The following is a 111,800-nucleotide window of genomic DNA, read 5'->3' on the forward strand; positions in this document are numbered from 1 at the left end:
GCAAGGCACGGCCAGTGGCTTTTGCGGCAGCCTGCGGGCTGAGCATTGCGGTGATTGGTGTGGTAACCGCGGGTGACACCTTCGGTAGTGGGTATGCGCACACCAAGGCTTCTCTTGAAAACAGTGGGGATACCAGTTCCTTGTATGTGCTGTTGAAGTTTGTGACCACATGGCTGACCGCCTGGTCGGGTGTACCCGGCGGCATTTTTGCGCCATCGTTAGCCATCGGCGGTGCCGTTGGCAGTGATGTTGCCCAATGGACTTCTTATGCCAACCCGCCCACGCTCATCGCATTAGGAATGGCTGCATTTTTGGCAGCCGTGACCCAAGCGCCATTGACTGCTTTCATCATCGTGATGGAAATGGTGGACGGTCACGCCTTGGTGCTCAGCCTGATGGCCAGCGCCTTATTTGCGAGCGGGGTGTCCCGTTTGATCAGTGCGCCTCTATACACATCACTGGCAGAGCTCCAACTCACCCGCTTATCCAAAGCCTGAGGTTCACCATGGTTCGAAAAATTCTTGTTGTCGTAGACGCTAGACCTGTAACCCAATCCGCTATCGATCATGCGATCGAGATGGCGCAAAGCCACCGCGCGGACATTTTTTTCTTTGGCGTGCTGCCCCACTATGACTACCCGGTCACGGAACTAATGCCGGTAGCCGATGGTTCAGCGGAGGGCCTCCAAGCCAGAGCTGCTGCAGAGGCATCGCGCTTGCTTGCCGCGGCAAGTGCATGGGCAGAAAGGTGTGGGGTGCACAGCCACCGCGCCACGTCCATGGCGAGTGATATCGCTTTGGCGGTAGCGGATGCGGCTGAAAAACGGCATTGCGATCTCATTGTGGTGGGCAACGAAGATAACAACGCGTTGTTTCGCTTGCTCAATGGCAATATTGTCCCGGGGCTTATTTCCAAGTCCCTGGTGCCGGTTCTCGTCTGTAAAGAGCGAGCACTGCGCACTCCGCGCGAAAGCCATTCACACCGTATTCCAGCCAGCCGCCCATCCGTTCGCGAAACCGGCACACGCGACCCTTATGAACACAATGATTGAGCTTGCGACTCGGGTGGGGCGGGCCAAAATGCGCCCACTCAGCTGGCGGAGTCTGCGGAGCCTCAAGTTTGTATTGCTGTCGGGCTTGATGCTGCTGGCAACTGCCCCTGGCGCTGCCCAGACCTCTCGATGCGTCGATGTATGCGCGCTCTACAGCGAGCTTCTCATGTCGCCCGAGCGCACACTCATAGGCAGTATTCGCTCCGTTGAAAGAGTGGCTAAGCCAGCCCTGGGTCCCAGAAACACGCGGGGTCGCTGGATTCAGCGAGAGGTGTATCTCGGTTCGGAGGCTTTTCATGCCACTTTCTATGTGGGCGCGGGACTGGTGCAGCGTATAGAGCTGGTGAGTACCGCCCCTGAAGATGCCTGCCGCAATCGAAGCTCTTGGGCGAACGTTTTGGAGGTGATCGGGGTATGGCAGGACAAGGATGGTGTGACAGGCTCTTTGGAAGCGCGAGACACGCTGCAGCAGTCCATGCATTGGGCGATTGAGAATGTAGACGTAAGCGTTTACTTGTCCTTGGCCGCTGAAACCTGTTCCATGAAAGTTGCTTTCAGGAAGCGCGAAGTCAAAGATGCTGCAACGCTTTGACTTGTTGTCTTAAGCTGGCGAGTCGCTATCTTGTCTTGTCCGCAATGCTGCGACGATGGCCTGGACAAAAAAAGGAGCCCCAAGTTGGGGCTCCATAAGCTCACTAAGTCCGGAAATTGTGTCAATGACTCGACACCATCCGAATTATATTGGTACAAATGTTTATTTGGAGGAGTTTTTGCTCGAACGGTGTACTGCTTTTGTTTTGAAGCAATCTCAGGCGTCTCAAAGACCGGCGAGAAGAGAGAGTCTTATCACCTATCGGGCAATGCCAGCAAATCGTCCGTGGGACGTCCATCTCTGAAAGCTTGCAGGTACTTTTTGCTGCCCAGCGTTTGAACCCCGACCCAAGCGCCGGTCTGGCCCTTTTGTGCGGCAGGGCACCACAGGGCCTGTGGCCCGCTGGAGGCCACATACTCCAGAAGCTGGGAATGAGTGGAGAAGCCGGTTTCATGCGTTGGCTTGCCGTCCACCACTTGCACCCACCACAAAATCTCAAGGTGTTCGTGCTTGTAGCCCCGGCGCATACGCTTGGCCACACATTGGAGATGGACCGTCATGAGAGGTTGCGTAAAGGGTCTGGTGCCCGCGTGTTGACCAGACCCCTACCGCTTCAGGCGAACGCGCCTGCCGTGTCTTGCATGCGCGCGGACACTTCACCCAGATGGTGCAAGGTGTCTCCAAAGCTCATTTCCAGTTCGGTGAGCTTGCGGAAGTAGTGACTCACGATGTATTCATCCGTCACGCCAATGCCGCCGTGCAGTTGTACCGCCTGCTGACTCACAAAGCGCATGCTGGTACCCAGCTGGTACTTGGCGCGTGCCATGGCCGCACGGCGCTCGGGTGCAGGCGCATTGAGCTTGAGGCTGGCGTAGTAGCTCATGGAGCGGGCCAGTTCCAGCTGCATCTTCATGTCGGCCATGCGGTGGCGCAGCGCTTGGAAGCTGCTGATCGCCACGCCGAATTGCTTGCGGGTGTTCATGTACTCGGCGGTGATGTCGAATGTCTTGTCCATCACACCCACGGCCTCTGCGCAAGTCGCCGCAATGCCAATGTCCACGGCATGCTCCAAAGCGGCTTGGCCTTGGGTAGTGATCAGGGTGGCAGGTGCGTTTTTGAAGGCAACTTCTGCTGCGCGGCCGCCGCCCTGGGTGTTGTAGCCCCGGGTGCTGACACCCGCAGACTCACGCTCCACCAGAAACAGCCCCATCACGCTGTTGACCTTGGCGGAGACGATGTAGGCGTCCGCCTTATCGCCGGCAGCTACTATGCTTTTTGTAGCATTCAGCACATAGCCGCCGGGGGCTTGGTGTGCTTTTCCTGCAATCGTATCCAAGGCGTAGCGGCTACCGCGCTCTTGATAGGCCAGCACCACCAGCTTCTCGCCGCTGGCTATGCTGGGCAGCCAGGCTGCTTTGGTGGCAGCGTCGGCATATCCCGAAAGCACAGCACCTGCGATCAGGCTTTGTGCCAAGGGTTCCATCACCATGCCGCGCCCCAACTCCTCCATCACCACCATGCCCTCGATCGGGCCCATGCCCATGCCGCCATCGTCTTCGGGCACATACAGGCCGGCTAGACCCAGCTCTGCCAGCTCGGTGTAGGCGGCGGTATCAAAGCCACCGGCTTTTTCGGCCGCGCGGCGGCGATCGAAGGTGTAAGCCTTGTCGACGTATTTACGCACCGCGTCGCGCAGTTGTTCCTGATCGTCAGAAAAATCAAAGTCCATAACTCTCTCCAATAGTGAGCGAAGCTCTTTCTGGAGCCCCCTTATGAGAGGGGGCTAGGGGGTGCTCGTCTTGTCGGCCAGGCCCGGGTTGTCCTATGGCGCTAGCCAAGGACCACTTGGGCCACGATGTTGCGTTGCACTTCGTTGCTGCCGCCGTAGATAGTGGTCTTGCGCAGGTTGAAGTAGGTGGAAGACAAGGGGGCATTGCCCACCTCGCCACCGGGAAAGTCGCCTTGCCAGCCGGCTTCCATGGCTTCGCGGATCAGGGGCAGGGCGAAGGGGCCGGCGGCCAGCATCATCAATTCGCTGTAGCGCTGCTGAATCTCGCTGCCACGGATCTTCAGCAGGCCAGCAATGTCCAGCGAGTTCTTGCCGCTCTTTTCGGCGGACAGCACGCGCAGCACCATCATCTCCAGGGCCACTACGTCCACCTCCAGCTTGGCGATTTCATCGCGGAAACGGCTGTCTTCCCAGACACCTTCGCGCTGGGCAATACGCTTCAAGCGTTCCAGTTCGCGCTTGGAGCGGTTGATGTCGGCAATGTTGGTGCGCTCGTGGCTGAGCAGGTGCTTGGCGTAGGTCCAGCCCTTGTTTTCTTCGCCAATCAGGTTGTTGGCAGGGACTTCGACGTTGTCAAAGAACACCTCGTTCACTTCGTGGCCGCCGTCCAGCATGATGATGGGGCGCACGGTCACGCCGGGGCTTTTCATGTCGATCAGCAGGAAGCTGATGCCGGTCTGGGGCTTGCCTTCATTGCTGGTGCGCACCAGGCAGAAAATCCACTCGCCGTATTGGCCCAGCGTGGTCCAGGTCTTCTGGCCGTTCACGATGTATTTGTCGCCCTGGCGCTCGGCGCGGGTTTTGACAGAGGCCAGGTCTGAGCCGGAGCCCGGTTCACTGTAGCCCTGGCTCCACCAGACCTCGCCGCTGGCGATGCCGGGCAAGAAACGCTGCTGCTGTTCGGCATTACCAAACGCCATGATGACCGGCGCCACCATTACCGGGCCGAAGGGGATGACGCGCGGCGCACCGGCGAGCGCACATTCTTCTTCAAACAAATGCTTCTGGATCGCCGTCCAGCCGGGGCCGCCAAACTCTTTGGGCCAACCAAAACCCAGCCAGCCTTTGATGCCCAAAATTTTGGCCCAGCGCTGGTGGTCCTCGCGGGTCAACTCCAGGGCGTTGTGCACCTTGTGGGCGATGTCGGCAGGCAAATGGGCGTTTACCCACGTGCGCACCTCTTCGCGAAAAGCCTGTTCTTCAGGCGTGAAAGCCAAGTCCATTGCAGTCTCCTCAGTCTAGATATCCGTTTCAGCTGAACGCTATCCAGTGTTTTAGCACGATCGTTCTTTTATTCTTGTCCAGGGTGCGACATTCCGAGTTCGGCGCACAGCTTTTGCACCGTGGCGCGCAGTTCGGCAACCTCGGCCTCGAGTTGCGTGACCCGGGCCTGTAGCTCCGCGCTGGCAGGGGCTGCTCCAGCGCCAGACCGGCTGATGACTGCCGCGCTGGCGTCGACCGGCCCGCACAGCAGGTGGGCCCAGCGTTGTTCGCGGGCGCCGGGTGCTCGGTCCAGCTTAATGACCAGCGGGCCGCCTTTTTCTTCGCTGCGCTCCTGCAACTCGTCCAGAAACGCCTCAACGGACGAGGTGTCCGCAAAACGGTACCAACGCTCTGCATTCAGGCGCAGCTCGGCCGCCGTCTGGGGGCCGCGCAGCATCAAGAGGCCGAGCAGCACCGCGCTTTGCTCGGGCACGCCAATGCCGCGCTGGGCGTTGTGGGTGAATTTGACCGCGCGTCCGCCGCTGGTCTCATGCACCAAGCCGGCCTCGCGCAAGCTGTCGACGGCGCTGCTGACTTCGGATTCGCTCAGCTCCATCAGCGGCTCCCGGCTGGTTTTTTGGTTGCAGCCCAGCAGCAGGCTGTTCAGGGTGAGCGGATAGCTGTCGGGCACGGTGCGGGCTTTTTCCATGAGGGTGGCCAGCACGCGAGCTTCGACAGGGGAGAGCAGGAGGGGGGTGGTCATAATTCAGCCAGTTATGAAAAACATTGTGATTTTGATCTCTGGCGGTGGCTCCAACATGGCTACCATCGTGCGCGCCTCCCATAAAGAAGACTGGGCAGGCCGGTATGGCGCCCGGGTGGCGGCAGTTATCAGCAACAAAGGCACCGCGAGCGGCTTGGTGTTTGGCAAAGAGCAGGGGCTGGACACCCATGTGCTCGACCACAAAACCTATGCTGACCGGGAAGCATTTGATGCCGCGCTGGCCGGGGTGATCGACCGCTACGACTCACCGCAGGCACCGGTGCTGGTGGTGCTGGCCGGGTTCATGCGCATCCTGACCGCAGGCTTTGTGGAGAAGTATGCCGGGCGCTTGGTCAATATTCACCCCTCGCTCTTGCCGGCATTTGGCGGCTTGCACACCCACCAGCGGGCGCTGGATGCCGGTTGCAAATTTGCCGGTGCCACGGTGCACTTGGTGACCCCTGAGCTGGACCACGGGCCGATTCTGGAGCAAGCCGTGGTGCCGGTGCTGCCGGGGGACACGGCCGAAACCCTGTCCGCCCGGGTGCTCACGCAGGAGCACCGTATTTACCCCCGCGCGGTGGCTGCTTTGCTATCAAATAAATAGCTACTCGCGCAGGTAAATAGAGGGCTAGAGGCGTTTTTTGATCAAAAAATCTCTGCCCGGTTTATTCGTGGCGCAATGCCTCGATCGGGTCCAGCCGTGCTGCCCGACGGGCGGGCACAAAGCCGAACACCACACCGATGGCGGCAGAGAAGGCAAACGACAACAGGTTGACGCTGAGGTCGAAGGTGTATGGAATCTGCATCAGCGCAGCCAACCCTAGCGATGCCGCGGTGGCCAGCGCCACACCTAGCAGGCCGCCCAGCGAGGCCAGCACCACCGCCTCAATCAGGAACTGCAGCAGCACCTCGCGCTCCAGCGCGCCGATGGCCAGGCGCAGGCCGATCTCGCGGGTGCGCTCGGTCACGCTCACCAGCATGATGTTCATCACGCCAATGCCGCCCACTAGCAGGCTCACGGCAGCCACGGCGCCCAAAAGGGTGGTCATGATCTGCGTGGTGCCCGACAGCGTGTCAGCCAGTTGCTTGGTGTCCAGCACGTTGAAGTTGTCCTCCACCCCGTCGGCCAGCTTGCGCTGCTCGCGCAGCAGCTGGGTGATGCCGCTTTTGATGCGCGTGGCGTCGCTGCCCTCGGCCATGGATACCAGCAGGGTGTTGACGCGGGCGTTGCCGGTGATGCGGCGCTGCAGGGTTTTGAGCGGCACCAGCACTACGTCGTCCTGGTCATTGCCAAAGCTGCCCTGGCCCTTGGAGGCCAGAATGCCCACCACCTCGCACGAGACCTGCTTGACCCGCAGGGCCTGGCCCAGGGCCGGGGTGCTGCCAAAGAGTTCGCGGCGCACGGTTTCACCAATCATGCAGACGGCGGCGCCCGCGCGCAGTTCGTCGTCGCTGAATTCGCGGCCTTCTTTCAGCTGCCAGTTGCCGGTGGTGAGCCAGGCGTTGCTGCTGCCCACCACGCTGGACGTCCAGTTGCGCCCGTTGGCCACGAGGGTGGTGCTGGCACGTGACTCGGGCGCCACGGCCGCAATGCCGCCGATCTGGCTGGAAATGGCGGTCGCGTCCACTTCCTTGAATGAAGGCGCGCTGGCTCCGCCGCTACCCAGGCCCATGCGCTGGCCAGGGCGTATCTGCAGCAGGTTGGTGCCCAGGCTCGATATCTGGGTTTGCACCGCTTGGGTAGCGCCGTTGCCCAGCGTGACCATGGTGATGACGGCGCTCACACCGATCACGATGCCCAGGATGGTGAGGAAGGAGCGCATAAGGTTGCGCCGGATAGAGCGCAGCGCGAGCCAGATGGTGTTGAGAAACATCAGTGCACCTCTTTTTGCGCGGCGGCGTGGCGGCGCACCGGGTGGGCGTTTGGCACATCGCTCTCGATCACGCCGTCCACAAAGCGCACGATGCGTTTGGCATAGGCCGCCATGTCGGGCTCGTGCGTGACCATGAGCACGGTGATGCCGTGCTGCGCGTTCAGGTCTTGCAGCAGCTCCATGATTTCGGCGCTGCGCTGGGTGTCCAGGTTGCCGGTGGGCTCGTCGGCCAGCAGCACGGTGGGTTCGGTGACGATGGCGCGCGCAATCGCCACGCGCTGTTGCTGCCCGCCCGACAGCTCTGCCGGGGTGTGGTGCTCGCGGCCCTGCAGGCCCACCTGGGCCAATGCGCGCGATGCGGCCTTGCGCCGGGCGCTGGCCGATTCGCCACGGTAGAGCAGGGGCAGCTCCACGTTCTCTTGCGCGCTGGTGCGTGGCAGCAAATGAAAGCCTTGGAACACAAAGCCCAGGTAGTGGCGGCGCAGCTGGGCGCGCTGGTCGCGGCCCAGGGTTTCGACGTGCACGCCTTGGAACAGGTATTCGCCGGTAGTGGGCGTGTCCAGGCAGCCCAGCGTGTTCATGGCGGTGGACTTGCCCGAGCCGCTGGGGCCCATGATGGCGACAAAGTCACCGGCCTCGATGCGCAGGTCCACGCCCTTGAGCGCCTGTAGCATCGTGGCGCCTTGGCCGTAGGTGCGGGTCACGCCACGCAGCTCGATCAGCGGAACGGCCGCTGCGTTCACGGTGGTGGCTGGGCTCATTGGGTCGCTCCACCGCTGCGCTGGTCGGTGATGACGCGCATGTCGGTGGTCAGCTCGCCGCCGGTCACCTCGGTTATGCGGCCATCGCTGATGCCAGTCTGTACCGGCACGGCTACGGGCGCGCCGTCGCGCAGTACCCAGACCTGCTTGCTGTCGCTGCCGGCGGCCGCACCTGCACTTTTGCGGCTACCGCTACCACTGGGCATACGCGGCATCAGGTTGCCCACAATGCTGCTTTGGGTTGCAGGCTTGCCTGTGCCGGCTCCGTTGCCGGGGCTGTAGCGCAGTGCGGTGTTGGGCACCAGCAGTGCATCTTTACGTTCGGTCGCGGTGATGGTGGCCGTGGCCGTCATGCCGGGGCGCAGCGTCAGGTCGCTGTTGTCCACCTCCAGATAGGTGATGTAGGTGACCACGTTTTCGGTGGTGGTGGAGCCATAGGCCACGCGGGTGATGGTGGCGGGGAATTTGCGCGAGGGGTAGGCGCTGACGGTGAAGCTGGCCTTTTGGCCCACCTTCACCGAGCCCACATCGGCCTCGTCCACATTCACCTGCAGGCGCAGCTTGCTCAGGTCTTCGGCCACGCTGAACAGCGTGACGGCCTGCAGCGAGGCGGCCACGGCGTTACCCGGCTCCACGCTGCGGGTGAGCACCACACCATCAATCGGCGAGCGGATGGAGGCCTTGGCCAGGTTGGTGGTATCACTGGACACGCCGGCCTGCGCTTCGGTCACGTTGGCGCGCGCGCTGGCCTCGTCGGCCTGGGCACGCTCCAGTGTGGCGCGGGCACCGTCGAGCTCGCTCTTGGCGGGTACCTTGCCACCCGACAGGCGCGACACCTCTTCGAGCCGCGCGAGGCTGGCCTGTGCTTCTTTCACGGTAACCACGGTTTGCGCCACCTTGGCCTGCGCGGCACTCAGGGTGGCGCGGGTTTTGGTGAGCTGGTCGTTGAGCTTGGCGGTGTCTAGTTCCACCAGCAGCTGGCCTTTGCGCACGCGGTCGTTCACGTCCACCAGCACATTGCGCACCGTGCCCGACAGCTCGCTGCCGATGTTGACCGAGCGCGTGGGCTGCAGCGTGCCGTTGGCGGACACGCTCAAGGTCAGGTTGCCGCGCTGGACGGTTTCACTCACATAGCTGGGCGCGGCCCGGGCTTGGCTGCGGGCCTTCAGCGCGTAGGTGGCGCCCAGGGCCAGCAGTACGGCAGCCACGCTGGCCAGCACCACGGGGCGGCGCCACCACGGGCGGTTGGGGGCGGTTTGCAGCAAAGTCTGAATGTCAGCGGTGCTGGGCACGGCGGAAGAGATAGGTGCGGTGTCGGTGTTCATGGTTGTCTTGCAGAAAGTGGGGCGGGCGTGGCGGCTTCGGCTGCTGCAGCGTCAGGCTGCCAGCCTCCGCCCAGCGCCTTGTACAGGCGCACATAGCCGGTGCCCAGGTCGGTCGTGGTGTTGGCTACGCTGTTTTGCGCGCTAAGCAGGGTGCGCTGGGTGGTCAGCACGGTTTGAAAGTCGATCAGGCCACTGGCATAGCGCTGCTGGGCCAGCAGGGCGGCCAGCTCGGCGGCCGTAGCAGCGCTTTGCAGATGCTGCAGGCGTGCACGGTGGCCGCGCAGGGCGGCCAGAGCGTCTTCCACCTCTTGCAGCGCGGTGAGCACTGTGCTTTGGTAGCTGGCCTGGGCTTGCACCAGTGCGGCCTTTTGGGCGCGCAGGGTGGCGGCATTGGCGCCGCCGTCAAACACCGGCAGCGACACACTGGCCAGCAGGCTGCTGAGCACGCTGGCGCCATTGGTCAGCCCGGCGAGCGTTACTGCGCTTAGCCCTAGCGACCCACCAATCGAAAACGTGGGGTAGCGTGCTGCTTCTGCCACTTGCACACGCGCCAATGCGGCGGCAATTCGAGCCTCTTCGGCGCGCACATCAGGGCGCTGACGCAAGGTGTCCGCCGGGAAAGCCATGGCCAACTGCTCGGGCGCACGCGGAATCGGGGCCGCCGTGCCGAGCGCACTCACCAGCGCGGTAGGGGCTTGCCCGGTCAGCACCGCCAGGCTGTGTTGGCTGGCCGCAATGCTGGCCTGCAGGGTCGGGATTTCGGCCCGGGTTTGCTCAACGGCCGTGCGGGCTTGCGCTACCTCCAGGCTGGTGGTCACGCCGGCTTGGGCGCGCCAGTCGGTGAGTTGCAAGGTTTCTTGCTGGCTGGTGAGGTTGGTTTGGGCGATGGTGAGCTGGCTTTGCTGGCCGCGCAGTTGCAGGTAGGCCAGCGCCACCTCGGCGGCCAGTGATACCTGGGCATCGGCCAGCGTGGCTTCTTGGGCCTGGGCATCGCCCTCGCTGGCATTCAGGGTGGCGCGTTGGGCGCCAAACAGGTCGGGCTCCCAGCTGGCATCCAGCCCGGCCTTGAACACATTGGTGGCGGCCTGTTCATTGGTCTGGCTGCGCTGGCCGGAGCTGCTGGCATTCAGGCCGGGCAGCAGGGCGCCTTGCTTGGCATCCCGCAGCGCGCGTGCTTGCTGCAGTGCGGCCGTGGCCTTGCGCAGGCTGGGGTTGGCTTGCAGTGCTTGGGTGACCAGTGCGGAGAGCTGTGGGTCGTTGAACAGCTCCCACCAGCTTGCAAGGCTGTCGGGTGTAGTGCTGCCGGCCTGGCTCCACTGGGAGGGTAGCGCCACCGGAGCAGCATGAGGTAGATCCATCGTGGCCGCCTGGCTGCTCAGCGCTGCCACCGTCATCAGGCATGCGGCTGCGCAATTCTGCAGCCGCAGACGATGTAAAAAGGAATGAGGAAGTGCCATAGGACGATGGTGCGGTAGCGCGGTATCCGGCTCATGCCTTGCAGGTAAAGACGGGTAAAGGTCGGCACAGGCAGCAAAAAGGCCGGATCCACTGGCAGAGGCCGGCCTTGTGTTTGCTATGAATTCAGGAGCTGCAGACGCAATCAAAACCTGCGCTAGAGGCCTAAATCATGCGGAAGTACTCAGGGTACGGGTACTGTCGGTCAGGCCCTCGGCGACCTGGGCGTAGATTTTTTGAGCCAACTCAGCGATTTGCTGATTGGTGGTGGTGTTGCCGCTGGCATTCCTGCTGCTGGCAAGGTTGGCGACGGCCTCTTGGAGTTCCCCCACCATGCGTTCCATCTCGGACACGGTGCCGTCCTGGTTGGTGTCCAGCGGGTCGTAAGTGGTGCTGCTGGACTCGGTTTTGCCGGCGCCCCCGGGGCCACCCGGGCCGCCGCTGGGCGGAGGACCGCTTGGGCCGCCCGGGCCCTGTGCACCTTGGGGCCCTGCGGCGCCCTCGGGCGGCTGGGGGCGGCCTGCATCGAACTCGGCTTGCGACAAAGAGCCGCTGCCATCGGCATCGAGCTGGCTGAAATCCTGACTCACATCCCGGCCGGACTTTGATTTGATTTTGTCGGTCAGCACTTGCAGCTCGTCCTGGCTGACCGCGCCATCGCTGTCCGTGTCGACTTTGCTGAACAGGTGGTCTTGGCTGCCGTTGCTGCCGCCCATGCCCCGCGACTGTGCGAAGTCCATGGTCGAGGGCGAGGGCATCAGGTCTTTCATTCCCTTGCCCAGTTCATCGCTGGAGAGGCTGCCGTCGGCGTTGCTGTCCATTTTGGTGAACAGCTCTTGACTGTCGCCCAAGCTGGCCCCGGTTTTACTGGCGACGTCGCTTAACAGGCTGCTGAGTTCGGTCTGGTCGACGCCGCTACTGCTGTCGGTATCGACCTTGGCGAACATCTTCGCCTGGTGCTGTGCCCGCTGCGCACTGACTGCGGCCCAAGCGCTGCTGGAGCCACTAACCCCGCTGATGCTGCTCATGGTCATTTCCTTTCTTGATAGGTGGTTGGTGTGCCACCCGGAACCACAAGCGCCGAGCGACCGCCCCATTTTTGAAAGTGCAGGTATCGCCGGTTTGTCCGCTTTGTACCGGGCCTGATACACAAGGCGGTTTCAAGCGGAGAGATGCGGGCGGCCCACCCGCCATTTCGTGGCTTTGCGGGTCGGGTGGTTTTCTACACTGACAGGGCCGCAGGGACTGCCCATGACCACCAAGATCTCCATCCTCATCGTCGACGACGACGCCGAAATCACCGAGCTGCTGGGCGACTATCTGCGCCGCTTTAACTTCGAGGTGCACACCGCCTGTGATGCCGACAGCATGCGCGCCCAACTACAGCGCCACAGGGTGAACCTGGTGGTGCTGGATGTGATGCTGCCGGACACCGATGGCCTCACGCTGTCGCGCGAAATCCGGGAGCGTTCGCAAATCCCGGTGATCATGCTCACTGCGCGGACCACCACGTTTGACCGCATCATGGGGCTGGAAAACGGGGCAGACGATTACATGGGCAAGCCCTTTGAGCCGCGTGAGCTGGTCGCCCGCATCCACACGGTGCTGCGCCGCTCTCAAGGCGCTACCGACGCTACCCCGAATTTGGCCCGCAGCGACGTGGTCTGTTTTGACGGCTGGGAGCTGCACCGCGAGGAGCGCACCCTGGTGTCGCCCACCGGTCTGGTAGTGGCCCTCTCGAACGCCGAGTTCCGGCTGTTGAATACCTTTTTGCAGACGCCCCGGCGACTGTTCAGCCGTGACCAACTGATGGAGCAGGCGCGCGGCCGTGCCATGGACGCGTTTGAGCGCAGCATCGACCTGCTGGTCTCCCGCCTGCGGCAGAAGCTGGCGGATGACCCGGACGAACCTTCCATGATCAAAACCGTGCGCGGCGCGGGCTACATGTTCAATGTGCAGTCGGTTCAAGGGCGGATGGCATGGCGGGTGTGAGCCTGCTGCATACCAGGGGGGCGCGACTGGCCTCGGGCGCGGAGCGCTGCTTACCCGACAGTTTGTTCGGTCGCTTGGCCCTGCTGCTGGCGGTGGCCGTGGTCAGCAGCCATGTGCTTGCACTCACCATGTTGTTTGAGATGCGGCCGGATTTTCCGCCCGGTATGCCGCCACCTGGCATGCCATTGCCAGGCTTTCCGCCGCCGCAGGGGCCACCGCCCCTAGAGTTGCTGCTGGATATTGGGGTGCGACTTTCGGCCCTTTTGTTGGCGGCGTGGATCGGTGCCCGTTGGCTGTCAGACCCGGTGCGGCGCCTGGCCGGTGCGGCCCGGGAGCTGGGCCACAACATCCACCGGCCACCGTTGCCCGAGAGCGGGACCCGCGAATGCCGCGAGGCCACCCAGGTGTTCAACCAGATGCAGCAGCGCATCCGGGCCCAGTTGGATGAGCGCGACCAGTTTGTGGCCGCGGTGTCGCACGACCTGCGCACGCCCCTGACCCGATTGGCCCTGCGCGCCGAATCCTTGAAGGATGCGGCCGACCGCCAGCGCTTTGCCAAAGATGTCGCGGAGATGGACACCATGATCCGGGTCACCCTGGACTTTTTGCGGGGTGCCGCCGATGCGGAGCCCTGGGTGCCGATGGACATGGCCTCGCTGGTTGAAAGCTTGGCGCACGACCAGCAAGACTGCGGCCATGACGTGCAGGCCCTGACCCTCCCACCAGTGCCTCCGGTGCGGGCGCAGCCCACGGCGCTGCGGCGGTGTATCAGCAATTTGCTAGACAACGCGGTGCGCTACGGCGGCAGTGCCTGGGTGCACCTCGTTCCGGCAGGGCCGATGCTGCGGGTGCTGGTGCAGGACGATGGCCCCGGAATCCCTGAGGCCGAGCTCGGCAAGGTGCTGCAGCCCTTTTATCGGGTGGAGGGCTCGCGCAACCGGCATACCGGTGGGGTAGGGCTGGGTTTGGCAGCCGCCCACGATATCGCGCGCCAGCACGGGGGCAGCTTGCAGCTGCGCAACCGGCCCGGTGGGGGCATCGAGGCCGAACTGATGCTGCCTTTGGGCTAGGTTTGCTATAAAAAGAAGAGCTGCTAGTGCAGCCTAAGCGTGGGCTAGGCGCCTGTTTCTTGGGTAATGAGTTTGAAGCGCGGTTGGGTTACACCGTCAATCACCACGGTTTCCAAAAACATGGCCGCGGGGCGCACCCACAGGCCTTGTTCGCCGTACAGCGCGCGGTAAAGGGTCATGGGCTCGCAGGTTTCGCTGTGGCGCACCGTGTCCAGCACTTGGTACATGCCGCCCTTGTAATGGCGGTATGTGCCGGGTGGGGTGACAACGAGTGGGGGGAGTTTTTCATCGAACATGGGACATGGGACAATACTAGGCTATGCATCCAAAAGCTCTGCTCGACGCCTGTTCCGAATTGGTCCGGCTCACTCTCAAATTCGACCATCCCGCAGACGCCATCGTCTCCCGTTTTTTCCGCGACAACCGTGGCTTGGGGCCGCGCGAGCGCGCCACCCTCGCCGAAACGGTCTACACCGTTTTGCGCAAAAAACTGCTGTTAGACCACTTGGCGCCCTCCGGTAGCGGCCCCAAGGAGCGCCGTTTGGCGATTTTGGGTTTTTACGGCCCCGGTGATTTCTTGCGCAGCGCACTCACAGACCAGGAAAAGCGCTGGCTCGACCAGTGTGAAGCCGTCAAGCCCGAAGACTTGATGGAGCGCCATCGCCACAACCTGCCTGAATGGCTGGTGCAGCCCTTGAAAGACCAGTTGGGCGCCGGTTTCTGGCCGTTGGTGGAAAACCTGAACCTCGGTGCCGGCCTCGATTTGCGGGTTAACGCACTCAAAGCCAAGCGTGCCGATGTGCAAAAAGAACTCCAACAAGCGGGTATCAAGGCAGTGCCGACCCCGTTTTCCCCTTGGGGCTTGCGCATCGCGGGCAAACCTGCACTGAACAAGAACGAGGCGTTTTTGCGCGGTGATTTTGAAGTTCAGGACGAGGGCTCCCAGCTGCTCGCCATGCTGGTTGACGCCAAGCGCGGCGAAATGGTGGTGGACTTTTGTGCGGGCGCCGGTGGCAAAACTTTGGCCTTGGGCGCTTCGATGCGCAGCACCGGTCGCCTGTACGCGTTTGACACCTCTGCCCACCGCCTCGACGCGCTCAAACCACGCATGGCGCGCAGCGGTCTGTCCAATGTGCACCCGGCAGCCATCGCGCACGAGCGGGATGACCGTGTGAAACGCCTGACCGGCAAGCTTGACCGGGTGCTGGTCGATGCGCCTTGCACCGGCTTGGGAACTTTACGCCGGAATCCGGACCTCAAATGGCGTCAGACAATGGCGGGTGTAGAAGAGATGGCGGTGAAACAGGCCGCGATCCTGCAAAGCGCATCCCGGATGGTGAAGTCGGGTGGTCGCCTGGTGTATGCAACCTGCAGCGTATTGCCGCAGGAAAACGAAGCGATTGCCGAAGCCTTTGCTGCAGCCAACCCAGACTTTGTGCCTTTGTCGGCCGGAGAAGTCTTGGCAGCACAGAAGGTGGAGTGCGCCCCAAGTTTGTGCGCCGGCGGCGAAGACGGGCAGCTTTACCTCCGTTTGTGGCCTCATCGCCACGGAACGGACGGTTTCTTTGCTGCGGCTTGGCAAAAGAAGTGATTGTTTTGACGAAAGTTAACGTTTTTTAACTTCGTTTTGATTTAAGTCGCCCAAAATTGGCTGCCGCGTCTAAAATAGCGGTCTCACAGGCGGTGTAGGTCGCCGCCTTGTCATAACTAACCAAACCTCGTTGAGAGATTGAGCAAACTATGTTGTTACCTGATTGGGCAGTTTTGAACGCAGCCATCGAGTGGCTGGCCCGTGGCACGTGGGATCTGGCTTGGTGGCAAATTGTTTTGTTCACTCTGGCGTTGACGCACATCACCATGATCAGCGTGACGGTCTTCTTGCACCGCCACCAAGCGCACCGGTCTTTGGACCTGCACCCGATCGCATCCCATTTCTTCCGTTTCTGGCTGTGGCTGACGACCGGCCAGGTCACTAAAGAGTGGGCGGCCATCCACCGCAAGCACCACGCCAAGTGCGAGCAGGCGGAAGATCCACACAGCCCGCATGTGCATGGCATCAAAACCGTGTTGTTTCGCGGCGCGGAACTCTACCGCGCAGAGTCCAAGAACAAGGAAACTATGGCCCGTTTCGGCCACGGCACGCCCGATGACTGGATTGAACGCAACCTCTACACCCGCTTCTCTTGGCAGGGCGTGGGTTTGATGATGATCATCGACCTGTTTTTGTTCGGTGCAGCTGGTCTTGCGGTCTGGGCTTTGCAAATGGCGTGGACGCCTATCACCGCTGCCGGCATCATCAACGGCGCGGCCCACTACTGGGGTTATCGCAACTTTGAGGCGACCGACGCTTCCACCAACATCTCTCCTTGGGGCATCATAATTGCTGGTGAAGAGTTGCACAACAACCACCACACCTACCCCACGTCGGCCAAGCTGTCGGTGAAGCCCTACGAGTTCGATATCGGCTGGATGTACATCTCCATCATGAGTGCATTAGGTTTGGCTAAAGTCAAAAAGACACCGCCCAAAGCCGCTTACGGTGATGTCCGCCCTGTGGCCGATGAGAAAACCCTCGAGGCGCTGATCGCTAACCGTTATGAAATCATGGCAGCCTATGCCAACGGTGTGCGCCAGGCAGCCCGCGTTGAGCTCGCAGCCATGAAGGCGCGTAGTGCAGATGCTGCTGTGATCCAAGCTGCCAAACGCTGGATGCACCGCGATGTGGAGAAAGTGCCGGCCGCTGAAGCTTCGCAATTGGCTCAAGCCCGTGCAGCTTCGCCGGTTCTGGACAAGATGGTGACGATGCGCGAAGAGTTGCGCCAGCTGTGGCTGAACACCAGCGTCTCTCGCGAGCAGTTGACCAAGGATCTGCAAGCATGGTGCCACCGCGCTGAAGAAAGCGGTATCGCCGCACTGTGTGACTTCTCCATGAAGCTTCGTGCCGCACGCGTCTAAGTAACACGCTGCCAGATTAAAAGCCCGCCTTGAGCGGGCTTTTTTACGCGCGGATGTTTCTGCCAATTGGTGACGGCGGTGATGGGTACACCGGCTTTGCTCCGTGTCCCCCGCCCTTCGGGCTCCTCCTTGACCTGCGCAAAGCCGGTGCACCCACCACCTTGTTCGTGGCGAAACAACACAAAAGTAATGGGCGTAGAAAAGCCCGCTCGCGGCGGGCTTTTTCATCAAGGCAAGCGTGAATTACTTCAGCTTGATTTCCTTGTAGTCGACGTGCTTGCGAGCAACGGGATCAAATTTCTTGATCAACATTTTCTCGGGCATGGTCTTCTTGTTCTTGTCGGTCGTATAGAAGTGACCGGTACCAGCTGTAGATTCCAGCTTGATTTTTTCGCGTCCGCCTTTGGTTGCCATGGTGTTGCTCCTTATGCCTGGCCACGTGCGCGCAAGTCTGCGAGCACAACATCGATACCCTTTTTGTCGATCAGGCGCAAACCTGCATTCGAAATCCGCAGGCGAACCCAACGGTTTTCAGTCTCGACCCAAAAACGGCGATATTGCAGGTTCGGCAGGAACCGGCGCTTGGTTTTGTTATTGGCGTGGGAAACATTGTTTCCGACCATGGGGCCTTTGCCCGTTACTTCACATACGCGTGCCATGTGGACACTCCGATTGATACGGCCAGTGCAAAAGTACACCGACCTCACCTCGCCAAAAAAAGGGTGGCGGTAACCCCCCGTTGATTGCCTCAACGGAACCTGCTGAACCCCTGTCTGAGAGGGCGGCCCCTCACGGGGCGAATTCAGCAAAGCCTCAAATTATAGCCCGTTCGAGAAATGCAGCCTCAAGGCCTTATTCCTGCTGCTCGAGGAAGCGCTGTGCGTCAAGTGCAGCCATGCAACCGGTACCTGCGCTGGTGATGGCTTGGCGGTAGACATGGTCTTGTACGTCGCCCGCTGCAAACACACCGGGAATGCTGGTCTGGGTAGCAAAGCCCTTGAGGCCGCCATTGGTGACGATGTAGCCGTTATCCAGAGTGAGCTGGCCCTGGAAGATGTCGGTATTCGGTGCATGGCCAATGGCAATGAAGCAGCCTTTGAGGGTCACGTCTTCCGTAGAGCCGTCGTGCACGCTTTTCAGGCGAATGCCGGTCACTCCTGTGGCGTCGCCCAAAACCTCCTCCAGGGTTTGGAAGGTCTTCAACTCGATCTTGCCGGCAGCCACTTTTTCCATCAGTTTGTCCACGAGGATAGGCTCTGCCTTAAATTTGTCGCGACGGTGAACCAGGTATACCTTGCTGGCGATGTTGGAAAGGTAGAGCGCTTCTTCGACCGCGGTGTTGCCGCCGCCGACCACGCAACACACTTCATTGCGATAGAAAAAACCGTCGCAGGTAGCGCAGCCGGATACGCCCCGGCCCATGAACGCGGACTCCGAGGGCAGGCCCAGGTATTTGGCAGATGCGCCGGTGGCAATGATCAGTGAGTCGCAGGTGTAGCTGTCGGTGTCACCTTTGAGTGTGAAGGGGCGCTTGCTCAAGTCGACTGCGTTGATGTGGTCAAAAATGATTTCTGTTTTGAAGCGCTCTGCGTGCTCTTGGAAGCGCTGCATCAGTTCGGGGCCCTGAACGCCGTTCACATCTGCGGGCCAGTTGTCGACCTCGGTGGTAGTCATGAGTTGGCCGCCTTGAGCGATGCCGGTCACTAGGACGGGGTTGAGGTTGGCCCGAGCGGCATAAACCGCTGCGGTGTAGCCTGCAGGACCGGATCCGAGGATCAAAACCTTGGCGTGCTTGGAATTAGACATGTTGTAACCTTCTTCGACGAAAATCAGAGATCGAGCCGTGTACAGTTCGATCGGATCGCGACCTCATGGGGTTGCGCTTGCGGGTTCTTCTGGGCATTTCAAATGCTCGACCCCCGATTGTAGGAAATCGCATAAAAGCAAGCAGGAGCGCTTATCAATGGCAATGTTGAGTAACCAGGATTTAATCCGCCGAGTCCCTCTTTTCGCCAACTTGACCCTGGAGCAGGTAGAGGACTTGGCTGGCAATGTCACCAAGCGCAAGATCAAAAAAGGGGAGGATGTGGTGCAGCAGGGCGAAATCTCGAACGCCCTGTACCTGATTCTTTCCGGCCGAGCCCATGTCGTGAAGACCGACAGCAAAGGCAAAGAAGTCATCCTCGCGACCTTGAAGGCCGGAGACTATATCGGTGAGATGAGCCTGATTGATAACGAAGCCCACTCCGCTACGGTTCAAGCAGATACGCAAATGGATGTGCTGGTGCTAGGGCGCGAAGACTTCACCCGAGCGGTCAATGCCAACATCACCATCATGGCGGCGGTTATGCGGGGGCTGGTCCAACGCCTGCGCACCGCCGATCAAAAAATAGTCTCCTTGGCCCTGATGGGTGTCTACGGCCGCGTGGCCAACGTGTTGCTGGACATGGCCGAGCCGGTAGACAAAGGTGAAATGTTGATCCGCGAAAAAGTGTCGCGCTCGGATCTTTCGAAAATGGTGGGCGCCTCCCGCGAGATGGTGAGCCGTGTGATGAAAGACTTCGAGGATCAGGGCTTTATCAAAACCAACAAAGACGGTGGTATCCGGGTGTGGGAGCGCCGCTCCAAACCTCGCTGATCTACAGCGTCTGCGCGGCCGGTTCGGGCTGCGTGTCTGCACATGACTTATTCACTACACACACTTCATTCCCCGACACGTAAAAAGGTTCAAGAGCCCCCCGCGGGTGTGAGTCGCTTTGCGAGCGAAATTGCTCTGGTGGTGGGCTTTGTGCTGTTGGCCTTGTGGCTGATCGCGCTGTTCAGCCATTCTGCGCAGGACGCTGCCTGGTCCACCTCGGGCTCGGGCGCGCCTACCAAGAACCATGTGGGGCGCTTGGGTGCCCTGTGGTCAGACCTGAGCTATTTCCTTTTTGGTTTCTCGGTGTGGTGGTGTGTTGCCGCTGCGGCCCGTGGGTGGTTGTCACTGTTGGCGCAGCGATTGCGTGGAGATGGCCCACAAGAGCCCGTGGCAGTGGGGCCTGTGAATCGCCGTTGGTTGTTTTGGTGCGGCTTGGCGCTGTTGATGTGTTCCAGCACCTCGCTCGAGTGGGCGCGCCTTTATCGCTTGGAGTTGATGCTACCGGGTGCCAGTGGCGGTGCCATGGGGCAGTTGATCGGGCCGTGGAGCGTGCGTTGGATGGGCTTTGCCGGATCGGGCTTGGTGGCAATCGTGCTCGGCTTGGTGGGCGTGTCGATGGTGTTCAATTTCTCGTGGCCACGGGTCGCGGAGCGCATTGGTGCCTTTTTGTATTCCTTGCTGGAGAGTCGACGCGAGAAGAAAGAGGAAGCCCAAGACCGTGAATTGGGCCAATTGGCGGTTCGCGAGCGTGAAGAGGTTTTCCTAGAAGAGCGCGAGGAAACGGTGGTGTACCAAGCGCCGGCTCCGGTCGTGATTGAGCCTGTGCTGGTGGAACTGCCGCCTAGCGTGCGGGTTGCCAAGGAGCGGCAAAAGCCCCTGTTCACCGAGATGCCAGATAGCAAATTGCCCCAAGTGGCACTGCTGGATGATCCGCAATTGCGGCAGGAAACGGTGTCTCCCGAGACGCTGGAAATGACCAGCCGCATGATCGAGAAGAAGTTGAAAGACTTTGGCGTCGAAGTGCGCGTGGTCCTGGCGCAGCCGGGGCCGGTCATTACCCGGTACGAGATTGAACCCGCCACAGGCGTCAAGGGCTCGCAGATTGTGGGCTTGGCTAAAGACTTGGCGCGGAGCTTGAGCTTGGTTTCCATCCGGGTGGTGGAGACCATTCCCGGCAAAAACTACATGGCGCTGGAGTTGCCCAACGCCAAGCGCCAGAGCATCCGCCTCTCCGAGATTCTGGGTTCGCAGGTCTACAACGAAGCCAAATCCATGCTCACCATGGGCTTGGGCAAAGACATCATCGGCAACCCTATCGTGGCTGATCTGGCCAAGATGCCGCACGTGCTGGTGGCCGGTACCACTGGCTCGGGCAAGTCGGTGGGTATCAACGCCATGATCCTCTCCTTGCTCTACAAGGCCGAGGCCCGTGACGTGCGCCTGCTGATGATCGACCCCAAGATGCTGGAAATGTCGGTCTATGAAGGCATCCCACATTTGTTAGCCCCAGTGGTTACCGACATGAAGCAGGCGGCACATGGCCTGAACTGGTGCGTGGCCGAGATGGAAAAGCGCTACAAGCTCATGAGCAAGATGGGTGTGCGTAACCTGGCTGGGTACAACGTCAAGATCGACGAAGCCAAGGCCAAGGGCGAGTTCATTTACAACCCCTTTAGCCTCACGCCAGAAAGCCCTGAGCCCCTGCAGCGTTTACCGCACATCGTGGTCATCATCGATGAGCTGGCCGACTTGATGATGGTGGTAGGCAAGAAAATTGAAGAGCTGATCGCGCGGCTGGCGCAGAAGGCGCGAGCGGCTGGCATCCACTTGATTTTGGCCACTCAGCGCCCCAGCGTGGACGTGATTACCGGCCTGATCAAGGCCAATATTCCGACGCGGATCGCGTTTTCGGTGGGCTCCAAGATTGACAGCCGCACGATTCTTGACCAGATGGGTGCAGAAGCCCTGCTGGGCATGGGTGACATGCTCTACATGGCCAGCGGAACCGGGTTCCCTGTGCGGGTGCATGGCGCGTTTGTGAGTGACGACGAGGTGCACCGCGTGGTGAGCTACCTCAAGAGCCAGGGTGAGCCAGACTACATCGAAGGCGTGCTCGAAGGCGGCACGGTGGATGGAGAGGACGGCCCCGGGGGTGAAGAGGGCGGCGGCGAAAAAGACCCGATGTACGACCAGGCGGTTGAGGTGGTCCTCAAGAACCGCAAGGCCAGTATCTCACTGGTACAGCGGCACCTCAAAATTGGCTATAACCGCGCAGCCCGGCTGGTGGAAGACATGGAGAAAGCAGGGCTGGTCAGTGCCATGAGCGGTAGCGGCCAGCGCGAGATTCTGGTGCCGAGTCGTAACGAATAAGGTGGATATGAAGCGTTTTGCTACATTTTTAATAGCTGCTTGCGCAATATCTGCGTGGGCTAGCGGCATGAATGACTTGGAATCCTTTGTGCGCAATGTCAAATCGGGCAGGGCTGATTTCACGCAGGTGGTCACAGCACCGCCCCGGGATGGTCAAGTGGCGCGCAGCAAGACTTCCAGCGGGACGTTTGAGTTCGCGCGGCCGGGGCGTTTCAAATTCACTTACAAAAAACCGTTTGAACAACTGATCGTGGCCGATGGGCAAACGGTGTGGCTGTACGACGTGGACCTCAACCAAGTCACTGCCCGCAAGCAAGCGCAGGCCTTGGGCTCCACGCCCGCGGCCTTGATTGCGTCTTCGGTAGACATCAAGGCGCTGCAAAACGATTTCAATCTCGCAGACGCTGCGGACCAAGATGGCTTGCAATGGGTATTGGGTTCTCCCAAAGCCAAAGACAACCAGCTGCAGTCCGTGCGGGTGGGCTTTCGCCAAAACCAACTGGAAAAACTTGAAATAGTCGACACTTTCGGCCAAAAGTCCGTCATCACCTTCAGTGGATTCCAGACCAACGCCGTTATAAATCCCGAACTGTTTCAGTTCAAGCCGCCTGCAGGGGCGGATGTCGTCCGCCAGTAGGCGGAATCACTATCGGGAGTACAGGTATGAATACGGAAGTTATTTGGAATTTTTTAAGTACCCAAGGCGCAGACTTCGGTTTGAAGCTCATGGGCGCGCTGGCCGCCTGGATCATTGGACGTTGGCTGATTAGCATGGCGCTGCGCCTCTTGGGTGCGGGTTTGCAGCGTGGCGGAAAAGTGGACCAGACACTAGCCAATTACCTGACTTCCATCATCTCGGTGTTGCTCAACATCGTGTTGATCCTTGCGATTCTTGATATCTTTGGCGTTAAAACGACCTCCTTTGCCGCGCTGCTCGCAGGCGCAGGCCTCGCGATCGGTACCGCATGGGGCGGCTTGCTGACGCACTTTGCGGCTGGCGTGTTTATGCAAGTCCTGCGTCCGTACAAAGTGGGCGACTTCGTCACGGCCGGTGGTATCACCGGTACGGTGAAGGAGTTGGGCCTTTTCGGGACCACGCTCATCACGCCCGACAACGTGATCACCATCGTCGGAAACAACACCGTGTTCTCGGGTTCCATTCAAAACTTCAGCGTGCTGCCGCACCGCCGGGTGGATTGCCTGGCCAAAGTTGCTAACGGTGTGAATGTGCAGGACGCCATTGCCCGCTTGCGCACCGCCGTGGCGGCGATTCCCAACGTGGCCACTTCGCCAGCGCCGGATATCGAAATTCTGCAGTTCACCCCCGAAGGTCCTCTGCTGTGCGTGCGCCCTTACACCCATACAGACCACTACTGGCAGGTGTACTTTGACACGCACAAAGCGGTTGTTGAGACATTTGGTGCTGCTGGCTACCCGGTGCCCGAAACACCCGTTGCACATCGCAACTTGTAATCTGTGAGAGGGCCTGCGCGGCACTGTGGCGACATCAACCAACAAGCACCAGCCGCTGGCTGAGTTACTCCGCCCCAGAACACTGGGGCAGGTGATAGGTCAGCAGCATGTGCTGGGAGAGGGCATGGCCCTGCGCCTCGCGTTTGAGTCAGGCCAGCCGCACAGCTGTATTTTGTGGGGCCCGCCGGGTGTGGGCAAAACCACGATTGCGCGTCTCATGGCCGATGCATTCGATGCCCAGTTCATCACGATCAGTGCGGTTCTGGGCGGTATTAAAGAGATTCGTGAGGCGGTAGACCAAGCCATCCTGGCCCGCGACGGGCTGGAGCAGCGCAGAACCATTGTCTTTGTCGACGAGGTGCACCGCTTCAACAAGAGCCAGCAGGACGCGTTTTTGCCCCATGTCGAGAGTGGCTTGTTTACCTTCATTGGCGCGACGACCGAGAACCCTTCGTTCGAGGTGAACTCCGCGCTGTTGTCTCGTGCCGCGGTCTATGTATTGCAGCCCCTAGATACCAGTAGTTTGAAGGAAATAGTGGAGCGGGCGCATATGCAGCAAGCGCTTCCTGCTATTGAAAGCATAGCAATTGACCGCCTGATTGCCTATGCCGACGGCGATGCTCGGCGCTTGCTCAATACCCTTGAGACCTTGGGTGTAGCGGCACGGCAAGAGCAGATGACCGACATCACCGATGCTTGGTTACTGAAGGTGCTGGGTGAGCGTATGCGCCGCTACGACAAAGGGGGCGAACAGTTTTACGACACCATTTCGGCGTTGCACAAAAGTGTGCGTGGTTCAGACCCCAATGCTGCCTTGTACTGGTTTACCCGGATGCTGGATGGTGGTGCTGAGCCCCGTTACTTGGCGCGCCGTTTGATCCGGATGGCGGCCGAAGATATAGGCTTGGCAGACCCCCGCGCTTTGCGCATGGCCCTGGATGCGGCGGATGTCTATGAGCGCCTGGGTAGTCCGGAGGGCGAGTTGGCCTTGGCTGAGTGCGTGGTTTATTTGGCTGTCGCCCCTAAAAGCAATGCGGTCTACAAGGCGTTCAACGAGGCCAAGGCCTTCGTCAAAAAAGACGGAACACGTCCTGTACCCTTGCATTTACGCAATGCCCCCACCAAGCTCATGAAGGAGCTGGATTACGGCAAGGGTTATCGCTATGCCCACGACGAAGAGGGTGGTTTCGCAGCAGGTGAGCGCTATTTGCCGGAGGGTATGCCGGAAACCGAGTTTTACCGCCCCGTGGAGCGCGGTTTGGAGATCCGGATTACTGAGAAGTTACGTGATCTGAAAGCCCGTAATCAGAAGAAATACTAATAGTGCATGAAATAGGCCATGAGTTGCCGAATCTGCATAGTTCTCAAGGGTAAACCCACCCTGCACCCCCAAGACCCCTTCGCCCGACCTCGCTAGAATCGCGGCACTGCTTTTGGCCTGCACCGCCAGTGAACCTGACGTGGCAGGCTTATTGCTTTCGATGGTCTAACGCCACCAGTGTTGACGGCCATGGCCGTTCGCATATCAGAACAACGGAGTTTTTTATGGATATTTTTATACAGCAGATCATCAACGGTCTGGTGTTGGGTAGCATGTATGCGCTCATCGCGCTCGGCTACACGATGGTGTACGGCATCATCAACTTGATCAACTTCGCCCACGGTGAAGTGGTGATGGTTGGCGCCTTGACCAGCTGGACCATCATCGGTTTGATGCAGGAATCCATGCCCGGAACCCCCGGCTTTGTGATCTTGCTGATCTCTTTGATCATTGCCTGCGTTGTCGCGGCGGCATTGAACTTTGTGATTGAAAAAGTGGCCTACCGCCCATTGCGCAACAGCCCCAAGCTCGCGCCCCTGATCACGGCTATCGGCATGTCCATTCTCTTGCAGACCCTGGCCATGATCATCTGGAAGCCTAACTACAAGTCGTACCCGACGCTGTTGCCCGGAGACCCGATTGACATCGCCGGTGCAGTGATTACCCCTACCCAAGTCATGATTTTGGGCGTCACCGCCGTGTCTCTTGCTGTGCTGATGTGGTTGGTCAATTACACCAAGCTGGGTCGTGCCATGCGTGCGACGGCTGAGAACCCACGTGTAGCCGCACTGATGGGTGTGAAGCCTGACGTGGTGATTTCCGCTACCTTCATTATTGGTGCTGTGCTGGCCGCGATTGCCGGTGTGATGTACGCATCCAACTACGGTACCGCCCAACACGCCATGGGCTTCCTGCCCGGCCTGAAGGCATTTACGGCAGCGGTGTTCGGTGGCATCGGTAACTTAGCTGGTGCGGTAGTAGGTGCGCTGTTGCTGGGCCTGATTGAAGCCATCGGCGCCGGCTACATCGGTGCACTGACTGGCGGCGTATTGGGCAGCCACTACTCCGATATCTTTGCTTTCATCGTATTGATCATTGTGCTGACTCTGCGTCCCTCCGGTCTGCTGGGTGAGCGCGTTGCGGACCGTGCCTGAGGAGAACCCGCACATGAACCCCCAAAAACGTCTTTTGACCATGCTGGTGGCTGCCGCCGGCTTGATGATTCTGCCTTTCATTTTGCAGGGCTTCGGCAATGCGTGGGTGCGCATTGCCGACATGGCTTTACTGTATGTCTTGTTAGCGATCGGCCTCAACATCGTGGTCGGTTACGCAGGTTTGCTCGATCTGGGCTATGTGGCGTTCTTCGCCATCGGCGCCTACATGTACGGCTTGATGTCGTCCCCTCACCTGATCGAGACTTTCCCTGCCATTGCAGCCATGTTCCCCGATGGCATGCACACCCCTCTCTGGTTGGTCATTCCTCTTAGTGCTGCGCTAGCAGGGGTGTTGGGTGTGCTGTTAGGCGCACCGACATTGCGTTTGCGCGGTGACTATCTGGCGATCGTGACTCTGGGTTTCGGTGAAATCATTCGCGTGTTCATGAATAACTTGGATCACCCGGTCAACATCACCAACGGTCCGAAAGGTATCAACCAGATTGATCCGTTGCACTTCTTCGGTTTGAATCTGGGCAAAAAGCTGACGATTGGCGACTTCGAAATTGCCTCGGTCACGCTGTACTACTACCTGTTCCTCGCCTTGGTGGTGGTCAGTGTCATCATCTCGCACCGTTTGGAGTTGTCCCGCGTGGGCCGTGCCTGGATGGCGATCCGCGAAGACGAAATCGCCGCCAAAGCGATGGGCATCAACACCCGCAACATGAAATTGCTGGCTTTCGGTATGGGCGCTACCTTCGGTGGTGTGTCCGGCGCGATGTTTGCCTCGTTCCAGGGCTTCATTTCTCCAGAGTCGTTCAGCCTGATGGAGTCGGTGATGATCGTAGCCATGGTGGTGCTGGGCGGCGTGGGTTATTTGCCCGGCGTGATTCTGGGTGCCGTCCTGCTGGCTGCCTTGCCTGAAGTGTTGCGTTATGTCGCAGGACCATTGCAGACCATGACCGATGGCCGTTTGGACGCCTCGATTCTTCGTCAGTTGTTGATTGCCTTGGCGATGATCAGCGTGATGCTATTGCGCCCCCGTGGCTTGTGGCCAGCGCCAGAGCACGGCAAGTCCTTGCAGAACACCAAGAGCTGAAATTTGTGAGCTTCCTGCCGTGAACCGGCAGGAACCTTCAACTGATTGGATAACCTATGACAGATACAGTATTGAACGTCTCCGGCGTCTCCAAGCGCTTCGGTGGCTTGCAGGCTTTGAGCGATGTGGGCATCAAAATCGAGCGCGGTCAGGTCTATGGCCTTATCGGGCCGAACGGTGCCGGCAAAACCACCTTCTTTAACGTGCTGACCGGCTTGTACACACCAGACAGCGGTAACTTTGAGTTGGCAGGCAAAACCTACCATCCGACTGCTGTGCACACCGTCGCGAAAGCCGGCATTGCACGTACTTTTCAAAATATCCGCCTGTTTGCCGAGATGACAGCGCTTGAGAACGTCATGGTGGGTCGCCATATCCGCACCCACTCTGGCTTGTTGGGCGCGATGTTTCGTACCAGTTCGTTCAAAGCCGAAGAGACTGCCATTGCCAAGCGCGCGCAAGAGTTGTTGGACTATGTCGGCATCGGCAAGTTTGCAGACTACAAGGCCCGCACTTTGAGCTACGGCGACCAGCGCCGTCTCGAAATCGCTCGTGCTTTGGCTACTGATCCCCAGTTGATCGCTCTGGACGAGCCTGCAGCGGGTATGAACGCCACTGAAAAAGTGATGCTGCGCGAGCTGATTGACCGTATCCGCAAAGACAACCGCACCATTTTGCTGATCGAGCACGATGTGAAGCTGGTGATGGGCCTGTGTGACCGTGTCACCGTGTTGGACTACGGCAAGCAAATCGCTGAAGGCACGCCCGCGGATGTGCAGAAAAACGAAAAAGTGATTGAGGCCTATCTGGGCACGAGCGGCCACTAAGGATTGACAAATGACTACTAAGACTCTGCTCAAAGTTAAAGGCCTGAAAGTGGCTTACGGCGGCATTCAAGCCGTCAAGGGCGTGGACTTCGAAGTGCACGAAGGCGAATTGGTGTCCCTGATCGGCTCTAACGGTGCTGGCAAGACCACCACCATGAAAGCCATTACCGGCACCTTGCCCATCAATGCCGGTGACATCGAATACCTCGGCAAAAGCATCAAGGGCCAAGGCCCTTGGGACTTGGTCAAGCAAGGCTTGGCGATGGTGCCGGAAGGTCGCGGGGTTTTCACCCGTATGACCATCACCGAAAACCTGCAAATGGGTGCCTTCATTCGTAGCGACAAAGCCGGTATCTTGGCGGACATCGAAAAGATGTTCACCATTTTCCCGCGACTGCGTGAGCGTAAAGACCAGCTGGCCGGCACCATGTCCGGTGGCGAGCAGCAGATGCTGGCCATGGGTCGTGCTTTGATGAGCCGCCCCAAAGTATTGCTGCTGGACGAGCCATCCATGGGGCTGTCCCCCATCATGGTGGACAAGATCTTCGAAGTGGTGAAGGACGTGTATGCCCAGGGCGTAACAGTATTGCTGGTTGAGCAAAATGCCAGCCGTGCTTTGTCGATCGCTAACCGCGGCTATGTGATGGAGTCCGGCATCGTCACGATGACGGGCGACGCCAAAGACATGCTCACGGATCCGAAGGTGCGCGCCGCCTACCTCGGCGAGTAAGCCGTCTACCGGCCCCCGGACTGCCAAGTGTGTTTACACGGTTGGCAGTCCGGGGGCTATTTTTTTACCTCAGCTATCGGCTTTGTCAGCCTCCGAGGTGAATGCGTCGGCGTAAAACTCTTCGGGTGCCAGTCCTGCGTGCGCAACAAAATCGCGGCGGGCTGACTCCACGACGATCGGTGCACCGCAGGCATAGACTTGGTACTCGCGCATGTCTTGGAAGTCTTCAAGGGCGGCATGGTGCACGAAGCCCACGCGGCCGGACCATTGATCCTCTTCCAGCCCGTCCGACACGACGGGAACGTAGCGCAAGGATGGCATCCGGTTTTGGAGCTCTTTCACCCAGCCATCCATATACAGGTCTGCCGGGCGGCGTCCGCCCCAGTACAGCGCGACCGGACGTGTAGAGCCCGTAGACTGCATCTGCTCCAGTAAGGCCTTGATGGGCGCAAAGCCAGTGCCTGAGGCAACCATCACGATAGGTTTGTCTGACTCTTCCCGCAGGTAGAAAGACCCGTGGGGACCTTCCACACGCAAGATCTCTTTCTCTTTCATGCTGCCGAACACATGGTCGGTGAATTTTCCGCCCGGCATATGCCGGATGTGCAGCTCTACGCTGTTGCCTTGTGGGGCGTTCGCCATCGAGTAGCTGCGGCGCGCACCATCGCGCAGCAAAAATTCAATGTATTGGCCCGCTTTGTATTGAAAAGAGTCGTTGGCCGGGAGCTGTAGCTGGATCAACATGACATCGGGCGACACCTTCTGCAAGGAGGTCACCCGGGTGGGCATTTTTTTGATTGGCAGTGCGCCTTCTGCGGAGACCTGGCGCGACTCCAGTACCACGTCAGAGGTCGCGGTGGCGCAGCAGGTCAGCACCAAGCCTTGGGACTCCTCTTCGGGGCTCAGGGCTTTCGCTTGGTGGGCGCCGTGCACCACGCTACCCGACAGCATCTTGCACTTGCAGGAGCCGCACGCACCGTCTTTGCAGCCATATGGCAAGCCCACGCCTTGGCGGATACCCGCGGCCAGCAAGGTTTCATCACTTTGCGCGCTGAATTGACGGCTACTGGGCTGCACCGTGACGGAAAAAGGGGTTGCGGCGGAGAGGGTCTCGCTCATCTTGGGTATCCTAGCTAGCTACTGTGTAGAAACCCCTCGATTTTGCCCTCAAACCAATCCCCACTTGGTGCGCTCCCCGCGCGCTTCCGTCGTTCGCGTGTTTTGATCATCGGGTGTGGTGATGTGGGGATGCGGGTCGTACGCGCCATGGGTGCACACATTCAGTGGATGGCGCTCACATCCAGTCCAGATCGCGCCCCGGCGCTCCGGCAAGCCGGTGTGAGGCCCTTACTAGGCAACCTTGACCGGCCTGTGACTTTGCATCGTTTGGCAGGCTTGGCAGATCGTGTGCTCTACCTGGCGCCCCCGCCGACGGAGGGATGGTTAGACCCGCGTATCCTGGAGGCTACCCAAGCCCTGCGCCGGCGTAACCCGCCACGCGCTTTGGTTTACGGGTCCACCACCGGCGTCTATGGCGATTGCCAGGGCCAGTGGGTGACAGAACAGCGCGCTCTTGCGCCCCAAACCCCACGGGCGCAACGCAGGGTTCATGCGGAAGCGGTGGTCCGTACGTGGGGTAAGGCTGCGGGTACGCCGGTTTCGGTGCTCAGAATTCCCGGCATTTATGCGCCGGATCGGATTGGTGGTACTCCCAAAGCGCGCCTCCAAAAAGGCACACCGGTCTTGCAAGCCGACGATGATGTCTACACCAACCACATACACGCAGAGGATCTGGCCGCGGCTTGCTGGCGCGCTCTCTGGAAAGGCGGACCCCAGCGGGTCTATAACGTCTGCGATGACACCCGTTTGAAGATGGGAGACTACTTTGATCTGGCGGCAGACTTATACGGGCTGCCCAGGCCGCCTAGGGTGCCCCGTGGCACCGCGGTGGAGCAGCTGCCTGTGATGTTGCTGACTTTCATGAGTGAATCCCGGCGCATCAACAACAAGCGCATGAAAGCGGAGTTAGGTCTGAAATTGCGTTATCCGGATGTGGCCACCGGCTTGGTCTCGTCACCGGATGGCGCGTAAAGTCTGGACAAGATTTTCCAGACCAGCCAACTGGTCATCAAGGTGATGGGCCCTGCCCACAGAACATCACTGAACCAGTGGGCAACCGCCGACATCCGCGAAAAACCAATGGCCAGGCCAGCGGCGGTTCCAGCTATCAGCCACCATTTGCGGCGACGCGCCTGAATCAACATGAGACTGCAGAAAAAGAATCCGCACGCCACATGCCCGCTCACGAACGAGCAATTGTTGTCACACTGATCGGTGATCACGGTCGCGCGGGTGAACTGCTGGGTACCGCCGAAGATTTCAACCTGGTAGGGCCGGGCACGTTGCCAATTTTCTTTGAAGCCCAGGTTGACCACGGCGCCGGGGCCTGCGATACCCGCACACACCACAAACGCCAGAGGCAGCCTCCAAGCTTGGTAACGCGAAAGAAGATGAGAGGCCAGCCAGCCCACAGCAGCCACCAGCAACATGACACGGAATGCCGCGGGTACCCATGCGTTGATTAGCTCGACCCACCACCAGGTGCGGGAGGCAATGGCCGGGGTGTCGCCCACAAACAAGGCAGCGGTTTGGATGTCGAGGGTGGGCCACAGTGTTGGCACCAGAGCGGCCACGATCATGGCAGCGACAAGCTGCCAGAACAGCAGGGGAGTGGAGTTCACAGGGGGCGACATGGCGTGGGCGCGTGCAATTCAAAAAGCAAGGATTGTGAATCAAGCCGGCTCCAGCCCCCGGGGGCGCAGGGATTTCCCGCTTGAGACGCACATAAAGAAAAAGCCGAATGTTCGAAGAACATTCGGCTTTGATCTGGTGCCCAGGGCCGGACTCGAACCGGCACGCCTTGCGGCGGGGGATTTTGAGTCCCCTGAGTCTACCAATTTCACCACCTGGGCAGGAATCTGTGAAGCACGAATTATGGCACATTTACGGCATGAAATATCCAACTATTGAAGAAGCAATCGGAAAAACTCCTTTGGTCGCGTTGCAGCGCATCCAACACGCCGACAACCAAGCTCGAAATAACGTGGTTTTGGGCAAGCTCGAGGGCAACAACCCGGCCGGGTCTGTCAAAGATCGACCCGCCTTGTCCATGATCCAGCGTGCCCAGGAGCGGGGTGACATCCAGCCCGGCGACACCCTGATCGAGGCTACGTCTGGCAACACCGGTATCGCTTTGGCAATGGCCGCGGCCGTCAAGGGCTACCGCATGGTGTTGATCATGCCGGAGGACTTGTCAATCGAGCGCGCCCAAACCATGAAGGCGTTTGGCGCCGAACTTATCCTCACGCCCAAGAGCGGCGGCATGGAGTACGCCCGTGACTTGGCCGAGCAAATGCAGCGCGAGGGCAAAGGCCGCGTTCTGGACCAGTTTGCCAATGGCGACAACCCGCGCGTGCACTACGAGACGACCGGGCCCGAGATTTGGGAGCAGACCGGTGGGCGCATCACCCACTTTGTGAGCGCCATGGGAACGACCGGGACCATCACCGGGGTTTCACGTTTTTTGAAGGAAAAGAACCCCGCAATTCGCATCGTCGGCGCACAGCCATCAGAAGGCTCGCGCATTCCCGGGATCCGCAAGTGGCCACAGGAATACCTGCCCAAAATCTACGATCCCCTAAATGTGGATGAGTTGATTTACGTCAGCCAAGCCGCCGCGGAAGACATGTGCCGGCGTATGGCGCGTGAGGAGGGCATCTTTGGCGGTATCTCGGCTGCCGGCGCTTGCTGGGTCGCGCAAGAAATTGCCAAGCGCGAGCGGGATGCTGTGATTGTGTTTATCGTGTGCGACCGCGGTGACCGTTATTTGTCAACCGGCGTCTTCCCCGCGTAACGCACATTTTTTAATGAAAAAGGCCGCTAGCGCCCTACATGATTGCGGTTGCAGCTCCTGAAATAATAGCAAAGGCTTTCATGTCTGCAGTGTTCAAGTTTTGCCCGCAGTGTGCAACACCACTGGCCGAGATCACATTGACAGAAGACGGTGGCGACAAAACACGCTGGCGTTGCACGGCGTGCGACTACACCCACTGGAACAACCCGACCCCCGTGCTCGCGGCGGTGATTGAGTACAACGGCCAGATCCTGCTGGCCCGTAACGCGGCCTGGCCGGGCAAGATGTATGCCCTCATTACCGGCTTCATGGAGGCTGGTGAGACGCCCGAGGAGGGCATTGCCCGCGAGATTGCCGAAGAAACCAGCCTCAGCACCAGCGCGCTCAGCCTGTTGGGGGTATATGACTTTCAGCGTATGAACCAGGTCATCATTGCCTACCACGCGGTCTGCCACGGCGAGGTGGCTTTGAGCCCGGAGCTGGTGGATTACCGCCTGTATGACCTGCAGGACGTGAAATGCTGGCCCGCCGGCACCGGCTATGCCCTGGCGGCGTTTTTGCGCTCACGCGGCCATGAGCCCCGATTTATGGAACCGGTATGGCGCAAAGAGATTGAGTCAGCGGACGACTAAAATCAGCCCAACGCCAGAAAGCAGCCTGCATGAACTTCGACAAAGAAATTGACACCAGCGGTCTGAATTGCCCGCTGCCCATCCTCAAAGCCAAAAAAGCACTCGCGGAGCTGCAAAGCGGCCAAACGCTCAAGGTGGTGGCGACCGATCCCGGCTCGCTGCGGGATTTTCAAGCCTTTACCAAGCAAACCGGGCATGAGCTGATCGACCAGCAAACGGCTGGAACCATTTTTATCCATGTACTCCGCCGCCGTTAAGCCGTTTCACCCATAAAAAAAGCCGGTTTCAGAACCGGCTTTTTTTATGGGGCTGCCGTAGTGAGCGGCAGCGTACGAATGTGCGCATTCAGCCCAAGCGGGCCAGCTGCTCTTTCACCTTCTCCAGCGTGGCTGCGAAGTCCGCCACGCGCTTGCGCTCCTGCTCCAGCACCGGAGCCGGCGCTTTGGCCACAAATGCTTCGTTGCTGAGTTTGACGCTGGCCTTGGTGATTTGCTCTTCCAAGCGGGTCACTTCTTTGCCGAGGCGGATTTTTTCGGCCGCCACGTCCACTTCCACAAACAAGCACACGCGGGCTTCACCCACCACTGCCACTGGGGCAGATTGGGCGGCAGCTTGCCAGCTGGCTTCGTCGGCAAACACCTTCACTTCGCTCAGCTTCGCCAAAGCCTGCAGCACAGCAGCAGACGCCTGCAGGAACGCGGCCTCCGCGGCGGTTTGGGCCACCACATAGAGTGGCAAGCGAGCGGCGGGCGACACGTTCATTTCGCCGCGCAGGTTGCGGCAAGCATCCACCAGCAACTTCAGTTTGGCAACGTGGGCGATCGAGGCCTCGTCAATGCGTTCCAGTTGGGCTTGTGGATAGGCGGCAATCGACACCGACGGGCCACTGCGGCCTGCGACCGGTGCCACCTTTTGCCATAGCTCTTCGGTGATGAACGGTGCAATCGGGTGCAGCAGGCGTTGGATGGTTTCTAGTGTGCGGATCAGGGTACGGCGTGTGGCGCGTTTCTGGGCGTCGTTACCGGTGTTGATCTGCACTTTGGCGATCTCCAAGTACCAGTCGCAGAACTCGTTCCACACGTAGTCGTAAATCGTGTTGGCCACGTTGTCCAAGCGGTACTCGGCAAACCCTTTGGCCACCTCGGCCTCGGTTTTTTGCAGCAGAGACACGATCCAGCGGTCGGCTTGGCTGAACTCGAGGTAGCTGCCGCTTTCGCAGGCAGCCGCATCATGGTCTTGCAAGCCGCAGTCTTGACCTTCGCAGTTCATCAGCACAAAGCGGGTGGCGTTCCACAACTTGTTGCAGAAATTGCGGTAGCCCTCGCAGCGCTTGCTGTCGAAGTTGATGCTGCGGCCTAGCGAGGCGAGTGCTGCAAACGTGAAACGCAGCGCATCGGCACCGTAGGCCGGAATGCCCTCGGGGAATTCCTTTTGTGTGTTCTTGCGCACTGCAGGCGCGGTCTCGGGCTTGCGCAGGCCGGTGGTGCGCTTGTCGAGCAGGGGCTCGAGTGCAATACCGTCGATCAGGTCTACCGGATCGAGCACGTTGCCTTCAGACTTGCTCATCTTCTTGCCCTGTGCGTCGCGCACCAGGCCGTGGATGTAGACGTGCTTGAAAGGCACACGGCCGGTGAAGTGCGTGGTCATCATGATCATCCGGGCAACCCAGAAGAAGATGATGTCGTAGCCGGTGACCAGCGTGCTGCTGGGGAGGTAGAGGTCGTAGTCATTGAGCGAGCCGCCAGTGGGCGTGCCGGACACGCCCGTGCTCATACTCGCTACGCTCGCCAAATCGCCCGGTTCGTGCCCGGCACGCCCACTGGCTCCATCGTTGCCCCAGCCCATGGTGCTGAAGGGCACCAGCGCGCTGGAGTACCAGGTGTCGAGCACGTCTTCGTCACGACGCAGGGTTTTGCCGGGCGCTTTGGCTTGGGCTTCGGCTTCGTTGCGGGCAACGATCACGTTGCCGTCTTCGTCGTACCACGCCGGAATCTGATGGCCCCACCAGAGTTGGCGGCTGATGCACCAGTCCTGGATGTTGTTCATCCACTGGTTGTAGGTGTTGACCCAGTTCTCGGGCACAAACTTCACCTCGCCGCTTTGCACCGCGTCGATGGCTTTTTGGGCGATGGACTTGCCGGTCGCGTCGCCTTTGCCCACCTGGTTCATGGCGACAAACCATTGGTCGGTGAGCATGGGCTCGATCACCTGGCCGGTGCGGGCACAGCGTGGCACCATGAGCTTGTGCTTCTTGACTTCCACTAGGAAGCCGCCCGCTTCGAGGTCGGCTACGACCTTCTTGCGGGCCACAAAGCGGTCCAGGCCTTGGTAGGCAGCGGGGGCGTTTTCGTTGATCTTGGCGTCCAAGGTCAGCACGCAAATCATGGGCAGCTTGTGGCGCTGGCCTACGGCGTAGTCGTTCTGGTCGTGGGCGGGGGTGACTTTCACCACGCCGGTACCGAAGGCTTTGTCTACATAGTCGTCCGCAATCACGGGGATGGTGCGGCCGCACAGGGGCAGGGTGACCTGCTTGCCGATCAGCGCGGTGTAGCGCTCGTCTTCGGGGTGTACCATCACGGCCACGTCGCCCAGCATGGTCTCGGGGCGGGTGGTGGCTACGGTGATGTCACCGGAGCCGTCGGCCAGCGGGTAGCGGATGTGCCAGAGCGAGCCGTCTTCCTCTTCGCTTTCCACTTCCAGGTCTGACACGGCGCTCATCAAAATCGGGTCCCAGTTCACCAGGCGCTTGCCGCGGTAGATCAGGCCTTGCTCGTAGAGCTGCACAAAGGTCTCGGTGACCGTTTGCGACAGCTTGGGGTCCATGGTGAAGTACTCGCGGCTCCAGTCCACGCTGTCGCCCATGCGGCGCATCTGGGTGGTGATGGTGTTGCCGGACTTTTCTTTCCACTCCCAGACCTTTTTGGTGAAAGCCTCACGGCCTAGGTCGTGGCGGCTGACTTTTTGCTCTTGCAGCTGGCGCTCCACCACGATCTGGGTGGCAATGCCGGCGTGGTCGGTGCCCGGAATCCAGGCCGTGTTGAAACCGGCCATGCGGTGGTAGCGGGTCAGGCTGTCCATGATGGTCTGGTTGAACGCATGGCCCATGTGCAGCGTGCCCGTCACGTTGGGTGGTGGCAGCTGGATGGAGAAGTTTTTGCCCTGTGCAGCCGCAGCCGCATCCGGCGCGCTGGTGCCGCGGAAGCCGGCGATGCCGTAGCCGCGCTTTTCCCACTCGGGGCCCCAGTGCGCTTCCAGCGCAGCGGGTTCAAACGACTTGGAGAGGGATTGCAGACCCGGTTGTTCGGGGGCGGTGGGGGCGGCAATGGGGGTGTTGGCGTTGTCAGACATGGAGGTTCTTCTAAGAGCGAGCGGGAATTTTACCGGTGCAGGGCTCTACCCCGGTATTTGCTATGCTTTTGATAGCTATTGGCGCATATTCAACGTGCGCCTGGGGCTGATTTCATCTGCAAACGTGCATGGGGTGGCTGGAGGCTGTATCTCCTACACTGCTGCCCAGCATTCCACAGGAGATAAACATGCCCAAAGGCTACTGGATAGGCCGTGTAGAAGTGTTCGATATCGAGGCCTACAAGGCCTATCAGGCAGCGAATGCGGCCTCATTCAAAAAGTACGGCGCCCGCTTTCTGGTGCGCGCCGGGCGCTTTGAGAACCCCGAGGGCGAGAGCCGCAGCCGCAACGTGGTGATTGAATTTCCCAGCTACCAAGCGGCGGTGGACTGCTGGTATTCCCCCGAATACCAAGCTGCGATTGCCCTGCGCAAAGACGTGTCGGTGATCGACCTGATTTTGATCGAGGGCTACGAGGGCGCGCAGCCGGGGGATTAAGCGGCGGCAGCGCGGTCAGGCGGAAGGCGGGGCCAAGTAGGTGCCCGACTTGCCGCCGTGCTTTTCGAGCAGCTTCACATCGGTCATGACCATGCCTTTGTCGACCGCCTTGCACATGTCGTAAATGGTCAGCAGAGTGACCTGCACGGCGGTCAGCGCTTCCATTTCCACGCCGGTACCGCCGGTGGTTTCGGCAATGGCCAGGCACTGGATTGCGGGCAGGGTGGTAGCGGTGGCGTGTACCACTTCAAATTCGATGGCCACCCGGGTCAGCATGATGGGGTGGCACAGCGGAATCAGGTCGCTGGTTTTCTTGGCGGCCATGATGCCGGCCACGCGTGCCACGCCCAGCACATCGCCTTTGGCGGCTTGCGCGTTCTGGATCAGGTCTAGGGTGTGCTGCTGCATCTGGATGCGCCCGCCCGCTACTGCCTTGCGGTGCGTGAGCGCTTTGCCGGCGATATTGACCATGTGGGCATCGCCCTTGGTGTCAAAGTGGGTCAGGGCGGAGCCTGCGTCTGCGGGGTTGCTCATGGTGGTGTCCTCGTTCGCAATCAATCGTTCGTGTGGCGGGCAGCTCTTGTGCCGGGTGCTGTCTGGGCCTTATAGCCTGCGCAAGACGCCTTCAATATGCGGCTCGCCGTTGGGCAGCACGTTCAGCACAAAACGTGTGCTGTCCGCCTCTTGCCGGGTATGTAAGGCCACTTCGCCCGGAATCAACAGCGGGCGCTTGAAGCGCAAGTCGATGTTCAGGGGAGCACAAGCGGGCAGGTCGCGGCAGAGCAAGTCCACGCAGCGGGCAGCGCTGAACATGCCATGTCCGATCGCCCGCGGGTAGCCGAACAGGCGCGCAGTGACGGCGCTCACATGGATGGGGTTCCAGTCGCCCGAAGGGCCGGCAAAGCGGCGCCCGGCATTGCCCGCCACCGCCCAGCGGGCTACTGGGGCGCCCCAGTCGGGCAGCGCGTCGGGTGGCGCGCGTTTGCCACTGCGGGGCAAGGGGGCCATGAAGGTGCTGGTCTCGGTCCATACGGTTTCACTGCCCGTGTGCAGACGGGTGTGCAGGGTGAAGGTCTGGCCGCGCTCGGTAGCCTCCATGCCGTGCAGCTGGCAGTCCATGTCCAGCGTCTCGAAGTCGCCGATGGGGCGCAGGCACTGCATGCTGTTGGACAGATGCACCAGGCCCAGCAGACGCAGGGGAAACTGCGGGTGGCTCATGATCGCCATGTGCAAGGGCATGGCCCCGGCGTGCAGGTACAGCGGGGGCAGAAATCCGGCGTTTGTGAGGCCGCAGACCTCGCGGTACTGCTTGAGGCGTTTGGCGTCGGCTTGGGCGCCATGCCAAGTGGCCTGGATGGCAATGTCGTGCTGTTCCGGCGCAGCCTGTGCGGGGCGGGCTGCCAACAGGCTGCGGAACAAGGCTCCCGCATTGCGTGGCCGGGAAGAAAACGCCAGAGAAATGGGGGGCGACACAGTCAGAGGCATGGTGCCACCATTGTGCATGGCGGCACCCGCCTCAGCCCTCTGACGAGGGACAATTTTGCGTAGGGCCGACCCAAGCAAAATGCGCCCCCCCGGGGGGCAGCGACCCGCGCAGCGGCGGAGCGTGGGGGCCTTGTTTACTTCGCGTCAATGAGCGCCTGGATATTGAGCAGGGTCAGCTCGTTGTCATCCGGCTTACCCAGGGTGCGGCCGCTGGAGTAGGGGAAATTGTTGTCGTTCACCACCACGATGTGCTTGGCGTCCACCACCGTCAGGCCTTCAGGCCCCAGGTGAGGTAACACAAAGGTTTCTTCGTTTGGGCCGCGCTTGGCCAGGCGCTGGGGGTTGGCAATTTTGGTGAGGTCAATAAAGGCCACCTTCTTCACGAAACCATCCGCGTCGGCCTGCGCGAAGTCGATCTTGTAGACGCGCTTGAACTTGGCAGGGCGGGTGAAACAGTCGGTGCGTGGCTCGTCCTTGCAGACGTTACCGGAGCCTTCGGTCATGTCATCACGCTCGATAACAAGGCCGGTGGTAGCGCTCAGCATCTGGAAGTCGGCAGCCACATTGCCCGCCTCTTCAAACGCGTATTTCCACTGGCGGGTGCTGTAGTTTTGCTGGCGGCATCCAGTTCCAGAATGCGGGTGTAAGGCTTGCCGTTGCGGCTCTCTTGGGCCTTGGTGGCAGCGTCCCAAAAGGGCCACTCAAACATGGGATACAGGGTTTTTCCGTCCAGCGACTTGGCCATGGGCTCGAAACCACCGCTGCGGCGGGCTTCAAAGCTCGCGTCGCCGGGGTAGTTGGGCAGGCGGCCGTTCATGTAGTGGTCGGGGCTGCGGTAGGCCTTGCCGCCAACCACGGTCTCAACGACGCCCAACACCTTGCCTTGGGGGGTGACGCGCAGCACATAAGGGCCGAACTCATCGCCGCTCCACCATTCAACGCCCACGACCTGGATGGACTCGGGATCGAAATCGATGCCGGTCAAAAAGCGTTCAGCGGTGGCTTCGTTCTGGATCGCGAAGGGCACTTTGCGGTCGGGGTCGTGCAGGAAAGTGGTTTTGAGGCGAGTGACTTCGCCTTTAGCCCAATCGGCTTTGACGTTGTGCACCATCAGCAGTGCGTCTTGCGAGTTGAGCTTGCTGCCGAAGCCGTTGTCAGTAAGGGCCAGAAACTCGGCGTTGCCCAAAGAGACGATGCCCGAGAACCCTTGTACCGACTGGCCCTTGATAGGCAAAGTGCCGCCGGATTTGCGGGGGTACTTGGCATCGCCCACGAAAGTAACGCCTTCGATGCTGCTCAGCACTTCGGTGCGTTGGCGGTTGGCCGCATTGAACTTGCCAGCGGTCTCAAAGAAGGGGCCTGCAGCTTTGGGGGCCTCCACCGTGGTGAAGGTAGACAAGGCTGCGTGGCCAGCCAACACGGCAGTCACTTCAGTTTGCGCGTAAGCGCTCATGGCAGTCGCTGCCAAGGCGAGTGCCGCAGCGAGACGGGTGGGGGAAAAAGCGATCATAGTGGTCAAGACTCCCTGTTGAAAAAGGCGCCGAGACTAAGCCGCTCATATGAAGAAGCTGTGACGTTTCGGCAGGGCTTGCCACCCGTGCCCTGTGGGTAACCGGCCTTCGCGATAAACTGGCCGGCCCGCCTCGCGCAGCCCCGAATAGCCATGTTGTTTTTGATTTCTCCTGCCAAGTCCTTGGACTACGACACCCCTCTGAATGGCCAGCCACACACCGCGCCGATGTTCGTGAAGCAGTCGGCGGAGCTCATCGGCCTGCTGCGCGCGTACTCGCCGCAACAAATTGCCGAGTTGATGGACCTGAGCGACAAGCTCTCCACCCTCAATGTGGCGCGCTATGAAGCTTGGTCGCCCAAAGCCACCCAGAAAAACGCCCGCCAAGCCGTGCTGGCATTCAACGGCGATGTGTATGACGGGCTGGACGCCAAGACCCTGGGCGCTGAGGACCTGGCCTGGGCGCAAGACCATTTGTGTATTTTGAGTGGCCTGTACGGCGTGTTGCGCCCGCTGGACCTGATGCAGCCTTACCGGCTCGAGATGGGCACTGGCCTCAAGGGCCCACACGGTAACAACCTTTACCACTACTGGGGCAGCCAGCTCTCGGACTACCTGAACACCCGCTTGAAAGCTGACACCACCCCGGTGGTAGTGAACTTGGCGTCGAACGAGTACTTCAAGTCGGTGGACCTCAAAGCCCTGAAGGGCCGGGTGGTGGAGTGCGTGTTCCAGGAATACAAAGACGGCAAATACAAAATCATCAGCTTTTTTGCCAAAAAAGCGCGGGGCCTGATGGCCCGCTACGCGATTGAACACCGCCTGAGCACGCCTGAGCAGCTCAAGGGGCTTGATGTGGAGGGCTATGCATTTGCCGCCGAAGAGTCCACGCAGGAGCGGTTGGTTTTCAGAAGAAAACAGGGCTGAGCGCCTGTTGATATTGCGCGAGGAGCTATGAAAATAAGAGCAAACGGTCTTGATATCGAAGTCGAAGACAGCGCCCAGCGCGACCCCGCTTTTGCCGGCAAACCGGCGGTGCTGCTCATCATGGGGCTGGGTCTGCAGTTGATTGCATGGCCTGCTGATCTAGTGCAGGGTTTGGAGGCCGCAGGCTACCGCGTGATCCGCTTCGACAACCGTGACGTAGGGTTGAGCAGCCGCATCGAGGAGGGGGGCAAGCCCAATATTTTTTGGGCCAGCTTGCAACACAAGTTCGGCTTTACCCCCGCTGCACCTTACAGCTTGAGCGATATGGCGGCGGATGCCTTGGGTGTCCTAGATGCCTTGGGCGTACAAAAGGCCCATGTCGTGGGCATGAGCATGGGCGGAATGATTGCCCAACGCGTGACCCTCGCAGCACCCCAGCGTGTGCTGAGCCTTACCAGCATCATGAGCAGCAGCAGTGCCAAAGGCCTGCCCGGCCCGGCGCCCGAGGTGCTGCGCGCCATGCTACGCCGCCCGTCGGGTAACAGCAAAGCCGAAATGGTGGAGCATTCTTTGCGCCTGTTTCAGGCGATCGGCAGTCCCGCCTTCCCGACACCAGAAGACGATTTGCGGGCGCGGATTGCCCGTGGCGTGGACCGGGCCATGTACCCGGTAGGCACTTTGCGGCAAATGCTGGCCGTGGTGGCAGATGGTGCGCGCACTGCGCTATTGCCTCGCATCACGGCGCCCACCTTGGTCATCCACGGCACCGCCGACCCGCTGATACCTTTTGCCTGTGGTGAAGACACAGCCCGTCGCATCCCGGGCGCGACCCTCCTGCCTATTGAGGGCATGGGCCACGACCTACCCACTGAGCCTGTGCGCCGCATTTTGGCCGCGCTGCTGGCCCACTTTGACCGGAAACATTGAATGAACACCCCTGAGCAATCCCAACTTGGCAAATCTTCGGCGTATGTTGATCAGTACGACGCCTCGCTGTTGTTCCCCATTCCCCGCGCGGGCAAGCGTGCAGAGATCGGTATCACCGGTGCCGCGCCGTTTTTTGGGGCTGACATGTGGACCGCGTTTGAGCTGAGCTGGCTCAACCTGCGCGGCAAACCCCAGGTCGCGCTGGCGCATTTCACGATCCCTGCTGAGACGCCCAACATCATCGAAAGCAAGTCCTTCAAGCTGTACCTCAACAGTTTCAACAACACCCGTTTTGCCGATGCCTCCGAGGTGCTGGCCCGTTTGCGGGTGGATATTGCGGAAGCGGCGTGGCGGGGCGGCCCGGTGCAATCGGTTGGGGTGCGCTTGATTGCGGCCGAGCAGTTTGACCATGAGCCGGTGTACGAGCTCGATGGTCTGAGCCTGGATCGCCTGGATGTGGAGTGCACCCACTACCAGCCCGCGCCCGAATTGCTGGTCACCGCACCGGCGGAAGAAGGTACGGTGACCGAGGTGCTGGTGAGCAACCTACTCAAAAGCAACTGTCTGGTGACGGGTCAGCCTGATTGGGGCAGCGTGCAGATCAGCTACACCGGGCTGCCGATTCAGCAGGAAGGCTTGCTGCAGTATCTGGTGAGCTTTCGCAACCACAACGAGTTTCACGAGCAATGCGTGGAGCGCATCTTTATGGACATTTGGGCCCGCTGCAAGCCCGCCAAGTTGACCGTGTATGCGCGCTACACCCGCCGCGGCGGGCTGGATATCAACCCCCTGCGCACCAGCCACCCGCAAGCTTTGCCGGGCAACACCCGCACCGCACGACAATAGTTTTGCTATAAAAAATATATCTACTTGCGCAGTATTTACGAGCGCTAGAGGCTGATTTCTTCAGCATGTAGAGCTTTGATGAATTCAGGGGCCGGCAGCGGTGGCCCGAACAAAAAGCCCTGTTTCAGGTGGCAGCCATGGGCGGAGAGGAAGTCGCGCTGGGCTTCGGTTTCCACGCCCTCGGCCAACACTTCGAGTCCGAGGTTGTTGCCCATGCCGATGATGGTCTGGATGATGATTGAGTCGGTCGATTGCGAGCCGATATTCCGCACAAAAGACTGGTCGATCTTGAGTTGGTCCAGCGGCAGGCGTGTTAGGTAGGACAGGGAGGAGTGGCCGGTTCCGAAGTCATCCATCGAGAACCGCACCCCGAGGGATTTAAGTGCGTGCATCTTCTGAATCGTGTCTTCCACGTTGTCCAGCACCAGGCTTTCTGTCAGCTCCAGCTTCAACAGGTCGGCCCGTGCGCCGGTCGCGCGCAAGATCCTGGCCACCCGGTCTACAAAATCCGCTTGCCGGAACTGGCGGGCGCTGACGTTGACCGATAGCTGCAGGTCACGGCTTCGTGGCTGGCGCTGCCACTTGGCCAGTTGAATACAGGCTTGCTCCAGCACCCATTGCCCCATGGGCAGGATGAGGCCTGTTTCTTCCGCAAGCCCGATAAATTGCCCGGGCATTACCAGACCGTGATCCAGATGGTGCCAGCGGACGAGAGCCTCAGCACCCACGACCTGGCCCTCTTCATTCACCTGCTGCTGGTAATAAAGCTCGAAATGTTGATCGTCCAAGCTCTTGCGCAGGTCGGCTTCCAGTCGGGCACGGGCTTCGATGGCGGTCAGCATGCCGGGGTCAAAGAAACAGAAGGCATTGCGCCCGTTGTTTTTGACCTGGTACATCGCAATATCCGCTTGCTTGAGCAGTTCGGCGGCGTCTTGTGGGGTTTCTCCGAACAAAGTGGCACCTAGGCTGCAGGAACTCCGGTGTTGCTTGTCTCCCAACTCAAAAGGTTCGGCCATCGCCCGCAAAATGTTGTCACCCACCAGGCGGGCCTGGCGCGCGGCTTCCAGGGTTTCAGGGCTCAAGTCCAGCAGCATGACAACAAACTCGTCGCCGCCCAGCCGGGCGACGGTGTCGCCCTCGCGCACACAGGCTTTGATGCGCACGGCAACCTGCTGTAAGAGCATGTCCCCCACGTCGTGCCCCGCAGTGTCGTTCAGGGTTTTGAAATGGTCCAAGTCCATGAACAACAAGGCACCACGCCGGCCGCTGCGCACGCTGGTCGTCAGCGCTTGCTGCAATCGGTCTGACAACAAGCGGCGGTTGGGCAAGCTCGTGAGAGGATCAAAAAACGCGAGCTGCTCGATTTCCGCGCTTGCGCGTCGCAAGCGGGTCACGTCTTGGTAGGTGATGACAATGCCGCCACCGGGGGTTGGCCGTTCGGTGATTTCAAAGATCCGGCCGTTCGGGAACTCCCGTTCATGGCTGTGCACCCCGCGTTGCAGCAACTCCATGCGCGTGGTGACCCATTTCTGCAAGGTTTCGCGGGGCACATCGCCCAGAGTCTCGATGGCGGTGACCATCAGCAGAGCCTCAAACGAGTGCCCCACCCGGATGTGCGGCGCCTGCCACGGGTAAATTTCAAGGTAGCGCCGGTTCCAGGTGATGACCTTGCGCTCGGCATCCAGCAGCAAAAAGCCGCTTTCCATCGACTCCAGTGCCTGGTCTGTGGTGGCTTTGGCATGGCTGATCGAGCGCTGGGCGCGACCCATGCTCTGCACGTAGCGTAAGCCTGCGTAGCCGGCCGCTGCAATCATCAGGCTGAAAAGCAGGCTCAGCATGCCGATCAGCCGTGCCTGAAAGGTCCACTCTTCCAGTGCCGTGTCCATCGGGATGCTGGCCGTGATCAGCAGGTCGTTGTAGAGCATGGGCCGTGATGCGACTAGGGCGGGCCGGTTTTGGATGCGGGAGGGCATGGTTAGCACCGCAAACTGCGACTGGAGGCTCATCACCGGGCTCAAGGCAAGGCCGCTCAAGGACTCCTGAGCCGGCACACTGGCGAGCAGGTAGCCGTTGCTGCGTTCGATCGTGGCTTCGAGCTGGCTGATATCCGCCCCCTGCACCAGCACCGTCGTTAACAGATTGACCGGAACCTCTGCAATCGCCAACAGCTTGCTGCCATCGGCCAAGGACAGATGGCGGGCAAACAGCAGCACTATTTCGGCACTGCTGGGGCTCAAGAGTGGCCGGCTGATCACCAGCATGGAGATGGGGGGGCTGAGTGCTTCGTTGAGAAAACCCTCCGGTATCTCCAATGGCGCATCCGGCGCGGGGCTGCTGGAGCTCGCCAGAACCGTGCCTTGTGCATCGACGAGCCAGACATTGCGCACCAGCAGATTTTGGCGGGTCGCACCTTGGATCAATTTGCCCGCCAACGGGCCTTCCAGCCAATCGGCTTGCATGTTCTCCAGACCCAGCAAGCTGCCCATGCTCGCCAGCAGCACATCAATGCCCAGCAGGCTCCGGTTCATCGCAGCTTGGGCGCCGGTCACAAAGCGGGTCGCCTGGGCTTGGGCTTCGGCGACGGCATTTTTGTGCAAATCACGGATCAGGACTGTGCTGGCCGCCAGAATCGCAAATATCAGCAGGGCGGTGACCGCCACCAAGGCATGGTGGACCTTGAACGTGAATTTGGCCATCAGCGGCTGTTCGGTAAAGGCATGTCGCTGGGGACCGATCCGATGGTGCTGTCCCACATTTCGCGGCAGTGCTGATTGCAGCGTTGTTGCCAACGCGGCAAGACGGTCGTTTTGACGAGCTCCCTGACGAGCTTGATGTCGTCGGGGCTGGGGTTGACCTGGGTCATTTTGCCGGGGCGGCCGTGCTCGCAGCTGGGGTCGCCGCGGTTGCAGGCCAGGCCATCTGCAGTTTCGCGTTCACTGGCGTTCCAGATGTTGGTTTCCAGCCTTGTGAGCTCTTTTCTCAAGAGCGCTTTCAGATCTGAGGGCAGCGCATTCCAAGCCGTCATATTGGCGCCGAAAATAGCCAGTCCCCAAGTAAATGGCAGGTTGTACATGTGGCTGGTGATCTCATGCAGGCCGATGGTGTTGCCCGACATGGTGCCGGTGATGGCGCATTCTGTGTTGCCGGATTGCAGGTGCGCCAGCATTTGCCCGAACCCCACCAAAACCGGCACGCTCCCCAAGCCTTGAATCAGGTCTGCTTGGCTGGGCGAGGAGACGCGGATACGCCGTTTCTCCAACTCACGGAGGCTAGCCAAGGGCTTTTTGCAGAACAAGATTTGGGCCGGGTAGGTGTAAACCGCCAAGACCTCAATACCGTGTTTTTCGCGCAGTGTTTTTTGCAGCAAGGGGCGGAAACTCGCTACATGCCGCTTCAGGTTGGCCATGTCCGGATTCAGGCCGGAAAGATCCATCGCGCCGAACATAGGGTGTTGTGCCGAGGCGGCACTTAGCAGCGCGGTTCCGAAGGGAATGACCCCCAGTGACATCAAGCGCAGCATTTCCTCAGCAGGAATGCCTGACCGGTCGAAGGGTGCTATTTCAGCGCTGTATTTGCCGCCGCTCAGGCGCGCCAGCTCTTGCGACCAAAACGGCTCTTCATGTTGAACGTATTGGTTTACGCCGGCCAGCCCGCCGACGATCCTGAGCTTGAGCGGAGTCGATGCCTGAGTGGTCAGAGGCAACAAGGCCAATGCCAGCCCGAGGCAGGTCAAGACTGCCTGGCCCAGCACCCATGTGGCGCGGCGGCACAACTCAGCGTGTAGCGTCAAGGGTGTACTCCTTCAATTCGGTCGGGGCAAGTTGACACCGAAGCGGCTTTTTGTGAGCACTCATTATGGGGCAGGCAGTTGTATGGCCACGCCTGCCATGAGCGCCTCTGGCGGCACGGGTCTGCCGAAAAAATAGCCCTGAAAGGCATCGCACTGCATAGCCGCCAATGCGTCTCTCTGTTCCGGGGTTTCCACGCCCTCGGCGATGACCGTCAGCCCCAGGCTGTGGCCGAGTGCCACCACGGTGCGGGCGATCACCGCGTCGCTCGGGTCGGTGAGCACATCCCGCACAAACGATTTGTCGATCTTGAGTTGGGACAGTGGCAAGCGCTTCAGATAAGAGAGTGACGAGTAGCCGGTGCCGAAATCATCCAGCGAAAAGTTCACACCCAGTGCCTTGATGTCCATCATCTTGGTAATGATGCCTTCCACATCATTGGCCAGCATACTTTCTGTCAACTCCAGTTTCAGTTGGGTGGCGGGTGCTTGGCTGTGCAGCAAGGCCTTCTTCACGCTTTCTACAAAACCGGGTTGGGCCAGCTGTGCCGCGCTCACGTTGACGGCCAGGGTCCAGTGGGCCGTGGCGTGGTTGCGGCTCCATGCCGCCAACTGTTGGCACGCAGAGTCCAACACCCAGTAACCCAGGGGCAAGATCATGCCGGTTTCCTCGGCCAAGGAGATGAAGTGTGCCGGCGACACCAAACCCCTGACCCGGTGGTTCCAGCGCACCAGAGCTTCTGCCCCGGTGCAGTGGCCGCGGGCGTCAATTTGGACCTGGTAATGCAGCACAAATTCGTTCCGTTCGATACCGACTTTGATCTCCTGCGCCATCGCCGCATGGGTCGCGGCGGCGGCTTGCATCACGGGGTCGAAAAAGCGGGCTGTGTTTCTGCCGGCCGACTTGGCCTGGTACATGGCAACGTCTGCTTTTTTGAGCAGCTCGTCGATGGTTTCGTGGTCTTCGAAAAACACCACGATCCCGATGCTCGGCGTGCTGTTGTGGAGGTGTCCGCGCATCCGGTAGGGTTGCGCCAGCAAATCCAGAATCTTGTGCGCCACCAACTCGGCATGGCTCGCCGCGTCGTTGGGGTTAGGGCTCAGGTCCTCCAGCAACACCACAAATTCATCGCCGCCCAGGCGTGCCACGCTGTCGCTTTCGCGGATACACATGCGCAACCGGGTCGCTACTTGCTGCAAGAGCTCATCGCCTACGTCATGGCCCAAGGTGTCGTTGAGCAGCTTGAAATGGTCGAGGTCCAGAAACATCAGCGCCCCATGGCGCCCGTGGCGTGCGCTGTTGATCATGGCTTGCCGGACCCGGTCCATCAGCAAACGCCGGTTGGGCAGGTTGGTCAAGGGGTCATAGAAAGCCAGTCGCCGGATTTCTTCCTCGTCGTGGCGCTGTTGGGTAATGTCCCGCAAGGTCACGACAAAGGTTTCAGGCTCTGAAAATGGGATTTTGGAGGCCGACAGGCTGATAGGCCGTAGCCCGCCGCCCTTGTCGAGCCCGCCCACTTCAAAGTTGCCGCCTTGGGCGCTTTCTGCCGCATGCAGTAGCTCGAGGTGCCCTTGCCCATCCGCTGGCAGCCTTGTGCCCAAAAGATCGTTCAGGTGCTGGGGCTGCTCGGTTATCGCATCGAGTCCCATCATGCGGCACGCGGCGTTGTTAAACGTGTGAACCTTTCCCGTGCGGTCTACGGTCACCAGCCCGTCCACCATGCTGTCCAGAATGGCTTGTCGATACAGGCCTGCAGCGACCAATGCGCGCTGATCCCGCTGGATTTTTCGTTCGTTTTTATCGCTTTCGATCGCTAGGCTCAACAAATAGGCACTGCGTCGCGACGCTTGCAGCTCACTGGCAGTCGGAACGCGGGGCTCCCGGTAATAGTTCGCAAAAGTGCCGAGCACCCGGCCCTTGGTCGAGCGAATCGGCATGGACCAGCAAGCCCGCAGCTCATGCTTCGCGGCCAGTTCCCGGTAGTCGGTCCAGAGCGGGTCACTGCTGATGTCTGACACCACCACCTCTTCCCCCAAGAAAACCGCTGTGCCGCACGATCCGGCACGGGGTCCGATCAGGGTGCCATGGATGGTCCGGTTGTATTCACCCGGCAAGCTGGGCGCTGCGCCGTGCAGTAAGCACCGCTCCTCCTCATCTACCAAAAGCACCGAGCCAATAGCGCCGGGAAAGATGCGCTCATGCTGCAATATGAACTCCGACATGCTGTCGACCAGAGGCACGCTAGAGGCCAGCATCTCCAGCAGGCTTCGCTCGGCCGCGTTCTGCTGTTGGAGCTGATGTTGCTCGGTCACGTCAGTGCTGATACCCACCACAAAAGCGGGTTGGTCCGAGGGGTCAAAGACCGGTGTGAGCGTTGTTTGTATGTGTCGCGCAGTGAACTCGCCGTCCAGCTTGAACAAGTCCTCTTGGGTGATGGTCTGTCGTAGTTGAAAGGCGCGCTGGTCTTGCTCGGTAAAGAACCGGATTTGCTTCGCGTTAAACCCGGTTTGCGGGTTTTGGTGGACTGACGGGGCGCCTAGCTGGGTCTGCCATGCCTTGTTGACGTAAATCAGCTCTCCAACGGCGTTCTTGATGAACACCGGCTGTGGGATGGCATGCAGCAGAGCTAATAGCGCATCGTGATCCAGCGTCGCGAGTTTGGAGAAAGGCATATCGTCCAAAACATGGTGGTTTGCGTCCCTATGGTAGCTGGAATACCTGGATCGCCCGTGCAACGGATGCGGTGCTGTCGGTGAGACCATCTGCGGAGGCAGCAGACTCCTCGGCCAAGGCGGCGTTTTGTTGGGTCACGGTGTCCAACTGGGTCACTGCCTCGTTGACTTGGGCGATCCCGATGGCCTGTTCCTTGGCGGCATTGGTGATCATGTTGATGAGGTTGCCCACTTCCTGAACCTGTGCCACCACATGGTCGATGGTTTCGCCGGCGCTGCGCATTTGGTTGGAGCCTTCAGAAATCTGCTCGGACGATTGGGCAATCAGCTCCCGGATTTCTTTAGCGGCTGTCGCGCTGCGCTGGGCCAAGGCCCGCACTTCGCTGGCCACCACCGCAAAACCGCGGCCTTGCTCACCCGCACGGGCCGCCTCGACCGCAGCGTTCAGCGCCAGGATGTTGGTCTGAAAGGCAATTCCCTCGATCACGCCGATGATGTCCCGCATTTTGCTGGAGGAGCGGTCGATTCCTTCCATGGACTGAATCACCCGGTGAACCACCTCGCCGCCGTCGGATGCGGCTTGGGTGCTGCGCGCGCTTTGCTCGGCCACACGGCTGGCGGTGTCTGCAGTTTGTTTGACCGTGCTGGAGAGCTCTTCCATCGAGGCCGCGGTTTCTTCCAGGCTGCTGGCCTGGGATTCGGTGCGCCCTGATAAATCCATGCTGCCCGATGCAATCTCGTTGGCAGATTTGGTCAGGATATCGACCTCCTCACGCACATCCCCCACCACCGCGCGCAGGTTGATCTGGATCTGGCGCAGGGCACCAATCATGTCGCCCAAAGGAGGCGGATAGTCGCTGTTCACGGAGCTGCGCAAATTGCATCCGGCTAAGTCGTAGGCAAACTGCTGGGCCGCGCCCATTCCAGAGGACAAGCGAATCCTGAACCAGCCGAGTACGCCGAGTGCACCCGCCACCAACGAAGCGAGTTGCGTCCAGAGGAGCGTACTGCCCTGCAAACCCGAGGAATCCGGGACCATACCGAGAAGCACCATGCCAACGAGCGCCAAGCCAAGGCGGGTGGTCAAATTCATGCGGCCCAAGGCACCGGCCCAACCCCTGATTCCGCGGTAGCGGACGTGTCCGCCCCGCAAATAGATGGTGGACTTTCCTGACTTTTCTTCATCTCGCAACTGGGCGTAAAGGGCCTCGGCCGCGGCGATCTCCTGGCGGCTTGGTTTGACCCGTACTGACATATAGCCCTTGGGCTTGCCGTTCTCCAGAACCGGTGTGACGTTGGCTTGCACCCAGTAGTGGTCACCGTCTTTGCGTCGGTTTTTCACCAGTGCGGTCCATGGGTGGCCGTGGCCAATGGTGTTCCACATATCCCGGTAGGCGGCAGGCGGCATATCCGGATGGCGCACCAGGTTGTGGTTCTGGCCGATGAGCTCCTCGTAGGTGAATCCGCTGGTTTCCACAAAAGCATGGTTGCAATGGGTAATGATGCCCTTGCTGTCGGTCATCGACACCAGCATTCGATCGGCGGGATAGTCGTACTCGCGCTGAGTCACCGGTAAGTTCACACGCATGGATCATTCCTCCTGGAGCTAGTGGTTTGGCTTCTGTCGCTACCGCTTTATTTAGCATCGGTTGGCCATTCGAAGTCAATGCAGATAAACGTTCGATTCACTCGCTTTATGCGTTGGCTTGATCTTGGTCAATTTCAAAAGCCGGTTGCGCAAAATCTATTCAGCTAAAAACCACTATGGGTGATATTCGCGGCAGAGCTCGCCCAGTGGTCAGCCGGAGAGTGCGGGGCACTCAGTCAAATAGCCAACCGGTTTCAGGCATAGCGTCACTCTTCTCTGAAGCGGCGTGTGACGGGTCTAACGCAGCCAATGCGCCCACTTTCACCCCCAACAGCCTGAGCCGACGTTGCAGCGGAGCCCGTTTTAGGCATTGACCGGCAATTCGGCGAATTTCTGCCGCATCGGCGGTGAAGTGCGCGATCGTCATGTCGCGGGTGACGCTCTTGAAGTCATCAAAGCGCAATTTGATGCCGATGGTTTTCCCCACATAGCCTTTGCGTTGCAGGTCCTCCGCAACCTGCTCGCACAAGCGGGTGAAGATGGCGCCCAGCTCGGCCTTGTCGCGCACCGCATGCAAATCACGGTCAAAGGTCGTCTCGCGGCTCATGCTGACCGGCTCGCTCTCGGTTTCTACCGGCCGGTCGTCTTGCCCGTGGGCGGCGGCGTGCAGCCAGGCGCCGGTGCGGGGGCCAAAGGTGTCCATCAGCCATTGCAAATCTTTGGCGGCCAGCTGGCCAATGGTTTCCACGCCGTGTTTTTTGAGCTTCTCGTCGGCTTTGGGGCCGATGCCATTGATCTTGCGGCAGGCTAAGGGCCAGATCATGGTTTCCAAGTCACTCGTCTGGACGATGGCAATACCGTTGGGCTTGTTAAATTCGCTGGCCATTTTGGCCAGCAACTTGTTGGGCGCCACGCCTACCGAGCAGGTAAGGCCGGTGTCATCAAAAATCGCCTTTTGGATCAGCTTTGCCAAACTCCGTCCGCCTTGGCGCTGGCCGCCAGGCACTCCGGTAAAGTCGATGTACACCTCATCGACGCCGCGGTTCTCCATCACCGGGGCTATCTCGGTGATGATCGCTTTGAAGCGCTGTGAGTAGTGTCGGTACTGGGCAAAGTCCACCGGCAATAAAATGGCCTGCGGACACAGCTTGGCGGCTTTCATCAGGCCCATGGCGGAACCGACGCCAAACTGGCGCGCGGCATAGGTGGCGGTGGTGATGACGCCGCGCCCGGCATAGTCCCCCAAGAGCGGGAACTCGCTGACCGGAATGTCTTGCAGTGGCGTATTGGCATATTTAACCAAGAGCGCCTCATCCGCATTTCGCCGCCCGCCGCCAATCACCACGGGTAGCCCTTTGAGTTGGGGGTAGCGCAGCAACTCGACCGAGGCATAAAACGCATCCATATCCAAGTGCGCAACACGCCGCAGAGGTGCGGCAGGGGTGGTCAGATCGTTCGGCATTTCGGCGAGCATAGCAAGCGATGGCGGGGTGCAAAGCGCTCAGTGTTCTAATAGAGTGCAGGGAGATCCGGGGCTACCAAAACACAAAAACGCCCCAAGCACTGAAAAAGCGGTGTCGTGTTTCCACAGTCTTTTTTGAGTACGCGACGCAGGCGTTTGTTAGGCAGCGGTGCGCTTGCCGTGTTTGGCAGCGCTTTTGCCCGGGCCAGCAATGCCGCAGAAGACCGCTTTGCACGGTTCAGCGGGCAAACCGTGTCATTTCTGTGTGCCTGATCACCCCCACTACGACGCGATGATGCGTTTGTTGCCCCAGTTCACCGCAGAGACCGGCATCAAGGTGAACGTGGCCCGCGAAAACATCTTGCGCATGAAGCATGTGCAATTGGCGGGAATGGCCAAGCCCCAGTCAGAGTTCGACCTAGTGACCTACATCGTCACCTGGAAGAGCGAGTTCGTAAAAAAGAACCTGTTGTTGCCTCTGGAACCTTTCTTCAAAGACAAGCAGTTGGCAGACCCCGACTACGCTTTTGGCGACCTGGTGCCGCGCTATGTGCAAAACATCGGTCTGGTGGGCGGCCCCAAGGGCTATTTGCCGGGTCCGGGGGCGCGTCTCTATGGCTTGCCGTATGGCGCCGAGACTTCGGTGCTGGCTTATCGCCGCGATGTTTTTGAAAAGTTTGGCTTTGCGCCCCCACGCACCTATGCCGAGCTCTCGGCGCTGCTGGCCCCTTTGCGTGAGCGGACCGGCATGGCGGCGCTCACCTCACGCGGGCAGTCCGGCCACAACTGTGTGCACGCCTGGTTGCTGCACCTCAATGCGCTAGGTGGCCAGGTGTTCGATGAGCGCTGGATGCCCCTTTTCCACAAAGCGCCGGGTGTGCAAGCGCTGCAATTGCTCAAACATGTTGCTGACACCGGCCCCAAGGGCATGACCCACTTTTCGTACAACGACATGCTGTCGAGTTTTCTGCAGGGCGAAAGCGCGATGTACCTCGACTCAACCGCTGTGTTCGGCGCGGTGCGCAACTCTCCGATGTCCAAAATTGAGGGCAAGGTCAGCTATGTGCTTCACCCTAAGGGGGTGCATTACGCCTTGCAGTCGGGTGGGCTGGGCCTGGCTATTCCCCGCACCTCTGCCCGCCCGGAAGCCGCGTTTTTGCTAATGCAGTGGTTGACATCCAAGGCTCAAGACAAGGCAGTGGTCAGGCTCGGCGGCGGGCCGACCCGGGTGTCGACGATGGAAGATGTGTCGCTGGTGCGCATGTTCCCCGAATTTGTTACCCTGAAAGAGCAACTCCGCTACGCAAGCCCTGATTGGCGCCCCATCATCCCCGAGTGGGACGAGATCAGCACCGGCCCTTTGGGCGCCGCGGTGCACCAAGGGTTGACCGGCGCCAAGCCGGCCACCCTTGCGTTGGGTGACATTGTGCGGCGTGTTGACGAAATCATGACTGCAGCGGGCTACCGCTGAGCCGCACACGCCATTTTCAGTAGGTGCCCGGGACCAGGATGTTGCGGTCCACGTTCTGAATGTTGGTGTGGCCACAGAAGGCCATGGTCACATCCAACTCTTTGTGGATGATTTGTAGCGCCTTGGTCACCCCCGCTTCGCCCATGGCCCCTAGGCCGTAAACAAAAGCCCGGCCGATCATGGTGCCCTTGGCACCCAGGGCCCAGGCTTTGAGCACATCCTGCCCGCTGCGAATGCCGCCATCCATCCAGACTTCGAGTTGGTCGCCTACGGCCGCCACTACTGCGGGCAGCGCGCTGATGCTGCTGGGCGCGCCGTCGAGCTGGCGGCCGCCGTGGTTGCTGACCACAATCGCGTCCGCACCGCTCTGGGCGGCCAACACCGCGTCTTCCACATCCTGAATGCCCTTGAGGATGAGCTTGCCGCCCCATTTCTCTTTGACCCATTTCACATCGTCCCAAGAGAGGCGGGGGTCAAACTGCTCGTTGGTCCAGGCGGCCAGGGACTTCATATCGCTCACCGATTCCACATGGCCCACCAAGTTGCGGAAGGTGTGGCGTTTGGTGCCCAGCATCCCTAAGCACCAGCGCGGCTTGGTGGCTAGGTTGATGATGTTGGCAATGGTGGGGCGGGGTGGGGCGCTCAGGCCGTTTTTCAGGTCTTTGTGGCGCTGCCCGATAACCTGCAGGTCCAGCGTCAGCACCAACGCACTGCAGCGTGCGGCGCGGGCGCGCTCGATCATCTTGGCCATGGCGTTGCGGTCGCGCATCATGTAGAGCTGGAACCAGAAGGGGGCGCTGGTGTTCTCGGCAATATCCTCGATGGAGCAAATGCTCATGGTAGACAGCGTGAAGGGAATGCCGAACTTCTCGGCGGCCCGCGCGGCGTGGATTTCGCCATCGGCGTGTTGCATGCCCGTCAGGCCCACGGGCGCGATGGCCACCGGCATCTTGGCCGCGGTGCCCACCATGGTGGTCGCAGTGGTGCGGTTTTCCATGTTCACGGCAACCCGCTGGCGCAGCTTGATCTTCTGGAAATCCGCTTCATTGGCACGGTAGGTGCCTTCAGTCCAGGAGCCGGAGTCGGCGTAGTCGTAAAACATGCGGGGAACCCGTTTCTCGGCCAGAACGCGCAAGTCTTCAATATTCGTGATCACAGGCATGCAAAGTCTCCTTTTTCGTTGCGGCATGGTAGTCCGCAGGCGGTGGTTTGCCCGTGAAATACGCCCTGCGCCACGTGAAATTATTGAAATCACCCGCCTTGCGCAGGTCTCGGGCCTGCTGTGGGGCGCCGTGGCGGCCTGCGCCGAGCGGCTTGCGGCTGCACCATCACTTTCCACTTCGCCCCGTGTGACTGAGTTCGCCTAGGTCGGCACCGTGGCCGGATTGTCGCCCGGCAGTCGGGTGTGTATTGCCTTGCCGGCTGATGCCCTGACCCGCCGGTGATTAACGCCCTTGAGTTGGAAGAGCCACTGTGCGTAGAGGGGTGCTACTTCCAGATGAGCCGGCACCGCGAAGGCGGCGGTGGAGCGGGTGAGTCTGATTCCAGGACTGGCCATGGTCTCTGGCATCGTGCCGCTGCGCAGGCCGGTGTTGTGGGCGGCACTGTGGGTGGCACTGACCGTGGTTATGGTCGCCGTGGTGGTGCTGTTGCGGCTGACGCGCCGCCCTTGACGCCCGCCCCCCGCACCTCTAAGCGCACCTGGTCCAGCACCTTGCCTTTGGCGTCCACGATCTGAATCACATGCCGCCCCGGCCAGGGGAGCCAGAGGGCGGTGTTGCCTTTGCCGACTTGTTTGCCGTCGATCAGCCAGCGCAGGTTGCTGCCCTCGGCCTCTAGGCTCAGGCGCTGGGCTTGTGGCGGAATGTCGGGGTCCAGCGCGAGTATGGTGCCGCTGGTGGGCGCGGTGATGCGGGCTATGTTTGTGGTGGTGTTGCCGGAGTTTTTTGAATCATTTTGGCCTCTGGCGCTCGTGGAATATGCGCGAGCAGCTCCTTTTTTCATAGCAAAACTGCTCTGCTCGGTGCCGCTGATGAACCACTCGTTGCGGGGTGCTTCGCCTTCTACTGTCACTGTTTTCTGCACCACACCGGCAGGCGCTTGGGGCGCGCGGCTGCTGTGCTGGCGGTGCAGCTGGTTCATGACTGCCGCCCAGATGGGCGCTGCGCCGGTGGTGCCACTCACATCCCACATGGGAGCGCCGTTGGCGTTGCCCACCCACACGCCCACGGTGTAACGCTGGCTGTAGCCCACGGCCCAGTTGTCGCGCATGTCTTTGCTGGTGCCGGTTTTGACTGCCGCCCAAAAGCGGGTGGCCAGCACGCTGTCGGTGCCGAAGGTGCGGGCACGCGCCATGGGGTCGCTGAGGATATCGCCCACGATGAAAGCCGCCCGTGCATCCAGCGCTGGGCTCATGGCAGTGGGCGTGCGGCTCACGGTGAGGCGGGTGGGGCTGGCCCTGCCACCGTTGGCCAGGGTGCGGTAGCCGTTGGTGAGGTCCAGCAGCGTGGTCTCGGCACTGCCCAGGGCCAGGCTGTAGCCATAAAAGTCGCCGCTTTCCTTGAGTGGCATTCCCACGCGGGCTAGCTGCTTCTGAAAAGCGTCGGGCGACACCATGACCAGCGTGCGCACGGCCGGCACATTGAGCGAAGCGCCCAGTGCGGTGCGGGCTGAGACCCAGCCTTTGAATTGGCGGTCGTAGTTCTGCGGGATATAGAGGCCGCCACTTGTCTGGATCTGCGCAGCAGAGTCTTCAAGCAGGGACGCCGCGGTGATGCGCCGCTCGGCCAGCGCCTGCCCGTACAAAAACGGCTTGAGCGTGGAGCCGGGCTGGCGCAGCGAGGTCACAAAGTCCACCTCGGGCGCGGCGCTCAGGGGGCCGCTGCTGTTGACCCAGGCCAGCACTTCGCCGCTGGCGTTGTCCAGCACTACCGCAGCAGCATCTTCTACATGGCGACCGGCCAGCTCGCGCAGCTGGGTTTGCAGGGTGAGTTGGGTAAAGCGCTGCAAAGGGGCGCTCAAGCTGCTGCGCACCGTGGTCGGGGCAGGAGCGCCCTCAGGGCCTGCCGCACTCGGGGCGCGTAGCAGCAGCCGCGCGACATGGGGGGCCAAGCCCTCGCTGGCGGCAAACTCACGGCGGCTCAGGGTGCCAGACACCATCAGCGCGATGGCGTCACAGCCGCTGGCCGCGCTGGTGGTTGCTGCACTTTTTGATGCAGCTGTTGATCTGTTGGAAGGGGCCTCCAGGCTGTTGAGCACGCTGCAGGCGCGCTGCGCCACTTGGGCCTCTTTGGCATTGGGGGCACGAATCAGGGCGGCAGTGATTGCCGCCTCACGGTGGTCGAGGCCATGGGGCGCCTTGCCAAACAGGCTGCGGCTTAGCGCATCCACGCCCACCAGCTCACCGCGGAAGGGCACCAGGTTCAGGTAGGCCTCCAGAATCTGGTCTTTGCGCCAGCTGCGCTCCAGGCTTTGGGCCGAGAGGGTTTGCCCCACTTTTTGCACCACGCTTCGGCCGCCGCCACCGCGCCGCAAGTCCTCATCCAGCAGACCCGCCAGCTGCATGGTGAGGGTGGAGGCGCCCCGGGTTTTGGTGTTCCACAGGTTGCCCCACGCTGCGGCGGACACGGCCCGCCAGTCCACCCCGCTGTGCTCGAAAAAGCGCTTGTCCTCGGAGAGCACCAGCGCCGTGCGCAGCGCGGGCGACACATCGGCCAGCGCCACCCACTGTCCGCGGCGCACCGTGGCATCGGTGCGCAGGCGGTGCAGCACTTCGCCTTGGCGGTCCAGCAGCAAGGTGTCAGAGGGCCTGTAGCCAGCCTTTACTTGCTCAAAAGTGGCATTGGCGCAGGCAGTTCCTGCGCTGGTAGCTATCAAAATAGTAGCAATAGCCAGGCGCAACTTGTCTGTAGCCTTGGTGACCTTGGGCACGGTGTGCCGTGGCCGGTCTGCGTAAACTGTGTTGATCTGCAACCCACCCACCTTTTGCTCTTATGTCTAACGCCGCACCCTTGTTCCAGCCCTTTAGCTTCAAAGGCTTGAAGCTTGCCAACCGCATTGTCATGGCACCCATGACCCGCTCTTTCTCGCCCGGCGGTGTGCCTACCCCGGCGGTGACTGAGTATTACCGCAAGCGCGCTGCTGCCGCTGTGGGCCTGATTGTTTCTGAGGGCACAGTGGTGCAGCGGCCATCCGCCAGCAACGACCCGGATGTGCCGCACTTTTGGGGCGATGCCGCTCTGGGCGCTTGGCAAGACGTTATCAACTCCGTGCACCAGGCGGGTGGCGTGATGGCGCCGCAACTCTGGCACGTGGGCGCTGCCCGCAACCCCCGCACCACCTGGACAGCGCCACCGCCCGTGGACTCGCCCTCCGGCCTGTCGCGCCCCGGCAAAGCCTTTGGCGAGCCCATGACCGACGAGGCCATTGCCGACACCATCGCCGCATTTGCCAAGGCTGCCGGCGCTGCCAAGCGCCTCGGTTTTGACACGATCGAACTGCATGGTGCTCACGGCTATCTGATCGACCAGTTTTTCTGGGAAGGCACCAATGCGCGCACCGACAAATATGGTGGCGATCTGGTCGCCCGTGGCCGCTTTGCCGCTGAGATTTTGAAAGCCGTGCGCGCTGAGGTGGGCCCCGATTACCCGGTGATCATCCGCCTCTCGCAATGGAAACAGCAAGACTACAACGCCCGCATCGCCCAGACGCCCGACGAGATGGCCGCTTGGCTGCAGCCGCTGGCGGATGCGGGTGCCGACATCTTCCACTGCTCGCAGCGGCGCTTTTGGGAGCCGGAGTTTGACGGCTCGGATTTGAACTTCGCCGGCTGGGCCAAAAAGCTCACCGGGCGGCCTACCATTACCGTGGGCTCGGTGGGTTTGAGCGGGGAGTTCATTGCATCGTTCGGGGGGGAGAGCTCACAACCTGCGTCCTTGGATGAGCTGATGCGCCGCTTTGATCGGGGCGACTTTGATTTGGTGGCCGTAGGCCGTGCGCTCATCAGCGACCCGGATTGGGCCCTAAAAGTGCGCGACGGCCGTACGGCGGAGTTGTCTAGCTTCTCGCCTGCTGCCTTGGCCAGCTTGGTCTAAAGCAGCGCAATAAAGCCGACGTGGTTTAGAAATTCAATTCTTTGTCCACGTCGGCCGTCTTGCGGCGGGCCATGGCCAGGTTGGACTTGTTCTTGTCCAGCACAAAGTAAATGAACACGCCTTCTTTGCGCGAGGAAGGACGAATGATGTGGTACTGCTTGCCCAGGGTGATCAAGATGTCATCGATCACGTCGTTCAGGCCCAAAGCACGCATAGTCTTCATTTTGGAGCGCACGACCTCGGTGTTACCGGCGGCAGCCACTTCGAGGTCGACGCCCGAACCGGCGCTACCCAGAATCATGCCGCTGGTGGAGTCCACAATCGCCGCGCACATTGCACCATCGGTGCTCAGCAAGTCTTCCAAAGTTTGATTGATGGTTGCCATGTCAAAAGTCTTTCAAATATAAAAATGCTGCGGCTTCTTTTATTTTGACGAGTGCCCCGCAGCTACGCACAAGCTGGTGTGTCTGGTGGATGCGTTAACGCGCCTCGAGAATCAGCCGCAATTGGCGAATTCTGTTTCTCCACTCAGGCAAATTCAATAGTTCTTGGGTGTCGCTCACGGTGATGAAAACCATGTCGGCACCACAGTCGGTCAACATCACGCTGTGCGTTTGGTGGGTAAGGGTGCAACTGTCTAGATCCCCGAACCCGTCAAAGTGAGATTTCATGCGCAAATAGAGGCGCCAGTAGTCGCTGGCTGCTTCGGCCATGGAGACCAAATTGTCCAAAGAGCCTGCAGCGTGCCAGACCATGCCCGCAGAAATTTCAACCACGGCGCAACCCCTGACTCCAGGGGTCTTGGCCATGCTGTCAATCTTTGCCCGGATGTACTTGGAATTCATGCCGCCAGCAAGGTCTGGATCATGGCGCGTCCACGGTACGAAACCTGTGCCAAAACGCCGGTGCTGTCCGACACCACATTCACAATCAATTGCATATCCGCACGATTCACGGTGAACACCTGAATAAAACCCGAGGCGGAGTTGATGACCACGCTGCTGGGGGCGCCGAGCGATGTCTCTTGCGCCACCACAGCACCGATGGCCGCAATCGAGCTGGCCATTGCAGCGATTCGCGCTGGGTCAATACCGCTCCGGGTGGCCGATGCAATGTCGAATCCGTCGATAGTGGCAATCACGACAGCTTTCACACCGGCGATTTCGTCTAAAAAAGTCTGTGCTTCTCTCACAGCAATATTCTTGAGCACCGGGCTCAAGGTGATGTGTGTTGTCATGGGTAGGGGGCGGTGTATGCGGCGGGGTTTCTTCAATCCATCGCCTCAACTTGCATCAGCAGGGAGTCGATGAGCAAAAGCACATCAGCGCGCTGACGCACATCCACAGGCAGGATGGGTATCAGCTGCTCCCGCTGGAACAAAAAATCTGCGTAGTCGTCAATGGATGGGTTGGTATGGGTGTCTGTACGCCCTACGCCGATGACGCACGGACTGGTTTTCAGCTCTTTGCTGAATCCTTCAAGATAGGTGCTCAAGTCTTGCAGCGGGTTGGGGCGGGAGTTGTCCACCAAAATAATGATGCCCAACGCGTTGGTGGCCAGCACACTCCACAAGAAATCAAATCGCTCCTGGCCAGGAGTTCCGAAAACACGGAGTCGCTCCCCGCTGTCCAGCTGAACGGTGCCGAAATCAAGCCCGACCGTCGTTTTGGCCTTGCTGTGCGATCTGTCGGTGTTGGTCACATCGGTGGTGATGGGTGGGCTGTCACTGATGGCAGTAACCGCGGTGGTTTTGCCCGCGCCCATCGTTCCGGTGATCAGGATTTTGTGCTCTCTCATGCGTCGCAGTCTTTCAAATACCGAGCTTGCGCCGGATCGCAGACAGGAAGCTGCGTTTTTGCTTCTGACGGGGAGCTGCACAGGTTGCGGTACTCAGTCGTGGCACGCTGGCGCTGACCGTGGCTTGCGCCACATTCACAATGCCGAAACTCTGCAACACGGTGATGAACGCTTGCACTTCACCCTGGGAGATACCAGAGCTTTGCACCAGTTGCTCAATCGAAAAAGATTTGCGACTGATCAAGTTCGCCAGCCGGATCCGGTCTTTGCTGTCTCGCAAGACAGCTTGTGGTGGCCAGCGCTTGAGCCGGTATTCTTCGTTGCCGAAGCTCGATTCTGGTTCGGCAGCTGCTTCGTTCAACCCTGCTTGGGGAGCGGGTAGTAGCGCTGGTGTCAGCGGAGGAACGCGGTCGAGGGCTCCTGCATGCGTTTCTGCAAAGCTCGCAAAAATATCGCCGAGTTCCGGCTCCAAACCACCGAAAACGGTCGGTTGCAGTTGGTTCTGCAGCTGCATCAGTAAGGCCTCGAGGTTAGCCGCCTCGATGGGGCGTACCAGCGTACCAGCGCTTCTGGCAGAACCGGTGGGTAGCACATCAATCACCACAGCACTCCGGGCGAGTGCCTCGGGGTTTGCGCACAACAGGGCATCAAAAGGCCCTTCGGCAGCGTAGGTCCAGTGGAAGTGAGGGTTGCCTTTCAACAGGCGCAACAGGATACGAACGCGGCTGAGCTCGGCGCTTTCTAGGCCTTCGATTCCGAGTGTCAGCGGGGTCATAGGTGAAATTAGATTAGTCAGTTTGATACAGAAACTAAGTGTAGGCACCCGTCTCCAAACAACCAAACTTCAACCTTGCAGATGTGTGAATTTGTGCCGTTTCGCAGCGGGCGTAATCCACAATTGTCCGAGTTCTCGCAAAGTAGAGCAGTTTTGCGGGTGAATTGAAGCGCCACCCCGGGCTTCGCAGTCCTGTTGAATGGCCGTCAACGGTTCTTTAAAGCGGTTAAAACTTAACAATCGTTACTGTTCAGCGCGATGCTGGAGAGCACCGGTTCGATAGCCTCTGGCTTATGCAGGCAGAAGCCTTGCACAAAAACAATGTCGATTTCGCGCACGCGCTCCAGCACCTCGGCCCGGTCTACAAATTCCGCCACCGTTTTCACCCCCACGACTTGGGCCACCGCTGCGAAACAGCGTACAGCGGCATCGTCCAAGGGGTCGTCAATGACATCGCGGATGAATTGCCTATCAATCTTGAGAAGATCAACGCTCAGGTTCTTCAGGTAGCCAAACGAGGAAGCACCGGCCCCAAAATCATCCAGCGCAATGCGCAAGCCGAGTGTTTTGGCCTGCTCGACAAACACACTGGCATCCGCCATGTTGGTGACGGCCGCAGTTTCGGTAATTTCGAGGCAGATCCGCTGGCAGATGGCCGAGCCAGCGTTTTGCAGCATTTCGAACGCCTGGCGGTGGAACGCCCTGTCGCCGATGGATTGCCCCGACAGGTTGATGCACAAGGTGTCTATGCCTGACAGGTGCGGCGTCTCCCTCAGGCATTGGATGGCGTGTTTAAGCACCCAGCGGTCGATGCGCGAGGCGAGGTGGAACCGTTCCGCCGCCGGCAGGAATGCGCCGGGTTGCACCAAGCTTCCGTCGGTCTCGCGCAAACGCACCAGCACCTCTGCATGGAGTCCATGCACGCCATCGTCCAGAGCGGTAATCCGCTGTGCGAACAAAACAAACCGGTTTTCATCCAAGGCTTGTTCAAGCCGTGCGGCCCATTGCATTTCACCGTGGCGCGCGTGCATGGCAAGGTCGGTGTCAAACCAAGCGTGTACCCGGTTGCGCCCTGCGTCTTTGGCGGCATAGCAAGAAATGTCCGCAGCTTGCATGGCGGCGGCAATATTGGCCCAGCGGTTGTCTACGGGGACCAAGCCAATACTGGTTCCGATGCGGAATCGCTTGCCGTCATGGATGAAGCGGAAGTCGTCCATCCGCTCACAAATTTGCTGAGCTACCCGCTGTGCATGCTCCGCAGAGCAATGCTCCAAGATCACCCCAAACTCATCACCGCCCAAGCGCGCCAGCGTGTCGCGCGCGCGGATCACTTCACTCAACAACTTGCCAACTTGCTGCAGTAACTGGTCACCCACGGAGTGACCACAGGCATCGTTGACGAGCTTGAACTGGTCCAGGTCTATGAACAAGAGCGCGTGATTGCTCCGGTCCTCGTGGGCCCGATTGAGCGCATTGCGCAGCCGCGTTTCAAACTCGGTTCTGTTGATCAGGCCGGTGAGCGCATCGTGGGTTGCGCGGAAGCTCATTTCACCGCTGAGGCGACGCTGTTCGGTGACATCGTGAAACACCAACACCGCGCCCAGAATCTCTCCGTTTTCGCTGCGGATGGGGGCGGCCGAGTCCTCGACACCGTACTCCTCACCTTCGCGGGAAATCAGAACCGTTTGGTGTGCCAAGCCAGTAGTTTTTCCTTGGGCCAGGCAGGTGGTCACCGGGTTTTCTGTCGGGGCGCGGGTCTCTTCGTTGACGATATGAAACACATGCCCGATAGGCTTGCCCTTCGCTTCCGCATTTAGCCAGCCTGTCATCCGCTCTGCTACCGGGTTGAGCCAAGTGATCTCGCCCGCTGCGTTGGTGGTAATTACCGCGTCGCCGATGGACTGCAGGGTGACGCGCAACAACTCGTGCTGGCGTGCAAGGTCTAGCTTGATGCTGTGCAGCTTGGTGATGTCTTGGAAAGTGCCGACCAAGCGAACCGGTTTGCCCGCGTGGAATTCAGCTGCTCCGACGGCACGCACCCATATTTCGGTGCCATCCGCCTGGATGAAGGGGAGCTCCAGGTCCCAGCTCTCGCCAGTTGTCATCGCTGTCTCGACAGCGGCTTGTATTTTGGGCCGGGCTTCTGGCGCGTAGAAGTTGATGGCTGTGGCAACTTCTGGCACAAAGTCAGGGGGCACCCCATGAATTTCATGGGTCTGACCTGACCAGACCAGCGCGCCAGTGGCTAATTCCAACTCCCAGCCGCCTACGCGCGAGCTACCTGACCGGTGCGCTGCAAGCGCTGCTCACTTTGCCGCAGGGCGTCGTCTTTGCGTTTTCGCTCTGTAATGTCCTCTACCGAGCCGACATAGCCTGTTACGCGGCCTGACTCGTCTTGATTTGCCCGCGTTCGCGTTCGCACGGTGCGGACTTCTCCGTCCCCGCGCGAGATGCGGAATTCCGCGTCAAATTCCAGCCGTTTTTGGGCGGTTTGTTGCCATTCAGTGAGCACCGCCGCGCGGTCGTCGGGGTGCAATGCTTCCATCCATCCGTCGCGTAGGCTTTGGTGGAAATCCAGACCGTAAATTTCTTGCCAGCGAGAGTTGGTGTAGGTGCAAGCGCCTTGGGCATCGGTGGCAAAAACACCCAGGGGCGATACCTCGCTTAGAGCCCTGAAATGCAGCTCGTCCTCAGCCAGAGTTTGTGCTGTTTTTTGCGCTTCGACGTGCAGCCGCCGCTCATGATCAATCGCACGGCGCCCTTCGAGCGCATGCACGGTGGCGGCGGCCAGGTGGGTCAGAATTTCGCGCTGTTGCTCCGTGAGTTGCCGGGGTACCCGGTCAATCACACAAAAGGTGCCTGCGTGGCTGCCGTCACGTAGCCGCAAGGGGGCGCCTGCATAGAGCCGGATATCTGGGTTGCCAGTGACCAAGGCGTTGTCGGCAAAGCGGATATCTGCGGTCGCGTCAGGCACCTCCAAAATCTCATCGCCCAAGATAGCGTGCGCGCAAAACGCGAGGGTGCGTGGAGTCTCGGATACGCCGGGGAGCCCGACATTGGCCTTGAACCACTGCCGATCAGAATCGACGAGGCTGATCAACGAGATCGGCACGTCACAGACCACCGCCGCCGCGTGCACCAAGGCGTCGAAGGCCTGCTCTAGCGCAGTGTCAAGAATGCCGAGGTCGTGAAGGGCCGCGAGTCGTTGGGACTCGTTGTCCGGAAGGGGGGCTTGTGGCATGTCTGCAGAACTCCGAAAGCGACAACGCGAAGGGCTCGCGCTCGACTAATTTTGCGAATTTAACAATTTTTCAGAGCCTTCGGGGGATTGGATGCCGACGAAACCCTGCAACTTGCTCTTTTTGCTTATCGGCTGAATCACCCCATCGCTGAAACACAGTGCCTCACAGCTTACAGCCAATAGATGCCTGCTAACCCCAGTACTGCGGGAACCGTCTGGATGTACAGAATGCGCACCATCACCGTGACCGCACCCCACACGCCCGCCACCGCCACACAGGCCAGTCCGAAGGTGGCAAATGCCTTGGCAATCGCCGGGTCAGGGTAGATCAGGCCCAGCAGCAGGGCCGCGGCCAAAAATCCGTTGTAACAGCCTTGGTTGGACATGGCCGCCTTGCGCGACTCCACCTCAGAGGGCGAAATGCCAAACACCTTTACCCCACGGCTCTTGTAGAGCACGGTTTCCAGCAGAAAGATGTACACGTGGATCAGGCAGACCAGCGCGATGAGAACTTGGGCGACTATGGGCATGGAAGTATTCCGGTTGATGGAGTAGGTTGATCAAGTGAACCATAGAATACATAATCATGTTATGCTTGTAAAGAGCGCCCCTATCATCTTCGCTAGCAATGACTGAAATACCCAACAAACGCGACGGCCGCAAAGAGAACGCCATCGCCACCCAAGCGGCACTGCAAAGCGCGGCTTTGCGCTGGTTCAGCGACCTGGGCTACGAGAAAGCACCGGTTGGCAGCATCTGCGCCGATGCCGGCGTGACCGTCGGCGCGCTGTACCACCACTACGGCGACAAAAAAGGCCTGTTTGCTGCGGTGGTAGAGCAGGTCGATGCGCAGTTGGTGCAGGCAGCCAAGGCAGCAAGCCAAGCCGTGATCGGGAAGAGTGGCGGTGCATGGGAAGCGTTTTTGGCCTCCATCGACACCGTGCTGCAAGCTGGGACCAACGCGCCTATGCGCCGCCTGATGCTGGTCGATGCACCCGCGGTGCTGGGAGCCCAGGTGTGGGGTGACATCCGCCAACGGCAGGGCTTGGGTGCCATGCGCGGCAGCATTGCGGCCATACAAGCACATGGCATTTTTCAGGGGCACGATGCAGAGCGCTTAGCCCGCATCGTCTTGGGCGCACTCTATGGCGGCATGGACTCTCTGCCGGACGATGAGGCTGGGGTACAAGACGCGCTGGCAGATACGCGGCAGTGCTTGGTGGCCATGCTGGAAGGGTTACGTTGAGAGTGGGTGGTCCCAAGTTGGCCCGGTGCTGGGATGGATATGCATTTGGGATTGAGTGTCCGGAGCGCGATGCCTGCAAACACTCACGTTGAATTAAGCCCTGGCTTACCCAGTTGTAGATCGGCATTTTCTATGCGTCTGGTTGTATCCAATCTCCGGGTCGTTGCTTTGTAGCGACCGTATGAACTCACTCTCCTTTTTGCGGATTTCAAGTTTGTTATCCGATTCAAAAAGGATTTGCTTGCGTAAAGTGAGGTCGAGCAATTCGGCTTTAGTGAAATCTTGTTCGACCAGCGCATTGTCCCAACTGCCGAAGTAACGCAAAGAGTGCCCTGGCTCACCCTCGTCTTTGCCTACGTAGATTTTCCCGTTGGGAAATGTGACCTTGTAAACCACATAACGAAAAAGTGTAGGCGGGGCGTTTGAACTCATTTGGCCGCCTCCACCTTCACCCGCGCATTCGGCGTCTCCCCAAACATCTCCGGTGCGTACATCGCCTCCACGCGTGAGGGTGGCAGCGAGAACTCGCCTACGTTGTTGAGGCGGATGGTGTATTCCATCTTCACCACGCCCTTTGGCAGGTACTCGTAGTAGCTGCGGAAGGACTCGAAGCTGCGTTCTTCGAATGCGGCCCAGCCGTAGCCTTCTCTCTTTTCTCCCTGCGTGGCGATCTCGCTGTCGCGGCCCAGACCGCTGCCCAGGATGGTGGCGCCGCCGGGCACGGGGTCGGTGATGGCGACCCAGGTCATGTCAGCGCTGGCGTTCACTTCGATGCTGATGCGCAGCACGTCACCGCGTGTGTAGCTGCCAGCGGGCAGGCTCTTGTTGGCCTGCTCCACAGGAGTGATGGTTTTCTTGATCTGGTAGCCCGCAAAGAAAGGCGCTGTCAGTTGCACCGCTGCCACGGACTGCAGCGTGAGCCAGGGTTTGCCGGTGCCCTGGTGCGTCACATTCAGCGTGTCTTTGGCTGGAGCTTTGCTCCACGGCAGGAACATGGTGTTGTTCTTCAGGTTGCCCGGAGATGCGGGCGCGCCGAACATCGTGGTCTGGTGTGCAGCGCCGGATGCATCGGTGGTCTTGATGCGCTCCACCTTGCTCCAGTCCACACTGGTCGCCCCCGTGCTCATAGACGCCTTGGTGCTGCCAGACACCGGCACGGCTTCAAACTTGGCGCTGAACTTCTCCAGCGCCAGGCCGCCCCACAGGTTGGCGGTGGTGGTGTGCCATGCGCCGTTTTGCTGGCGGCTGATGAAGCCGTTGGCCAGGCGGCCCATGTCGTCTTTCCAGGCCGGGTCGTCCAGCACGCTCAAGATCAGGCGCGCGGTGTTCACGTCGCCGTTTTGCATCAGCCACCACCAGTAGTCGTCCTTCTCGGTGCTGAAGATCATCTTGGTGCCCTGGTAGCTGATGCGGCTGCGCAGAATCTGGTTGGCCTCCGCAATACGCTTGTCACGCTCCGGCACATCGGTCACACGCTTCAAGATGTTGAGCCAGTCAATCACTGCATGCGTCGGCCACTGGTTAGGCGCAATGGTGATGCTGTTGACCATGCGGCCCTGGGCCTTGCCGTAGCGCGACAGGGCTTCAATGGCGGCCAGCTTGCGCATGTCCAGGTCTTTGCGCGGGCTCCAGAAGTCGCGCTGGATACGGCCTTCCACAAAGGCGATGAGGCCGCGCTCCATGGGTGCCCGGATTTCGTCGCTGAGGGCAAACGCCGGGTCAATGCTTGCAGCCTCGTGGGTCGCAGCGAGGAGGTAGGCGGTCAAGGTGTCGCTGCCACGGTTGGCCTCGCCATCGCGCGGCGGGAAATAGTTGGCCAGGCCGTCGCTGTCCAGGTAGCTCGGTATTTGCGCTGCTACGGTTTGCCACAGCTTGCCGTCGCGCAGGCCCACGCTTTTGCTGGTCTTTTGCTCCAGGCAGGCAAAGGGGTAGAGGGCAAACCAGTCTTTCACGCCCGGCAGGCCTTCGGCCAGCTTGGGTTGCAGCGCCATCTTCAGGCCGCCACGGCCGGGCAGGGCGTCGGCGGGGGCGTTCACATCCATCGTCAACGGGCCGTCGATCTGTACCAGCGTGGCCTGCTGCACCGTGAGCGGCACGGCAGGCACGATGCGTTGGCGGGCCTTGAGGGCATCCTTGGCACCGCTGATCGTGTCTTTGGCCTCGATCTCCCACAGGATGGCCTCATTGCGGCTCAAGGCGAGCTGGGCAGGTGCGGTCACGTTCCATGCAACCTCACGGGCATCTCCCGCAGGTATATCAATGGTTTTTTGCTCTAAATTTAATAGCGTGGCGCGCGGGGTTACCAGCACCTTCATCGCCTGCTTGGTGGTGTTGCGCAGGGTCAGTTGGGCGCGGTACAGGTCGTCCTCGCGCACCAGAGGTGGCAAGCCGCTGATGATCTGCAAATCTTGCGTGGCGCGGATGCTGGTGCTGCCCGTGCCAAACAAGCCGGTGGATGCATCGGCCACCGCAACAATCTTGAAGGTGGTGAGTGCATCGTTGAGTGGCACCGTCACTTGGGCTTGGCCGTTGGCGTCCAGCTTGACTACCGGCTTCCAAAGCAGCAGGGTCTCCAGCAGCTCGCGCGCGCCGCTGTGGCCGCCACCGCCGCCGGGCGCGACCGCCTTGCGGCCATAGTGGCGCCGGCCGATGATCTCCATTTGCGCGGTGGATGTTTCTACGCCCCAGCTGCGCCGCTGCAGCATCGCATCCAGCAGGTTCCAGCTGCGGTTGGGCATCAGTTCCAGCAGGGCCTGGTCTACCGCAGCCAAGGCCACTTCGGCGTTGGCAGCGGGTTGGCCGTTGGGCAGCTTGACGGTGATGGTGACCTGCGCCTTGCCGCGCACGGCGTAGCTTTCCTTGTCAGCCTTGACGCTCACAGCCAGTTCATGCGCCTGCGTGCCCACGCGGATTTCGGCCACCCCCAAGCGGAAGGCCGGTTTGCTCAGGTCCACCAGTGCAGTGGGCGCCACGTATTCGCGCCCCTCGTACCAGAAGCTGGTCCACCACTCGCGCGGAGCCTTATAGCCCCAGGTGAAGAAGCTGTACCACGGCACCTCGCGCAGGCGGCCACGCAGTACCAGCGCGCTGACATACACATTGGGGCCCCAGCCTTCCTGAATCTTCAGGCTGATAGTCGGGTCCTGACCGTTGAGTTGCACCACCTCGGTCTGCACAATGCCCTCGCGCTCCACCGCCACCAGCGCAGTGGCAAAGCGGAAGGGCATGCGCACCTGGAAATTGGCCGTCTCGCCCGGTTGGTAGCTCTTTTTTTCCGGCAGCAGGTCGATGCGGTCGTTGTTGTCGCCACCGAACCAGAGTTCGCCTTGCTTGGTCACATACACGCTGCTGGCCGCCTGGATGCTGTTGCCCGCGCCGTCTTTGGCGGTCACCACCAGCTCCACCTGACCGGCCTCATTGACCTCGGTTTCGCACAGCAGCAGGCCACGTGCATCGCTCTTGCCGGAGCACACATTGCCCAGGTCTTTGGTGCTGGTTTTGTTGTCGTAGGTGTAGAAGCCGCCCACCATGCGCTTGCGCGTGGTGGTGGTGATGCGGGCGGTGGCTTTCACTTCCAGCGCCACGCCGGCCTGCGGCTTGCCGGACAAGTCCAGCGCCAGTGCGCGGAACTTGATTTTCTGCCCGCTGGAGACCCAGCCCTCTGTCTTGATACCGGCAATCACGCTGGCCGGCCACAGCGTTTGCGTGCTGCGGATGGTTTGCACCTCGCCGTTGGGGTCGGAGTAGGTGGCTTCCAGCAGCAGGTCTTGCGGCTGGCGGCTTTTGGGCACCTCGGCAATGGTGAGTTTGCCGCCGCCGTTCTTGTCCAGGGTGAGCGGCATTTTGTCGGCGATGACGCGCGCATCGGCGCTGGCGGTGTTTTCTTCTTCGCCTTCGTCTGAGCGGGCTTGTTGCCCGGCCTGCGGTGGTGAGAAGCTGAACTCGCTGTAGTCCGCAAAGCTCAGGCCCTTGGCCCGCACCAGGGCCGACACGCGCACCGGCAGGTTGACCGCGCCGCCGCCGGACACGTAGTTAATCTGCACATCCACCGGCACTTGGGTGGCGTTGACCAAGGGCTTTTTCTCGGTGGGGGTGACACGGCCTTCCAGCACCGGCAGGCGGAACTCTTCGACCCGGAACTCGCCGGTGTAAAAGTCCTGCCGCCCATTGCCACGAGTTTCGCTGGTGAGCTGCACCTGGTAGGCCCCCAGCTTGGCGCCTTGGGGGATGGGGAAGCTGTTTTCCGCACTCAACCCCCCGGTGGCGGTTTTGCGCCACTCCATTTGCAGTGCGTATTGCTGGCCACTGCCCATGTGGGTGATGAGCAGGGTGTCGGGCTGTGTATGCGGCAGGCCGAAGCCTTTGCTGGTCTGGGTGCGCAGCACATGCTTCATGGAGACGGTTTCCCCCGCACGCAGCAGGGTGCGGTCGAAGATGGTGTGGGCGACTTCGTCAGGTAGGGGCTGGCGGCTGGTAGGCACGTTGAAGCGCCAGGGTTCAATGCCGCGGTTCCAATCGCTCCACGTAAAGGCCAGGTCTTGCACCGTACCTTTGCCATCTGCCGCAGGCTGAGCGGCGCGGGCGCTCACAAAGTAGGCACTGCTGTAGTAGCCGTCTTCCCCGTTGCAGCGGCGCGCTTGGGGCGACACGCCACTCAGGGTGGCAATGCCTTGGGCATCGGTCTGGCCGCGGGCAACTTCCTGCCCCCGGCAATCGGACACCACGACTTGGGCACCAGCCACGGGCTTGCCCTTGTCCAGCGAGGTGACCCAGGCCAGCGAGTTTTCGCGGCCCAGTTTGAAGTGCACACCCAGGTTGGTTACCAGTGCAGCGGTGCGCACGTACATGGTGCGGCCATTGCCGTAGCGCTCATCCAGCAGGCTGGTGCCCAGCTTTTGGGAGGCGATCTCCACCACATGGAAGCCGGGGGTGAGGGGAATGCCCACCACCTCGAAGGGGCGCGGGTCTTGGCTTTGGGGCTGGGGCAGGTCCAGCGTTTTGGCGCCGGGGCGACCGTCTAAGAGCGAGAGCATGCGCGTTTGCACATAGTCGCGGTCTGTGAGCGTGGAGGGCTTGGGCAGCTTGGAGCCCAGTTCGCGGGCGGCCTGGTTGCGGGAGATGTTGGTCTCGTCATAGCGCAATACCTTGCGGTACCAGGCAATGATGTCGGCATCCGTCCCCGGCTGGAAGGTACGCACCTTGCCGGCAGGCGCCTTGGTTGCGGGGCCTTGTGCTGCAGGTTTGTCCTGCTCGGGGTTCAGACCTTTGACCTTCAGCGCTGCTTCGACGTTGCGCAAAGTCACCGGCAGCATCGCCACCCCATCGGGCTCGGCAAAGCGCTCCACGATGCCGAAGGGCGAGGCGGCAAACTTGGCCAGCGGCGGCATGGCGGCGGTGGCGGTTTTGAGCGGGAAGCTGTCGGCGTTGCGCAGGGTGCGACCGGACGCGTCTTTAAAATCTTTGGGCAGCGTGAGGGTGAGCTGGGCTTGTTCAGGCAGGCCGCCTTCAAAGCGCACGTTGTTGACCACGTTGTCTTCTTCACCGCTGTCTTCCGCGAGCACGGGCTTGAAGCTGTTCTTGCCGTCACTCAGGCGAATGGCTTGCAGCAGCTTGGCCGACACCGGCGCATTGAAGCTGAGCTGCAGGGGGCGAATGGGCAGGCAGGCAGCCTGGGCGTTTTCCCGCTCGCAGCTGAAGTTGGCTGCAAAGGGCTCGCGCACCTGGTAGGCAAACTGGCGCTCCACCGTGTTGGGCACACCGGGGTTGGTGCCGTTGGCGGGCGTGGCCACACCCTTGCTGAACACCACACTCACTTTGGCCGATGACGACAAGCGGCGCGCGCACGTCATGGTCACATACGACAGCGGGTCTGCTTTGGCATAGGCATCCAGCCCTTGGGATTCCAGCAGGGCAGTCCGCTCTTTGCCTTCCAGCAGGCGGATGCTGATCTTCTCGCCCAGGTCGGAGGCCTTGCACCACACATTGGCTTTTACGCTCTCGAGCGTGGCGGGGCCGTTGAGCTCCAGAATAAAGAACTGCTCTTCATCAATGCGGTTGCCCTGGTAGGGCTGGATGCTGCGCACAAACGGGCCGCCGCTATTAAATTTATAGCTGCTCGCGCCCGTGATATCTGCGCCCTTGGGTGATTTGAACCCTGTTTTAACTTGCGCAGTGCAGCGCACACCGGGGGGCAGGTCGCGGTCGAAGTCGTAGGCCCAGACCCGGTCGCTCACCCAGCGGCCGACTCCTTTGGTCACTTGGGCGTCACTGCAGCTCAGGGTCAGTGGGGCCTCGGCCTTGGGGTCACCGAAGTTGACCGCGCTCTCGTCAAACTTGGCCACTAGCTGGCGCACCTGCGCCACCTCGCCTTGGGGTGAAAGGCTGATGATTTGCAGTGCTTGGGCGCTCCAAGCAGAGGCCAGCAAGCCGCAAGCCAGGGCGATATTTTTTATGTGCATGGTCGCTCCCCGAAAAGTGCGCCCAGCGTAGCCGAAAACAGAAGCGGTCAAATAACCAACCGGCGCGGTTTGACGGCTGCGTTGGGTTAGATTCAAAATGAGTTGTAACTAGTTGAATCCAAGACGTACGTGGCTGCGTACTGGGCTTAAGAATTCATTTTTTGTCTGAACCTTCAAACTGGACGCGCCCATGAAACATTTACCTACTGCTATCGCTCTCAGCGCTGCCGCCCTGTGCGGCAGCGCCTTTGCTGACACCGGTAAGCTCTTGCTCACCGGGGGCGTGAGCTCTATCGACGGTGCAGCCGGCGGCGGACTGACGCCATGGGCCACCATCGGCACCAACGCCACTGAAGGGGAAATGGGCATCTCTGCCCACATCAGCCGGGCGGCTGTGACCGACTACCAGCTCACTACGATGGGGGTGACGGTTGCTTTTGACGACCGGGTGGAGTTGTCGTACGCGCAGCAAGATTTCAATGCCTCGCCCGTCACGGCGCTGAATGGCTTGGGCTTTTCGGTGCAAAACGGCCAGCGCATCAAGATGGATGTGCTGGGTGTAAAGGTCAAGGTCGCTGGCGATGCGGTGCTCAACAGCGACACCTGGATGCCCCAAGTCGCGGTCGGGGTGCAGCAAAAGTCGGTAGATGCCGGCTCCATCAAGCCGGTGCTCGACTTTTTGGGTGCCAAAACCAGCGGCACTGACTTTTATGTAAGCGCCACCAAGCTCTTTTTGGCCAATAGCCTGCTGGTGAACGGCACTTTGCGTTACACCAATGCCAACCAAAACGGTCTGGTCGGCTTTGGCTCCAAAGACCCCGGCACCAACAACGCCAGCTGGGTGCCCGAGGTGTCGGTCGCGTATTTGCTGAGCAAAAACGTTGCCATCGGCGCCGAGTACCGTGGCAAGCCCAATAACTTGCGCGCACTCGGCATGGCCAACAGCCTGGGAGAGGGCTTGCAGGAAGATGCCTGGAAAGACGTGTTCATCGCTTGGGCTCCCAATAAGAACACCTCTGTCACCTTGGCCTATCTGGACCTTGGCCGCATCCTGCCGGGTGTGACCTCCAGCCGCAACCAAAGTGGTTACTACCTGTCTGCCCAGTTCGCGTTTTAAACCGCACCGAAACACACGCAAGGAATCGTTATGAAAACACTCGCAATCGCCGCCCTGGTCGCCCTGAGCAGTCTGGCCACCTTCAACACCTATGCCCAAACTGCAGCGCCTGCTGCAGTGGCTAAAAATGACGCGCTGTACCAGGCCCTGGGCGGTAAGCCCGGCCTGCAAGCCCTGATGGATGTGTTTGTGGCCGGCCTCAAGGCCGACAAGCGTATCGGCGAACAGTTCAAAGACACCAAGTCTTCCTTCCTGGCCTCTCAATTGGTGGACCAGGTGTGCATGGTGACGGGCGGCCCGTGCAAATACGACGGTGCTGACATGAAGACCGCGCACGCTGACATGGGCATCACCCGCGCCAACTTCCATGCGCTGGTGGAAGTGCTGCAAGTCTCCATGGATGCGCGCAATATTCCTTTCAGCACCCAAAACCAGTTGCTCGCCTTGCTGGCGCCTATGCACCGCGACATCGTGACTGCCAAATAACATGCACCTTGCCAAATTCAAGCCGCAGCTCCGGGCTGCGGCGGGTGCCGTTTCTTTGTTTTGCGTGGGTCTGGCAGGGGCCGGCACCTTGGAAGTGCTGGTTCTCGACCGTGATGGCAAGCCCACGCCAGACGCCGTAGTGATTGTTTTGCCAGCCGCTAAGGGCGCGCCCCGCAACTCCTTGGCCATGACCGCGGTGGTCAACCAGGAGAAACAGCAATTCATACCCGCGGTGACTGTGGTGGGAGTGGGTGCCAAAGTTCGTTTTACCAACAGTGATCCCTGGAACCACCATGTGCGTCTCGGCCAACCCGGGGCAGTGATAGGGGCCTCGGATGGTCAATCCGTCATGCTGGAAGGTAAGCAAGACGGCAAGCCCGCCAGCGCAGCGGTATTCACCATGGACAAGCCTGGCGCAGTGGGAGCGGCCTTGTTGGGCTGTTTTATCCACAGCCGCATGAGCGGTGTCGTCTATGTCGCGGAATCGCCTTGGACTGTTAAAACCAATAGCCAAGGCATTGCTGTGTTGGAAGATGTGCCAGAGGGGGCCGCGAGCGTCAAAGTGTGGCATCATGTCCAGTTGGTCGAGAAGACACCTTTGCAGGTGCTCGTGCAAGCAAACCCCGCAAAAGCCACGTTTCAGCTGGATGTGGCGACCAAGCGTAGAAGTTAGCGTATCCGGTCAAACAGGCGCAAGTCTCCAGTGGCAGTTTCAGAGAGACTCAAACCACTGGAGAAGCGGCCGCTGCATTCGTATCGAGGTCATTGCGGACGCAATTTCGCCCGGAGTGCTTGGCGAGATAAACAGCGCGGTCCGCTTCGATCATGGACTCTGTCAACGGCCGATGCGCTAAGACAGGTGCGACCCCCACCGAAATCGTTACCGGCAAAGGCTCCTTGTTAGCTTCTACGGCCGCACGCAGCTTTTCGGCCAAGATCATGGCCTTCTCCCTGCTGGTCTGAGCAAGGCAGACGACAAACTCTTCACCACCCCAGCGGATCAAGTCGTCATCTTTGCGCAGAGTGCTTCGCATTAATTGGGCTGTTTTTTGAAGGACGGTGTCGCCCACAGCATGCCCATAGGTGTCGTTGACGTTTTTGAAGTGATCAATGTCGATCAGCATGACGAAGGACGTGGGGTCCGATTCGGATTGACGCTCCATGCGGCGCTCAATGCTTGGCATTGCGTGACGGTTCATCGCTCCCGTTAAGGAGTCGGTGAGAACTGTCGTTTTCAGTGTTTCGACTTCCGCATACGAGCTCATGACCGAGGAAAACAGCTTACCCAGCGCTTTAAACAGGCCCACTCCCATTAGATCGAAGTAATCGGGCGTGCCGGTGTAGATTACAAAGATTCCAACCTCTTTGCCGTCCGGAGAGGCCAAAGGCACGGCCAAGGAGTTCGCAATTCCGTGGACCGTAGCGGCGTGCCGCCATGGTGGATAGGGCGAGTCAGGACTGATCTCGAAAGACCGGATTTGCTGGCCCAGCAATACGGAAAAGGCAGGGCCTTGTTCTGTGAGAGGGTCGCGCACGATCTTTAGGTCTTTAGCGAAATCGGATGCCTTCCCTGCGTAAACCTGTGGGAACACCAATAGCGAGTCGGGGTGACCGAACCATGTCCAAGCCAGCAAAATATGTTCGCTGGCCCTGCATAAGGTGTCACAAAAAGCAGCAACGACAGACAACTCTGCTCCGGATTGGATCAAATCCGATGCACTTGAAATGATGGTCTCCGCAATCGCGGAGCGTTCCGCCGATACGTCTAAGGTCCGGTTCATTAAAAAACCCTGCTTACAGTTGCCTCTCGCTGCCCACCTTACAGCATTTTTTGAATCAATGCACCTTTAAAGAGCACCGGCCCGGTCGGCCCGCCTTCGCCCGGTACGCCCCCTTTAGGCTCGAGGCTGATAGCTAGGGTGGGCACGTCGCGCACATCGTTCTCACCGGCAGTCAAGCGAAGTAATTTTTCTCCGCCTAGCACACCGAGCGATTTTGGACCGCTGCCGGGCGGCAAGGCCCAGAGTTGCAGAGACTTGTCACCCGCCTCCTGAAAGCCGCCGACCCGTTGCAGGGTCAGTTTTTTGCTTTTCGGGTCAAAGGTCACCAGCATCGATGCGGCAGCTTGGTTGTCCGCCAGGACCGCCACGTATTCGATCTGCGGAGTCGCTTGCAGTTGGGTTTGCAGTTTGGCAATTTCGCTGCCCATGTCCTGGCGCAGGTTGACGCCCACGGCAATAGCCGCCACCGTAGCAAACGCGCTGGCCGCGCTGATGCCACGCCAAACGGTGAGACTGCGAAGCCAGCCGGTAAATGGCGCAGGCTTGGTGTTGGCTTCGGCCTGGCTTGCGGCATTGCGTCGTGCATAGAGCTGCGCTTGCTCCCGATCCGCTTGGACTAGGTTGTCAATCCGGGTCCATACGGCTGCATCCGGTTGAACACTGGGTTGCAGCTCGTTGATACTGGCAAAGCGGCTTTGCCAAATCAGGGCAGCAGCACGCACCGGCGCTTGCTCGCGGGCCATGACCTCAAAGCGGCGGCGTGCACCGCCGCGCAATGTGCCCAGCGCGTAGCTGGAGGCCAGTCGCTCCAGCAGTTCAGGGTGTTGATGAATTTTCATGGGGTGCCTTCAGGCAAAACGGGCCATGCATGCGCGGAGCTGGTCCAGCCCACGGCGAATCCATGTTTTAACGGTCCCCAGCGGCAACTGCAGCTGGGTGGCAAGCTCGGAGTGGCTCATGTCGCGGATATAGGCGAGGTTGACCACTTCCCGTTGCTTGTTTTCAAGGCGACTCAGGCACTGATTCAATGTCCACGCCTGCTCGCTGGCGAGTGCGGTGTCCATGGGGGTCGGGCCTTCACCGTCGAGGGTGTCGGCCAGCACATCGTCAATTTCTTGGGTGAGGTGAGAGCGCTCCGCAGCGCGCCGGCGCAAGAAGTCCAGCGCACGGCTGCGAACGATCAGCCCCATCCACGCCATGGGCGGGCTCAGGGTGGCTGAATACCCGGGGGCAGATTTCCAGATATTCAAGAAAGCCTCCTGCAGCACGTCTTCGGCGAATTCGCGCTGAGTGACCACGCGCAACGCCAAGCCGTAGAGCTTGCCGGCGCATTCGTCATACAGGGCCTTGAGGGCTTGGGCGTCCTGCTGGGCGATGCGTTCCAGCAGACCGATGAGCATGGTGTCGTGGTTGTCAGCATTCATTCCTCCATTGTCAGCTAGAACTCGTTGCGGTTTGCGGCACCCCTGTGGATGAGCACCTGTAAACAGTACGCACTAACCCTGAATCCGGATTCACGAAAGTTTTTTTAAAAAAGTTGAATCCGATCCATCAGGGCGGTGCGTATTCGACTCGAGAGCTAGAAATTCTGGTCTCACTGGATTGCACAACCATCAACCGAAAGGAATCCGACATGACCTCCATTATTCAAACTGTGAACGCGACTTCTATTGCATCCCGCCGTGGTTTCTTGGGCCGCACCGGCACACTGTCAGCAGTAGCGGTAGCTATGTTGGCTGGGAAAGAATCATTGGCTCAGGGTATGGCAGGTGACACCTCCAAAGACGTGAGCATCCTGAACGTGGCGCTGGGCCTGGAGCATGAAGCCATCAACGCCTACCAACTCGGCGCTGGCAGCGGCTTGCTGCAAAAGCCGGTGTTGGACGTGGCTGTGCGTTTCCAAGCGGACCACAAAGCCCACCGTGACGCACTGATTGCCACCATCCAAAAGCTGGGCGGCACACCGGTGATGGAAAAGAAGCTCGACGAATACGCCAAAGCCCTGAAGGCAGACACCCTGCGCAACCAAGGCGACGTGCTCGACCTGGCAGCCCGCTTGGAGCTGGGCGCGATCAACGCTTACCTAGGCGTGATCCCTGCATTCGGCAATAAAGACCTGGCCAAAGTCGCCGGCCGCTTGGCTGCTGACGAGACCATGCACTACATCTTGCTGAACAACGCCATGGGCCGTCCGCTGCCTGCCGGTGCTTTGTCTTTCGGTGCCTAAATGAAAGCGCGCACCCTCTCGATGTGGTGGGCCTTGGCGTGGGCCTTTGCTGGGCCTGCGCTGGCGCAGGCCCAAGAAATGGTTCCGTCGGTAAGCCGTGGGCAACAGCTGGTCGAAAGTCGTTGCTTCGGTTGTCATAGTGTGGATTCCAACCGCATTGGTCCCGCATTGGGTGGCGTGGTGGGCCGCAAAGCCGGCAAGGCCGAAGGCCACGACTATTCAAAAGCCCTTGCGGCAGCCACGCATACCTGGACGGTTGCGGGCCTCAAAGCATGGTTAACGGACCCCGAAAAGGTCGTTCCCGGTCAAGAGATGAACTATCGCTTAGATCTTGCGCAGGACAGGGAGGATGTGGTCGCCTACCTCGCCACATTGTCCAAACCCGCGCGCCCCTGATTTTTATTTACCTTTCCTCTGTTACAGGAGTACTTATGCAAACACGTACCGCTCTCTCCCTGATTGCCTTGGCTGCGCTGACCGCCTGCGCCACCCAGCCGATGCGCGCACCTTTCAACCAGGCAGATCTGCCCGCTGCGGTGCAAGTGCCCGCAGGTAACAAAGTGGCCCTGGAGCACGCCGCCGCTGGCGATGTGAATTACCAGTGCCGCGCCAAAAAAGATATGGCTGGTCAGTTTGAGTGGGTGTTTGTGGGCCCTGATGCCGGTCTCAAAGATCGCAGCGGCAAAATCGTGGGCAAGTACTACGGCCCTCCAGCCACCTGGGAAGCCAACGATGGCTCCAAAGTGACAGCGACTCAGGTTGCAGTGGCGCCGAATGGTGCAGGTAACCTGTCGTTGCAACTGACCAAAGCCAACCCAGCGACCGGCATGGGCATGATGCAAGGCGTGACCTTCATCCAGCGCGTGGCTACCGTGGGCGGTGCCGCTCCAAGCGCCACATGCACCAAGGCCAACGAAGGTGCCAACCAGTTGGTGCGCTACACCGCTGATTACATCTACTACAAGGCAATGTAAGTAAGTTGCTATCAAAACAAGAGCTGCTCGCGCATATGTGTAGTGCGCTAGCGGCTCTTTTTATGCCTGAAAAGATGGGGCTTGTTTATGTGGAGTTGCCGGGTTTAAGCTGAAGTTTGGCGAATCCAGACATGCACATCATGCGTTTACCCACCTCACTTCTCAAGCCGAATGTGACGCTGGCCAGCAGCGAGCTGAGCATTTTGTTCAGCCGGCTCTTGCGCACGACGACGGCTGCCAGCGTCTTGTACCTGCTGGTGAGCCCCTTGCTCGGCAGCCACATCAACACACTGATTGCGCCAGCGCTGATCTCTATCGCTGGTATGGTGTGCCTCGCTTTGCAGTCCCGGGGCCGGTTCAAGACAGCCATCGCCATGTATGCGTGGATGCTCTGGAGCGTGGTGGCCCTGCAGTCCGCGATTCGTGGCGGGGCACTCAACCCGATACTCAATGTTGATTTGATCGTGATCCTGGTAGCCGGCTGGCTGCTCGGCATGCGCCACGCGTTTCAGTTAGCAATAGCCACGGTGCTGTGGCTCATTGCGCTGCCGGTGCTGCAAGAGGCCGGTTGGATTCACCCGGAGCCTGCGACCAACCCGTGGGGCATTTTGTTGGCGCAAGTGGTCATATTGACGGGCGGTTTTTTAGCATTCCGGTTGGTGTTGGGCGCATACCAACAGCATGTTCAGAATGTGCAGACGCTCAATGGATCGCTCGCGGAAAAGTTGGGGGACTTGTCCCGCCAAGAGGCTGCGTTGCGCGAAAGCGAGCAGCGGGTCAACCAAATTTTGCAGGCTAGCCCGCTGCCCATGTTGGTAAGCGAGTTTGAGCGAGGCACCTGCTTGGAGATCAACCCCGCGTGGGAACGCTCTTTCGAGCGAGCCCGCAAGGATGTGATTGGTCGTACCGCCGTGGAGCTCGGGATGTGGCGTGACGAGTCTTTGCGGCGCGTGTTCAAACAACAGTTTGCCGACAAGGGGCGGGTGGAGGGGTTCGAGGTTCGCCACGACTTGCCCGGTGGTGCGCTGCGGACCTTGCTGCTTTCGTCAGAGCGTTTTTCTTACGGCGGGCAGTCTTGTGTGCTCACCATTTCTGTAGACGTTACCGAACGCAAGCGGCTCGAGCAAGCGCTCATGGACCTCAATGCCAACCTCGAGCAACGTGTGTCAGAGCGCACCCGTGCTTTGGACGAGGCGAACCAACATCTCACACAGACCATGGCGAATTTGCAACGCGCGCAGGATGAACTCATCAGCAGCGAAAAGCTGGCCTCTTTGGGCAGTTTGGTGGCCGGCGTTGCGCATGAGCTCAACACACCTATCGGTAACGCGCTGATCACCATCAGTGCGCTGCAAGAAAAGAGTGAGCGCGCCAGCCGCGAGGTGATGGCCGGCAGTTTGAAAAAATAAGCGTTCCAGGAATTCATGCACAGTTTGGTGGAAGGCACCACACTCTCGCGCCGCTCTTTGGAGCGCGCGGTGAATTCCATTGGCAGCTTCAAGCAGGTCGCGGTGGACCAGGAGTCCGAGCGCCGGCGCACCTTCGATGTCCGCGAGACGGTGCACGAGGTGGTAGACATGCTCAGACCCAGTATCAAATTTCAGCGGCATCAGCTTTCTGTGGAGATACCGGAAGGCCTGCTCGTGGAGAGCTTTCCCGGTCCCTTGGGGCAAGTTGTCATGAATCTGGTCAGCAACGCCATGGTCCACGGCCTGGCAGATCGGGCGGATGGTGCAGTGCAGGTGAGTGCCGCAAGCGCGTCAGATGACAAGTTTTTTGTGTTGACGGTGCAACACAACGGGTGCGGCATACCGCCAGAGAATTTAGCCCGTGTGTTTGATCCGTTTTTCACCACACGCTTGGGGCAGGGCGGGTCAGGCCTGGGCTTATCGGTCAGCCACCGCATCGTGACCCGCATTTTGGGTGGCCGCATCAAAGTGAGCTCGACGCTGGGTGAAGGATGTGTCTTCGAAATGACCCTGCCCAAGGTGGCGCCGCAAGTGGTGAATTAAGCCGCTATACTGGTCAAAAAAACAGTATCTCAGCGCACTTAGCGGAGGCTCCATGCTCAACGACACTGCCGCGCCCAACGGGCTTTTTACCGACGATGGCCACACCGCACGTTGCGTCTGGTGCCGCAGCACGGCCGAATACCAGCGCTACCACGACCAGGAGTGGGGTTTTCCGGTGGATAGCAACACGCGCCTGTTCGAGAAGATTTGCCTCGAGGGCTTTCAGGCCGGCCTGAGCTGGCTCACTATCCTGAACAAGCGCGAGTCCTTCCGCGCAGCCTTTGCCGGGTTTGATATGGACAAGGTGGCCCTGTTCGATGAAGCGGATGAGAAGCGCCTGTTGCTGGACGCTGGCATCGTGCGACACCGCGGCAAAATTGCTTCCACCATCAACAACGCTAAACGAGCCCAGGAGCTGCGCGCCGAGTTCGGCAGCCTAGCGGCCTACTTCTGGGGCTATGAGCCGGCCAGTGGCAGTCGCCCGGCCACCATTACCCACCAAACGCTCAGCGGCATGACGACCTCGCCGGAGTCGATTGCACTGTCCAAAGACCTGCGCAAGCGCGGCTGGAGCTTTGTGGGGCCCACCACCATGTATGCCTTTATGCAGGCCATGGGACTGGTGAATGACCACCCGGAGGGCTGCAATGCCCGCGAGCGGGCGCTGCAGGCGCGCGCTGGCTTTTCGGTACCCCATCCCACCCATTAGTTGCTATCGTTTTAGTAGCTGCTAGCGCATATTCAACTTGGGCTAGCGCCTACTTTTACTAAAAATTTAGCCTAGGTGCTCCACCACCAGCACCGCCTTGGCCATGCCCTTGCCGGTGTTGCTGATGGCATGCTGCACGTCCACCGCATAGCGCGCGCTGTCGCCCGCTTTGAGCACTTTGCTGCTGTCGGCGGCCTGCACGGTGAGGCTGCCGCTGAGCACGGAGAGGTGTTCTTTGGCGCCCGCCTCGTGTGGCTCGGAGGCCAGTACACCGCCGGGCTCCACGGCCAGCTCGTACCACTCCACCCGCCCCGCCAAGGCGATGGGCCCCAGTATGCGCAGCGTGCACTTGCCGTCGGGGCTGGTGATGACGGGAATGGTGTGAGCGGGCACCAGTTCCACTGTGGGAGTGGCCTTGTCGGCGCTGGCGGTGCCCAGCAGGTCGGTGAGGCTGATCCCCAGCGCCGTGGCCAAGCGCCAGAGCACGCCCACCGTAGGGTTGGCCTGGTTGCGTTCCACCTCGGAGAGCATGGACTTGGACACCCCTGCACGTTTGGACAGCTCGTCCAGTGAGAGTTTCTGCGCCTTGCGGGCGTCTTGCAGCTTGGAGCCTACGGCCGGGGGGCCGTCGACCAAAGGAGTAGTGAACGGGATGGAGTAAGGGACTTGCGCCATGGTGGTTTTGGTCGGTAAAATGGATTTTTGTTCGATATACCGGAAATATTCGCTCAAACGATATTACACCGCCATGACAACTTTGCCAAACTCCGCATCCACCGTTGGCTCCGGCCACTACCTGCAATTCGCCAGCGACAACACTTCCGGCATCTGTCCCGAGGCCATGCAGGCGTTCATGGCGGCCAACACCGGCTTTGCAGCGTCCTACGGCAATGACGACGCCACGCGCCTTGCCTGCGACCGCATCCGCGAAGTGTTTGAGGCGGACGCCGAGGTGTTCTTTGTGTTCAACGGCACAGCGGCCAACTCGATTGCGCTGGCGTCCCTCTGCCAGTCTTACCAAGCCGTGATTTGCAGCGACACGGCGCACGTGGAGACCGATGAATGCGGCGCGCCTGAGTTTTTCTCCAATGGCTCCAAGCTGCTCTCCGCCCCGCACCGCCATGGCAAGCTCACCTCGGCTGGTGTGCTGGAAGTCATCACCCGCCGCACCGATGTGCACTACCCGCGGCCCAAGGTGGTCACGCTCACCCAGTCCACCGAGATGGGCTCGGTCTACCAGAAGGGCGAGATCAGCGGCATCAGCCGCATTGCCCAAGAGCACGGCCTGAAGGTGCACATGGACGGCGCCCGCTTTGCCAACGCGGTGGCCGCCCTCAAAGTGGCTCCTGCCGACATCACCTGGCGCGCCGGGGTGGATGTGCTGTGCTTTGGCGGCACCAAGATGGGTTTGCCGATTGGCGAGGCGATAGTGTTTTTTGACCGCAAGCTGGGCGAAGAGTTTTCTTATCGCTGCAAGCAGGCCGGGCAGTTGGCCTCCAAGATGCGCTACCTCTCGGCCCCTTGGTTGGCCATGCTGACCAATAACACCTGGCTGCGTCACGCAGCGCATGCCAACGCCATGGCGCACCGCTTGTCCGAGCGCATAGCCGGCATCGCTGGTGCCGAGCTGCTGTTGCCCACGGAAGTGAACGGCGTCTTCGTTAACCTGCCCGGGCCTGCCATTGTCCGCCTCAAGGCCCTGGGCTGGACCTTCTACACCTTCATCGGCGGTGGCGCGCGCTTCATGTGCTCGTGGGCGACGACTGAAGAGGCCGTAGATCACCTCGCCAGCGACTTGGAGCGGGTGCTGGCCGGCTGAGTGAGCATCAAGATGCTACGAATTTGATAGCTGCTTGCGCAGTAAAAACGGGGGCTAGGCCCCGTTTTGTTTGAAAGTGTTGGGCGAGCCCTTAGCCCAAACGCGCCCGGTGCCGCGCCAACTGCGCCTTCACTTGTGCCGGTGCGGTGCCACCCAAGATATTGCGGGCATTAAGTGAGCCGCGCAGGCTCAGGCAGTCGTACACATCTTTCTCGATGCTGGCGTGGAAGCCTTGCAGCACTTCCAGAGGCAGTTCGGACAAATCGCAAGCATGGCTTTGAGCAGCCTTCACGGCATGCGCCACCGTTTCGTGCGCATCGCGGAAGGGGAGGCCCTTCTTCACCAGGTAGTCGGCCAGGTCGGTGGCGGTGGCGTAGCCCTTCAGCGCCGCACGCTCCATGGCCTCGGCGTTCACGCTGATGCCGCCTTCCTTCTGGCCAGTGGCCGCATTCAGCTGGCCGCCAATCATCTCGGAGAAGATGCGCAGCGTGTCCTTCAGCGTGTCCACGGTGTCGAACAGGGGTTCCTTGTCCTCCTGGTTGTCCTTGTTGTAGGCCAGGGGCTGGCCCTTCATCAGGGTGATCAGGCCCATCAGGTGGCCGACCACGCGGCCGGTTTTACCGCGTGCCAGCTCGGGTACGTCGGGGTTTTTCTTCTGCGGCATGATGGAACTGCCGGTGGTAAATCGATCGGCAATTTTGATAAAACCGAAGTTCTGGCTCATCCAGATGATCAGCTCTTCGCTCATGCGGCTGATGTGCACCATGGTCAGGCTGGCGGCGCTGGTGAACTCGATGGCGAAATCGCGGTCGCTCACAGCGTCCAGGCTGTTCTGGCACACGCCGTCCATGCCCAGGGTCTTGGCTACACGCTCGCGGTCCAGCGGGTAGCTGGTGCCCGCCAATGCGGCGCTGCCCAGCGGCAGGCGGTTGGTGCGGCGGCGCACCTCGGCAAAGCGCTCGGCGTCGCGGCTGAACATTTCCACGTAGGCCAGCATGTGGTGGCCAAAGCTCACGGGCTGGGCCACTTGCAAGTGGGTGAAGCCGGGCAGGATGACTTCGGCGTTCTTCTCGGCCACATCGATCAGTGACTTTTGCAGGTCCACCAGCAGCTCGCCAATCAGGTCAATTTCGCCGCGCAACCACAGGCGCACATCGGTTGCGACTTGGTCGTTGCGGCTGCGGCCGGTGTGCAGGCGTTTGCCGGCGTCGCCCACCAGCTGGGTCAGGCGGGCTTCGATGTTCAGGTGCACGTCTTCGAGGTCCAGCTTCCATTCAAAAGCGCCGGATTCGATTTCGCTCCAAATCTGGGCCATGCCTTTTTGGATGGCTGCGTGGTCATCGGCAGAGATGATGCCCTGCGCGGCCAGCATCTCGGCATGCGCCAGACTGCCGGTAATGTCGGCCTGCCAAAGGCGCTTGTCAAAGAACACGCTGGAGGTGTAGCGTTTGACCAGATCGCTCATGGGCTCGGAAAACAGCGCGGACCACGCTTGGGATTTTTTATCGAATTGGTTTTGGGACATGGGAAGCGCTTTTCAGGAATGGAGTCAAAATCCGGTGGACATGAACGACAACCAAATATTATCGACGTTCCAGGAACTCACCCCTGCGGTGCCGGTTGCTCAGCCCGCACCGGTGCTGGTGTTTGACGCCTGCCACATTGGTGTGGTGCTGCGGGCGGTGTTGTTTGTGGAGGTGTCGTTAGGGGTGGTTTGCATGTTCGGCGCTACCACCTTGTGGGAATGGGTGTCCCGCGTAGCGCTGGTCACCGGCGCCGCACTGCCGGGCACTTTGGCATGGTTGCTATCGGCCTGTATTGCCAAGCGCTGGTTGGGCGCCATGCCCCGGGTAGCGCAGTACGCGCTGGCCATTACCTTGGGTGGTGTTGCCGGTTTGTATGGCTGCGGGCTACTCGCTTTGACGGGCCTGCTGGAAAGTTCGCCCTGGGTGTCCAGCCTGTTCTCTGGGGCCGTGTTGTCCAGCTTGCTGGTGGCGGCACTGGTGATGCGCGCTAAAGGCCGCACCCCGGCAGATACTGCGGCCCGTTTGGCGGAGCTGCAGTCGCGCATCCGACCGCATTTTTTGTTCAACACCCTCAATAGCGCGATTGCGCTGGTGCGCGCCGAGCCCGCCAAGGCCGAAGCCTTGTTGGAAGACTTGAGTGACCTGTTCCGCCATGCGCTCAAAGACCCGAGCAGTTCGGTCACTTTAGGCGAAGAGTTGACGCTGGCACAGCGCTACCTGGCCATTGAGCAGGTTCGCTTTGGTGAGCGGCTGCGGGTGCAATGGGAACTGGATCCTCTGGCAGATTGCGCCCATCTACCGCCCTTGATTTTGCAACCGCTGGTAGAAAATGCGGTCTGCCATGGCGTGGAGCCGAGCCCCACGGGGGCGGACATCAAAATTTCGACCCGCTGCAAAGGATCGGTAGTGGTGATCAAAGTCACCAATTCAGTGCCTGCCGGGCAGGGCGGGCCCGGCCACGGCTTGGCACTGAACAATGTGCAGGAGCGCTTGGCGTTGTTGCATGATGTGCAGGGGCAGTTTAAAAGTGGCCTGATAGACGGGGTGTACCAAGTACGTATGGAGGTGCCTTTATGACTGCAATGCAGCCTGACAACCCTCTGAGGATCATGCTGGTGGATGACGAGCCTTTGGCGCGTGCGCGCATGCGCACCTTGCTGGGCGACTGCAAGGCACCTGCAGTGCATGTAGTTGCAGAGGCACCCAACGCAGAAGTCGCAGCCCCTCTGCTCCGTGAGCACCCGGTGGATGTAGTGTTGTTGGATATTCGCATGCCCGGTGACAGTGGTTTGACGCTGGCCAGCACCTTGCGCAGTTTGCAAAGCCCCCCTGCGATCGTGTTTGTGACTGCCCATGCCGAACACGCAGTGGCTGCTTTTGATCTTGAGGCAGTGGATTACCTGACCAAGCCCGTCCGTTTGGAGCGCCTGCAGCTGGCGCTACAAAGAGCAGAGCGATATGTGCAGGCCAATAGAGGGCTGCAGGCCAGTTTGGCTACAGAAGAGGTGCTGGTGATTCAGGAGCGCAACCGCACCGAGCGGGTGCCGCTGTCGAGGGTGCTGTATTTCAAGGCTGAGCTGAAGTACATCACAGTGCGCACCGTGAACCGAAGCTACATCCTGGACGGGGCGCTCAACGACCTTGAGGAGAAGTTTGCTCAACAATTCATTCGCATCCACCGCAATGCTTTGGTCGCACGCAAAATGATTCGGTCCCTTGAAAAACACCTTGATCCCGAAGAGGGCGAAGGGTGGGCAGTGCGCTTGCAGGGGGTCGAAGAAGTGCTGTCCGTATCGCGCAGGCAGTTGTCCACGGTCCGAGGGGTCTTATCGCCATGAGTTTTCGTCGTGCGTTGGTTTTGGGTTCGATAGGAAGTGTGTTGCTGCCAGCGGCCCACGCCAAAACAAGCATGATCAAGGTGCAGATCGGCGCCGAAGACGATTGGCGCCCTTATGCCTACACCCTGGCGGGTAAGCCGATGGGCTTTTCGGTAGAGCTGGTGCAGGCCGCTTGGGCGGCTGCCGGCGTCGAGGTGGAGTTGGTGGCCCTGCCGTATGCCCGCTGTATGCGCGAGGTCGAGGCGGGCAAACTCCCTGCGTGTTTCAACACCTTGCGTGACGCGCGCACCGAAGACAAATACCTCTGGCACCGCCAACCCTTGTTTCGCGCCCGGATCGGGATTTACGGCCGGACAGACGGTCCGTCGGATCAGGTGAGCCTGCAAAGCCTCAATGGAAAGCGCATCGGTGTCACCAACGGCTATGACTACGGCAGCGCCTTTGATGATGATCCTGCGATGGTGCGCGATGTGGCCAACTCCGATCTCACCTCGTTGCGCAAGCTGGCTGCCGGGCGGGTGGATTACGCCTTGGTCTACGACCGGGTTGCCAACGAAATCGCGGTGAACAACCTGGCTTTGGCGCAGCAGTTTCGGCTGCGCGGCACTTTGCAAGAGGTGTCACTCTATGTGTCATTTTCCAAACGTTTTGAGGGCGCTGCTGCGTTGGCACAAAAGTTCGATGCCGGTCTGGAGACGATCCGCAAAAACGGGGAATACGCACGCATTGAGGCCCGCTGGCGCTAGACAATATGCCACCCATAAAAAAGGGCCCGAGTGAACTGACCCCAAGAAGTTGGACGGTTGGAAGCTAGGCGCCCAAGGCCTGGGTTCGGTACTCCACCGGGCTCAGGCCTTTTAGTTTGAGCTTAATACGCTGGTGGTTGTAGTAGTGGATGTAGCGGCCTAGTCCCTGTCGTAACTGCTGGACGTTGTCGAATTTGTTGAGACGGAAGAACTCCGATTTCAGCGTGCCGAAGAAGCTCTCCATCGCTGCGTTGTCCAGGCAGTTACCCCTGCGGGACATGCTTTGCGTCAGGCCTCGCTCGAGTAGCCGCTGTCGGTAGGCCTCCATCTGGTACTGCCAGCCTTGATCTGAGTGCATCATCGGAGCCTCCTGCGCAGTGAGTCGCGACAGCGCCTTCTTGAGCATGTTTCCCACCAGCTGGAAGAGCGGACGCTCGTTCATTTCATACGCCACGATTTCTCCGTTGAACAGGTCCATCACGGGCGACAGGTACAGCTTCTCGCCGCGCACATTGAACTCGGTCACATCGGTCACCCATTTCTCGTTCGGACGCTCGGCCTCAAACCGACGATTGAGTAGGTTGGGCGTCGAGGCCATCTCGCCCCGATAGGAGCGATATTTCTTGGGTCGCACCAGCGACTTCAGGCCCAGGCTCTGCATCAGACGCTGCACCGTCTTGTGATTCACTATTTGGCCGCTGCGTCCGAGCTCGGCCGTGATGCGCCGATAGCCATAGCGCCCCTTGTGGCGTTCGTACACAGCTTGAATGCTGCCCTTTAATCCGGCGTATCGGTCGCCAGCCTGCAGCACCTTGGCTTGGTAGTAGAACGTGCTTCGCGACAGGCCTGCGGACTGCAGTAGTCGACGCAGCAGGAACTGTGGCCTCAGTTCGAGGACGGCTTGCACTTTTTCAGCGCAGCTTGCCGATTGGCTCGAACCAAGGCCTCCAACTTTTTTAGGTAGGCCACCTCCGTACGTAGTTGCTCGTTCTCCTCGTGCAACTCTTGCAGCGAGCGCTTGTCGTCCTTCTGCGCGGGGGCGGCTGGCGCGGATTTGGGCTTGGGGGACTTCATGGGAGGGCGGCCTCGGGGTTTGGGGTGGAGCGCTTGCAGGCCACCCTCATCGTACTGGCGCCGCCACAAACCCACGATGCCTCCACCGCCACGCACGTCAAAGAGCGTGGCCGCTTGCGTGTTCGACAACTCCCGAAGCTTGGCTTGGCGCAGTACGTTCAACTTGAACTCTGCGCTGTAGTAGCCCCCCGGCTTTCTGTGCAGTCCATTCAGACCATGGGCCTTATAGCGGTGCACCCAGTTCGCGATGCTGTTACGACCTATCCCGTACTGCTTGGCCAAAGCCTTGTGGCCCAGCGGTCCGTCCAGATACTTTTGAACAACTTCGAGCTTGAAGCTCTCACTGTGTTTCGTCATGAAAAACACCCCATCGGTTGGATTGATGTCCAACCTTTGGGGTGCAGTTCAGAGGGCCCTTTTTGTTTTGTCGCAAATCTCGCTTAGCCTGTGTTGCGCAGTCCGGCGGCGATGCCGTTGATCGAGATATGAATCCCGCGCTGCACTCGCTCGTCGGCCTTGCCTTCACGATAACGGCGCACCAGTTCGACTTGCAAGTGGTGCAAGGGATCGATGTACGGAAAGCGGTGACGGATCGAACGCTGCAAGGCCGCGTTGTTGGCCAGGCGGTTCTTTTCGCCGGTGATGGTAGCCAGCGCTTGCGCGGTGCTGTGCCATTCGGCCTCGATGGCGCTGAAGATTTTTTTGCGCAGTCGGGCATCGCCCACCAGCTCGGAGTAGCGCGAGGCCAGGGCCAGATCGCTCTTTGCCATGACCATGTCCATGTTGGACAGCAGAGTGCCAAAAAACGGCCACTGCTTGTACATTTTTTGTAGCAGTGCGACGCGTTCTTTTTGCTCGGCGGCTGTGCCGGAGCCCACGAACTTTTGTACTGCCGAGCCAAAACCGAACCAACCCGGTAGCGTCAAGCGGCATTGGCCCCAGCTGAAGCCCCAAGGGATCGCGCGCAAGTCTTCAATCCGCTGTGAGGCCTTGCGAGAAGCCGGGCGCGAGCCGATGTTGAGTTCCGCAATTTCGCGCAAGGGCGTAGAGCTGAAGAAGTATTCGGTAAAGCCGGGGGTTTCGTACACCAGGGCGCGGTAAGCCGCCATGCTGTTGCCGGAGAGCTCTGCTGCTGCTTCCAGGAAGGCCTTGGTGGCCGACTTGGTGGGTTGCAGCAAAGTGGCTTCCAGGGTGGCGGCGACCAGCGTTTCGAGGTTGCGGCGGCCGATTTCGGGGTTGGCGTATTTGGAGCCGATGACTTCGCCTTGCTCGGTCAGGCGGATCTGACCCCGCACGGTGCCGGGGGGCTGAGCCAAGATGGCTTGGTAGCTTGGGCCGCCGCCGCGACCCACGGTACCGCCACGGCCATGGAACATGCGCAGCTGGATTTTGTGCTGCGCCGCCAGCACGTCAAACAGTTCCACCAAGGCGATCTCGGCGCGGTAGAGCTCCCAGTTGCTGGTGAAGATGCCGCCGTCTTTGTTGGAGTCGGAGTAGCCCAGCATGATGTCTTGCTCGCCACCGCCGCGTTTGACCAGCTCAGCCACACCCGCCAGCGCATAGAACTCGCGCATGATGGGCGCCGCGTTGCGCAGATCTTCGATGGTTTCAAACAGCGGCACGACGATCAGGTCAGCAACACCTGTTGCATCCAAGGTGCCGCGCATCAGGCCGACTTCTTTTTGCAGCAGCAACACTTCGAGCAAGTCGCTCACGGTCTCGGTGTGGCTGATGATGTAGTGGCGGATCGCCTCCGCGCCAAAGCGCTCGCGCATGACCTTGGCCATGGCAAAAATCGCGAGCTCGCCTTGGGCATGTGCCGAGTATTCCGCACCGTGTACCCGTAATGGCCGTGCGTCGTTGAGCAGGCCCATCAACAGGGCACGCTTGGCATCTTCCGACAGGCTGCTGTAGTCGGCGTGCACACGGGCAGTAGCCAGCAGCTCGGCAACCACTTCTTGGTGCTTGTCAGAGCTCTGGCGCAAATCAACCGTGGCCAGGTGGAAGCCAAACACCTCCACCGCGCGGATCAGGGGGTGCAGCCGCTGTGCCGTCAGTGCGCCACCGTGGTTTGCCTTGAGGGAGGTCTCAATCACCCGCAAGTCGGCCACAAAGTCTTCGGCTAGCAGGTAGGGGTTTTGCGGTGCTACTGCGTGGCGGGCTGCTTCGGTGCCGGTCAGGTCAGACAAGGTGGCGGCCAGGCGCGCATACATGCCGGTCAGGGCGCGGCGGTAGGGCTCGTCTTTGCGGTGGGCGTTTTGATCTGGCGAGCGCTCAGCCAGCGCTTGCATTTCGGGGGTGCAGTCGGCCAGCATGGCGGAGATGGAGAGCTCACCGCCCAGATAGTGCACCTCGGTCAGGTAGTGGCGCAGTGCCACTTCCGCCTGGCGGCGCAAGGCGTATTCCAGGGTCTGGGCGCTGACGTTGGGGTTGCCGTCGCGGTCGCCACCAATCCACTGGCCCATGCGCAAAAAGCTGTGCACCGGCTGGTTGCCCAGCATGCCTTCGAGCTCCGCATACAACTTGGGGATCTCGCGCAAAAAGGTGGATTCGTAGTAGCTCAGGGCGTTTTCGATTTCATCGGCGACGGTGAGTTTGGAAAAGCGCAGCAAGCGGGTTTGCCAGAGCTGCATCACACGGGCGCGCATCTGGGCTTCGTTGGCGGCTAGCTCTTTGGGGGTGAGTGCGTCTTTCTTGCTGTCGACGGTGCCAGCGCGCTGTTTGATCTCGTCGCGCTGGGTCAGCAGCTGGGCAATGTCGCGCTCGGCATCCAAAATGCTTTTGCGCTGCACTTCGGTGGGGTGCGCAGTGAGTACCGGCGACACAAAGCTCTGTGCCAGGGTGTTGGAGATCGTTTTAGGCGCAATGCCGGCCCAGCGCAGGCGGGACATGGCGACTTCGATGCTGCCTTCTTGCGTGTCACCCGCCCGCTCGTGCACGGCGCGGCGGCGGATGTGGTGGCGGTCTTCAGCCAGGTTGGCCAAGTGCGAGAAATACGTGAAGGCGCGAATCACGCTCACTGTTTGGTCGCCGGACAGGCTTTTCAACAGTTTTTTAAGGGCCTTGTCGGCTTCCTGGTCGGCGTCGCGGCGGAAGGCGACGGACAGCGTGCGGATTTTCTCAATCAGCTCGTAGGCGTCTACACCTTCTTGCTCTCGGATGACATCCCCCAAAATGCGCCCAAGGAGGCGGATGTCTTCTACCAAGGGACGCTCGTTGTCTTTTGTGCGCTTGGCCGTTTCTGCGGCAGGTGCTTTATTCATAGGTCTGGGAGTGGGGTGGGGGAGGCTTCAGGCGAAGCAAGGAACGCGCCCATGCTAGCATCGATGCCATATTTTGGATTACAGCCGAGTTACGATTTTGCCCACATTTACGATCGCCACCCGAGAGAGCCGATTGGCACTTTGGCAGGCTGAACATGTTCAGTCTTTGTTAGAAAAAAACGGGTCAACGGTGGCCCTTTTGGGGATGACCACCAAGGGCGACCAGATCCTCGATCGCTCGCTGAGCAAAGTCGGTGGCAAAGGCCTGTTCGTCAAAGAGCTGGAAGTCGCCCTCGAAGAAGGCCGTGCCGACTTGGCGGTGCACTCCCTCAAAGATGTGCCGATGGAGCTGCCTGAAGGCTTTGTGCTGGCCTGCGTGATGGAGCGTGAAGACCCCCGCGATGCGTGGGTGTCGAGCACCTACGCCAGTATGTCGGATCTGCCAACCGGCGCCGTGGTCGGGACCTCGAGTTTGCGACGCGTGGCTCTGTTGCGTGCCATGCGCCCTGATTTGAAGATTGAGCCTCTGCGTGGCAACCTCGACACCCGATTGCGCAAACTCGATGAAGGTCTGTACGACGGAATCGTTCTGGCGGCTGCCGGCTTGAAGCGCTTAGGTTTGGAGGCTCGTATTCGCGCGGTCTTTGAGCCTGAGCAGATGCTGCCCGCTGCCGGGCAAGGTGCCTTGGGCATCGAGATCCGGAGCGACCGTGCGGATGTGGCAGGCGCCTTGCAGCACCTGGTGCACACCCCCACTTGGCTGGCGGTGTCCGCCGAGCGGGCGGTGAGCCGCATGATGGGCGGGAGTTGCTCGATGCCGTTGGCGGCATATGGCCAGTTTGAAGGTGAGCAATTGCGTATCCGGGCCGCTTGGGGCGATGCCGATGGCGTCCAGCCGGTGGTATGCGCCCACGCCAGTGGCTATGTGGCGGACACAGCCTCGGCCGTGGCGCTGGGCGAGCAAGTCGCGCTTGCTTTGCAGGCCGGCGTGCGGGCGCAAGCCGCATAGGGCCGTTATGCGTGTTGTCATCACCCGGCCTCAATCTGAAGCTGCACCGTGGCTCAAGGCACTTGCGGATGCCGGCTATGAGGCTGAATCCTTACCCTTGATTGATATCCAGGCTGCGGCGGCATCCGCACCGCTCAGTGCGGCCTGGGAGCGCTTGGATAGCTTTGATGCCGCCATGTTTGTCAGCCGTAATGCGGTGCACTATTTCTTTGAACAAAAAACAATGGTGGCGCCCGTATTTACTGCGGGATCAGCTATCAAAACAAGAGCGTTTGTGACCGGGCCGGGTAGCTATTCGGCGCTGCTCAAAGTCGGCGCTGAGGCAGCGTATATCGATGCGCCTGACCACGAGGGAGGTCAGTTCGACTCTGAGGCGCTGTGGGCGGTGGTGTCTGCGCACGTGGTGCCCGGCTACCGGGTTCTGGTGGTGCGCGGCACCACGGTAGATGCGGGCGCTAGTGATGAGGGGTTTGGGCGGGATTGGTTCGCAAGCCAGGTGAAAAATGCGGGCGGAGAGGTGGAGTTCGTCGTCGCATACCAGCGACAGCGCCCGGTGTGGGATGCTGGCGCCATCGCTTTTGCGCAGCGAGCAGCGACTGACGGCACTGTGTGGGTGTTCAGCAGTTCTGAAGCTGTGCGCAATTTGGAAGCTTGCTGCCCAGGCGGGGATTGGAGCCAAGCCAAAGCCGTAGTGACCCATGCCCGGATTGAAGCCGCTGCTTTAGATGCTGGCTTTGGTCAGGTTTTGCTGGCCAAGCCTGTGCTGGGCGCACTGTTGGCCTCTATAGAATCTCCGCAATGAACGCCCAATCCCCTGAGCCTATTGCCACTGACACCGCTCTTGCGGTTGGAATGACTCCCGCGGCTAAGCCAGATGCGTCTCAACGCTGGCTGGCCCTCGTTGCCGTAGTGGCGGCACTTGGTGTGCTGGGCAGCGTGTTGTTGTGGCAGAAGCTGGGGCATGTACAAGAGCAGTTGGCGCGACAAGCAGCCGACTCCGGTGCTCAGGCTAGCGAGGCCCGGGGAACCGCCAAGCAGGCCCAAGAACTGGCCATTGAAACTGCCGCCAAAATTGCAGTGTTTGACGCCAAGCTCACTGAGGTGGCTCTACAGCGCACCCAACTCGAAGAGCTGATGCAAAGCCTCTCACGATCGAGGGACGAAAATCTGGTGGTGGATGTGGAGTCCGGCCTGCGGCTCGCGCAACAGCAAGCGCAGCTGACGGGGAGTGTGGAGCCTTTGTTGACGGCCCTCAAGTCTGCGGAGCAGCGGGTTACCCGCGCTGCGCAGCCGCGTCTGGCCCCGATTCAGCGCGCCATTGCCAAAGACATTGCACGTATCAAAAACACCGCTCTCTCGGATACGCCTGCCATGTTGCTCAAGCTCGATGAGCTGGTGTCCTTGGCAGACGAAATTCCGGTGAGCAATGCACTTCCCTCGGCCAAAACTCCGCCGGCACTGGAGCGGCAAGCCCAAGAGTCTTTGCCCGGTTGGTGGGGGCGACTCGGAACCGTGATCCGTGATGAAGTGCGGGGCTTGGTACGTGTGAGCAAAATCGATAACCCGGATGCTGCCCTGTTGTCTCCCGAGCAAGCTTTTTTCGTGCGTGAAAATTTCAAGCTGAAAATTCTGAACGCGCGCTTGGGTTTGCTGGCCCGCCAAACCGAAGCTGCCCGTGCCGATTTGTCCGCAGCCTCTGGCTCGCTGACCCGATTTTTTGATGGCTCGTCCCGCAAAACACAGGCGGCCCAGGCTGCCTTGCAGGCGCTGCAGTCTCAAATGCGCACCCTCGAGGTGCCACGGGTGGACGACACCTTGGCCGCCCTGGCTACGGCGGCGGCGGGGCGCTGATCATGCGGTTTGCGCTTTGGTTGATTGCTTTGATTTGCGTGGCTGTGGTCTCTGCACTTTTCGCAGGAAATAACCATGGCACGGTGACCTTGTTCTGGCCGCCCCACCGTATCGATGTGTCGCTGAACTTGGTGTTGCTCGGACTGGCGCTGCTTTTTGTGACCTTGCATCTGGCCTTGCGTGCCCTGTCGGGTTTATTCAGCATTCCGCAGCAGGCCCGTCGCTGGCGGCTCTCCTACAAAGAGCGGAGCATTTACTCTGGTCTGCTCGACACCATTTCCCATTTGGTGGCGGGCCGGTTTGTGCGGGCCCGCAAAGCCGCTGAGGTGGTGGTGGCGATTGAAGACGCCATGTTGGCTAGTGGTGATGCCTTACCGGATGCAGCGCGTTTGCGCACATTGGCGCACCTGTTGGCTGCAGAAAGTGCCCATGCTTTGCAAGACCGCAGCCTGCGCGAGTCGCATTTCGACAATGCGCTGGCAGAGGCCAGCAGCAAAGAGGCCGGCGACTTGCGGGATGGGGTTCAGTTGCGTGCAGCGCGTTGGGCTCTGGAAGATCGCGATTCAGTCGGTGCCGTGCGCTGGCTGGAGCAATTGCCCGTCGGCACGGCTCGGCGCACCATTGCGCTGCGGTTGCGCTTCAAAGCAGCGCGCCAAGCCCGAAACACCCGCGTGGCGCTGGATGCCGCCAGAGTGCTTACCAAACACCGGGCATTCTCCGAAGTGGCGGGAGCCGGCATCGTGCGAGGGCTGGCCCTTGAGATGCTGCGCGATGCGCACGATGCTGCGCAGCTGGCGCAGGCTTGGGCGTCTTTGGAAGTGTCCGAGCGACAGCAGCCGGACGTGGCGCTGGAGGCCGCGCAGCGCTTGCTCAGCGTGCAAGGTGATCCTGCGGTGGCGCGTCTCTGGGTGTTGCCACTGTGGGAGTCGCAAGGCCATAGCCTGACCTCCGATCAGCGGGTGCGGTTGACCGGTATTTTGGAAACCAGTTTCGGTGCCAGCGAGGCCCTGCCTGAAGCGGCTTGGCTTGCCCGCATCGAGCAGGCGCAAATGGCGCTGCCCGGTGATCCCTTGCTGCAGTACCTGGCCGGCGTGATGTGTGTTCGCTTGTCGCTGTGGGGCAAAGCGCAGGCTTTGTTGAAACAGTCCATCCCGCTACTTAAAGATGCCGGATTGAAGCGCCGGGCCTTGCTGGCCTTGGCTGATCTGGCCGAACACCGCATGGATATCAAAGCGGCGGCAGAGGCTTACAAAGCGGCTGCAAGGGCGTAAACCCATGGTGACGCCGTAAAGCGTTGGGGCTATTATGGTTTCATGGCCTCACTTATTGAACACCTTATCAAGCTCACGGACCACCGCGACCGCGATTTGCTGGAGCTCACCCTTTCTAAAGCCCTGATTGACCTGGTGCCCATCCAGCGGGTGCTGGTATCCAAGGTCGTCAGTGAGGAGGGCGTCAAACGCTGGATGGATGTCACCGTGCTCGATGCACGCGGTGGTGGCAAAGTGGTAGATCCCTTGCGCGTGGACTTTCAAACCTTGCCTTTGCTGGAGGACAACCGGGACCGCTTGCATTGCATCCAACGCCGCGAACGCGTCGAAATTGCCTGGGCGGGCGACGATGGGCCACGAATTACCTATTTGCCGCTGTTTGCTGACCCGGTGGCCGACGTGGAGGGCGTGCTGGAGATCCATTCGGCCAGTGCGCTGCTCGACGACCAACTCATGGTGATTGCGGATGTGTCACGTGTTTTTCGCAATATGTACCGATTGCTGGCCTACAGCGATCGGGATGCCTTGACGGGTCTGCTCAACCGCAAGTCTCTGGATGACACGTTTTACAGCGCCGTCCTCGAAGAGTTAGGCGAGATGCAGGGCGCGGCAGCCGAGGCCCGCCAGATCATGTTGGCAGCGGGGCAGGAGCGCCGGCACCGGGTGCCTCCCAACTATTGGCTGGGCACCATCTGTGTAGATAACTTCGGCACGATCAACGACCATCATGGGCACCTGATCGCAGAGGAGGTGCTGCTGTTGGTCGCGCGCATCATGAATAACACCTTCCGCACCTACGATCGTTTGTACCGTTTCGGCGGGGAGCAGTTTGCAGTGTTGATGCACTGCCCTGATGAGGCCTTGGTTTTGGCCGCCTTTGAGCGGTTCCGGGCCAATATCGAGAAATTCAATTTTCCACAGGTGGGGCATTTGACGATTTGCGGCGGCTTCACCCGGGTGACGCCTGATGACTCGCCAAACACTGCCCTGGAGCGCGCAGAGCGCGCGGTTGACTATGGGCAGCACCACGGCCGGAACAAGGTATTCAGCCATGCGGAACTCGTGCGCAGAGGTTTTTTTGCCGAGGCCCTGAAAATCGGCGCGGTGGATATTTTTTAGTGAGATATCGCCGGTAATCCGGCATAAAAAAAGGGCACCTCGGTGCCCTTTTTTTATGAACAGTCACCGCGTATGGCGGTGACTGGACTGGCGGCTTAAGCCGTTTGATCGTTCTCAAACGGGAGCTTCATGTCACGCAGATCGCGACGAGTCTCGACCAACACCAAGGGGCGGTTGTCAAGCTCCACCAGAGCAGGCCGCTCGCGGGGGACGTGCACTGGCTTGGGTTCGGCGGCAATCGCGGCTTGCACGGCTACGATTTTGTCTGCATCCGAGTTCACCCATTGCAGGCCAGAGCTGTTGGCCACTTCCACTAGGGCAGCGGTCGGCAGGCTGTAGCCTGCCACTTTGGGCATGCGTCCGGTAGGTGACGCATCCGCGACGGGCGCTGGAGCTACAGGTGCTGCGACAGGCGCTGCAGGTGCTGGTGCGGGTGCACTTACCTCTGCGGCTACTGGTGCGGCGGCTTCCGGTGCCACAGTCACGGCCACGGCTTCCGGAGCAGCACTCGCCTCGGGCGCCACTGCTGCGGCTTCTGCGCCGTCGATCGCGTTGCGCTGACCATTTTCACCACGGGGTCCGCGGTTGCCACGGTCACGACCGTAGCGGTCACGCGAGCGGCGTTCACGCGGCTCTTGCGCAGCACCGTTGTCGGTGGCAATTTCGCCAGTAGCGACAGCTTCAGCGACTTCGTTGCCGGTGGCTTCAGTCACGGCTGCTTGTGGCGCTTGACCTACGTCCTGGCGTGGCGCCCGGTCGTTGCGGCGCCCACGGCCACGGCCATTGCGGCCTTCGCGCGGTTCGCGTCCTTCAGCGCTTGGATCTGCTGCGGGCACTGCGCCTTCTGTCAGCGCTTGGGCCGCGACTACTTCGCTGGTGGGCTCGGTCGCGCGTACGTCCGTGCGCTCGCCGTTGCGCGGTCCGCGGTTACCGCGTTCGTTGCGGTTTCCGCGCTCCTGGCGGCCTTCGCGGGTCTGCTGAGTGCCACCTTGGTCGGCTTGGATGCTCACCTCAGGGTTGACTGCTCTCGCTTGTTCGGTGTCCATGCGATCTTGGCGGGGCGCTTGGCTCCGCTCGCCGCGCTCATTGCGGGCACCCCGTTCGCCACGCTCGGGGCGTGCATTGCGGTCACCGCGCTCGTTGCGGTTTCCACGGTCATTGCGCTCGCCGCGGCCGTCAGGGCGGGCATCGGTGCGTGCTTCGCCACGGCCTTCTGCATTGCGCTCGCCACGCTGGTTGCGGCCACCGTTACGGCCACCGTCGCGGCCTGGACGGGCTTCGCGCTTTTCTTCCGTCTTGGCCGGAGCCGGGGCCACAGGGGCTGGAGTGGCGGCGGGAGCGGCAAACAAAGACTTGAGCCAAGCAAAGAAGCCTGTAGGTGCCGGCGCCGCAGCAACCGGAGCTGCAGGGGCTGCCACCACCTTGACGGGCTCTGGCTTGGGAGGCGCGATCGGTGCCGGGGCATCCGGCAACACACCCTTGATCACAGGCGTTTGCTTGTTAGTCGGCTCTTGGGAGCGACGGGTCACGCCGGTGCCTTCTTCCATGTCGTCAGCCATCTTGTAGCTGGCTTCGATGTGGTCGAGGCGTGGGTCGTCGTGCTTCAAGCGCTCGAGCTTGTAGTTGGGCGTCTCAAGGGTCTTGTTAGGCACCATCAAGACGTTGATGCGCTGCTTCAGCTCGATCTTGGCAATTTCAGTACGCTTTTCGTTCAGCAGGAACGAAGCCACTTCCACGGGTACTTGGCACAGCACCGAGGCGGTGTTGTCCTTGAGAGACTCTTCTTGGATGATGCGCAGAATTTGCAACGCGCTGGACTCTGTGTCACGGATATGGCCAGAGCCGCCGCAACGCGGGCAGGGGATAGACGCACCTTCGGACAAGGCCGGGCGCAGGCGCTGGCGGCTCATTTCCATTAAACCGAATTTGGAAATGGTGCCGAACTGCACTCGGGCACGGTCTTGGCGCAGCGCGTCACGCAAGCGGTTTTCCACTTCGCGGCGGTTGCGGGACTCTTCCATGTCGATAAAGTCGATCACGATCAAGCCACCCAAATCGCGCAGGCGCATCTGGCGAGCCACTTCGTCAGCGGCTTCCAGGTTGGTGCGGGTGGCAGTCTCTTCGATGTCGCCGCCCTTGATGGCGCGGGCCGAGTTCACGTCCACCGACACCAGTGCTTCGGTATGGTCGATCACGATGGCGCCGCCCGAAGGCAATGTCACGGTGCGGGCGTAGGCGGATTCGATTTGGTGTTCGATCTGGAAGCGGCTGAACAGCGGTGCGTCGTCACGGTAGCGCTTCACGCGGGCTGCGTGCTCAGGCATCACGTGGGCCATGAACTGCTGGGCCTGCTCGTACACGTCGTCGGTGTCGATCAGGATGTCGCCGATGTCGTTGTTGAAGTAGTCGCGGATCGCGCGGATCACCAGGCTGGATTCCTGGTAAATCAGGAAAGCGCCCTTGGCACCCTTGGCGGCGCCGTCGATGGCACCCCAGAGTTTCAACAGGTAGTTCAAATCCCACTGCAGTTCGGGCGCGCTGCGGCCGATGCCGGCTGTGCGGGCGATGATGGACATGCCGTTGGGGTATTCCAACTGGTCCATGTTCTCTTTGAGTTCAGCACGGTCGTCGCCCTCGATGCGGCGGCTGACGCCACCGCCACGGGGGTTGTTCGGCATCAGCACCACATAGCGGCCGGCCAGAGAGATGAAGGTGGTCAGGGCTGCCCCCTTGTTGCCACGCTCTTCTTTTTCGACCTGAACCAGCAGTTCCTGGCCTTCGCGGATCGCGTCCTGGATGCGGGCATTGCTCGCAGACACGCCTTGCTGGAAATACTGCTTCGAGATTTCCTTGAAAGGCAGGAAGCCGTGGCGGTCTTCGCCGTAGTCCACAAAACAGGCTTCAAGGGAGGGCTCTACGCGGGTAACGACCGCTTTGTAGATGTTGCCTTTGCGTTGTTCGCGGCCTTCAATTTCGATTTCGTAGTCGAGGAGTTTTTGTCCGTCGACGATGGCCAAGCGGCGTTCTTCAGCCTGCGTAGCGTTGATCAGCATCCGTTTCATGGATTGCATCCTTCTTCAATTAGTACATGCCCGATGGGGGCTCACGAAGTCGGACTGACGAATTGAAGTGAGGAGGAATTGCCGGAGAACTTCAGGTCACACGAGGTGTCGAAGCGTAGGCGCGTGGATGGGGACGAGGGAATGCGTTTGTGAACTCGCTACAAAAATGCTAGCTGGTTGCGCAGGTAGTACCGGGGCTGCAGGCCGATTTGTGCCACCAAACGGGGCGTAAACGCTCCGCAGGCACAAGGTGATCAGGCTTAGCAACACAAACATCTCGTTTCATTCCGCCCGCCAACCGTGGGTTGGCAGACTTGGGGTATTCCGTATCAGGGTTTCAATTCGTCGGCTTGACCGTGTGGTGTCGCTGCCATCACAGGCAGGTGGCGTGTGATTTACAGCTGGCGCCAAACGGAGACTTCGACCTTCCAGCGCTGCGTTCAGTGGGGTGTGGACTAAACTCCAGACAAATCAACCACTTACGGCGCGTCGCTAGTGAAACACATTATAGGGGGCAAAGAGCCCTCAACGGCCCCCCTGGCCAACACCCAAGTCAAATCCGTGACGGTGGATGAAGACAGCGCTGGCCAGCGCCTCGACAACTTTCTGATGCGGGAGCTCAAGGGCGTCCCCAAGACCCACGTGTACCGCATCATCCGCAGCGGCGAAGTCCGCGTGAACAAAAGCCGCGCCAGCGCCGACACCCGGATTGCCGTGGGTGATGTGATTCGCCTTCCGCCGGTGCGCACGTCCGAACGGGCTGACCACAAAACAGCTGCGATGGCTGAGCAGGCCCACCGCTTTGTGCCGGCCAAGGACTTCCCGGTGCTGTTTGAAGACGACCATTTTCTGGCGGTAAACAAACCTGCGGGCGTGGCGGTGCATGGCGGTTCAGGGGTGAGTTTTGGCGTGATTGAGCAATTGCGCATGGCACGCCCCAAGGCGACCTTTCTGGAGTTGGTGCACCGGCTGGACCGGGAAACCAGCGGCATTTTGCTGATCGCCAAGAAACGCAGCGCCCTGAAAAATTTGCAAGACCAATTCCGCGAGCGCGAAACCGGCAAAACCTACCTGGCCCTGGTGGCAGGGCAGTGGCCGGCGAATAAGAAGGTTTTGGACAAGTCTTTGCAGAAATACCTGCTCCCGGATGGCGAGCGCCGTGTCCGCGTAGTGGCTAAAGACCACGCGGACGCTATGCCGTCCTTGAGTTTGGTCAAGGTGCATTCGGTTACACCCGCGGTGTGCGTGGTGCAAACGCCGCAGCAAAAGGCCTATTCCCTGTTGGAGGTGACGATCAAGACCGGTCGCACCCACCAGATCCGGGTGCACTTGGCCTCGGAAGGCATGGGCATTGTGGGTGATGACAAATATGGCGATTTCGAGCTGAACAAGGCGCTGGCCCGTGACGAAGGGCGTGCGCCGCTCAAGCGCATGTTTTTGCACGCCTGGCGATTCCAGTGCAATCACCCGGCGACCGGGGAGCGCGTGGCCCTGCAGACTGACCTGCCGCCAGAGCTTGCCCGTTTTCTGCTGCAGGCCATTCCGGAAGAACCGGGCGCGGTGGCACCGGTTCAGGGTTAAATCGAGGCATGAATTCCACCGCTTTCCGCCCCCGCCGGTTCGATCTGATCGCATTCGATTGGGATGGCACGTTGTTTGACTCCACGGCCCTGATTACCCGCTGCATCCAGCTTGCGGTGCAGGATGTAGGGGGCACCGTACCCAGCGACAAGGATGCGTCCTATGTCATTGGCATGGGCCTGATGCAAGCATTGGCCCATGCCGCGCCGGATGTGCCGGCTGATAAATACCCGCTGTTAGGTGCACGCTACAAGCACCACTACAGCGTGCACCAGAACGACATCACCCTGTTTTCAGGGGTGCTGGAGATGCTGGATCGCCTCAAAGCCCGCCAGCACCTGCTGACCGTGGCTACCGGCAAAAGCCGCGGCGGCCTGAATGAAGCGCTGCGCGATGTGAACCTGCAAGGCATTTTTGATGGCTCCCGCACCGCAGACGAGACCGCCGGCAAGCCCCACCCCCTGATGCTGCAAGAGCTGATGATGGAGTTTGGGGTGGAGGCTGACCGGGTATTGATGATCGGCGACACCACCCACGACCTGCAAATGGCCGTCAACGCCGGATGCGCCAGCGTGGCAGTGAGCTACGGTGCCCACGAGCCTGACAGCTTCGTGGCTCTGGGGCCTTTGGCAATTGCCCACTCCGTGGCGGAGTTGGACGCCTGGTTGCAGGCCAACGCCTGACTTTGACACGCCAGATTAGGAGCCACCATGCCAGACGCCCTTCCCGACCCCCCCGGAATTGCCTTGTGCAACTCCGCTGATCTGGTGGATAGCGGGCTGGCGGTGCCTTTTGATGTGATCTATTGCGGCCAGACCTGTTACGCCTTTGCGATTCGCTATGCAGGCAAGGTGTATGCCTATTTGAATCGTTGTTCCCACGTTCCCATGGAAATGGACTACCAGCCCAACCGGTTCTTTGATTTGACCGGTCATTGGTTGATATGTGCCACCCATGGCGCCATGTACAGCCCCCAAACCGGCATGTGCCGCACGGGCCCGTGCCGAGGCGGACTGGTCTCGATCGCATTGTCCGAGGTGGATGGTGTCGTCCACTGGCATACTTCCTCCCATCTCCAACCGGTAGTGTTTTAAATGACGGAACCCCATATGCCGACAGGTATGCCTGAAGATCCAAATATGCCTGTAGCCGGCACCGAGACTACGCGAGAAGCTCCTGAAAAGATAGCACACCCCGTCAAGAATCCTGACGCGGGCTGGGAGCGCGCTACGCTTGAAAAGCTCGCAACCGCGACCTTGGTCGAGCAACGCAGCGCGCGCCGGTGGCGCAACGGTATTCGGATTGCTTGGCTGGTGTTTCTGTCGGTGGTGGTGTGGATGGGTTTGCAACAAAGCGGCGCGCCCGCCGACATTGCGACACCCCACACGGCGGTCGTGAGCATCCGAGGCGAAATTGCGTCAGGTAATGAAGCCAGTGCCGAAGTGGTTGTGGCCTCGATGCGTTCGGCCTTTGAAGACCAGGGCGCGAAGGCCGTGGTTTTGTTGATCAACTCCCCTGGCGGAAGCCCGGTGCAAGCCGGCATCATCAATGATGAAATCCGGCGTCTGAAAGCGCTGCACAACAAACCGGTTTATGCCGTGGTTGAAGAAACCTGTGCATCTGCCGCTTACTACATCGCGGTAGCAGCCGATGAAATCTATGTCGACAAGGCCAGCATTGTGGGAAGCATTGGGGTGTTGATGGACGGTTTCGGCTTCACCGGCTTGATGGACAAGCTCGGGGTGGAGCGCCGATTGATGACGGCTGGGGAAAACAAGGGTTTGCTTGACCCCTTCAGCCCTCAGACCGAGAAGCAACGTGCTTTCGCCCAAGCCATGTTGGACCAGATTCACCAGCAATTTATTGCTGTGGTGAAAGAGGGCCGCGGGAAGCGGCTCACAGAGAACCCTGAGACATTCAGCGGCTTGTTTTGGACCGGTCAGCAGGCGATCGACCTCGGCTTGGCCGACAAGCTGGGCAATATTGATTACGTGGCCCGCGAAGTCGTGAAGGCCGAAGAGATCGTGGACTACACCCGCAAAGAAAACGTAGCCGAGCGGCTGGTCAAGCGTTTTGGTGCCTCGATCGGTGACGGTGCAGTGAAGACGCTGCGTTCGTTGCCAGCGCTTCACTGAACGCGGGGCCTAGCGGCCGAGGGCGAACACCGTTGGCGTGGCGTTGTCCAAGGTCCAGCCGCTGTGCTTCCAGTGCTTGACCGTCTGGCTATGGGTGCAGGCGGTTGCAAGTGTCAGGCCGCTGGAGGTGGCCAGCCGGGTGTTGGTTTGCAACGTTTGCAGCAGGCTCTGCAGCAGGGCGGTGTTGCGGTAGGGGGTCTCGATAAATATCTGGGTCTGCCCGGACTTAAGCGCCAAGGATTCCAGTTCTTTGATGCGCCTGACCCGCTCTGAGGGCTCCGAGGGCACATAGCCGACAAACGCAAAATTCTGGCCGTTCAAGCCGCTGGCAGCCAGAGCCAACAAAAGCGATATCGGTCCCACCAAGGGCAATACCGGAATCCCCAATTCATGAGCAGCACGCACCACCGATGAGCCAGGGTCGGCAATGGCGGGCATCCCCGCTTCGCTCACCAGCCCAACGTCATGGCCTTGCAAAGCAGCGGCGAGCAGGGGTTTGGCGTCAAAGCCACCAAGGTGGTCGCCTTTTTTATGCACCTCCCTAGGGAGCTCCTGGAGCTGCATGTCTTGAATCGTCGTATTCAAGGGGTGCGATTCACCCACGCGCTTGAGGTAGGCCCGGGTGCTTTTGGCATTCTCGCAAATCCAGTAGCGCAAGGCGGCCGCACGCTGCAGGGTTTGCTGCGGCATGCTGTCTGAAAGGGGACTTTGGCTTGCGCAGCCGAAATCCAGCGGGGCCGGCACCAAATACAAGGTGCCGCTCATGTTGCTTGCTCCCACAGGTTGAGGCCCGCCGCACGCAGCATGCGGCAGGTGCGAATCAGCGGGAGTCCGACCAGCGCCGTGGGGTCATCGTTGTCAATCGCTTCCAGCAGGCTGATGCCCAAACCTTCGCTCTTGGCACTGCCTGCGCAGTCATAGGGCGTTTCTGCGCGCAGGTATTGTTCGATTTCTGCATCGCCCAAGTCTCTGAACTGCACCCTCACAGGTGCCAGGTCCTCTTGCACAAAGCCGCTGGCTTTGCACACCACGGCCACTGCAGTTTGAAAAATTACCGTTTGACCGCGCATGGCCTGCAACTGAGCCACGGCACGGTCATGCGTACCCGGCTTGCCCAGGGATTGGCCGTGCAGGTCAGCCACTTGGTCTGAGCCGATCACGATGCAATCGGGGTGCATGTCTGCGACCGCGCGGGCCTTGGCCAGGGCGAGTCGGCGGGCAAGGGCAGCGGGTGCTTCGCCGGGAAGTGGTGTCTCATCCACATCGGGTGCTGCAACGATAAAGGGCAGGCGCAGTCGCGCCAGGAGTTCGCGCCGGTACACCGAGGTGGAGCCCAGGACGAGTTTTCTGGAAGGGGAGCTTTGCATGTAGCGATTCTCTTACACTGCGCGGATGAAACATGAATACGTACCCCGCAGCCTTCCTGTCAAAGCCTTCGCACAAGCTTCAGGCGCATTGGAGGGCAGCGTCCCGTTGGCGGAAATGGAGCGTTTGCGCGAGGAATCCCTGGGCCCGATCGAGGGAACATTGGTGAGCTTCTCCGCGGACGGAGAAATGCAAGAAGATGCCGCCGGCCAGCCTGAACCATGGCTCCATCTAGAGGGATCCACCACTTTGGTGATGACTTGTCAGCGTTGTTTGGGGCCGGTTGCAACGGAGGTGTCTTTCGAGCGTTCTTTCCGTTTTGTTGCCAGCGAGGCACTCGCTGAGGTGGAAGACGAAGAGTCGGAGGAAGACGTCCTGGTGCTCAGTCGTGAATTCAATCTGCTGGAGCTGGTCGAGGACGAATTATTGATGTCAGTTCCCCCGGTTCCCAAGCATGAGGAGTGCCCCGCGCCGGTCAAGCTGCAGACGGCAGACCCTGATTTCGTTGATGCGCCCACGGAAAAGCCGAATCCTTTTGCGGTGTTGCAGCAGCTCAAAAAGTAGGGGTTGGAGGCTGCGCGAAGTTTGGGCTATAATCTGTGGCGCCGCGTGCCAGACCTGCCGCGTTTTACTAACCCCAACCGTGTTGCCGCCTGCGCAGCACCTTTGCCCAGGAGCCGATCATGGCAGTTCAACAAAACAAAAAATCTCCTTCCAAGCGCGGTATGCACCGTTCGCACAATGCACTGAACGTGCCCGGTGTCGCAGTGGAACCCACCACCGGCGAAATTCACTTGCGTCACCACATCAGCCCCACCGGTTTCTACCGCGGTCGCAAGGTGTTGAAGACAAAATCTGAAGCCTGATTCACCTGAATCCCGCAAAGCCCGAAGCTACAGTTTCTGTAGCGACGGGCTTTTGTCATTTTGGGGTCAGATAATTGCCCGCTTTATTGTTGTTGGATTGAATTGCGCATGATTACGATTGCCGTTGATTGCATGGGCGGAGACCATGGCCCAGAGGTAACGCTACCTGCTTGTCGTGAGTTTCTGGATCGTCATCCTGATGCTGCGTTGGTCTTGGTGGGCTTGGCCGATGCGCTGAAGGGCTTTTCCCATCCGCGCGCGACCGTGGTGGTCACCACAGAAGTGGTCACCATGGACGATGCCCTTGAGGTCGCCTTGCGCAAGAAAAAAGACTCGTCCATGCGGGTGGCGATTCAGCAAGTGAAAGACGGGGCAGCGCAAGCGGCTGTGTCTGCCGGCAACACCGGCGCGTTGATGGCCATCTCCCGCTACATCTTGAAAACGCTGGATGGTATCGAGCGGCCGGCCATTGCCGGACAAATTCCCAACGCCCGTGGTGGCGCAACCACAGTGCTGGATCTGGGGGCCAATGTGGATTGTTCGGCCGAACACCTGCTGCAGTTTGCGGTCATGGGCTCGGCGCTGGTGTCGGTGCTCAGCGGCGATGAGTCGCCGTCGGTGGGTTTGCTCAACATCGGTGAAGAAGTCATCAAAGGCAATGAAGTCATCAAAAAAGCAGGTGAACTTCTGCGAACAGCCGCGAAAACGGGTGATCTGAACTTTGTGGGTAATGTGGAAGGCAACGACATCTTCAAAGGCACTGCTGCGATCGTCGTGTGTGACGGTTTTGTGGGCAATGTGGCGCTCAAAACCAGCGAAGGATTGGCTTCAATGTTCGGGACATTCTTGAAGGCAGAGTTCTCGCGCAATATCTTGACAAAAATGGCGGCAATTGCTGCTTATTCTGTTCTAAATGCGTTTAAAAGCCGGTTTGATCATCGCCGCTACAACGGTGCAGCTCTTTTGGGCTTGCGCGGGCTGGTGTTCAAGAGCCATGGTTCTGCCGACAGTCTGTCGTTCGGCAATGCCTTGAACCGCGCGTATGATGCAGCCCGAAACAACTTGCTGGACCGCGTTCAGGTTCGCATTGCCAAGGCTGCACCACTGTTAGCGGTCGCTGACGCAGAGGCTTAGTCTGAACGGGTGCACGCTACAACACCCATGACACGTTATTCCCGAATTACAGGCACAGGTAGCTATGTGCCTCCCCGCCGGTTGACCAACGCGGACCTGGCGGCGCAGCTGGCAGCCCAAGGGGTTGAGACCTCTGATGAATGGATCGTGGAGCGCACCGGTATTCGCGCTCGCCACTTTGCGGAAGCTGGTGTTTACAGCAGCGACTTGGCGCTGGAGGCCTGCAAAAGCGCTTTGAGCACAGCAGGCTTGCAGGCGCAAGACATTGACTTGATCATCGTCGCCACCTCCACGCCGGACATGGTGTTCCCCTCCACTGCCTGTATCTTGCAAAACAAGCTAGGTGCCAACGGATGTGCCGCTTTTGATGTGCAGGCCGTTTGCAGTGGCTTCGTTTATGCGCTGACGGTGGCTGACGCGATGATTCGCACCGGCGGTGCAAGCAAAGCGCTTGTCGTGGGGGCTGAAGTGTTTTCGCGTTTGCTGGATTTCACCGACCGTACAACATGTGTATTGTTCGGCGACGGCGCAGGTGCGGTGGTCTTGGAGGCATCCGAAACCCCGGGCATCCTGGCTAGTGACCTGCATGCGGACGGCAAGCATGTTGGTATTCTTTGTGTGCCCGGACATGTATCGAACGGCCACATTTTGGGCGACCCCTTGCTCAAGATGGATGGGCAGGCGGTATTTAAGTTGGCGGTTGGCGTGCTGGAAGATGCGGCGCGGGCGACGCTGGCGAAAGCCGGCAAGACTGAAGCGGACATCGATTGGTTGATTCCTCACCAAGCCAATATCCGCATCATGCAAAGCACCGCTAAGAAGCTGAAGCTGCCCATGGAAAAAGTGGTGGTGACGGTGGATCAACATGGCAATACCTCGGCAGCCTCTATTCCGCTGGCATTGGACTCTGCGGTACGTGCAGGTCGGGTCAAGCCGGGCCAGAACCTGATGCTGGAAGGCGTAGGTGGTGGCTTCACCTGGGGTGCAGTGCTCCTGACTTTGTAGCATTCAGCGCAGGCTGAACAGGGGCTGGTGCTCTTTTTGATAAAGATTTTTGTATGAAACCATTTGCTTTTGTATTTCCCGGTCAAGGCTCCCAATCGGTGGGCATGTTGGATGCATGGGGCGCACACCCCATCGTGTTGGAAACCTTGAAGGAGGCGTCTGACGCCTTGGGCGAAGATGTTGCCAAGCTGATTCACGAAGGTCCCAAAGAGGCATTGGCCCTAACGACCAACACCCAGCCAGTGATGCTGGTGGCTGCGGTGGCGGCGTATCGGGTTTGGATGTCTGAAACCGGCGTGCCGCCCCAAGTGGTAGCGGGCCACTCGCTGGGTGAGTACTCGGCATTGGTTGCTGCGGGCGCTTTGACCTTGGCGCAGGCAGCGCCGTTGGTGCGCTTGCGTGCCCGGGCGATGCAAGAGGCGGTACCGGTAGGTGTAGGCGCGATGGCAGCCATTTTGGGTATGGATGCTACGAAAGTAATAGCGGGTTGCGCAGAAGCTACTGGGGCTATGGCCGGTTCTGACTCTGAAGTAGTCGAAGCTGTGAACTTTAATGACGCAGGCCAAACCGTTATCGCGGGTAGCAAGGCGGCGGTGGACAAGGCGTGTGAAATTTTGAAAGCAGCAGGTGCCAAGCGCGCGTTGCTCTTGCCGGTATCGGCACCTTTCCACTCCAGCCTGATGAAGCCAGCGGCAGAAAAGCTCAAGGCGCGCCTGGAAGAGATAGAAATTGCCACCCCTCAGATTGCGCTGGTGAACAACATTGACGTCGCTGTTGAAATGGATGCAGACCGCATTCGAGATGCGCTGTACCGTCAGGCTTTCGGGCCGGTGCGCTGGGTGGAATGTGTCCAGGCCATCAAGGCTCGTGGCTTGACGACGGTGGTCGAATGCGGCCCAGGCAAGGTGCTGGCCGGTATGGTCAAGCGGATTGATGCGGAAATGACAGGGGCTGCCCTGTTTGATCCTGCGACACTGGAAGAGGTGAAAGGACTGTTGGCATGAGTGAAATCAAGTTTGAAGGCCAAGTGGCGCTGGTGACCGGAGCCTCGCGAGGCATCGGCGCATCCATCGCCTTGGAATTGGCGCGCAAAGGCGTCAAGGTGATCGGTACTGCCACCTCGGACGCTGGTGCGGCAAAAATTCGTGAGGCCTTGTCAGGCTTTGCAGGCTGTGATGGTCGCACTTTGGATGTGAATGATGGCGCTGCGGCTGAGGCGTTAGTGGATGCGATCGCCAAAGAGTTCGGTGGCTTGCATGTTCTGGTGAACAACGCTGGCATCACTCGCGACACACTGGCCATGCGCATGAAAGATGACGACTGGGATGCGGTGGTGGACACCAATCTCAAGGGTGTGTTCCGTATGAGCCGCTCAGTGTTGCGCACCATGATGAAGCAACGGTATGGCCGCATCATCAGCATTACCTCGGTGGTTGGAGCGTCCGGCAACCCCGGCCAAGCCAACTACGCAGCCGCCAAAGCGGGCGTGGCGGGCATGACCCGTGCGCTGGCCCGGGAGCTTGGCTCGCGCAACATCACCGTCAACTGCGTGGCGCCCGGATTTATTGAAACCGACATGACGGCCGGCCTGCCGGAGGAGCAACAAAAAGCCTTGCTGGGCCAGATTCCCCTCGGGCATTTGGGCAAACCCTCGGATATTGCGCATGCAGTGTGCTACCTTGCGTCCCCTCAGGCGGGCTATGTCACGGGGCAGGAAATGCACGTGAATGGCGGCATGTACATGTAAGAAAAAAACCGCCGATGTGTCCGAACGGCGACCCGGTTAGAGACTTGTCTCTAGGGCGGGTAAAATCTCGGATTCTTTTACAACCCTTAGAGGGAACCCATGAGCGATATCGAAGTCCGTGTCAAAAAAATCATTGCTGAACAACTCGGCGTGGAAGAGTCTCAAGTTACCAGCGAAAAGTCCTTTGTGGCAGACCTGGGTGCTGACTCCTTGGACACAGTGGAACTGGTGATGGCTTTGGAAGATGAGTTCGGAATTGAAATCCCGGACGAAGACGCAGAAAAGATCACTACCGTGCAAAACGCGATCGATTACGCGAACACCCACAAAAAGGCCTAATAGCCTTGGGCAATGCGTTAGTGCGCATTGCCAACCCGGCCGGCAACCGCAGGATCGTCGCCTGCAGGTGTCCGGCCGGTTCCTCCCCCATTCTCTGTATCGCCGCTAGGCGGTATTTCTTTGACGAACTATTGAATCCAGGTTTCTATGTCCCGTCGTCGCGTTGTTGTCACTGGTTTAGGTTGTGTCAGTCCCGTAGGTAATACGGTGACAGAGGCTTGGTCCAATTTGCTGGCAGGTAAGTCCGGTATTGATGTCATTTCCAAGTTCGACGCATCAGCTTTTGCCTGCAAGATCGCCGGGGAAGTGCGTAACTTCGAGTTGGAGGCGTATATCAACTCCAAAGAAGCCCGCACCATGGATACCTTTATCCACTACGGTGTCGCGGCTGCCATGCAGGCAGTGGTCGACTCCGGTCTCAAGACCGGCGATGCCCTGAGCGACGAAGAGTCCACGCGCATTGGTTGCGTGATCGGCTCCGGCATTGGCGGCTTGCCAATGATTGAAAACACACACGCGGAATACACCAATCGCGGTCCGCGCCGGATTTCTCCATTTTTTGTGCCGGCCTCCATCATCAACATGACTGCTGGCCATGTGTCTATGCGCTACGGCTTCAAGGGCCCGAACATTGCCATCGTCACCGCGTGCACGACCGGTTTGCATTGCATCGGTGAAGCGGGCCGCATGATTGAGTACGGTGATGCGGACGTGATGGTGGCCGGTGGCTCTGAGGCCACGGTATCGCCCTTGGGTATTGGTGGCTTTGCAGCCATGCGCGCCCTGAGTACCCGCAATGACGACCCGACAACCGCTTCCCGCCCTTGGGACAAAGACCGTGATGGCTTTGTCTTGGGTGAAGGCGGCGGCGTGATGGTGCTCGAAGAGTACGAACACGCCAAGGCACGCGGAGCCAAGATCTACGCTGAATTGGCGGGTTTTGGTATGAGTGCAGATGCTGGGCACATGACAGCCCCCAATATGGATGGGCCGCGTCGGGCCATGTTGAGCGCCATGCGCAACGCAGGTGTCAATGCCGACCAAGTGGATTACCTCAATGCCCACGGCACCTCCACGCCGCTGGGCGATGTGAATGAATCGAATGCCATCAAGGCCGCTTTGGGTGATCACGCCAAACGCGTCGTGGTGAACTCCACCAAGTCCATGACCGGGCACCTTTTGGGTGGCGCAGGGGGCTTGGAGTCGGTGTTCACGGTATTGGCTTTGCACCACCAAAAGAGCCCGCCAACCATCAATATCTTCAATCAAGATCCGGAATGCGATCTTGATTACTGCGCCAACACGGCCCGCGATATGAAGATCGATGTCGCTGTCAAAAACAACTTCGGGTTTGGCGGCACCAACGGCACGCTGGTGTTCAAACGCACCTAACACACTCGGCCAGTCACACTGACCCTTCATGCAACGTCCACCAGCGACAAGTCTGCAGGTCTCGCGGTCAAAAAGGTTGGGCTGGCTTTTTGCCGGCCTGATTTTTTTGTTTTTGTGCGCGCCGCTTTACAGCGTTTTGAGTGGCCAAGCATGGGACCGAACGCTGGCTGTGTGGGCCGCTTGGGGTGTCCTGAGTGCAAATTTAGTGCTCTCGTGGCTTCGAATGCCCGA

General features: G+C 60.0%; 106 protein-coding genes, 1 tRNA gene and 1 pseudogene (2 of these 108 running past the window's edge). 61 read left to right on the forward strand and 47 right to left on the reverse strand.

All coding sequences use genetic code 11. From position 1 onward, the window contains the following. The 3 genes in view from U5L73_RS07065 to U5L73_RS07075 are tightly spaced (at most 8 nt apart) and all read left to right on the forward strand, a layout consistent with a single transcriptional unit that may run on beyond the window. Positions 1–497, forward strand: partial view of a chloride channel protein gene (locus U5L73_RS07065; protein ID WP_322561680.1) — the 3' end only. The gene continues 835 nt to the left of window position 1, outside the view; the window shows 497 of its 1,332 coding nt (coding positions 836–1,332); the start codon falls outside the window, past its left edge; it ends in the stop codon at positions 495–497. Between the two features lie 8 nt (positions 498–505). Continuing rightward, positions 506–1,051: a universal stress protein gene (locus U5L73_RS07070; protein ID WP_322561681.1), complete on the forward strand. Its 546-nt coding sequence runs from the start codon at positions 506–508 to the stop codon at positions 1,049–1,051. Continuing rightward, entirely contained in the window at positions 1,035–1,643 is a 609-nt protein-coding gene (locus U5L73_RS07075; protein ID WP_322561682.1) for a hypothetical protein, read from the forward strand. Before U5L73_RS07070 ends, U5L73_RS07075 begins: the two co-directional genes overlap by 17 nt. A gap of 254 nt (positions 1,644–1,897) precedes the next feature. On the opposite strand, the gene U5L73_RS07080 is transcribed toward U5L73_RS07075, so the two are convergent. From U5L73_RS07080 to U5L73_RS07095, 4 genes are all read right to left on the reverse strand, one after another. Then, entirely contained in the window at positions 1,898–2,203 is a 306-nt protein-coding gene (locus tag U5L73_RS07080) for a DUF3892 domain-containing protein (protein WP_322561683.1), read from the reverse strand. Between the two features lie 53 nt (positions 2,204–2,256). Further along, positions 2,257–3,372 (reverse strand): acyl-CoA dehydrogenase family protein, encoded by a 1,116-nt coding sequence (locus U5L73_RS07085; RefSeq protein ID WP_322561684.1) that lies wholly within the window; start codon positions 3,370–3,372, stop codon positions 2,257–2,259. A gap of 101 nt (positions 3,373–3,473) precedes the next feature. After that, on the reverse strand, positions 3,474–4,655 hold the full coding sequence (locus U5L73_RS07090; protein ID WP_322561685.1) for an acyl-CoA dehydrogenase family protein: 1,182 nt from the start codon (positions 4,653–4,655) through the stop codon (positions 3,474–3,476). Between the two features lie 68 nt (positions 4,656–4,723). Beyond that, positions 4,724–5,398, reverse strand: coding sequence for a YceH family protein (locus U5L73_RS07095; RefSeq protein WP_322561686.1), 675 nt, complete (start codon positions 5,396–5,398; stop codon positions 4,724–4,726). Positions 5,399–5,411: 13 nt separating this feature from the next. Here U5L73_RS07095 and purN point away from each other — a divergent pair, with 13 nt between their 5' ends. Continuing rightward, positions 5,412–6,005 carry a phosphoribosylglycinamide formyltransferase gene (gene purN / locus U5L73_RS07100; protein ID WP_322561687.1) on the forward strand — a complete coding sequence of 198 codons (594 nt, stop codon included), beginning with the start codon at positions 5,412–5,414 and terminating at the stop codon, positions 6,003–6,005. Between the two features lie 61 nt (positions 6,006–6,066). Here purN and U5L73_RS07105 read toward each other — a convergent pair whose 3' ends face one another. The 5 genes from U5L73_RS07105 to xopAW form a co-directional block, all read right to left on the reverse strand. Beyond that, the gene (locus tag U5L73_RS07105) at positions 6,067–7,275 is read right to left on the reverse strand and encodes an ABC transporter permease (protein ID WP_322561688.1); all 1,209 of its coding nucleotides are present in this window, start codon (positions 7,273–7,275) and stop codon (positions 6,067–6,069) included. Further along, positions 7,275–8,036, reverse strand: a complete 762-nt coding sequence (locus tag U5L73_RS07110; protein ID WP_322561689.1) for an ABC transporter ATP-binding protein — start codon at positions 8,034–8,036, stop codon at positions 7,275–7,277. The genes U5L73_RS07105 and U5L73_RS07110 overlap by 1 nt, the downstream gene beginning before the upstream one ends. Continuing rightward, positions 8,033–9,361: an efflux RND transporter periplasmic adaptor subunit gene (locus U5L73_RS07115; protein ID WP_322561690.1), complete on the reverse strand. Its 1,329-nt coding sequence runs from the start codon at positions 9,359–9,361 to the stop codon at positions 8,033–8,035. Before U5L73_RS07115 ends, U5L73_RS07110 begins: the two co-directional genes overlap by 4 nt. After that, a complete protein-coding gene (locus U5L73_RS07120; protein ID WP_322561691.1) occupies positions 9,358–10,818 on the reverse strand; it encodes an efflux transporter outer membrane subunit in 1,461 nt (486 codons plus the stop codon). Before U5L73_RS07120 ends, U5L73_RS07115 begins: the two co-directional genes overlap by 4 nt. A gap of 168 nt (positions 10,819–10,986) precedes the next feature. Further along, positions 10,987–11,844, reverse strand: a complete 858-nt coding sequence (gene xopAW / locus U5L73_RS07125; protein WP_322561692.1) for a XopAW family type III secretion system calcium-binding effector — start codon at positions 11,842–11,844, stop codon at positions 10,987–10,989. A 223-nt stretch (positions 11,845–12,067) separates the two neighbouring features. On the opposite strand from xopAW, the gene U5L73_RS07130 reads away from it, so the two are divergent. Next, positions 12,068–12,808, forward strand: coding sequence for a response regulator transcription factor (locus U5L73_RS07130; protein WP_322561693.1), 741 nt, complete (start codon positions 12,068–12,070; stop codon positions 12,806–12,808). Further along, positions 12,805–13,878, forward strand: coding sequence for an ATP-binding protein (locus U5L73_RS07135; RefSeq protein ID WP_322561694.1), 1,074 nt, complete (start codon positions 12,805–12,807; stop codon positions 13,876–13,878). The genes U5L73_RS07130 and U5L73_RS07135 overlap by 4 nt, the downstream gene beginning before the upstream one ends. A 44-nt stretch (positions 13,879–13,922) precedes the next feature. On the opposite strand, the gene U5L73_RS07140 is transcribed toward U5L73_RS07135, so the two are convergent. Continuing rightward, on the reverse strand, positions 13,923–14,174 hold the full coding sequence (locus U5L73_RS07140) for a DUF1653 domain-containing protein (RefSeq protein WP_322561695.1): 252 nt from the start codon (positions 14,172–14,174) through the stop codon (positions 13,923–13,925). A gap of 23 nt (positions 14,175–14,197) precedes the next feature. Between U5L73_RS07140 and U5L73_RS07145 the strand changes: the two genes are divergently transcribed. Further along, complete coding sequence (locus U5L73_RS07145; RefSeq protein WP_322561696.1) at positions 14,198–15,469, forward strand: RsmB/NOP family class I SAM-dependent RNA methyltransferase; 1,272 nt, start codon at positions 14,198–14,200, stop codon at positions 15,467–15,469. A gap of 149 nt (positions 15,470–15,618) precedes the next feature. Beyond that, positions 15,619–16,833, forward strand: coding sequence for a fatty acid desaturase (locus tag U5L73_RS07150; RefSeq protein ID WP_322561697.1), 1,215 nt, complete (start codon positions 15,619–15,621; stop codon positions 16,831–16,833). Between the two features lie 243 nt (positions 16,834–17,076). Here U5L73_RS07150 and rpmG read toward each other — a convergent pair whose 3' ends face one another. From rpmG to trxB, 3 genes are all read right to left on the reverse strand, one after another. Then, positions 17,077–17,247, reverse strand: a complete 171-nt coding sequence (gene rpmG, locus U5L73_RS07155) for a 50S ribosomal protein L33 (protein WP_087496788.1) — start codon at positions 17,245–17,247, stop codon at positions 17,077–17,079. A gap of 11 nt (positions 17,248–17,258) precedes the next feature. Continuing rightward, on the reverse strand, positions 17,259–17,492 hold the full coding sequence (gene rpmB / locus U5L73_RS07160; protein ID WP_105260014.1) for a 50S ribosomal protein L28: 234 nt from the start codon (positions 17,490–17,492) through the stop codon (positions 17,259–17,261). Positions 17,493–17,685: 193 nt separating this feature from the next. Continuing rightward, positions 17,686–18,639, reverse strand: coding sequence for a thioredoxin-disulfide reductase (trxB, locus tag U5L73_RS07165; RefSeq protein ID WP_322561698.1), 954 nt, complete (start codon positions 18,637–18,639; stop codon positions 17,686–17,688). Between the two features lie 157 nt (positions 18,640–18,796). Between trxB and U5L73_RS07170 the strand changes: the two genes are divergently transcribed. The 9 genes from U5L73_RS07170 (at position 18,797) to U5L73_RS07210 (ending at position 28,445) form a co-directional block, all read left to right on the forward strand. Beyond that, positions 18,797–19,471 (forward strand): Crp/Fnr family transcriptional regulator, encoded by a 675-nt coding sequence (locus U5L73_RS07170; RefSeq protein ID WP_313875497.1) that lies wholly within the window; start codon positions 18,797–18,799, stop codon positions 19,469–19,471. Positions 19,472–19,513: 42 nt separating this feature from the next. Then, entirely contained in the window at positions 19,514–21,841 is a 2,328-nt protein-coding gene (locus U5L73_RS07175; RefSeq protein ID WP_322561699.1) for a DNA translocase FtsK, read from the forward strand. A 7-nt stretch (positions 21,842–21,848) separates the two neighbouring features. After that, positions 21,849–22,478: an outer membrane lipoprotein chaperone LolA gene (lolA, locus tag U5L73_RS07180; RefSeq protein WP_322561700.1), complete on the forward strand. Its 630-nt coding sequence runs from the start codon at positions 21,849–21,851 to the stop codon at positions 22,476–22,478. Between the two features lie 26 nt (positions 22,479–22,504). Next, positions 22,505–23,314, forward strand: a complete 810-nt coding sequence (locus U5L73_RS07185; protein ID WP_313875500.1) for a mechanosensitive ion channel family protein — start codon at positions 22,505–22,507, stop codon at positions 23,312–23,314. A gap of 25 nt (positions 23,315–23,339) precedes the next feature. Next, positions 23,340–24,635 carry a replication-associated recombination protein A gene (locus tag U5L73_RS07190; protein WP_322561701.1) on the forward strand — a complete coding sequence of 432 codons (1,296 nt, stop codon included), beginning with the start codon at positions 23,340–23,342 and terminating at the stop codon, positions 24,633–24,635. Between the two features lie 224 nt (positions 24,636–24,859). After that, complete coding sequence (locus U5L73_RS07195) at positions 24,860–25,789, forward strand: branched-chain amino acid ABC transporter permease (RefSeq protein WP_322561702.1); 930 nt, start codon at positions 24,860–24,862, stop codon at positions 25,787–25,789. A 13-nt stretch (positions 25,790–25,802) separates the two neighbouring features. Next, positions 25,803–26,888, forward strand: coding sequence for a branched-chain amino acid ABC transporter permease (locus U5L73_RS07200; RefSeq protein WP_322561703.1), 1,086 nt, complete (start codon positions 25,803–25,805; stop codon positions 26,886–26,888). Between the two features lie 56 nt (positions 26,889–26,944). Further along, positions 26,945–27,715 carry an ABC transporter ATP-binding protein gene (locus U5L73_RS07205; protein ID WP_313875504.1) on the forward strand — a complete coding sequence of 257 codons (771 nt, stop codon included), beginning with the start codon at positions 26,945–26,947 and terminating at the stop codon, positions 27,713–27,715. A 10-nt stretch (positions 27,716–27,725) separates the two neighbouring features. After that, positions 27,726–28,445, forward strand: a complete 720-nt coding sequence (locus tag U5L73_RS07210) for an ABC transporter ATP-binding protein (protein WP_313875505.1) — start codon at positions 27,726–27,728, stop codon at positions 28,443–28,445. A 69-nt stretch (positions 28,446–28,514) separates the two neighbouring features. Here the strand turns inward: U5L73_RS07210 and U5L73_RS07215 are convergent, their stop codons facing one another. Next, on the reverse strand, positions 28,515–29,564 hold the full coding sequence (locus tag U5L73_RS07215; RefSeq protein ID WP_322561704.1) for a CDP-6-deoxy-delta-3,4-glucoseen reductase: 1,050 nt from the start codon (positions 29,562–29,564) through the stop codon (positions 28,515–28,517). A gap of 42 nt (positions 29,565–29,606) precedes the next feature. Here U5L73_RS07215 and U5L73_RS07220 point away from each other — a divergent pair, with 42 nt between their 5' ends. Then, positions 29,607–30,536: an SDR family oxidoreductase gene (locus U5L73_RS07220; protein WP_322561705.1), complete on the forward strand. Its 930-nt coding sequence runs from the start codon at positions 29,607–29,609 to the stop codon at positions 30,534–30,536. Here the strand turns inward: U5L73_RS07220 and U5L73_RS07225 are convergent. Both U5L73_RS07225 and U5L73_RS07230 read right to left on the reverse strand, forming a co-directional pair. Continuing rightward, the gene (locus U5L73_RS07225; protein WP_322561706.1) at positions 30,488–31,198 is read right to left on the reverse strand and encodes a phosphatase PAP2 family protein; all 711 of its coding nucleotides are present in this window, start codon (positions 31,196–31,198) and stop codon (positions 30,488–30,490) included. The genes U5L73_RS07220 and U5L73_RS07225 overlap by 49 nt on opposite strands. 134 nt (positions 31,199–31,332) lie before the next feature. Next, positions 31,333–31,417: transfer RNA gene (locus tag U5L73_RS07230), tRNA-Leu, on the reverse strand. A gap of 38 nt (positions 31,418–31,455) precedes the next feature. Between U5L73_RS07230 and cysM the strand changes: the two genes are divergently transcribed. From cysM to U5L73_RS07245, 3 genes are all read left to right on the forward strand, one after another. Beyond that, entirely contained in the window at positions 31,456–32,358 is a 903-nt protein-coding gene (gene cysM, locus U5L73_RS07235; RefSeq protein WP_322561707.1) for a cysteine synthase CysM, read from the forward strand. 80 nt (positions 32,359–32,438) lie between these two features. Next, entirely contained in the window at positions 32,439–32,990 is a 552-nt protein-coding gene (locus U5L73_RS07240; protein ID WP_322561708.1) for an NUDIX hydrolase, read from the forward strand. A gap of 29 nt (positions 32,991–33,019) precedes the next feature. Continuing rightward, positions 33,020–33,247 (forward strand): sulfurtransferase TusA family protein, encoded by a 228-nt coding sequence (locus U5L73_RS07245; RefSeq protein ID WP_313875511.1) that lies wholly within the window; start codon positions 33,020–33,022, stop codon positions 33,245–33,247. Between the two features lie 88 nt (positions 33,248–33,335). Here the strand turns inward: U5L73_RS07245 and U5L73_RS07250 are convergent, their stop codons facing one another. Next, positions 33,336–36,338 carry a valine--tRNA ligase gene (locus U5L73_RS07250; protein ID WP_322561709.1) on the reverse strand — a complete coding sequence of 1,001 codons (3,003 nt, stop codon included), beginning with the start codon at positions 36,336–36,338 and terminating at the stop codon, positions 33,336–33,338. A gap of 188 nt (positions 36,339–36,526) precedes the next feature. On the opposite strand from U5L73_RS07250, the gene U5L73_RS07255 reads away from it, so the two are divergent. Continuing rightward, a complete protein-coding gene (locus U5L73_RS07255) occupies positions 36,527–36,835 on the forward strand; it encodes a DUF1330 domain-containing protein (RefSeq protein ID WP_322561710.1) in 309 nt (102 codons plus the stop codon). A gap of 15 nt (positions 36,836–36,850) precedes the next feature. Here the strand turns inward: U5L73_RS07255 and moaC are convergent, their stop codons facing one another. The 3 genes and pseudogenes from moaC to U5L73_RS07275 all read right to left on the reverse strand — a co-directional run bounded on the left by moaC (position 36,851) and on the right by U5L73_RS07275 (position 39,830). Then, positions 36,851–37,369: a cyclic pyranopterin monophosphate synthase MoaC gene (gene moaC, locus U5L73_RS07260; protein WP_322561711.1), complete on the reverse strand. Its 519-nt coding sequence runs from the start codon at positions 37,367–37,369 to the stop codon at positions 36,851–36,853. Positions 37,370–37,438: 69 nt separating this feature from the next. Continuing rightward, positions 37,439–38,320, reverse strand: coding sequence for a MaoC family dehydratase (locus tag U5L73_RS07265; protein ID WP_322561712.1), 882 nt, complete (start codon positions 38,318–38,320; stop codon positions 37,439–37,441). A gap of 134 nt (positions 38,321–38,454) precedes the next feature. Then, positions 38,455–39,830, reverse strand: a pseudogene (locus tag U5L73_RS07275) (esterase-like activity of phytase family protein). Positions 39,831–39,983: 153 nt separating this feature from the next. Here U5L73_RS07275 and yaaA point away from each other — a divergent pair. Genes yaaA through queF form a run of 3 tightly spaced genes read left to right on the forward strand, consistent with a single transcriptional unit; the run spans position 39,984 to position 42,530 of the window. Then, positions 39,984–40,757 (forward strand): peroxide stress protein YaaA, encoded by a 774-nt coding sequence (gene yaaA, locus U5L73_RS07280; protein ID WP_322561715.1) that lies wholly within the window; start codon positions 39,984–39,986, stop codon positions 40,755–40,757. Between the two features lie 27 nt (positions 40,758–40,784). Continuing rightward, positions 40,785–41,684: an alpha/beta hydrolase gene (locus tag U5L73_RS07285; protein ID WP_322561716.1), complete on the forward strand. Its 900-nt coding sequence runs from the start codon at positions 40,785–40,787 to the stop codon at positions 41,682–41,684. Then, a complete protein-coding gene (gene queF / locus U5L73_RS07290) occupies positions 41,685–42,530 on the forward strand; it encodes an NADPH-dependent 7-cyano-7-deazaguanine reductase QueF (protein ID WP_322561717.1) in 846 nt (281 codons plus the stop codon). It abuts the gene before it with no gap. A gap of 44 nt (positions 42,531–42,574) precedes the next feature. Here the strand turns inward: queF and U5L73_RS07295 are convergent, their stop codons facing one another. The 5 genes from U5L73_RS07295 to dinB form a co-directional block, all read right to left on the reverse strand. Further along, positions 42,575–45,226, reverse strand: a complete 2,652-nt coding sequence (locus U5L73_RS07295; protein ID WP_322561718.1) for an EAL domain-containing protein — start codon at positions 45,224–45,226, stop codon at positions 42,575–42,577. Then, a complete protein-coding gene (locus U5L73_RS07300; protein ID WP_322561719.1) occupies positions 45,226–46,320 on the reverse strand; it encodes a TRAP transporter substrate-binding protein in 1,095 nt (364 codons plus the stop codon). The genes U5L73_RS07295 and U5L73_RS07300 overlap by 1 nt, the downstream gene beginning before the upstream one ends. 63 nt (positions 46,321–46,383) lie before the next feature. After that, on the reverse strand, positions 46,384–48,990 hold the full coding sequence (locus U5L73_RS07305; RefSeq protein WP_322561720.1) for an EAL domain-containing protein: 2,607 nt from the start codon (positions 48,988–48,990) through the stop codon (positions 46,384–46,386). A 28-nt stretch (positions 48,991–49,018) separates the two neighbouring features. Beyond that, positions 49,019–50,578, reverse strand: coding sequence for a methyl-accepting chemotaxis protein (locus U5L73_RS07310; protein WP_322561721.1), 1,560 nt, complete (start codon positions 50,576–50,578; stop codon positions 49,019–49,021). 232 nt (positions 50,579–50,810) lie between these two features. After that, positions 50,811–52,040 (reverse strand): DNA polymerase IV, encoded by a 1,230-nt coding sequence (gene dinB / locus U5L73_RS07315; RefSeq protein WP_322561722.1) that lies wholly within the window; start codon positions 52,038–52,040, stop codon positions 50,811–50,813. A gap of 265 nt (positions 52,041–52,305) precedes the next feature. Between dinB and U5L73_RS07320 the strand changes: the two genes are divergently transcribed. Next, complete coding sequence (locus U5L73_RS07320) at positions 52,306–53,511, forward strand: extracellular solute-binding protein (protein WP_322561723.1); 1,206 nt, start codon at positions 52,306–52,308, stop codon at positions 53,509–53,511. Positions 53,512–53,527: 16 nt separating this feature from the next. Here the strand turns inward: U5L73_RS07320 and U5L73_RS07325 are convergent, their stop codons facing one another. Continuing rightward, on the reverse strand, positions 53,528–54,673 hold the full coding sequence (locus U5L73_RS07325; protein WP_322561724.1) for an alpha-hydroxy acid oxidase: 1,146 nt from the start codon (positions 54,671–54,673) through the stop codon (positions 53,528–53,530). Here U5L73_RS07325 and U5L73_RS07330 point away from each other — a divergent pair. Then, positions 54,672–54,878, forward strand: a complete 207-nt coding sequence (locus tag U5L73_RS07330; protein ID WP_322561725.1) for a hypothetical protein — start codon at positions 54,672–54,674, stop codon at positions 54,876–54,878. The genes U5L73_RS07325 and U5L73_RS07330 overlap by 2 nt on opposite strands. Positions 54,879–55,043: 165 nt before the next feature. Next, on the forward strand, positions 55,044–55,184 hold the full coding sequence (locus U5L73_RS07335) for a hypothetical protein (RefSeq protein WP_322561726.1): 141 nt from the start codon (positions 55,044–55,046) through the stop codon (positions 55,182–55,184). Here U5L73_RS07335 and pbpC read toward each other — a convergent pair. Next, on the reverse strand, positions 55,138–57,411 hold the full coding sequence (gene pbpC / locus U5L73_RS07340; protein ID WP_416221281.1) for a penicillin-binding protein 1C: 2,274 nt from the start codon (positions 57,409–57,411) through the stop codon (positions 55,138–55,140). The two genes, U5L73_RS07335 and pbpC, sit on opposite strands and share 47 nt — an antisense overlap. A 92-nt stretch (positions 57,412–57,503) precedes the next feature. Here pbpC and U5L73_RS07345 point away from each other — a divergent pair, with 92 nt between their 5' ends. Then, on the forward strand, positions 57,504–58,604 hold the full coding sequence (locus tag U5L73_RS07345) for an NADH:flavin oxidoreductase (protein ID WP_322561727.1): 1,101 nt from the start codon (positions 57,504–57,506) through the stop codon (positions 58,602–58,604). A gap of 25 nt (positions 58,605–58,629) precedes the next feature. Here the strand turns inward: U5L73_RS07345 and U5L73_RS07350 are convergent, their stop codons facing one another. The 8 genes from U5L73_RS07350 to U5L73_RS07385 form a co-directional block, all read right to left on the reverse strand. Beyond that, entirely contained in the window at positions 58,630–58,989 is a 360-nt protein-coding gene (locus U5L73_RS07350) for a hypothetical protein (protein WP_322561728.1), read from the reverse strand. Positions 58,990–59,083: 94 nt separating this feature from the next. Continuing rightward, a complete protein-coding gene (locus tag U5L73_RS07355) occupies positions 59,084–59,449 on the reverse strand; it encodes a hypothetical protein (RefSeq protein ID WP_322561729.1) in 366 nt (121 codons plus the stop codon). Further along, positions 59,446–59,841 (reverse strand): roadblock/LC7 domain-containing protein, encoded by a 396-nt coding sequence (locus U5L73_RS07360; protein ID WP_322561730.1) that lies wholly within the window; start codon positions 59,839–59,841, stop codon positions 59,446–59,448. The genes U5L73_RS07355 and U5L73_RS07360 overlap by 4 nt, the downstream gene beginning before the upstream one ends. A gap of 32 nt (positions 59,842–59,873) precedes the next feature. Further along, positions 59,874–60,401 carry a GTP-binding protein gene (locus tag U5L73_RS07365; RefSeq protein ID WP_322561731.1) on the reverse strand — a complete coding sequence of 176 codons (528 nt, stop codon included), beginning with the start codon at positions 60,399–60,401 and terminating at the stop codon, positions 59,874–59,876. Between the two features lie 13 nt (positions 60,402–60,414). Continuing rightward, complete coding sequence (locus U5L73_RS07370) at positions 60,415–61,176, reverse strand: hypothetical protein (RefSeq protein WP_322561732.1); 762 nt, start codon at positions 61,174–61,176, stop codon at positions 60,415–60,417. Between the two features lie 233 nt (positions 61,177–61,409). Next, on the reverse strand, positions 61,410–63,431 hold the full coding sequence (locus U5L73_RS07375; RefSeq protein WP_322561733.1) for an EAL domain-containing protein: 2,022 nt from the start codon (positions 63,429–63,431) through the stop codon (positions 61,410–61,412). A gap of 11 nt (positions 63,432–63,442) precedes the next feature. Beyond that, positions 63,443–64,417, reverse strand: coding sequence for a PAS domain S-box protein (locus U5L73_RS07380; RefSeq protein ID WP_322561734.1), 975 nt, complete (start codon positions 64,415–64,417; stop codon positions 63,443–63,445). Positions 64,418–64,587: 170 nt separating this feature from the next. Beyond that, positions 64,588–64,947 carry a DUF1304 domain-containing protein gene (locus U5L73_RS07385; protein WP_322561735.1) on the reverse strand — a complete coding sequence of 120 codons (360 nt, stop codon included), beginning with the start codon at positions 64,945–64,947 and terminating at the stop codon, positions 64,588–64,590. A gap of 98 nt (positions 64,948–65,045) precedes the next feature. On the opposite strand from U5L73_RS07385, the gene U5L73_RS07390 reads away from it, so the two are divergent. Beyond that, entirely contained in the window at positions 65,046–65,663 is a 618-nt protein-coding gene (locus U5L73_RS07390; RefSeq protein ID WP_322561736.1) for a TetR/AcrR family transcriptional regulator, read from the forward strand. Between the two features lie 105 nt (positions 65,664–65,768). Here U5L73_RS07390 and U5L73_RS07395 read toward each other — a convergent pair whose 3' ends face one another. Continuing rightward, positions 65,769–66,095: a GIY-YIG nuclease family protein gene (locus tag U5L73_RS07395; RefSeq protein ID WP_322561737.1), complete on the reverse strand. Its 327-nt coding sequence runs from the start codon at positions 66,093–66,095 to the stop codon at positions 65,769–65,771. Continuing rightward, the gene (locus U5L73_RS07400; RefSeq protein ID WP_322561738.1) at positions 66,092–72,121 is read right to left on the reverse strand and encodes an alpha-2-macroglobulin family protein; all 6,030 of its coding nucleotides are present in this window, start codon (positions 72,119–72,121) and stop codon (positions 66,092–66,094) included. The genes U5L73_RS07395 and U5L73_RS07400 overlap by 4 nt, the downstream gene beginning before the upstream one ends. Before the next feature lie 190 nt (positions 72,122–72,311). Between U5L73_RS07400 and U5L73_RS07405 the strand changes: the two genes are divergently transcribed. Genes U5L73_RS07405 through U5L73_RS07415 form a run of 3 tightly spaced genes read left to right on the forward strand, consistent with a single transcriptional unit; the run spans position 72,312 to position 74,397 of the window. Then, entirely contained in the window at positions 72,312–73,238 is a 927-nt protein-coding gene (locus tag U5L73_RS07405) for a DUF3034 family protein (RefSeq protein ID WP_322561739.1), read from the forward strand. Positions 73,239–73,268: 30 nt separating this feature from the next. Further along, the gene (locus tag U5L73_RS07410; protein WP_322561740.1) at positions 73,269–73,724 is read left to right on the forward strand and encodes a group 1 truncated hemoglobin; all 456 of its coding nucleotides are present in this window, start codon (positions 73,269–73,271) and stop codon (positions 73,722–73,724) included. Position 73,725: 1 nt separating this feature from the next. Further along, positions 73,726–74,397 carry a plastocyanin gene (locus U5L73_RS07415; protein WP_322561741.1) on the forward strand — a complete coding sequence of 224 codons (672 nt, stop codon included), beginning with the start codon at positions 73,726–73,728 and terminating at the stop codon, positions 74,395–74,397. 49 nt (positions 74,398–74,446) lie between these two features. Here U5L73_RS07415 and U5L73_RS07420 read toward each other — a convergent pair whose 3' ends face one another. Genes U5L73_RS07420 through U5L73_RS07430 form a run of 3 tightly spaced genes read right to left on the reverse strand, consistent with a single transcriptional unit; the run spans position 74,447 to position 76,929 of the window. Then, positions 74,447–75,505, reverse strand: coding sequence for a GGDEF domain-containing protein (locus tag U5L73_RS07420; protein WP_322561742.1), 1,059 nt, complete (start codon positions 75,503–75,505; stop codon positions 74,447–74,449). A gap of 38 nt (positions 75,506–75,543) precedes the next feature. Beyond that, positions 75,544–76,344 carry an anti-sigma factor domain-containing protein gene (locus U5L73_RS07425; RefSeq protein ID WP_322561743.1) on the reverse strand — a complete coding sequence of 267 codons (801 nt, stop codon included), beginning with the start codon at positions 76,342–76,344 and terminating at the stop codon, positions 75,544–75,546. A 9-nt stretch (positions 76,345–76,353) separates the two neighbouring features. Next, entirely contained in the window at positions 76,354–76,929 is a 576-nt protein-coding gene (locus U5L73_RS07430; protein WP_322561744.1) for an RNA polymerase sigma factor, read from the reverse strand. A gap of 209 nt (positions 76,930–77,138) precedes the next feature. Here U5L73_RS07430 and U5L73_RS07435 point away from each other — a divergent pair, with 209 nt between their 5' ends. From U5L73_RS07435 to U5L73_RS07460, 6 genes are all read left to right on the forward strand, one after another. Beyond that, positions 77,139–77,732: a ferritin-like domain-containing protein gene (locus U5L73_RS07435; RefSeq protein ID WP_322561745.1), complete on the forward strand. Its 594-nt coding sequence runs from the start codon at positions 77,139–77,141 to the stop codon at positions 77,730–77,732. After that, the gene (locus tag U5L73_RS07440; protein WP_322561746.1) at positions 77,733–78,128 is read left to right on the forward strand and encodes a c-type cytochrome; all 396 of its coding nucleotides are present in this window, start codon (positions 77,733–77,735) and stop codon (positions 78,126–78,128) included. Positions 78,129–78,163: 35 nt separating this feature from the next. Continuing rightward, positions 78,164–78,706: a DUF3455 domain-containing protein gene (locus tag U5L73_RS07445; protein ID WP_322561747.1), complete on the forward strand. Its 543-nt coding sequence runs from the start codon at positions 78,164–78,166 to the stop codon at positions 78,704–78,706. Positions 78,707–78,846: 140 nt separating this feature from the next. Then, positions 78,847–80,115 (forward strand): PAS domain S-box protein, encoded by a 1,269-nt coding sequence (locus U5L73_RS07450; RefSeq protein WP_322561748.1) that lies wholly within the window; start codon positions 78,847–78,849, stop codon positions 80,113–80,115. Positions 80,116–80,130: 15 nt separating this feature from the next. After that, a complete protein-coding gene (locus U5L73_RS07455) occupies positions 80,131–80,718 on the forward strand; it encodes a HAMP domain-containing sensor histidine kinase (RefSeq protein WP_322561749.1) in 588 nt (195 codons plus the stop codon). A gap of 52 nt (positions 80,719–80,770) precedes the next feature. Then, on the forward strand, positions 80,771–81,427 hold the full coding sequence (locus tag U5L73_RS07460) for a DNA-3-methyladenine glycosylase I (RefSeq protein ID WP_322561750.1): 657 nt from the start codon (positions 80,771–80,773) through the stop codon (positions 81,425–81,427). A gap of 66 nt (positions 81,428–81,493) precedes the next feature. On the opposite strand, the gene U5L73_RS07465 is transcribed toward U5L73_RS07460, so the two are convergent. Next, complete coding sequence (locus U5L73_RS07465; RefSeq protein WP_322561751.1) at positions 81,494–82,102, reverse strand: XRE family transcriptional regulator; 609 nt, start codon at positions 82,100–82,102, stop codon at positions 81,494–81,496. Between the two features lie 73 nt (positions 82,103–82,175). On the opposite strand from U5L73_RS07465, the gene U5L73_RS07470 reads away from it, so the two are divergent. Continuing rightward, positions 82,176–83,246 carry a low specificity L-threonine aldolase gene (locus tag U5L73_RS07470; RefSeq protein WP_322561752.1) on the forward strand — a complete coding sequence of 357 codons (1,071 nt, stop codon included), beginning with the start codon at positions 82,176–82,178 and terminating at the stop codon, positions 83,244–83,246. 91 nt (positions 83,247–83,337) lie between these two features. Here U5L73_RS07470 and argH read toward each other — a convergent pair whose 3' ends face one another. Next, a complete protein-coding gene (gene argH / locus U5L73_RS07475) occupies positions 83,338–84,771 on the reverse strand; it encodes an argininosuccinate lyase (RefSeq protein ID WP_322561753.1) in 1,434 nt (477 codons plus the stop codon). Positions 84,772–84,811: 40 nt separating this feature from the next. Between argH and U5L73_RS07480 the strand changes: the two genes are divergently transcribed. Genes U5L73_RS07480 through U5L73_RS07490 form a run of 3 tightly spaced genes read left to right on the forward strand, consistent with a single transcriptional unit; the run spans position 84,812 to position 87,356 of the window. Next, positions 84,812–85,849 carry a sensor histidine kinase gene (locus U5L73_RS07480; RefSeq protein ID WP_322561754.1) on the forward strand — a complete coding sequence of 346 codons (1,038 nt, stop codon included), beginning with the start codon at positions 84,812–84,814 and terminating at the stop codon, positions 85,847–85,849. After that, complete coding sequence (locus U5L73_RS07485) at positions 85,846–86,610, forward strand: LytTR family DNA-binding domain-containing protein (protein WP_322561755.1); 765 nt, start codon at positions 85,846–85,848, stop codon at positions 86,608–86,610. Before U5L73_RS07480 ends, U5L73_RS07485 begins: the two co-directional genes overlap by 4 nt. Further along, on the forward strand, positions 86,607–87,356 hold the full coding sequence (locus U5L73_RS07490) for a substrate-binding periplasmic protein (protein WP_322561756.1): 750 nt from the start codon (positions 86,607–86,609) through the stop codon (positions 87,354–87,356). The genes U5L73_RS07485 and U5L73_RS07490 overlap by 4 nt, the downstream gene beginning before the upstream one ends. A gap of 64 nt (positions 87,357–87,420) precedes the next feature. Here the strand turns inward: U5L73_RS07490 and U5L73_RS07495 are convergent. Next, a protein-coding gene (locus tag U5L73_RS07495) for an IS3 family transposase (RefSeq protein WP_322560488.1) occupies positions 87,421–88,787 on the reverse strand; the annotation gives its coding sequence in 2 pieces (ribosomal slippage) (positions 87,421–88,298 and positions 88,298–88,787; 1,368 coding nt in all). Between the two features lie 83 nt (positions 88,788–88,870). After that, positions 88,871–91,693: a phosphoenolpyruvate carboxylase gene (ppc, locus tag U5L73_RS07500; protein WP_322561757.1), complete on the reverse strand. Its 2,823-nt coding sequence runs from the start codon at positions 91,691–91,693 to the stop codon at positions 88,871–88,873. Between the two features lie 97 nt (positions 91,694–91,790). Between ppc and hemC the strand changes: the two genes are divergently transcribed. Genes hemC through U5L73_RS07525 form a run of 5 tightly spaced genes read left to right on the forward strand, consistent with a single transcriptional unit; the run spans position 91,791 to position 96,943 of the window. After that, the gene (hemC, locus tag U5L73_RS07505; RefSeq protein WP_322561758.1) at positions 91,791–92,702 is read left to right on the forward strand and encodes a hydroxymethylbilane synthase; all 912 of its coding nucleotides are present in this window, start codon (positions 91,791–91,793) and stop codon (positions 92,700–92,702) included. A 7-nt stretch (positions 92,703–92,709) separates the two neighbouring features. Then, positions 92,710–93,504, forward strand: coding sequence for a uroporphyrinogen-III synthase (locus U5L73_RS07510; RefSeq protein ID WP_322561759.1), 795 nt, complete (start codon positions 92,710–92,712; stop codon positions 93,502–93,504). Continuing rightward, positions 93,501–94,553: a uroporphyrinogen-III C-methyltransferase gene (locus U5L73_RS07515; protein ID WP_322561760.1), complete on the forward strand. Its 1,053-nt coding sequence runs from the start codon at positions 93,501–93,503 to the stop codon at positions 94,551–94,553. Before U5L73_RS07510 ends, U5L73_RS07515 begins: the two co-directional genes overlap by 4 nt. Positions 94,554–94,555: 2 nt before the next feature. Beyond that, complete coding sequence (locus U5L73_RS07520; protein WP_322561761.1) at positions 94,556–95,824, forward strand: heme biosynthesis HemY N-terminal domain-containing protein; 1,269 nt, start codon at positions 94,556–94,558, stop codon at positions 95,822–95,824. A gap of 42 nt (positions 95,825–95,866) precedes the next feature. Beyond that, positions 95,867–96,943 carry a GGDEF domain-containing protein gene (locus U5L73_RS07525; protein ID WP_322561762.1) on the forward strand — a complete coding sequence of 359 codons (1,077 nt, stop codon included), beginning with the start codon at positions 95,867–95,869 and terminating at the stop codon, positions 96,941–96,943. Positions 96,944–97,038: 95 nt separating this feature from the next. Here U5L73_RS07525 and U5L73_RS07530 read toward each other — a convergent pair whose 3' ends face one another. Further along, positions 97,039–100,005: an Rne/Rng family ribonuclease gene (locus tag U5L73_RS07530; protein WP_322561763.1), complete on the reverse strand. Its 2,967-nt coding sequence runs from the start codon at positions 100,003–100,005 to the stop codon at positions 97,039–97,041. 495 nt (positions 100,006–100,500) lie between these two features. Here U5L73_RS07530 and U5L73_RS07535 point away from each other — a divergent pair, with 495 nt between their 5' ends. The 4 genes from U5L73_RS07535 to U5L73_RS07550 are packed head-to-tail and all read left to right on the forward strand — an operon-like array spanning position 100,501 to position 103,721. Beyond that, entirely contained in the window at positions 100,501–101,586 is a 1,086-nt protein-coding gene (locus U5L73_RS07535; RefSeq protein ID WP_322561764.1) for an RluA family pseudouridine synthase, read from the forward strand. Between the two features lie 8 nt (positions 101,587–101,594). Then, complete coding sequence (locus U5L73_RS07540) at positions 101,595–102,269, forward strand: HAD-IA family hydrolase (RefSeq protein WP_322561765.1); 675 nt, start codon at positions 101,595–101,597, stop codon at positions 102,267–102,269. A gap of 27 nt (positions 102,270–102,296) precedes the next feature. Beyond that, positions 102,297–102,680, forward strand: coding sequence for a Rieske (2Fe-2S) protein (locus U5L73_RS07545; protein ID WP_322561766.1), 384 nt, complete (start codon positions 102,297–102,299; stop codon positions 102,678–102,680). Then, the gene (locus U5L73_RS07550) at positions 102,681–103,721 is read left to right on the forward strand and encodes a S49 family peptidase (protein WP_322561767.1); all 1,041 of its coding nucleotides are present in this window, start codon (positions 102,681–102,683) and stop codon (positions 103,719–103,721) included. A gap of 9 nt (positions 103,722–103,730) precedes the next feature. Here U5L73_RS07550 and U5L73_RS07555 read toward each other — a convergent pair whose 3' ends face one another. Both U5L73_RS07555 and U5L73_RS07560 read right to left on the reverse strand, forming a co-directional pair. Next, positions 103,731–104,486: an SAM-dependent methyltransferase gene (locus tag U5L73_RS07555; protein ID WP_322561768.1), complete on the reverse strand. Its 756-nt coding sequence runs from the start codon at positions 104,484–104,486 to the stop codon at positions 103,731–103,733. Then, positions 104,483–105,088 carry a Maf family nucleotide pyrophosphatase gene (locus U5L73_RS07560; RefSeq protein ID WP_322561769.1) on the reverse strand — a complete coding sequence of 202 codons (606 nt, stop codon included), beginning with the start codon at positions 105,086–105,088 and terminating at the stop codon, positions 104,483–104,485. The genes U5L73_RS07555 and U5L73_RS07560 overlap by 4 nt, the downstream gene beginning before the upstream one ends. Before the next feature lie 25 nt (positions 105,089–105,113). On the opposite strand from U5L73_RS07560, the gene U5L73_RS07565 reads away from it, so the two are divergent. The 9 genes from U5L73_RS07565 to U5L73_RS07605 form a co-directional block, all read left to right on the forward strand. Then, on the forward strand, positions 105,114–105,650 hold the full coding sequence (locus U5L73_RS07565; RefSeq protein WP_322561770.1) for a YceD family protein: 537 nt from the start codon (positions 105,114–105,116) through the stop codon (positions 105,648–105,650). 119 nt (positions 105,651–105,769) lie between these two features. Continuing rightward, positions 105,770–105,952, forward strand: a complete 183-nt coding sequence (gene rpmF / locus U5L73_RS07570) for a 50S ribosomal protein L32 (protein WP_322561771.1) — start codon at positions 105,770–105,772, stop codon at positions 105,950–105,952. Positions 105,953–106,060: 108 nt separating this feature from the next. Then, positions 106,061–107,086: a phosphate acyltransferase PlsX gene (plsX, locus tag U5L73_RS07575; RefSeq protein WP_322561772.1), complete on the forward strand. Its 1,026-nt coding sequence runs from the start codon at positions 106,061–106,063 to the stop codon at positions 107,084–107,086. Positions 107,087–107,113: 27 nt separating this feature from the next. Next, on the forward strand, positions 107,114–108,091 hold the full coding sequence (locus tag U5L73_RS07580) for a beta-ketoacyl-ACP synthase III (RefSeq protein ID WP_322561773.1): 978 nt from the start codon (positions 107,114–107,116) through the stop codon (positions 108,089–108,091). A gap of 53 nt (positions 108,092–108,144) precedes the next feature. Continuing rightward, positions 108,145–109,095 (forward strand): ACP S-malonyltransferase, encoded by a 951-nt coding sequence (gene fabD, locus U5L73_RS07585; protein ID WP_322561774.1) that lies wholly within the window; start codon positions 108,145–108,147, stop codon positions 109,093–109,095. Continuing rightward, the gene (gene fabG / locus U5L73_RS07590; protein WP_313875581.1) at positions 109,092–109,838 is read left to right on the forward strand and encodes a 3-oxoacyl-ACP reductase FabG; all 747 of its coding nucleotides are present in this window, start codon (positions 109,092–109,094) and stop codon (positions 109,836–109,838) included. The genes fabD and fabG overlap by 4 nt, the downstream gene beginning before the upstream one ends. A gap of 99 nt (positions 109,839–109,937) precedes the next feature. Then, a complete protein-coding gene (gene acpP / locus U5L73_RS07595) occupies positions 109,938–110,177 on the forward strand; it encodes an acyl carrier protein (RefSeq protein ID WP_296508934.1) in 240 nt (79 codons plus the stop codon). A gap of 147 nt (positions 110,178–110,324) precedes the next feature. Continuing rightward, positions 110,325–111,569, forward strand: a complete 1,245-nt coding sequence (gene fabF / locus U5L73_RS07600) for a beta-ketoacyl-ACP synthase II (protein WP_322561775.1) — start codon at positions 110,325–110,327, stop codon at positions 111,567–111,569. Positions 111,570–111,597: 28 nt separating this feature from the next. After that, a protein-coding gene (locus U5L73_RS07605) for a hypothetical protein (protein ID WP_322561776.1) crosses the window boundary here: on the forward strand, positions 111,598–111,800 show its 5' end (the start). Its footprint extends 265 nt past the window's final position; the window shows 203 of its 468 coding nt (coding positions 1–203); the start codon lies at positions 111,598–111,600; its stop codon lies beyond the right edge, outside the window.

The organism is Rhodoferax sp., assembly GCF_034520025.1.
Lineage (GTDB): Bacteria > Pseudomonadota > Gammaproteobacteria > Burkholderiales > Burkholderiaceae_C > Allorhodoferax.

What these genes read in the sequence shown, in the direction of transcription:
- U5L73_RS07305 (WP_322561720.1), bottom strand. Translation starts at nt 48,990, where the DNA reads ATGCCTTTCTCCAAACTCGCGACGCTGGATCACGATGCGCTATTAGCT.
- U5L73_RS07540 (WP_322561765.1), top strand. Translation starts at nt 101,595, where the DNA reads ATGAATTCCACCGCTTTCCGCCCCCGCCGGTTCGATCTGATCGCATTC.
- U5L73_RS07130 (WP_322561693.1), top strand. Translation starts at nt 12,068, where the DNA reads ATGACCACCAAGATCTCCATCCTCATCGTCGACGACGACGCCGAAATC.
- U5L73_RS07405 (WP_322561739.1), top strand. Translation starts at nt 72,312, where the DNA reads ATGAAACATTTACCTACTGCTATCGCTCTCAGCGCTGCCGCCCTGTGC.
- U5L73_RS07550 (WP_322561767.1), top strand. Translation starts at nt 102,681, where the DNA reads ATGACGGAACCCCATATGCCGACAGGTATGCCTGAAGATCCAAATATG.
- U5L73_RS07120 (WP_322561691.1), bottom strand. Translation starts at nt 10,818, where the DNA reads ATGGCACTTCCTCATTCCTTTTTACATCGTCTGCGGCTGCAGAATTGC.
- yaaA (WP_322561715.1), top strand. Translation starts at nt 39,984, where the DNA reads ATGTTGTTTTTGATTTCTCCTGCCAAGTCCTTGGACTACGACACCCCT.
- U5L73_RS07390 (WP_322561736.1), top strand. Translation starts at nt 65,046, where the DNA reads ATGACTGAAATACCCAACAAACGCGACGGCCGCAAAGAGAACGCCATC.
- U5L73_RS07250 (WP_322561709.1), bottom strand. Translation starts at nt 36,338, where the DNA reads ATGTCTGACAACGCCAACACCCCCATTGCCGCCCCCACCGCCCCCGAA.
- U5L73_RS07110 (WP_322561689.1), bottom strand. Translation starts at nt 8,036, where the DNA reads ATGAGCCCAGCCACCACCGTGAACGCAGCGGCCGTTCCGCTGATCGAG.
- U5L73_RS07370 (WP_322561732.1), bottom strand. Translation starts at nt 61,176, where the DNA reads ATGACCCCGCTGACACTCGGAATCGAAGGCCTAGAAAGCGCCGAGCTC.
- U5L73_RS07140 (WP_322561695.1), bottom strand. Translation starts at nt 14,174, where the DNA reads ATGTTCGATGAAAAACTCCCCCCACTCGTTGTCACCCCACCCGGCACA.
- U5L73_RS07080 (WP_322561683.1), bottom strand. Translation starts at nt 2,203, where the DNA reads ATGACGGTCCATCTCCAATGTGTGGCCAAGCGTATGCGCCGGGGCTAC.
- cysM (WP_322561707.1), top strand. Translation starts at nt 31,456, where the DNA reads ATGAAATATCCAACTATTGAAGAAGCAATCGGAAAAACTCCTTTGGTC.
- U5L73_RS07450 (WP_322561748.1), top strand. Translation starts at nt 78,847, where the DNA reads ATGCGTTTACCCACCTCACTTCTCAAGCCGAATGTGACGCTGGCCAGC.
- ppc (WP_322561757.1), bottom strand. Translation starts at nt 91,693, where the DNA reads ATGAATAAAGCACCTGCCGCAGAAACGGCCAAGCGCACAAAAGACAAC.
- U5L73_RS07510 (WP_322561759.1), top strand. Translation starts at nt 92,710, where the DNA reads ATGCGTGTTGTCATCACCCGGCCTCAATCTGAAGCTGCACCGTGGCTC.
- U5L73_RS07195 (WP_322561702.1), top strand. Translation starts at nt 24,860, where the DNA reads ATGGATATTTTTATACAGCAGATCATCAACGGTCTGGTGTTGGGTAGC.
- U5L73_RS07445 (WP_322561747.1), top strand. Translation starts at nt 78,164, where the DNA reads ATGCAAACACGTACCGCTCTCTCCCTGATTGCCTTGGCTGCGCTGACC.
- U5L73_RS07070 (WP_322561681.1), top strand. Translation starts at nt 506, where the DNA reads ATGGTTCGAAAAATTCTTGTTGTCGTAGACGCTAGACCTGTAACCCAA.
- U5L73_RS07485 (WP_322561755.1), top strand. Translation starts at nt 85,846, where the DNA reads ATGACTGCAATGCAGCCTGACAACCCTCTGAGGATCATGCTGGTGGAT.
- U5L73_RS07555 (WP_322561768.1), bottom strand. Translation starts at nt 104,486, where the DNA reads ATGAGCGGCACCTTGTATTTGGTGCCGGCCCCGCTGGATTTCGGCTGC.
- rpmG (WP_087496788.1), bottom strand. Translation starts at nt 17,247, where the DNA reads ATGGCAACCAAAGGCGGACGCGAAAAAATCAAGCTGGAATCTACAGCT.
- trxB (WP_322561698.1), bottom strand. Translation starts at nt 18,639, where the DNA reads ATGTCTAATTCCAAGCACGCCAAGGTTTTGATCCTCGGATCCGGTCCT.
- U5L73_RS07265 (WP_322561712.1), bottom strand. Translation starts at nt 38,320, where the DNA reads ATGCCTCTGACTGTGTCGCCCCCCATTTCTCTGGCGTTTTCTTCCCGG.
- U5L73_RS07330 (WP_322561725.1), top strand. Translation starts at nt 54,672, where the DNA reads ATGCAAAGTCTCCTTTTTCGTTGCGGCATGGTAGTCCGCAGGCGGTGG.
- U5L73_RS07435 (WP_322561745.1), top strand. Translation starts at nt 77,139, where the DNA reads ATGACCTCCATTATTCAAACTGTGAACGCGACTTCTATTGCATCCCGC.
- U5L73_RS07185 (WP_313875500.1), top strand. Translation starts at nt 22,505, where the DNA reads ATGAATACGGAAGTTATTTGGAATTTTTTAAGTACCCAAGGCGCAGAC.
- U5L73_RS07400 (WP_322561738.1), bottom strand. Translation starts at nt 72,121, where the DNA reads ATGCACATAAAAAATATCGCCCTGGCTTGCGGCTTGCTGGCCTCTGCT.
- U5L73_RS07075 (WP_322561682.1), top strand. Translation starts at nt 1,035, where the DNA reads ATGAACACAATGATTGAGCTTGCGACTCGGGTGGGGCGGGCCAAAATG.
- U5L73_RS07520 (WP_322561761.1), top strand. Translation starts at nt 94,556, where the DNA reads ATGCGGTTTGCGCTTTGGTTGATTGCTTTGATTTGCGTGGCTGTGGTC.
- U5L73_RS07255 (WP_322561710.1), top strand. Translation starts at nt 36,527, where the DNA reads ATGCCCAAAGGCTACTGGATAGGCCGTGTAGAAGTGTTCGATATCGAG.
- fabG (WP_313875581.1), top strand. Translation starts at nt 109,092, where the DNA reads ATGAGTGAAATCAAGTTTGAAGGCCAAGTGGCGCTGGTGACCGGAGCC.
- U5L73_RS07465 (WP_322561751.1), bottom strand. Translation starts at nt 82,102, where the DNA reads ATGGCGCAAGTCCCTTACTCCATCCCGTTCACTACTCCTTTGGTCGAC.
- U5L73_RS07470 (WP_322561752.1), top strand. Translation starts at nt 82,176, where the DNA reads ATGACAACTTTGCCAAACTCCGCATCCACCGTTGGCTCCGGCCACTAC.
- U5L73_RS07225 (WP_322561706.1), bottom strand. Translation starts at nt 31,198, where the DNA reads ATGTCGCCCCCTGTGAACTCCACTCCCCTGCTGTTCTGGCAGCTTGTC.
- U5L73_RS07175 (WP_322561699.1), top strand. Translation starts at nt 19,514, where the DNA reads ATGACTTATTCACTACACACACTTCATTCCCCGACACGTAAAAAGGTT.
- xopAW (WP_322561692.1), bottom strand. Translation starts at nt 11,844, where the DNA reads ATGAGCAGCATCAGCGGGGTTAGTGGCTCCAGCAGCGCTTGGGCCGCA.
- dinB (WP_322561722.1), bottom strand. Translation starts at nt 52,040, where the DNA reads ATGCCGAACGATCTGACCACCCCTGCCGCACCTCTGCGGCGTGTTGCG.
- purN (WP_322561687.1), top strand. Translation starts at nt 5,412, where the DNA reads ATGAAAAACATTGTGATTTTGATCTCTGGCGGTGGCTCCAACATGGCT.
- argH (WP_322561753.1), bottom strand. Translation starts at nt 84,771, where the DNA reads ATGTCCCAAAACCAATTCGATAAAAAATCCCAAGCGTGGTCCGCGCTG.
- U5L73_RS07295 (WP_322561718.1), bottom strand. Translation starts at nt 45,226, where the DNA reads ATGGCCAAATTCACGTTCAAGGTCCACCATGCCTTGGTGGCGGTCACC.
- U5L73_RS07115 (WP_322561690.1), bottom strand. Translation starts at nt 9,361, where the DNA reads ATGAACACCGACACCGCACCTATCTCTTCCGCCGTGCCCAGCACCGCT.
- U5L73_RS07425 (WP_322561743.1), bottom strand. Translation starts at nt 76,344, where the DNA reads ATGAAAATTCATCAACACCCTGAACTGCTGGAGCGACTGGCCTCCAGC.
- U5L73_RS07530 (WP_322561763.1), bottom strand. Translation starts at nt 100,005, where the DNA reads ATGAAACGGATGCTGATCAACGCTACGCAGGCTGAAGAACGCCGCTTG.
- moaC (WP_322561711.1), bottom strand. Translation starts at nt 37,369, where the DNA reads ATGAGCAACCCCGCAGACGCAGGCTCCGCCCTGACCCACTTTGACACC.
- U5L73_RS07200 (WP_322561703.1), top strand. Translation starts at nt 25,803, where the DNA reads ATGAACCCCCAAAAACGTCTTTTGACCATGCTGGTGGCTGCCGCCGGC.
- lolA (WP_322561700.1), top strand. Translation starts at nt 21,849, where the DNA reads ATGAAGCGTTTTGCTACATTTTTAATAGCTGCTTGCGCAATATCTGCG.
- rpmF (WP_322561771.1), top strand. Translation starts at nt 105,770, where the DNA reads ATGGCAGTTCAACAAAACAAAAAATCTCCTTCCAAGCGCGGTATGCAC.
- U5L73_RS07385 (WP_322561735.1), bottom strand. Translation starts at nt 64,947, where the DNA reads ATGCCCATAGTCGCCCAAGTTCTCATCGCGCTGGTCTGCCTGATCCAC.
- U5L73_RS07205 (WP_313875504.1), top strand. Translation starts at nt 26,945, where the DNA reads ATGACAGATACAGTATTGAACGTCTCCGGCGTCTCCAAGCGCTTCGGT.
- U5L73_RS07415 (WP_322561741.1), top strand. Translation starts at nt 73,726, where the DNA reads ATGCACCTTGCCAAATTCAAGCCGCAGCTCCGGGCTGCGGCGGGTGCC.
- U5L73_RS07350 (WP_322561728.1), bottom strand. Translation starts at nt 58,989, where the DNA reads ATGGCAACCATCAATCAAACTTTGGAAGACTTGCTGAGCACCGATGGT.
- rpmB (WP_105260014.1), bottom strand. Translation starts at nt 17,492, where the DNA reads ATGGCACGCGTATGTGAAGTAACGGGCAAAGGCCCCATGGTCGGAAAC.
- U5L73_RS07215 (WP_322561704.1), bottom strand. Translation starts at nt 29,564, where the DNA reads ATGAGCGAGACCCTCTCCGCCGCAACCCCTTTTTCCGTCACGGTGCAG.
- U5L73_RS07325 (WP_322561724.1), bottom strand. Translation starts at nt 54,673, where the DNA reads ATGCCTGTGATCACGAATATTGAAGACTTGCGCGTTCTGGCCGAGAAA.
- U5L73_RS07515 (WP_322561760.1), top strand. Translation starts at nt 93,501, where the DNA reads ATGAACGCCCAATCCCCTGAGCCTATTGCCACTGACACCGCTCTTGCG.
- U5L73_RS07430 (WP_322561744.1), bottom strand. Translation starts at nt 76,929, where the DNA reads ATGAATGCTGACAACCACGACACCATGCTCATCGGTCTGCTGGAACGC.
- U5L73_RS07440 (WP_322561746.1), top strand. Translation starts at nt 77,733, where the DNA reads ATGAAAGCGCGCACCCTCTCGATGTGGTGGGCCTTGGCGTGGGCCTTT.
- acpP (WP_296508934.1), top strand. Translation starts at nt 109,938, where the DNA reads ATGAGCGATATCGAAGTCCGTGTCAAAAAAATCATTGCTGAACAACTC.
- U5L73_RS07240 (WP_322561708.1), top strand. Translation starts at nt 32,439, where the DNA reads ATGTCTGCAGTGTTCAAGTTTTGCCCGCAGTGTGCAACACCACTGGCC.
- U5L73_RS07395 (WP_322561737.1), bottom strand. Translation starts at nt 66,095, where the DNA reads ATGAGTTCAAACGCCCCGCCTACACTTTTTCGTTATGTGGTTTACAAG.
- U5L73_RS07105 (WP_322561688.1), bottom strand. Translation starts at nt 7,275, where the DNA reads ATGTTTCTCAACACCATCTGGCTCGCGCTGCGCTCTATCCGGCGCAAC.
- U5L73_RS07355 (WP_322561729.1), bottom strand. Translation starts at nt 59,449, where the DNA reads ATGAATTCCAAGTACATCCGGGCAAAGATTGACAGCATGGCCAAGACC.
- U5L73_RS07525 (WP_322561762.1), top strand. Translation starts at nt 95,867, where the DNA reads ATGGCCTCACTTATTGAACACCTTATCAAGCTCACGGACCACCGCGAC.
- fabD (WP_322561774.1), top strand. Translation starts at nt 108,145, where the DNA reads ATGAAACCATTTGCTTTTGTATTTCCCGGTCAAGGCTCCCAATCGGTG.
- U5L73_RS07490 (WP_322561756.1), top strand. Translation starts at nt 86,607, where the DNA reads ATGAGTTTTCGTCGTGCGTTGGTTTTGGGTTCGATAGGAAGTGTGTTG.
- U5L73_RS07210 (WP_313875505.1), top strand. Translation starts at nt 27,726, where the DNA reads ATGACTACTAAGACTCTGCTCAAAGTTAAAGGCCTGAAAGTGGCTTAC.
- U5L73_RS07310 (WP_322561721.1), bottom strand. Translation starts at nt 50,578, where the DNA reads ATGCGTGTGAACTTACCGGTGACTCAGCGCGAGTACGACTATCCCGCC.
- U5L73_RS07380 (WP_322561734.1), bottom strand. Translation starts at nt 64,417, where the DNA reads ATGCCACAAGCCCCCCTTCCGGACAACGAGTCCCAACGACTCGCGGCC.
- U5L73_RS07360 (WP_322561730.1), bottom strand. Translation starts at nt 59,841, where the DNA reads ATGACAACACACATCACCTTGAGCCCGGTGCTCAAGAATATTGCTGTG.
- queF (WP_322561717.1), top strand. Translation starts at nt 41,685, where the DNA reads ATGAACACCCCTGAGCAATCCCAACTTGGCAAATCTTCGGCGTATGTT.
- U5L73_RS07345 (WP_322561727.1), top strand. Translation starts at nt 57,504, where the DNA reads ATGTCTAACGCCGCACCCTTGTTCCAGCCCTTTAGCTTCAAAGGCTTG.
- U5L73_RS07090 (WP_322561685.1), bottom strand. Translation starts at nt 4,655, where the DNA reads ATGGACTTGGCTTTCACGCCTGAAGAACAGGCTTTTCGCGAAGAGGTG.
- U5L73_RS07455 (WP_322561749.1), top strand. Translation starts at nt 80,131, where the DNA reads ATGCACAGTTTGGTGGAAGGCACCACACTCTCGCGCCGCTCTTTGGAG.
- fabF (WP_322561775.1), top strand. Translation starts at nt 110,325, where the DNA reads ATGTCCCGTCGTCGCGTTGTTGTCACTGGTTTAGGTTGTGTCAGTCCC.
- U5L73_RS07170 (WP_313875497.1), top strand. Translation starts at nt 18,797, where the DNA reads ATGGCAATGTTGAGTAACCAGGATTTAATCCGCCGAGTCCCTCTTTTC.
- U5L73_RS07545 (WP_322561766.1), top strand. Translation starts at nt 102,297, where the DNA reads ATGCCAGACGCCCTTCCCGACCCCCCCGGAATTGCCTTGTGCAACTCC.
- U5L73_RS07095 (WP_322561686.1), bottom strand. Translation starts at nt 5,398, where the DNA reads ATGACCACCCCCCTCCTGCTCTCCCCTGTCGAAGCTCGCGTGCTGGCC.
- U5L73_RS07145 (WP_322561696.1), top strand. Translation starts at nt 14,198, where the DNA reads ATGCATCCAAAAGCTCTGCTCGACGCCTGTTCCGAATTGGTCCGGCTC.
- U5L73_RS07150 (WP_322561697.1), top strand. Translation starts at nt 15,619, where the DNA reads ATGTTGTTACCTGATTGGGCAGTTTTGAACGCAGCCATCGAGTGGCTG.
- U5L73_RS07565 (WP_322561770.1), top strand. Translation starts at nt 105,114, where the DNA reads ATGAAACATGAATACGTACCCCGCAGCCTTCCTGTCAAAGCCTTCGCA.
- U5L73_RS07410 (WP_322561740.1), top strand. Translation starts at nt 73,269, where the DNA reads ATGAAAACACTCGCAATCGCCGCCCTGGTCGCCCTGAGCAGTCTGGCC.
- U5L73_RS07285 (WP_322561716.1), top strand. Translation starts at nt 40,785, where the DNA reads ATGAAAATAAGAGCAAACGGTCTTGATATCGAAGTCGAAGACAGCGCC.
- plsX (WP_322561772.1), top strand. Translation starts at nt 106,061, where the DNA reads ATGATTACGATTGCCGTTGATTGCATGGGCGGAGACCATGGCCCAGAG.
- U5L73_RS07085 (WP_322561684.1), bottom strand. Translation starts at nt 3,372, where the DNA reads ATGGACTTTGATTTTTCTGACGATCAGGAACAACTGCGCGACGCGGTG.
- U5L73_RS07580 (WP_322561773.1), top strand. Translation starts at nt 107,114, where the DNA reads ATGACACGTTATTCCCGAATTACAGGCACAGGTAGCTATGTGCCTCCC.
- U5L73_RS07560 (WP_322561769.1), bottom strand. Translation starts at nt 105,088, where the DNA reads ATGCAAAGCTCCCCTTCCAGAAAACTCGTCCTGGGCTCCACCTCGGTG.
- U5L73_RS07460 (WP_322561750.1), top strand. Translation starts at nt 80,771, where the DNA reads ATGCTCAACGACACTGCCGCGCCCAACGGGCTTTTTACCGACGATGGC.
- U5L73_RS07420 (WP_322561742.1), bottom strand. Translation starts at nt 75,505, where the DNA reads ATGAACCGGACCTTAGACGTATCGGCGGAACGCTCCGCGATTGCGGAG.
- U5L73_RS07245 (WP_313875511.1), top strand. Translation starts at nt 33,020, where the DNA reads ATGAACTTCGACAAAGAAATTGACACCAGCGGTCTGAATTGCCCGCTG.
- U5L73_RS07365 (WP_322561731.1), bottom strand. Translation starts at nt 60,401, where the DNA reads ATGAGAGAGCACAAAATCCTGATCACCGGAACGATGGGCGCGGGCAAA.
- U5L73_RS07480 (WP_322561754.1), top strand. Translation starts at nt 84,812, where the DNA reads ATGAACGACAACCAAATATTATCGACGTTCCAGGAACTCACCCCTGCG.